We start from the raw sequence: 108,881 nt of genomic DNA, 5'->3' as shown, positions 1-108,881 counted from the left end.
GAGCGACGGACTGTTAATCCGCAGGTCCCTGGTTCGAGCCCAGGTTGGAGAGCCAAGATTCTTAAAAACCCACTCATCATGAGTGGGTTTTTATTTGTATGATGCCTTCACATGTTCGAATCGAGTCACTTATTTTTTATTGTTTTAGGTTGCTTAAGCACCTGCATTTTTCTTGTTGTTTGTTTACGCCCTTATTTATTTCCAAAACAAAAATTCTTTGCTCGTCCTGTCATTACCAACTTTGAAACTCAGATGTTTATTCGTTTAAAACAAAGTTTTCCAAGTCATCATGTTTTAGCACAAGTGGCTTTTAGTGCTTTGATTACCAGCAATGACTATAAAATTCGTAGTCAGTTCAACCGTAAAGTAACCGACTTTGTTGTGCTTAACGACAAGATGGAAGTCATCGCAATTATTGAGCTAGATGACCCTACCCATCTTGAAAAAGCAGAAGAAGACCGTATTCGTGATCAAATGCTCACAGAAGCAGGTTATATAGTAAGACGCTATACAAACATCCCAAGTGTACGTCAGCTACAAAAGGATATTCATTAAAAGCACTGTTATTATTTCTTTTCAGAACTTGCTGCTTCTTTTTCAGCTATTCTTTTTTCCATCTCTAAACGTTGCTGTTCATATTGTTTTTTAGTCTTAGCATCACTTTTTGCAGCCAAGAAAAGTATTCCAATAATTAAAAAAGGAATAAGCAAACCTAATCCCATTAATAACCAAGGAACAGATTTTTTTTCAACAGGTTGCTGGCTCATGACTACTTCAAACTCAAACGATATCAATTTCAGAATGCGTAACAATATAACAAAAAGGGTCCTCTTTAGGACCCTTTTAATTTGAATATTTTAAATACAAAAATTATTGAGCTATTCCTGTACATTCAACATTCTTACTAGCATCGATTACCGATGGATCAAGCACGATATTTGTTTTAGCTGGCATCTTAGATTGAACAAATTGATAAATTTCAGCATTTCTACATACAATCGCTTGAGTGTGAGCAGCCCCTAGAACAGGCACAAATGTCACATCAGTTCCCATTTTTTTAAGCCCCTCTTGTAAGGCAAGAGTAACAGGATATGGTACAGCCATATCAGCAGTACCTTGAACAATCATGACCGGTGAATTAATTTTTTTGGTTGCAGGTTGGTTATCCGCCAAGAATTTTTTCACAGTTGGGTTCTCTTGGAAGTTACCAGCTAAACCAGGATAATCTAAAACTGTTTTGCCAGTATTAGTCGCAAGAAAATCTCGAATGTCATCTGCAAATTTATTATGCAAATCAGTTAAACATACGCCATTTTCACCAGTAGTCCCTTCTGCGAACTCAGCTACACTCTGAGAACGTTGTTGGAAAATTTCACGATAATTAAATTTAGGCTCATAAGCAGTAATACCTACTGTGGTATATGCAGCATACGCGAGTAGCTCAGCATACACTTCTACAGCCGTACCAACAGGTGCTGTACCAGCCTGCTCTTTATCAAGAATGTCTTTAATTGCTTGCGGAGCAACTTTAGAAATAATATAACCAAGGCTGGAAGCTGGTGCCGTTGCAACCGCTCCTTTATAATTAGTATCGTTATTAGCAAATTCAGCTGTTCCTAATGAAGCATGGCCTCCTTGAGACTGCCCAATTGACATCCATGAACTATTTAACTGACTACCGTAATGATCCTTTGCAGCTTTAACTGCTGCAATTGCAGATTTAGCCTCACTTCCTAAATTAAGGTATGGATGCATGCCTCGCGTACCCAAACCTTCATAATCTGGAGCAATCACAACATAGCCAGCTGCCAATAATGTATCTGCTAGAATTTTAAAGCGTGGATTAATCGTATTATTGCTTGGGGCACAACTATCTCCTACACCTACAGTGCCGTGCTCCCATACCACTACGCGATAACCATCTTTAGGCTGAGTCGCTTTAGGGAACATTACCAAAGCAGTTGCTTCAGCTGTTTTTCCTTGTACATTGACCATGTTATAAGTCATGACTTTTATAGATGAAGCACCGCTTAAGCTATCTTTAGAATAGGCTTTTTCAGACACATAAGTTTTATCGGGGTTTACGCCAACATAGTCATCATCATTGTCATTACATGCTGCAAGAAATAATGTTGAAACCGATAATGTTATAGCTAAAGCAATTTTTGACCGTTTCATAGAATATCCTTTTTTATGTATTATTTATTCCGCATATTTTTTTATGCACGAATATTAAGACATAAAAAAAGTGCTCTGCATAGAACACTTTTCAACCTTGCGGTCATTTTTACTATATGAAATTTAAAAATATTCCTAGAAAAATGATTAATCCAACCCAGCGATTGTGACGGAATGCCCAAAAACATGCTTGGGGGTTGCGGTCTTTGGTTTTAATTGTTTGATATACAAAATCAAATGCAACAACAATTAAAGCAATGATCGCCCATGGGAATAAGATATTTTCTAAATACAGTGCAGCCCCAATCAAAACAAGGCTGGTTGCCTGTAAGAGTGCAATAATTTGGATGTCATATCGACCAAAAAGAATAGCAGTAGATTTGACGCCAATCTTTAAATCATATTCACGGTCTGTAATTGCATATTGAGTGTCATAAGCCACTGTCCAAGCCAAATTACCAAAATAAAGTAGCCAACATGTTATATCTAAAGGCTTACCCATTGCTGTAAATGACATTGGAATACCCCAAGAAAATGCCATACCTAAAACTACTTGCGGCAAATGGGTATAACGTTTCATGAAAGGATATACAAACGCTAAAACTAAACCTCCTAATGCACAGTAGAACGTCGCGATAGGTAAAAAGAACAACGTACAAGCACTGGCAAATACTAATGCTAAAAATACATACACCGCTTCTCTTGGACGAATTACCCCTGTTGCCAAAGGGCGTGTTTTTGTACGCTCTACATGACCATCCACTTTACGATCAGCAAAATCATTAATTGCACAGCCAGCGGCACGCATAAAAATTGTACCTAATACCATCGCCAAAAGAATATGTAGAGGTGGCATTCCCTCTGCTGCAATCCAAAGTGCCCACATGGTTGGCCAAAACACCAGTTCTGTTCCAACAGGCTTATCAAATCGACAGAGATAATAATAAGCCTCTAAACGCTGACGCCATGTTATACCTGTTGCAGTCGTCATAGTAATTCCTTGTCGTGCTGCTGATTTAAAAAAGCTTCAAAAGCCGGTAAGAATGTTTCTTGAACAATAAATTTACATCCATGCCAAGTATAGCAACTTTGTCGTGTCCAGCCCTCAGGCAAACGAATGACACGGCGGTCACAAAGTGGTGTTGTTCTTTGAAATAGAAAAAAGCCAATTGGCTTAGAACCAATGTGCTGAAATATACGGGCTTTTTTTTGTAAACTTTGAATTGGAAAAATACTTTTTGCTTTCACCCATGGCTCTGCTTCACAGCCATATAAATAGGTTTCCCTTACCCACGAAGTGTGAGCATGAGACATCTTCATCCACTGACTATCTGCAAAAGTTAAACGCTGAAAATGTTCTTGAAAGGGCTTTACACTAAACTGGCCACCACCAAGTTCAGTCAATTGTTGAGTCAGAGAACCGGACGCATACAACCATGTTTTCAACTCAGGATTTAAAGTCTTTTCCTGTTTAAGTACCGGTTGTCGTTTACGCATAATCTGCTCACATGAAAACTCGCACCTAGTTTACCCCAATTTTTTGATAAAAAACGTAGAGAATTCAATCAACATTCCAAGCAATAAAAAAGCCTGCATAAGCAGGCTTTTTTATGAAAATATGTATTACAAGCTGTAGTACATATCGAATTCAACTGGGTGAGTAGTCGTGTTAAGACGACGTACATCTTCAGTTTTAAGTTCGATGTATGCATCAAGCATTTCTTTAGTGAACACGCCACCTTTTAACAAGAATTCGTGATCTGCTTGAAGTGCTTCAAGAGCCATATCTAAGCTATGAGCAACTGTTGGGATTTTTGCTTCTTCTTCTGGAGGAAGATCGTACAAGTTCTTATCAGCAGCTTCGCCCGGATGGATCTTGTTTTGGATACCGTCGATACCAGCCATTAACAATGCAGCGAAACCTAAGTACGGGTTCATCATTGGGTCTGGGAAACGAGCTTCGATACGCTTACCTTTAGGGCTAGAAACGTATGGAATACGGATAGACGCAGAACGGTTACGTGCTGAGTAAGCAAGCATGATTGGCGCTTCGAAGTGAGGAACCAAACGCTTGTATGAGTTTGTAGATGGGTTTGTGATTGCGTTCAATGCACGAGCATGCTTGATAACACCACCGATGAAGTACAATGCCATTTCTGAAAGGCCTGCATATTCATCACCAGCAAACAAGTTCTTGCCATCTTTAGAGATAGACATATGAACGTGCATACCAGAACCGTTATCACCTACCATTGGTTTAGGCATAAACGTTGCAGTTTTTGCATATTGGTGAGCAACGTTCCAAACAGCATATTTGAACTGTTGAACTTCGTCAGCTTTACGTACAAGTGTATTGAAGCTCACACCAATTTCTAACTGGCAAGAAGCAACTTCGTGGTGATGTACTTCTACACGGCCTGGGCCCATGATGTCTTCGATTTTTGCACACATTTCTGCACGCATATCTTGTGAAGAATCAACTGGAGGAACTGGGAAGTAACCGCCTTTAACACGTGGACGGTGACCAGAGTTACCAGACTCGTAATCTTTACCAGTAGACCAAGCAGCTTCTTCAGCGATTAATGTATGACGAGCGCCAGACATATCGATGTCCCACTTCACTTCGTCAAATACAAAGAATTCTGGTTCTGGACCAAAGAATGCAGTATCACCGATACCTGTAGATTTTAAGTATTCTTCTGCACGGCGAGCAATCGAACGTGGGTCACGCTCATAACCTTGACCAGTTGAAGGTTCAATAACGTCACAAGTCACAACTACAGTTGGTTCAGCAAAGAACGGGTCGATGAAACCAGTTTCTGCATCTGGACGTAAAATCATGTCAGATGCTTCAATGCCTTTCCAACCAGCGATTGAAGAACCATCAAACATTTTACCGTCTTCAAAAGTATCTTCATCAATAGAATCAGCTGGGTAAGTTACGTGCTGTTCTTTACCCTTAGTATCAGTAAAGCGAAAATCGACCCATTTTGCGCCACTTTCTTGTATGAGTTGAAGGACCTTGTTCGCCATGCTCATTTTGCTCCAATGAAATTTTGTTGCACTTGTTAAGTGCGTGTTAATTGCTGGTATTTATATAGCAATTCTCATACCAACTTTATAAGACTTACCTAAAACATTGAATTGCTTATAACTATCTATGATTTAGGTCCCTTGTCTTGAACCCATTATACTGTTTGCATAGTTAAATGCACCATATTCAGACATTTTCAAATTATGGCATACAAGAATAGTTCGCAATCGCCCTAATTTAGTGCAAAATTGTTGCGCCAATATGAATCATCGCATCAATATCTAACAGTCATTCATGATCATAATACTTTCTAATATATAAAGCTGACTTTCTTATTACAATGAATGAAAATAATAAAAGATGACTTATAAAATTTTAACCTTTAGCTGCCCCTTCTATATCTATCCATGCCTTTGCCAAAAGTTCTAATGCAAATATCTCTTCAAAAAATAGTTCTTAAAAATTTAAAAACGTCAGCGATCGAATCATCCCTTACCTCAATAAATAATGGAGTTTTATAAAATTAGTTTTCTTTCGCTTATCAAGTTCTCTACCGTGAAACAGGTTTTGATCAGCTTTGGTGCAGTAAGAAACTAAAGGGATTTTTTACCATTTGTTATATACCTTTTTTATACATGACCAACTTGCTTTTCAATTTAAAAAAATCTAAAAAATAAAACATAACTTTTTTTTATAACTAAACAAACTAAAAGTTTGGCTTATTAAACTACAAATATGTTCAAAGGATTTGAAATGAAGCATGAACTCGAACAATGTGACACAGCTTTTTTCGGCCATCCAAAACCCTTAAAAACTTTATTTTTTACAGAGCTATGGGAACGCTTTTCTTACTATGGAATTCGCCCCTTACTCGTTCTTTATATGGTCGCGATGGTCAATGATGGGGGTTTAGGTCTTGATCGTCCTACTGCCGCCGCAATTGTTGGATTATTTGCAGGCTCTATGTATTTAATGACCGTTTTAGGTGGTTGGATTGCCGACAACTGGTTAGGTCAAGCACGATCCGTCTGGTATGGCTCCCTCATTATTGCTTTAGGTCATTTATCAATTGCGCTTACCCCCATCTTTGATCAATTCTTTTTTTATTTCGGCTTAGTCCTTATTGTTCTTGGCTCAGGTTTATTTAAAACCTGTATTTCAGTGATTGTCGGAACATTATATAAAGCTCAGGATAGTAGACGAGATGCCGGCTTCTCCATTTTTTATATGGGGATTAATATGGGGTCGTTTATTGCCCCGCTTATTACAGGCATATTGGCTCGCGATCATGGCTGGCATCTAGGTTTTGGGATTGGCGGCCTTGGAATGTTGATTGCATTACTCATCTTCCGTGCATTAGCCATTCCTCAACTACAATCATTCAATCAATTGCGTCAGCAAACTGACAATTGGAATAAACCTGTCGTAGAAAATAGAAATGCGCCAAAAATTGCTTTCTCATTTTTACTATCTGTTGCAGTCGTTATTGCTCTTACTTTCTTTGGCGTTATTCATATCAATCCAGTCGCGGTAGCAACTTATTTAACAGTCGGAATCGGCGTTGGAATTATCGCTTATTTTATCTATTTATTATTTTTCCTTGGTTTAGAAAAACATGAAAAATTTAAAATTATTATCTGCTTTGTCTTATTAGCAACATCAGCTCTTTTTTGGTCTGCCTTTGAGCAAAAACCAACATCTTTTAACCTATTTGCGCAAGATTACACAGACCGTATTGTTTTCGGATTTGAGATTCCAGCAGTATGGTTTCAATCAATTAACGCACTCTTTATTATTATTTTTGCCCCAATTGCAGCATGGCTTTGGGCTAAACTTGGTAAGTCAAATAAAGACCCAAGTTATATCAGCAAATTTATTATTGCACTTTTACTGGCAGCAGGTGGTTTCTTGTTGATGTCATTTGCAAGCCGTTTTGCTATTGCAGGTGGATTAGTTTCACCATTTTGGTTAGTCGGAACTTTATTTCTACTTACTATCGGAGAACTTTGTTTAAGCCCGATTGGCCTATCTACCATGACTAAACTTGCACCTGATGTTATACGTAGTCAAATTATGGGTCTATGGTTCACAGGTTCAGCTTTAGGTAATCTTATCGCTGGTTTAATTGGCGGGCACGTATCGGCGGATGGCATTAATCATTTACCTACCCTATTTATGCGATGTGTTTTAGCGTTAGTGATTGGCGCAATCGTGTTATTTTTATTAAAGAAACCTATCAATAGATTAATGAACAAAAGTACCAGTAAAGTTCAACCTGAGTTGGAAACTATATGAGCGTTTTAACTGTTCCAGAAAAACTTGAGAAACTTCGTGAACTCATGCGCAATCAGCATGTAGATGCTTTGATTGTGATGAGTGCCGATCCGCATATGTCAGAATATTTACCAGACTACTGGAAAGCAAGGCAGTGGTTAAGTGGTTTTAGTGGTTCGGTTGGTACGCTCGTCATAACCCAAAACTTTGCTGGCCTTTGGGCAGATGGTCGCTATTGGGTACAAGCAGAGCAACAGCTTGTTGGAACTGGCTTTGATCTTCAAAAATTAACAAGTGATGAATCTTCAACGCATCTCGCTTGGATTGAAAATAATCTACAACCAGAATCAGTTATTGTAGTAAATGGGCATACCTTATCAATTCAGCAATTTAAGGCACTCGAACAAACTGCACGAGTTAATAATTATAAACTCGAAACCCAGCAAGATTTAGTTGGAGAGATTTGGGTAAACCGCCCAGAACTTCCATCAAAGAAAATTCATCTCATGCCTGAAGAGTTAAATGCCCTATCTCGTAAAGAGAAAATTCAGGCTATTCGTGAAACTTTACATAGTAAGAATATTGCGGGCCATTTTATTTCATCTTTAGATGATATTGCATGGATCTTAAATGCACGTGGGCAAGATGTAGAATATAACCCTGTGTTCCTTTCACATTTATATATCAGTGCAAAACAAACTGTTCTTTTTATTGATGCTGAAAAAGTTGATGTAAGCATTCAGCAAGCTTTGGCAGCCGATGGTATTGAAATTCGTAACTACCAAGATACAGCTCAGTTTTTAGCAAATATTTCTGATGTTTCAGTACTTTTAGATCCAGCCAAAGTCTCGATTTTTCATGAACAAGCCATCGCAAAAGATATTCGGGTTGTATATGACATCAACCCGAGTACACTTTTAAAATCGCGTAAACATGAAAGCGAAATTGCTCATATCCGTCATGCAATGGTTAAAGATGGAGTCGCGCTTTGCCACTTTTTCCACTGGTTAGAGAAAGCACTTCATCATGGTGAAAGCATTTCAGAACTCACTATTGATGAAAAGATTACAGCTTTCCGTGCGCAGCAAGATGGATTTATAGGGCCGAGTTTTTCAACGATTGCTGGCTTTAATGCTAATGGTGCTCTACCTCATTATCGTGCAACTGAAGAGCACTATTCATTTATCGAAGGCGATGGTCTATTACTCATTGACTCAGGTGGTCAATATGTAGATGGAACAACGGATATTACTCGTGTTGTTCCTGTAGGCACGCCAACAGGGCAACAAAAACGTGACTACACCTTAGTTTTAAAATGTCACATTGCTTTGGCAAAAACGATTTATCCAGAAGGTTTAGCTGCTCCTCTACTCGATTCAATTTGTCGTAATACTTTATGGCAACATGGTTTAGATTATCGACATGGAACAGGCCACGGCGTAGGCTTTGCACTTAACGTTCATGAAGGTCCGCAAGTTCTTTCTTATTACGCGCCTATACATGCTTATAGTAAGTTACGTGAAGGAATGATTATTTCTAACGAGCCGGGCTTATACCATGAGGGACAATATGGTATTCGCATTGAAAATCTGGTTGCAAACAAACTTCACTCTGGATTTGAAAAAACTTACGGTGAATTTTTAGAGTTTGAAACGCTGACCCTTTGCCCGATTCATTTAGATTGTATCGTTGTTGATATGCTTAATAATGAAGAAAAAGACTGGTTAAATCGTTACCATCAAACTGTTCAGGAAAGACTAGCTGAACACTTGTCTGGCGATGTTTTAGACTGGCTGATTTATAACACTAGAGCGATTTAATCTTCTTTTTTTAACTCAGGCAGAATAATTTTCTATTTCTAATAAAAAGCTTATTTTGCCTGAGCCGTACTTATCTATCATCTCAAAAAGGCTCACTTCTCAAAATCGTTTTTTTCGCAAATTTCTAACGAATGAAATAGTTAAACTGGTTACTTCTTTTTTTGCTATATTAGCCGATTAGAAAGTGGCTTCTTATTTCAAATCTAAAAGCCTTTTCTGGAAACGGGTATCAATATGGGTAACTATTTTAGTCACTTATTAAATATATATTAACTATCATGAGGTTAAGTTCATCATGCTTCTAATGATCGACAATTACGACTCTTTTACCTACAACATCGTCCAGTATTTTGGCGAGTTGGATCAGGAAGTAAAAGTTGTTCGCAATGATCAAGTCACATTAGAGGATATTGAACGATGGCAACCAAAATATCTCGTGATTGGTCCTGGCCCTTGCTCTCCAAGTGAAGCTGGTATTTCAATTCCTGCAATTAACCATTTTGCCGGAAAAATTCCTTTGCTTGGCGTGTGTTTAGGCCATCAAAGTATTGGGCAAGCTTTTGGCGGAAAAATTGTAAGAGCCAAAACAGTAATGCACGGACGTTTATCTGATATGTACCACAGCAATAAGGGTATTTTCAGTAATCTTCCTAGCCCATTCTCGGCAACTCGTTATCACTCTTTGGTGATCGATCAGGAAACACTACCTGACTGCCTTGAAGTAACCTGCTGGACCAATGAAGCAGATGGCTCAATGGAAGAAATTATGGGTGTTAAACATAAGACACTTCCTGTTGAAGGCGTGCAGTTCCATCCTGAATCAATCTTGAGTCAACATGGCCATCAAATCTTTAAAAACTTTTTAGATATCTATGCATAAGGCAGCCGTAAATAGATTATTTTAAAAGTAATTTGATAAGAAACTGAATAAAAAAGCCAACTACGATCAGTTGGCTTTTTTCATGCTTGAATCAATTACAACTTTAACTGCTGCACAATTGATCCATCTTGTTTTGCCACCAAAGATTCGCAGAGTTGAATACGCTCTTTGGTCTGTTTCAATCCTCTTTCCACCCCGACCAATTCTTTAGTTCGTGGTGCAAAAAAGTCATTTAACTGTGCCGCTTGTTGTTGGGTACATGCTGCCCCACTGAACATTGCAGGAAAACGCCCAGCCGAAGATTTACCTAAACGATCAAACACGGCGTCATGATTTACCTTAAACCAAGACCATAAGCCACCTTGTTCATCTCCATAATTATTGATGGAGTTAACCACGGTACGAACTTCACCGACTTTAACACGCGGGTTTAAAATCAACTGTCGTGCTTGTTGGCGTGTTGCTTCTTGATTTGCTGAACCTAGTGCCGTAAGAATCGCAAGACGTTGTGTCGGTTGAGTCACGTGTTGTAGCTCTCCAGATAAACGATCAAAAGCAGGTTGGCCTTTTTCTTGTACACGTACAGCTAAAATAGTTGGTAATAATTCAGGGGTTACTTGCGCAAAGTTAAGCTGCTTTTGAGCAAATAGAGCATCTGACTGTTTTAACAGTTGTGTACGGACTTCTGGAACTTGAATATCTAAAGCAAGAAACTTCACTAACTCGCTACGCCATAAACTGTCTTCGGCTGATTCACCTGTTTTGCTGACATAACCCAACTGATTTAATTTAGGTAAATATAAATTGGCCAAGACTTTTCTAAAATGTTCACGTTCAGCGTCAGTTTTCAATACATGACGATGAATGGTACTTAACTGAGAAAACAGCGCTGTACTAATTTGTCGGCTATTTGAATTGGCAAATTTCTTCGCAGCATCTACGACAGCCAATAAATTAATATCGCCATGGTTAAATGCCGCTGAAATCGCATAGGCGTAGGCCAACTGTTCACTGTTAGAAAGCTTCTCTGTAGCAGCAGTCAGACGAATAAATTCTTTTTGAGGCAAACTAAATTGGTAATACCCTGCCGCATCTGCATTTGGAATATACCAACTGCCAAGGCTAGCACCTTTGAGTTCAATCTTAGCTTCTGCTTGGTCTACCAGCTCACACTGGACCTTACTGGCTGCATTTGGAACTTCATAACGTACACATAACGGTACGCCCCAGAGGCTTCTTGCATCACCTTTTGAGCCCACAGGTAAATAACGAGTTTGCTTCACATTTAAAAAGACTTTATTGCCTTCTTGCTGTAGTGAAGTATTGATTAAAGGTACACCCGGTTGATCAAGGAAACTTTTCATCGCTTTAGCAAAGCGCTCACTTTGTCCAGACTGCTCTGCTAAAGCGCTAATTAAATCATTGGCTGTTGCATTACCATATTGGTGCTTATTAATATAATTGCGTACGCCTTGTTTGAATTTTTCTTCGCCTAAATAGCTTTCAAACATATTTAAAACAGCCGCACCTTTTTGGTAAGTGATGCCATCAAAAGCCGTTTGAATATCGGCATTGCTTAAAATAGGCTGACGTATACGACGTACACTTACCAAGCTATCACTTTTCATCGCATCAGCAGTATCTGCAATACGTTCTAGATCAGCATTAAATTCAGGATGTAGTTTTTGAGTAATTTTACTTTGCATCCATGTGGCAAAAGATTCATTAAGCCACAGATCATCCCACCATGGCATCGTGACCACATCACCGAACCATTGATGCGCCAGCTCATGTGCATTGACGTTAAATGAATTCTGTACAAAAGAGACTGGCGAGTCCTTATCTAGCAACATTAGATAGTCTCTAAAAGTAATCAGCCCCGGGTTTTCCATTGCACCAGCTGCAAAGTCTGGTGCTGCAAGTAAATCTAACTTGTCAAATGGATAACCAAAGGCAAAATAATCTTCTAAAGTTTTTAAAATGGCTGGCGTTTCAGATAAGGCATGCTGCATTTTTTCAGCTTTAGCATCGGGCGCAATACCACGTAACTGAATCGGCTGCTTACGCCATGAAGTTGTCCCAATATCTGGCCCTTTTTGTAATTGCCACGGTCCGACAGCCAATGCAAGTAAATAAGTTGGCAATGGTTTAGTTTGTGCAAAACTGAGTGTTTTCCAACCCGACTTTTCTGCTTGCTCTGACGTTTGTTGGGTATTGGCAAAACCTGAATATTTGCTTGGAATCGTCAAACGAATATTAAACGGCGTTTTAAAACGTGGCTCATCAAATGATGGGAATGACTGGCGTGCACTAATTGCTTCCATTTGTGTCATGACATAAGGCTTGCCTTCAAACTCGATTTTATAAATACCGTCAAGTTGCTGGTCATACGCTGCATTAAAATCTAGAACGAGTTGATACTGACCTGCTGGCAAAGTCTTGGCAAATTTAATTTTACTTACCCCATCAACTTCAGAGGCTTGCTCATATTTTGCTTTGGTTTGGACGCCCTCTGCCGATGTGATATTCACATCTTTCACCGTCAAAGATTTACCATGAATCCAGATGTGATCTGTGGCTTGAGCCAGCTTTAAATGAATAGTAGTTGTACCGGTATAGCCTTTTTGTGCGGGATCAATCTTAAAATCTAAATCATAAGATTCGGGTACGACCCACTCGGGTAATTTACCAATCGGGATTTGTTCACTGTTATTCGATGCAAAAATCTGTGTTGCCGATAAAGATAATAATGTTGTAAGTAGTAATCTTTTTTTAAATGAAGGCTTGACCAACATAAGGGATCTATCCTCTGTAGTTTTAAATAAAAAGATGCAGCAAATGCTGTACCACTTCGCTGCATCCATACATCATTCTTAGAATTTATAGTTAAACTCCAACCAACCTTGACGGCCGAATGGCGAATATAATCCTACCGGATAATACGGCCAACCGCCTGTGTCATCTCGTTTCACTTTGTCAAACAAGTTATTAATAATGATTGAAGCAGAAGCTTTTGGAGAGATTTGATAAGTACCACTCCAGTTCACTAAATACGTTGGGCTTAAATAGGCAGTCTGGTCGCCGTTTGGAATTTTGCCATAACGATTAACTAATACTGTTGATGCCCAATCACCAAAGCTCCAGCTGAGACTGGTATTAAAACGGTCACGCCAATCCTGAATAGTTAAATCTTTTAAGTAGTCATCTTTCTCGTGATCTTTTGATTGTTGATATTCATGTTCTAGTACACGACTATAATTTACCGTCCAGAGAAAGTTACCAAAACTGTCTGTTTTCCAACGCCATCTGCTAGTGAAATCAATCCCACGAGTATGGTCTGATGCAGCATTAATCGGCACAATATTAATATTCTTAATCACATTTGGATCGACAACTGCATTTGCAGGGTTACGCTCTACACGTGCCAAAGCATCAATACAGGCCGCAGAGTTAATATCTTGGTTGCCTAAACGACAATCTGCTTCTAAACGTAGAATTTTGTCATCACTCAAATTTCTCACAAGATTATCAATTTTGATATCCCAGTAATCGACGCTAATGTCAAACTTATTGGTTGGCGACCAAACAAAACCTGCACCATAAGATTTACCCTCTTCAGGTTTAAGCTCTTTGTTTCCGGTTAAAGTGTAATTCGCCCCAGGCGCGTAATCTTTAAAGCTACATTTATCTAAAGGTTGTCCCGTTTGGCTACAACGTAAATAATCGGTGGTCTTTTCGAAATAACCTTTTTGTTTATTTAAAAACAGATAGTTCATATCTGGTGCACGAAAGCTGGTCGCGTAGTTACCGCGCACCAATAAAGTTGGATGTGGTCTAAACTCGAGACCTGAACCGAAAGTTAGCTTATCAATACTGTTATCTGACAAAGCATAACGATCATAACGTCCAGACAGCGTTAAATTTAACGGTTTTGCTAAAGGTAAGAATAATTCTGCGCCAAGAGCTTGGCGGGTACGTGTACCGCCATATTCGCCACTAGAGCTTAAATTATAATATTCACCATTTTCGATCGCCTCATCTGGCTTAATCGAGAAGCCTTGACGCCCAATTTCAGCCACAGCCGCAAGTTTGGCCATTCCTGCAGGTAACTTAAATACGTCACCATTCGCACTTAGGGTCAAACTTTGTGCCCACGACTTATCTTTTTCTTTTGTGGTTCCCGAAATGCTTTCAAATTCACTTGCTGTCAGTGGTCGACTTAAACGATCTAAGCGAGGCGAATAAATAGGAATACCATCTGCATCTGTACCAAGTTGCTTACCTAAGAAGTACTCATCAACATTCGAGCGTAATAAGCCTTGGCGGCGTAGCTGACTGGTATAGATGGAACCATTATAGGCTGCTTCATAACTCCAGCTCGTCTCTCCAATATCGCCTCGAATTCCAAAATTTAAGTTAGAAGAAAGTTCTTTCCATTTTTTATTTATTCGTTCTACCCCGCCTAATTCTTCAGGTGCAAAACGGCGATTCCAAATTTCATAATTTCCCGAATCTTGATTTAGGAAATAACCACTCGTTGCAGCTAAAGAAGTCCATGTCGGACTACGCGTATTATTTTCAATTTGGTTTGCCCCAATCAAAAAATCTGCAAATAATTGAGTTTTATCATTTAACTCATAATCTAAACCGAGATAACCATTTTGACTGCGATTTTGAGTTTGAACAGTCCAATAAGTCGGTCGTGCCAAACCACTCGCACAATTGTCCGCACCTGCTTGTCCAATATTATTGACTGATCCGTTAAATAAACCATTAAAGGCCTGACACCCGCCAATTGAAAGATATTTACCAGTATCAGCATTTTTACGACCCACAATCGTGTCTGGTTTTTCTCCTAAACGAGTTCGGCTCTTCATAAAATCTCGATCGGCTGCCCATATCGGCTCACGACCACTGAGTTCAACCCCATAAACAAGGCTGAGCTTGTCTAAAGTCTTACTGCCACTTAGTTGTAAACGTAAGTTTTCACCACCGTCTTTTGTTCCACCTGCCTTGATATTAAATTGTGTGCCGTCTGTTTTCTTTTTCAGAATGATATTCACCACGCCTGCAATTGCATCTGAACCATAAATTGCAGAGGCACCACCGTTTAATATTTCAATACGATCAATAATGGCAGTTGGAATATTGGCTAAATTTACGAAATTGACAGAGCCATCATAAGGTACAGGATAGTCTGCAACCCGATGTCCATTAATCAAAGTTAAAGTATGATTAGGTCCTAAGCCTCTTAAGCTAATAGCGTTAGCCGCAGGTGTAAAAGTATTTCCATAATCGGCACCTTGTACAAAACCCGTGTTCTGCGTCAAATTATTGAGTGCATCAAATGCATTACTAAAACCTTGTTTTTCAATATCGGCTGCGGTAATTACGGTGACACTGGTCGGGCCATCTTTTTGTGCTTTTGAAATCCGAGATCCTGTCACAGCAACACGGACTACTTTATCTGGTTTAGTTTGGTTTTGTGGTTGCTCTACAGTTTCTTGTGCATAACTTTCTAATGGATGAAACAGTGAAACAAATACAAAAATAAATGAGCGCTTATTTTTTAAAGCCCCTAGATATTTCAAGTTATTTAAATACATATTTATTAGTAGACAAAATAAAGATTGCCCTAATATATCCACTTTAATTTGATTGATTTATACACATTTTTCCTAGGTATATTGGCGTTTAAGATATACCAAATGGTTAATTATTTATCATAAAAACTCACAATAAACTAAAACCTTTTTCCATAAATAAATTCTGTTTATTAATCAAAGTAAAGTAAGAAACGAGCAAATTTTTTAAAACTATGATCGAACAACAAAAATCTTTGATTATTTTCTGCTAACATAGCTCTCCGTAGCTAGTGAATCATGGAACGCAACAAGCCGAACCTTCCACTCTTGATCAACTTCACCTAAAAATTTTAATCATTAATGCTGTAAATCATGACTATGAATATCCAACAGGCGCTCAACCACATTACCAAAAACATTCATTTGACTCAGCCTCAAATGGAAGACATCATGCGCAGCATCATGCAAGGTGAGGCAACTGAAGCACAAATTGGTGCTTTAATGATGGGCTTACGCATGAAGGGTGAAAGTATTGATGAAATGACTGCAGCTGCACGTGTCATGCGTGAATTTGCGATTAAAATTGATGTCAGTGATATCAAACATTTAGTTGATATTGTGGGTACTGGCGGCGATGGGCAAAACTTATTTAATGTCTCTACTGCTTCAAGCTTTGTGATTGCGGCAGCAGGTGCAACCATTGCCAAACATGGTAACCGTGGTGTTTCAAGTAAATCAGGCTCATCAGACCTACTTGAACAAGCAGGTATTCATCTTGATTTAGATATGCAACAAACCGAACGCTGTATCCGTGAAATGGGTATAGGTTTCTTGTTTGCACCAAACCATCATAAAGCAATGAAATACGCTGCTGGGCCACGTCGTGAGCTTGGTGTCCGCAGTATTTTCAATTTACTGGGGCCGCTTACGAATCCAGCGGGCGTAAAACGCTTTGTCATTGGTGTATTTTCAGATGAACTTTGCCGCCCAATTGCTGAAGTTATGAAGCAACTCGGTGCTGAACACGTGATGGTTGTTCATTCAAAAGATGGTCTTGATGAAATCAGTCTTGCTGCTCCTACTGCTGTTGCCGAACTGAAAGATGGTGAAGTTACTGAATGGACGCTTAATCCTGAAGATGTCGGAATTGAGTCACAAACCTTAAGTGGTTTGGTAGTCGCTGATGCAACGGCAAGTCTAAAATTGATTAAAGATGCTTTAAGCAAAAATAAATCCGATATTGGTGAAAAAGCTGCAAACATGATTGCGCTTAATGCGGGTGCTGGTATTTATGTGGCTGGTATTACCAAGACTTATGCTCAGGCTGTTACATTCGCGCAAGATATTATTTATGGCGGACAAGCCTTAGAAAAAATGAGTGTTTTGGCTGAATTTACCAAAACATTAAAACAATGTCAGGCAGATTAAGGACTTCTCATGATTAATATTCAAAATACCATTTTAGGTAAAATTGTTGACCGTAAACATGAGGAACTTGCTGCGCGTTTAAAACAACGTAATTTGCAAGATGTTGAAGAATTAGCAAAAGCTGCGACTCCAGTGCGTGGCTTTGCAAATGCTTTAAAACATAAACGCCCAGGTGTAATTGCTGAAATTAAAAAAGCCTCTCCATCAAAAGGGATTATTCGCGCAGATTTTAATCCTGCTGAAATTGCTCAGCAATATGAACAAGCTGGAGCAGCATGTTTATCGGTATTGACCGATGTGGATTTCTTTCAGGGTGCAGATGAGAATATTGTGATTGCCCGCAGTCATTGTGCCCTGCCTGCTTTACGTAAAGACTTTCTGATCGATCCATATAATGTAGTTGAAGCACGTGCTTTGCATGCTGACTGTATTTTATTAATTGTTGCTTGCTTATCTGACCAGCAACTCGAAGAAATGTCTAAAACTGCATTTGAACATCAACTCGATGTACTAGTTGAAGTTCATGACGAAGAAGAAATGGAACGCGCTTTAAAGCTTTCTGAGCAATGTTTATTAGGCGTGAATAACCGTAATTTAAAAACGTTTGATGTGGATTTAAATACATCCATTCGATTGAAAAAATTACTTCCGGCCTCACGTTTATTAATTACTGAAAGCGGTATAGCGACACCAGATGATGTGCGCATGATGCAAGAGCATGATATTCATAGCTTCTTGGTCGGCGAAAGTTTTATGAAACAACCACGTCCAGATCAAGCTTTTACTGCCCTTTTTGGACAACCTCAAACGGTTTAATGAAGATATATGAGTAATAAAGATTCATCGCTTTCTAAAGAGCAACAAAAGTTATTGAAGCAATTTAAAAAGCAAATCTCCAATCCTCATTCAAGCAAAATCGCAAGTCAGCCTGAGACCAAACAACCTCCGGCTGAGTCTGAAGAATTGGAAAATGCAAATCTGTTTCAAAGCGCTGTAGCAGGTGTTAAACCCATCAATAATAGTAATATTGCTGATGTAAGAGTTCCTCGCGCCAGAAAAGTTGATGCTCAAACATTAGCTAAACGTGCAGCTGCCGAAGGTGGCCGTGACACTGAGCATGCCGAACTATCTGATACACAAGCTGCTTTAAATCCTGTCGCAAGTCAAGCAACGTTAAGCTATCGCATTGCGACTCTTCAACATAAGGTTTTTGAAGATTTAAAAGCAGGCAAGATGCGTTGGTTTGAAGCTGTAGATTTACACGGCTGTACCATTGAACAAGCACGTGACGCAGTTTTACAAATTATTCAGATGGCAAAAGATGAAAATCAAAATGTCATCAAAATTGTGCATGGCAAAGGCCCTGAAGCGGTCTTAAAAACCTATGTCAACGGATGGTTACGTCAACACCGCGATGTTTTGGCATTTGTAAGTGCGCCTGAAAATCAAGGTGGTACAGGTGCCGTTCTCGTGCTGCTTAAACGCGCAGAAAAAAATCCAAAGTTCGAACAAAAAAAATGATCCTTTGGGATCATTTTTTTACATCAAACACCTGCAATAATTGAGCAACTACTGCAATGGCAATCATTGCAGGTTGTTTCGATGAAATTCCTTCTACCCCGATCGGGCAAACCAAACGTTGTAGTGTTTCCAGAGTATAACCGCGTACTTGCATACGCTTTTCAAAAATAGCCCTTTTACTTTTTGAGCCAATCATCCCAACATAAGCAAATGGTTTTGCCTCAGGTTTCAAGGCTGTAAAACACAGTTGCAAATCTAATTGATGATCATGAGTTAAAATTAAAACTGCACCTGAACGGTCAAAATGCTCAATTTCGGCTTCAAGCGTATCAGTCGTTAAACATTGCACCTGTTCCAGTAAGTCTGTTGGGAAAATATCATCACGCGGATCAATCCATTTCACCCGAACACCAATAGGCAATAAACAGCGAACAATTGCTTCCCCCACATGCCCTGCTCCACAAATCAGCACTTGCATGGTATAAGGTTGAATCTGCTGGCCAAATTGCCATTGCTCACTACTGTCAGAATCAAACTCGAAACTTGGTTGTTGTTCCCTATCCATAGTCTGCCAAGTGGATGCATATTGATGTGAGACGTTACGCCATATATGCCTTCCAGCTCGCCATGCTTGCAAACTCACGGATAAATCCGATGTGACCGTAGCGGGTGATATTTTTTCAAACAATAACCACATTACTCCGCCACAACACTGCCCTAACCGAGCACTGAGGTTAAAGCGTTCAATACGCCTCACACAAGTTTCCGTTTCTTTTAAAATTGCTTTAGCAATATCAATAGCCTGAAACTCTAAATGCCCACCGCCGATCGTATCTGACTGCTGCCATTGCTGTTGCAAATTAAACCGCAACAACATGGTTGCACCAACCTCTCGCGGTGTAGAACCATCAGCGCGGACTACTGTGACCAATACCATAGGTAGAGCATCGACTTGCCACTCCACAAAATCAGTCCACCATTGTAAATGTTGCATAATCTTCTACATTTTAGCTTGTGGGCGGTCAGCCAAAGCTTGTCCCCGTCCAATAGCAATTGCACGTAAAATTTCCTCGGCAGTTGCTGGAGCATTGAGTACGAGCGGTGCATTTTCTGGAATAGCCGCCTGTACCGCCTGACGAATTGCAGAGAAAACAGATAATGCCAACATAAATGGGGGTTCACCTACTGCTTTGGAGCGGTAAATGGTGTCTGCCTGATTTTGATTATTGAACAGTTTGACATTAAAAATATGAGGAATATCTATACTGGTCGGGATTTTATAAGTTGAAGGCGCATGGGTAAACAAACGGCCTACGTGTGGTCCATGCGGCTGCCAATACAGCTCTTCTGTCGTGAGCCATCCCATCCCTTGAACAAAACCACCTTCAATTTGTCCAATATCAATTGCAGGGTTAATTGAGCGCCCAACGTCATGCAAAATGTCAGCACGTAATACTTTCGTTTCCCCAGTTAAGGTATCTATTGCGACCTCACTAACCGCTGCACCATAGGCATAATAGAAAAATGGACGCCCTAAATGGTTGACCTGATCATAGTGAATTTCTGGAGTTTTATAAAAACCACTGTCCCATAGTTGTACACGTGCCATATATGCTCGTTGAACCAAGTCAGGAAATGTCCATGAATGACCATTCGCTGTTGAAACCATACTATCTTCAAACTGGACTTGTTCAGCTTCACTTTGACTTATTTCGGCTGCAAGTTTAGCCAGACGCTCACGAATTTTAATACAGGCATTTTGAACAGCTTTACCGTTTAGATCTGCGCCACTTGATGCTGCAGTTGCCGAAGTATTTGGTACACGAGAAGTATCGGTTGCAATTAAACGAACGCTATCGATTGGTAAACCCAACTCATGTGCAGCGACCTGCCGTACTTTGGTATATAGCCCTTGTCCCATTTCTGTACCACCGTGCGTAATCGCGACAGTGCCATCCATGTAGACATAGACCAGTGCACCTGCCTGATTGTAATGCACGGCGTTAAACGAAATACCAAACATTAATGGGGTTAACGCAATACCACGTTTAAGGATGTCATTGTTCTGATTAAAGGCCTGAATGTCTTGTTTGCGTTTCGCATAATCGCTAGTCTGCAATAATTCAGCTACCAATTTTGGCGCAACATTATCACGGACTTCTGCCCCATAGTGCATACGGTCACGTCCAGCACCGGGCTGTTCGGCAAAGAAATTACGTTGACGAATTTCAACCGGGTCACAACCTAAATAACGAGCAATGTCATCAATAATATTTTCGATGACAAACATGCCCTGCGGTCCACCGAAACCACGATATGCCGTGTTAGAAACAGTATTGGTTTTACAACGTAAGTTACGTAGCTCAACTGCATTTAGATAATAGGCATTGCCAATATGGCAAATCGCACGTTCATTCACTGGCCCAGAAAGATCAGCGGAAAAGCCGCAGTTTGAAGCCAGTTGCACCTTTAAGCCTTGCAGAACACCACTCTCATCAAAGGCTACAGACCACTCATAAGCAAAACCGTGACGTTTGCCTGTAGCACTCATGTCATCATCACGATCCAAGCGTAATTTACACGGACGGCCTGTTTTTTGTGCTGCCAAAGATGCAATGCATGCCCACTGCGCCGACTGCGACTCTTTTCCACCAAAACCACCACCCATACGGCGGCTTTCCACACTCACCTGATGCATATTCATGCCTAGTGCATGACAAATCAGCAGCTGCATTTCGGTTGGATGTTGTGTTGAGCAATAGACTTTTAAGCTCTGATTTTCTTGTGGAATCGCATAGGAAATCTGACCTTCTAAATAAAAATGCTCTTGCCCACCCAGCTCAATAGCACCTGAAAGTTGATGTGCTGCATTTTGAAATGACTGTTCAACTTCACCATGACTAAATTCAACAGGCGGTAACACCCACGATTCTTTTTCAATCGCATCTTGAATCGTTAAAATTGGGGTTTCAGGCACATACTCAATTTTTGCCAAGCGAACTGCCTGACGGGCTTGCTGATAACTCTCAGCAACAACCACAAACAAGGCTTGGCCATAAAACTCAACCTGCTCTTCGGCAAAAATTGGGTCATCTTTTACAATTGGTCCCCAATTATTTTCAACATCAATATCCTTTGCCGAAAAAACTGCATGGACACCATCAGCCAGACGTACTGCATCCAAATCAAATTTACTAATTTTACCTTTGGCACAATTTGAAAATCCGACCGCCAGATGCAGGGTATTCTCAAGCTCTGGTAAATCATCGATATAGGTCGCCTGCCCAGTCACATGTAAATGGGCGCTCTCGTGTGGAATCGAGTCGCCTGCTTTAGCGGATTTTTTAGAAACTCTTAAGTCAATGGTTTGGTTCATGTTAGATCTCCACCATAGCAATCAAGTCATTCACACGAGTAATCGTTTTAGACAGGACTTTTTCTACATAAAACCGCTGTAAACAGTTTTTCGCGACGTGTAACCGATATGCCGAGCTAGCACGTCCATCATCTAAAGGTTGATAGTCTTGCGATAATGCCTCTTGAGCCTGAACGATCAATTCTGCTGTAAGTTGCTGACCTTCCAATATGGCTTCTGCATATTTTGCACGTTTGGGAATAGCAGCCATGCCACCAAAAGCAATTCTGACATTGTGAGCGACATGATAAGTATCTAACTCACATGAAATGGCCGCACATACCGCAGAAATATCTTGCTCAAAACGTTTGGCAATTTTATAGCTAGCAAATTTAAAACTCATCTGCCCTTCACGAAGTGGAATAACAATCGCCTCTACAAACTCACCAAGCTGTAATGCTGTTTTTTGATAATCGAGGTAAAAGTCTTCCAAGGCAAGTTCACGGATCTGTTCACCTACACGCAAAATCAATTGTGTACCTAGGGTAATTAATGCCGGCATTGAGTCGCCAATAGGCGAACCATTGGCAATATTTCCACCTAGCGTTCCTGCATTTTTGATCGGCATGGAAGCAAAACGGCGCTGTAATTCTTGAAAGTCGGAATAAAACTCTGAAATTTTGATGAGTGCATCACTCAAACTGACATTTGCCCCAATCGTTAAAGCATAGTCTGTGACTACAATCTTTTTCAGCTCTTCCACCTGACCGATATAAAGCATATCGCCTAAATCACGCCCCTGCTTTGTTACCCACAAACCGACATCTGTACTACCTGCAACAATCCGTGCTCGCGGCAACTGCAAACGTAAAGCGGCAAAATCCTGCAAAGTCTTTGGTGCAAAGAATTGTTGACCATGATCATTTAAATGTAATGCAGGTAATGTTCTGATCTCTTTTAATACATCAATTATTTTTTGACGTTTTAATAAAACACGCGGATAGTCATATGCTTTTTGTGCTGCATCTAAAATAGGACGATAGCCTGTACAGCGACACAAGTTTCCAGAAAGATAATCGCTGATTTGATCTTTGCTTGGAGAATATTGCTCATTTTCATACATTGACCATAAGGACATGATAAAACCGGGCGTACAAAAACCACATTGTGAACCATGCATATCCACCATTGCCTGTTGTACTGGGTGAAGTGTTCCATCTTGTGTAGGCAATAAATTATGCAGATCTTCTACTGTAAATAGGGCTTTACCATCTAAAGTCGGTAAAAACTGAATACACGCATTCACACTGCGCAATTGCAGATTGTCATTGACCAACTCACCAATTACTACGGTACATGCACCACAATCGCCCTCAGCACAGCCCTCTTTTGTACCAGTCTGCCGAGTCTTACCCAATTGAGTATATTCTCGTAAAAATTGTAAGACTGTCATTGTGGGTAATACATTTTCTACTTGTTGCTGACTACCACGAAAAAAAAAGGTGATTGGACGTTCTGACATGTTTTATCCTTATGCTCTATAGTACGGCATATTTGCAAATATGATGCCATCAGGCGATCATTTATAACTTACCCATATTAGTTGCACATTTCATGCTCAAATAATTGACTATTAACGATAAAAAACATGAAATTTATTCACCATTTATCTAATGCGCGCCGAACAGGATAAATATAGTGCGACGAGTTATGAACATCAGGGCATGTTTCTGATACAATGCCGAGCTTGTCTAATAGAGTAAATTTATACGCCTTATGTCAATGCAGCAATCGTACGCAAACATTCTGACTGCCGTCGGTGAAGACCTTAATCGTCCCGGCCTTAAAGATACGCCTGTGCGTGCGGCTAAAGCTTTTTCATATTTAACTTCCGGCTATAGTAAAACTTTAGAAGAAGTCACCAATAATGCGGTTTTCCCATCAGATAACCATGAAATGGTATTGGTGAAGAATATTGAATTCTATTCGCTTTGCGAACATCATCTCCTCCCATTCTATGGCCGTGTTCATGTTGCCTATTTACCAGAAGGCAAAGTTCTTGGCTTATCTAAATTTGCGCGTATTACCGAGATGTTTGCTCGTCGTTTGCAAATTCAAGAAAATTTAACTCAGCAAATCGCTGAAGCTGTCGCTGAAGTGACTGGCGCACGTGGTGTGGCTGTCGTTATCGATTCAGCACATATGTGTATGATGATGCGTGGTGTAGGTAAACAGGAATCTACAACTCGTACAGTTTCTTTTGTCGGAGATTTTAAAACTGACAAAGAAGCACGCCGTGAATTTTTAAGTGCAGTACCAGAAAGCTACTAATCTGGTAACTACTGCAAAAAGCCCGACTCAGTTGGGCTTTTTTTATATTTAGATAAAGCACTTACTCTATAAAACATAACAATCAAATTATGTGATTTTTGTTATAAAAGTACACATCTTTAATTTTAAATAATTTATGAGTTAATCATGCGATTTAACAAAATTTCTTGCTTACTTTTATCCCCTCTTTTTATTTTTAATACCTCAATTTATGCAGGGAATACACCAAAAGAGCAAGAAATTAAGAAACTGGTTGATCAAAACTTTAAACCGTTATTAGAAAAATATGATGTGCCTGGGATGGCTGTTGGCATCATCCAAAATAATAAAAAGTATGAAACGTATTATGGTCTACAATCCGTTCAAGATAAAAAAGCCGTAAATAGCAGTACCATTTTTGAGCTCGGTTCAGTTAGTAAATTATTTACTGCTACAGCTGGTGGATATGCCAAAACAAAAGGAACAATTTCTTTTAAAGACACACCCGGAAAATATTGGAAAGAATTAAAAAACACACCAATTGACCAAGTTAACTTACTTCAACTTGCAACTTATACGAGTGGCAACCTTGCTTTGCAATTTCCAGATGAAGTCCAAACAAATCAGCAAGTTTTAACTTTTTTCAAAGACTGGAAACCAAAAAACTCAATCGGTGAATATCGACAATATTCAAACCCAAGCATTGGTTTATTTGGAAAAGTTGTTGCTTTGTCTATGAGTAAACCTTTCGACCAAGTCTTGGAAAAAACCATTTTTCCAGATCTTGGCTTAAAACATAGCTATGTAAATGTGCCTAAAACTCAAATGCAAAACTATGCATTTGGCTATAACCAAGAAAATCAGCCGATTCGAGTTAACCCTGGCCCGCTAGATGCACCTGCGTACGGCGTTAAATCGACACTACCAGACATGCTGAGTTTCGTTAATGCCAATCTAAATCCACAGAAATATCCGGCAGATATTCAACGCGCAATTAATGAAACACATCAAGGTTTCTACCAAGTAGGCACGATGTATCAAGCATTAGGTTGGGAAGAGTTCTCTTATCCAGCACCGTTACAGACTTTATTAGACAGTAATTCAGAACAAATCGTGATGAAGCCTAATAAAGTGACTGCTATTTCAAAAGAACCTTCAGTTAAGATGTTCCACAAAACTGGTTCAACCAATGGTTTTGGAACCTATGTTGTGTTTATTCCAAAAGAAAATATTGGTTTAGTCATGTTAACCAATAAACGTATTCCCAATGAAGAACGCATTAAAGCAGCGTATGCAGTATTGAATGCAATAAAGAAATAATCTTTTGCTAAAACAAAAAAGGGAGAAATGATTTCATTCATTTTTCCCTTTTTTTATTCGTAATGCTATTTAAAAGAACCAAACATATCCTAGACTTGATTTCATCCAGTCTCGATGATTTTGTTGTTCATAATCCAAATTTAATCGAACAGTATTATTACTATTAATCACATATTGCCACTGAGTATTTACTCTCAAATTCCATTGGTTTTGATCTTCCCAATAAGGTAATTCAATTTGCACTACAGAGTTGAAGTGTTCAAACCACTGATTCATACAACCCAAAGTCGGGCCCATTCCCACACGCCATCCTTTATCTAGATTTGAACCGGCTTGTAGGTATGTTTGTAGTTGCCCATAGCAAACATGTTTGCGCTCATAGTCAGCAAAACTATATCCAACCTGAGCATTAAAATTCGCTACACCATGCTGTTTTTCTTCACTAAAAGCACCATCATGAATCGCTTCCTGACGCCAACCTAAATTAAATCCCCAACTCAGCGGTGTTTTAAAAGGTTGAATCGGGTTATAAGAATTTACTTCTAGCAGATCAAGACGTTCTAGCTTTAAATGGTCATCTCGCCACTGTGCATTACCATTTAAAAAGAGTAATTGTGTTCCCGCACGATATCCTCCTTGAGGATCTATTAAGTCATGATAGGCTTGGCGATGACCAAGTTCGATAAACTTTTCTCCTTGAACCTCGCCTGCTTTGACTGAAATATTACGTGCATTGTGACCTTGAGTTGGCTCTTTTGTTGGTCTTTTAGGTTCTTGACGCTGTTTGTCTAAATCAATCTGGCTTCTAAGGGCTAAAAGCTGGCGTAACTGTGGCTGAGCAACGCTTTCTTCTATTTTACGGCTCGTAAATTGAAGATATAAATCATCATAAGCCATCTCTAAAATTTTAGCCTGATCTTGCTCACTAAATGATTTTAAAATCTGAGAAGACTGCTGAGTGGGCATCATCGCAATTTGATGGGCCACTTTTGCTAATGAGGCACCATGCTGATGAGCTTGTGCTAATAGCTGAGTTTCCAAAGCTGGTCGATATACAGGAGCTTTGGTGAGCCCTTGCTGCTGCATCGATTTAATAGTTTCCATCGGGATGGAAGCATGAGTGAATTTCTCTTGCAGGTGAGACTCAGGTTTTACTAAATCAACCAACCCTAACAATCGATAGGCACAGTTATCACTCACAAAGTAATAAGGAAAGCTCACATGTTGCATTTCCCAAATATGGCTTACTAAAAACCGTGTTTCTTCAGGTGTCAAATTTAGCTCATATTCCCATAAATCACGGCTTTCAAAATCGCCGTACTCTTTTACTTTACGGTAATAAGGCATCAGTGAATATTCACCCGGATATTGCCCTGTTAAACCTTTCCATGCATATGACCAGTTGTCGTTACCGGCCACAGTTGCTGCATAATTTACAGCGTAGGAAACTAAATTTAATTGTTGCTGATCTTTCGGGTCTAAACGCAATAAAGTATGCCCAAACATGGAGCTCGGATTGCCCATAAAATCTGTCGCATAAATTAATGTCGCTTTATGAGGCTTAATCTGTCCAATCCAGTTTTCAAGTTCTGAGCACTTCACTTGAGGCAATTCACTTTCTTGGATGCCTACTTTTTGTATGAGCCATTGACTGCGTGCCGGAAATTTACAGCGAATCGACTGATTATCTTGAGCAGGCATAAATAATGCCGAGATGTCAGCTTTCAGTTCTTCTTTTAAATTATTTTTCCCATTTTCTGCCATGAAATAGCCAGAATAAGTGACATCACTTTTATGGTCTTTATTGGCATACATGAGCCTTTGCCATGTAATGTCTTGATCTAAGTTTTTCTGTTCTGCAATTGACCAATATTTTTGAATAGATGGATTTATATCTGCTGAATATGTAATATTCACTGCCAAAGAGGCAAAAACTAAAACAACTGACTTCATTAAGCTCATCAATTTTTATCATTAAATATAAGAAAAACCCTGCCAGACGACAGGGTTTTCAGTTTCAAACTTATACGTAAGCTTTTAAAACGTCGTCTTTAGCCATTACAGTTTGCAGTGATGCTAAAACTTGAAGAGTATTTTGGTTATTGGCAGAATAGATTTCACCAAAGTTTGCTTTTGAAACTTTAAAGAAACGGTCTTTGTCTTGAGGTTTGATTTGCATTAACTCAGCAAGTACGTTTAGGCTTTCACCTTGGCCTACAGCCATATCACGTGCTAAAGCTTCTGCATTTTCATTTGTGAATGTTACAACTTGCGCTGTTACTGTTCCGCCTTGACGGCAGCCTAAAGTACCGAAAGTGATCCCTAATAATTGGTTAGTAAAAATACCGTTTGTTGTTGCAGCAAGAATTTTAGGCGCTACTCCTTTTTTACCAGCCCATATTTGTGTACCTGCACCACAACCCACATCGTTGTCAGCCATTGCAACACTTGAACCAGCTGCTAATAACGCAGCTAAAGCTAATTTTTTTAACATAGATGTAAATCTCCAAAAATCATTATTGATTGTTTCTTATGTGTTGTATTGTTATGTGTAATTCTTATTACACGATATTAAAGATAACGAGAAGGCTGTGATTTAGCAATTAAAAAATAAACAATATGATAAAAAGTGCAAAAGAAAAATTATCTTAAATTCCAGTTACCTTGATTATCCCTGTTGCCTAGTATTTTAAGCACCAATACTAAACTTAAAAGTAATAATAAATACCATGACCCCAGTTTGCCCCAACCGACCATATGCCAAGCATCGACCTGACTTGGATAAAGCCAGATTTTATAAAATGTACTTATATTTTCAGCAATCCAGATCAGAAACGCGAGTGTAAACAAAACAGGTAACATCGGGATTTTAAATTTATGTTCATTTAACTGGAAATAAAGTTTTGTTTTCCAAAAAATAAAAATACTAATCGCGAATAAAATATAGCGAATGTCTGGAACAAAAAATTTACTCATAAAATTTATATATGAGAAAAATGCCAGTAACAGCATCGTTCCAAAACTTGGAAGTTTTTCAAAAGATACTTGAAACAGTCGTATTGAACGTGCAAAAAAACTACCTACAGCCGAATACATAAAACCTGCAAATAAAGGCACAGTTAAAATTTTAAATACGGCGGGCTGTGGATATTGCCACGATGCAATCGCAGGATGCGTTAGAAATATTTCCATAACCATTGCCATAACGTGGAATAAAGCGATGACCTTGGCTTCTTCCCATGACTCCAGTTTTAAATAGAGTAAGCATATCTGGATTAAAAGTGCATAGGTCAGTAAATAATCATAACGATAGAACCCCATGTATTCATGGCTTCCCATCGGCGCTGTTAAAGCAAAAGCAATTAACAATAAAATACCAAACAAGGCTGCCGAAACAGCCTTGCCGATAAATTGAAACGGTAAAGTTAGATATTGCACAAAAACTATCCTAGATATTTAGCACTATACTCATGCACTGTATCTACAAAGATTTTTGGTTGTGCAGGATCCACCCATTGAGTAATCCCATGGCCCAAGTTAGCAATGTAACCGGTCTTTTCGCCATTTGCGTAAGCATCGTCTATCATCAATTTCACTGCTTTCTCAATTGAAGCAGCTGAACCGTATAAAACAGCCGGATCAAGATTCCCTTGCAGAGCGATACGTCCAGCCACTGTAGTGCGAGCTGTATTTAATGGTGTCGTCCAATCTAAACCTAAAGCATCAGCACCTGTTGTGATCATTGGTTCTAACCATTGACCACCACCTTTCGTGAACACAATGATAGGAATACGTCGGCCATCTTTCTCACGTTGTAAACCTGCAATGATTTTATTCATGTAGTTTAAAGAGAATTCGACATATTCACGGTGTGCTAATGCCCCGCCCCAGCTATCAAAGATCTGGATGGCCTGAGCACCAGCATCAATTTGAGCATTTAAATAGTCAATGACTGAGTCTGCTAAATGATCAAGCAAAGCATGTAAAACTTCTGGTTGAGCGTACATCATCTGCTTGGTAAAACGGAATTCTTTACTTGAACCACCTTCAACCATATAAGTTGCTAGCGTCCAAGGGCTACCAGAGAAACCAATCAGTGGAACTTGACCACCTAAAGCAGAACGAATTGTACTTACCGCATTCATCACATAATCAAGATCTGATTTTGCATTTAACTTTGGTAAATTTGCGACATCTTGTTCAGTACGTACAGTCTTTTGAAACTTAGGGCCTTCGCCAGTTTCAAAATAAAGTCCTAAACCGAGTGCATCTGGAATAGTTAAAATATCTGAAAATAAAATTGCTGCATCTAAGTCGTAACGACGCAAAGGTTGTAAAGTCACTTCACAGGCAAAATCTGTATTTTTACATAAAGATAGGAAATCACCTGCTTGTGAACGTGTTTCGCGATATTCAGGCAAATAACGCCCTGCTTGACGCATCATCCACACCGGTGTGGTATCTACAGGTTCGCGTAACAAAGCACGGAGGAAACGATCATTTTTCAAAGTCGTCATTACCAATCTCTATCTTCTTTATGTGGCAGCATCATATCAAAAACAGAGACATTTTTATAATTTCAATTTCACACAAAAAACTCGTCAATCTACTAAAAAATGCATATTTACACAAAAGTCTACTGCAAGCCTTGGGGTTTTCTGCAATACTTGCAACATGTTACATTGGGGTCGTTGGATATTCTTTTAATCACTAAATTACCAATCTTGGGCTCATAGAAATGAGTTATTGGTAATTTTATGCACTTTGAGATTAGATCAATCCCCTATTGCTTATATGAAAATTCTTAAGGTTGAATTACATGTTTGTTCGCTCATTACTCGCTATGAGTTTAAGTTGTATTATTGCTAATGTTGCTTTTGCTGCTTCAACAACTGAGCAACCCCTGAACCCTAAAAAGGTATCAGCTCCTGTAGAAGATCCGATTGATCCTTTAGCAGTAGATGCAGCTTCAACTGTAAAAGCTCAAGCTTCGACACAAATTACCGCTCAAGAACAAAACGACTTAAATCGAGCGTCAACAACATTACAAAATTTACAGAAAACTGAAGATCCAAATGCTGAATCAGGCATCGCGGCGTCTACTCCAGCTGTTGCTAAAAGCACTGCTGCGTCTACGGCTCCTGCGACAACCGCTGCATCATGGACTTTAGATAGCTTAAACTCGGCAGAATGGTCTGAAAATATTGGTAAAGGCCAACTTCCAGTTTATGCGCGTGCACATGTAATGCTCAATAATGCACATGCTTCGCCAGGTGCAATTGACGGCATGAGCGGTAAAAATACATTAAAAGCAATTTCTTCATTCCAACAAATGAATGGTTTATCACCTACTGGTGACCTGACCAAAGAAACTTGGGATGCATTGGTTGCTAAACAAACCAAGCCAGCATTTATTGAATACACGATTTCTGATGCTGACTTAAAAGGCCCATATGCTGAGTCGATTCCTTCTGACTACGCATTACAAGCTAAAATGAAAGGTTTGTACTACACACGTGTAACCGAAATGTTGGGTGAGAAGTTTCATATTGATGAAGCTTTCTTAAAGAAAATTAACCCAACTGCGACATTCAAAAAAGCGGGTGAAAAAATCATTGTTCCAAACGTACGCAATGATTTACCAGAAGATATTCATTTGATTATTGCCCATAAAGGTGCAAAACAATTGTATCTCTTCAATAGCCGGAACCAAATGATTGCCTCATTTCCTGCAACAATTGGCAGTACTGATACGCCTTCTCCGGCCGGTACTTACAAGGTAGTTGGTGTGGCTCGTAACCCTTGGTATAGCTATTCACCTTCGAACTTCGTACAAGGTAAAAACTTAAAACCACTTTCTTTACCACCTGGCCCGAATGCTCCAGTAGGTAATATCTGGATTGGTTTAAGTAAAAAATCTTTCGGTATTCACGGAACACCAAACCCATCTTTAATTTCTAAAACAGCATCACACGGTTGTATCCGTTTAACAAACTGGGATGCAAACGATTTAGGAAATAAAGTACGGTCTGGCGTAACTGTTAAATTCCTTGAGTAATCCATATATTCTTTAAAAAACCTGCCTTCATGGCAGGTTTTTTTATTCTTAAAAAAGTGATCAATAAAAAACTTTACAACCATATCAATTATGCAACGACATGTTGCAGTTAGCCTATTTTTCTAGTCTCCATAGAACATTAATATATTTCTCAAGAGATAAATAAAAAATTTGGGAGATTAAATCATGAATACTTATCTACATCGTGGTGAAGATCGAGGACATATAAAAGCGGGTTGGTTAGAGTCTTATCACAGCTTTTCATTTGGTAGCTGGTACGATCCTAAATATATGGGTGTTAGTGCATTACGTGTGATTAATGATGACCGAATTGATGCACATAATGGTTTCGGTACGCACTCGCATGACAACATGGAAATCTTAACCTGTGTGCTAGATGGTGCTATTTCACACCGCGACACCATGGGAAATGAAGGCCAGATTAAAGCAGGTGAATGGCAGCTCATGAGCGCTGGCACAGGTGTGGCGCATAGTGAAATCAACAACACTGATACGCCTGTACATTTATTACAGATCTGGATTATTCCAGACGTAAAAGAAGCTGAGCCAAATTACCAGCAAATTAGTCTTGACCCACGCAATGATCCAAACAAATGGCATTTAATCGCAGGACCTGATGCAAATGCACCGATGCATATTCGCCAAAATACAGAGATAAAGTCAGCTGTATTGGAAAAAGGATATGACTTAAATGTTGAGCCAGTTAAAAAAGTGAACTATGTTCACGTGATTTCAGGCGTAATCCGTATTGGTGATCAAGAAGTCAAAGCAGGCGATGCTTTCGTGTTTGAAGGTAAAGCAACAATTCAGGCAACTGAAGATAGTCAATTTATCTGGTTCGATTTACCTTAAATCATTAAAAGCCCTTTGCATAAAAGGGCTTTTTTTAATCTCCACCGCCGCCGCTATCACAGCTACCTGAATCTGAAGATGATGAACAATCATTTGAATAGCTTGAGCTATGATGACTAGAACTATTATCGTGAAAATGATGTGTTGAAGAAGATGAATGATCGTGTTCGCCAGATGACGAATTGTTTTTTAGATTTTTGAGTAGAGCAATTAAGCAGATCAGTCCAATACTAGAAAAAATTGCAATAAATATAATTATAAATAACTTCAAATAACGACCTCCTACTAAAGCAACATAGATGTGTGTTGTGTTCCTATTTCATTATTTAAATGAGTCATGCTGAAGAAACAAGTTGTTTTTTGATAAATAAGATACAACTTATAAAAACAGAAAAATTGGCAGAATAACCTTTTAAAAAGCACAAAGGTTACGCAATACCAATTTCAAAAACATTATGTTCAATCTTATAAACTATAGAAAATCTTTTAATTTTCCTTTACATACAAATAAGCACTTGCTCTTGATATACCTAAATGTTGCGCAACTGTCTCGACAGCCTTTTTAATATCTAACAAACCATTATTCTTTAACTCATGTATTAATTTTTTTCTCTCATTGAGTTTTAGCATACGCGGTGTAGTGGCATGTTTTGAGGCAAATTGATCGATATATTTCCGGATTGCTTCAGTGCCACTCGGCTCCAAATTTTCAACAATGTTATCAGTTTCAATTTTAGTGAAATGCTCTAAAGCACTTTGCATCCCTCTAAATAGGGTTAAATCAATATTCATGCATAAAGCAGCCACATACTGGCCCTCTTCATCTTTAATTCCAATAGACGTGCTTTTTGCGGGACGGCCATCTGCAAACTGATTTGCATAGTTTGAAATAAGGTTTGGAAATTCTGGAGACATGATTCTAGCCAATCCTAATTCAGTTGCTGGATCTCCAACTTTTCGACCAGATAAATTATTGTGTATTGAAAGTATGGCATGTTCAGGATTTGTTAAGTCATGGACCACAACTTCGCAAAAAGGAGATAGCGTTTCACTTAATCCCTTTGCAATTGTATCTAGCTGAGTGAGTAAATGTTTATCACGATTGCCCAATGTATTTCCTCCAAATGACTTACTTACTATTTCAAACCCTAGCGTAAAGCATGCAATAGTAATTTAGACTTTTTATCTAATTTTAAACTTAATGTAAATCAAAATCTTATATCTCATTGTTATCACATTAGAAAATAAAATTAGACATTTTATCTAAATATATATATTTTATCTAAACAAGGTCCATATATTGTGCGTTGCTTGAGCAATAGTAAATCTTGCATCCAAAAACATTGAATTAGGTTTAATTATGAAAAATTTAACCCTTCCCACTTATGAAGATGTCTCAGCCGCTGCTGAACGTATAAAAGGTTTTGCAAATAAGACTCCTGTTTTAACCTCACGTACTGTGAACAATGAGTTTGAAGCAGAAGTATTTTTTAAATGTGAGAATTTTCAGCGTGTTGGTGCTTTCAAATTTCGTGGTGCAATGAATGCGCTTTTGCAATTCAATGATGCTCAAAAAAAAGCGGGCGTGGTTGCTTTCTCTTCGGGAAACCATGCACAAGCGATTGCACTGTCAGCAAAAACTCTTGGTATTCCAGCCATAATCGTTATGCCCCAAGATGCTCCTGCTGCAAAAATGGCAGCAACACGAGAATACGGCGCCGATATTGTTGAATTTGATCGCTATACAGAAGATCGGGAAAAAATTGGAAAAGAGATCGCCGAAAAAAATGGCCTGACACTCATTCCATCTTATGACCATCCTCATGTAATTGCAGGTCAAGGAACGGCTGCAAAAGAGTTATTTGAAGAAGTGGGTGACTTAGATTATCTGTTTGTATGTTTAGGTGGTGGTGGTTTATTGGCAGGTTCTGCCCTGTCTGCTCGCCATTTCTCTCCCAACTGTAAAATATATGGTGTTGAACCTGCTCTAGGAAATGATGGACAAATGTCTTTAAGAAAAGGAGAAATTGTCCATATTGATACGCCACAAACCATTGCTGATGGTGCTCAAACTCAATATTTAGGCAAATTAACATTCCCTATTATTCAAAAGAATGTAGATGACATTTTGACAGTAGAAGATGAAGACCTGATTAGCTGTATGAAGTTCTTCGCTGAAAGAATGAAGATGGTGGTTGAACCGACCGGATGTCTCGGATTTGCTGCTGCGCGTAATTTAAAGCACGAGTTAAAAGGTAAACGTATAGGCATCATTATTAGTGGCGGAAACGTCGATATTTCTAAATATGTAGAGTTTTTATCTGCTTAATAAAAGCCAATGTCTATCTATGAGTTCAGTTAATACATCATAGATAGGCATTCCATACTACTCGCCTCTCGACCTGTTCGTGTCTTAATTTAAATAAACTTTTGGAGATGGTGATGAGATTTATTTCTGAGTCTGAATCTTCTGCTCTCATCAATCATGAACTGGCTTATGACGCGATTTACCAAGCTTTAATTGCTGTAACTCAACCAGAAACTAAAAGTTTTTCTGTGGTTCATGGTCAAGGGTCCGATAGCAAAAATACCTTTAGTATTAAGTCATCGGCGACTCAGCACTTGGCTGGTCTTAAAGTTGGTTCTTTTTGGGATGACAACCCTAAACATGGTTTGCCTCGACATAACGCACTCATTTTATTATTTAATCAAGCCAATGGAAAAATGGCAGCAGCCATTGAAGCAGGCAAAGTTAATGCATTTCGAACAGCTGCGTCTAATGCAGTTGCGACCAATATCTTGGCAAGAAAAGATTCAAAAGTATTGGCTATATTGGGTACAGGAAATCAGGCCAAATATGAATGTGAGGCGCTAGCGAGAATTAGAAATTTTGAACAGATTTTGATAGTAGGACGCGACTTAAATAAAGCTGAAAAAATGGCAGATGCCCTCAAGCCCTTAGGTATTCAGCTTAAAATTACGGGTGCAAAAGAAGCTTGTGAACAGGCTGATGTTATTGTGACTGCAACCTCTTCGCACACTCCTCTTTTTAAAGCAGAATGGGTCAAAGCTGGTACTCATATTTCATCGATGGGTTCCGATAAAAAAGGCAAACAAGAACTTCCGCCAGAGTTATTTGCACATAGTGGTTTATTTTGTGATCTTGATGTACAGTCTAAACTTATTGGTGAATTTCAACATGCTCCTGAGTCTACAACTTTAACAAATATAGGTGATGTGCTCTTAGCAAATGCCCAAGGTAGGCAGTCTCAGAAACAAATCACAATTTATGACAGTTCAGGGCTATCGATCCAAGATTTATATATCGCCCAGAAAATTTTAGAAATTTCTTAATCTTTACTTTTAACTGCATCATTCAGGCTGATGCAGTTAAATTAAAACATCTTTCTTTTGATAACGCTTTGCGAATTCTTTCTTAAAATCAGAATTAATCTTGAGTAAAAACTTTGGCAAAAGACGCTATATATTGCTCAGCCTTCGCCTCATAATTTTGAAAACCCGCATCAAAAACCCATCTTTCAATTTCAGATTTTTTGACTAAATTTTGCAAATAAAGCTGATGATATCGGTCTAATTCTTCTTTTAAACTTCTTAGCATGAGTTCATTTAAACTAGTGGGAGGATTCAGACCTGTATCTAAAAGACTCGGTGCAAATGCCACACTTTTGAGTTCCAATTGATGCGCTGTTCTTACAACAGTTTTTATCGCAGTCTCGATTCGCTCTATCGTGAAATCTTCTGGCGCTCCCATGCCTATAAGCAAAACTTTAGAAGCTTGTATGGTTGAGGGAGTTTGATTTATTAAAAGAGAGTCATTGAGTTTCGCACTAAACCAGTTATTTTTCCGTATTTCATATAGTCTTCCGTTTAGAGCTTCATCTAAATGTGCCAAACCACCAGAAAAAGAACGGTTATCCATTTCATGTTCAAAAATACAAGCACAGGAAAGCTCAACCTCAGCCGAGGTACAGTCCCAAGTCACGAGTTCAATGTTTAAATTTTGGTAACGCCCAATTTTAGTTTGCTTTATATCTGTGCTCATATTTTTACTCTTCTCGTTTTACCATGCATATTTAAGCTCAAGGCCTAAATAGTTTGCGTCTTTACCACCTGCTTTCTTAATGGTATCTCCGACTTCAAAGTGCACTCCTTCGGCAGCAACAGACAAATTAGCATTTATTTTTTGATCTGCTCTCAGTTGAATATATGCCCCTGTCCAGCTTGAACCTTGGCCTGCTGTGTTTACCATGCTGTTATTACCTTGGAAATAAACTGCATCATTGGTGGTTTCACGCCATTGAAAACCTAATGCACTTAACAGAGTAAGTTTATCGGAAGGCTTAAGTGTCAGAGATGGTTTTATGTGAATAATATTGCTGTAGCCACTGTAACCCGCCAAAGTAAAGTATGAGCCGTTTGCAAAGAGCTGGTTAAAAGTATTGAGTTCATTATCGTTGGCGTTTTTATCACCTGTAGCAATATCAAACTGGACGCCTAAACGCGGCGACCAAGCTTGGTCAGCAAACGTGTATCCTGTAATACTACTGAGTCCCCATGCTTGAATAGTTTGTCCACCAATCTTTCCATGTTGCAACATGCCTTCAACATCCCAATCGATATTATTCTTTTTACCCATATGGCGAAGGTCATATAAGTCGCGAATTTCATTGCCCTTAACACTCGTAAAAGATGCGTTATCCCGTTCATAACGTGAGTAATAACCAGATAACTCACCTCCCCACACATTTTGTTTATCTACGCGAAAGCCGCTAAAACTTAAATTACGCTTCGAGTGGTCGTTAAAAGTTGAATCTTTTTCAATTTGAACAGGTCTGGTGAGATAGCCTAAAACTCTCCAATCACCATATTCATAATTCGACCAAATTCCATCGAAGGCTTGCCTAACATTTGGCCCCTCACGATTTGAAATAAAGCGCTGTAAGTCAAAAGCCATCTCTTGACGGCCCACTCTAAATTTAAAAGTTCCATTGTTTAAAGGACTCACCCAAGCAATAAAAGCTTGCTCTACATCGAGTCTATTCTGATCGGTACTGCTAATATTCTTTTTATCAAACGCTCGTGCATCACTGAGCTGAGTAAATAATTGTAAATGATCGCCAATACGTGCATCTGCATGAACTTGTAATCTTTGAATTAAATAACGATCGGCTTGATTATTTCCGCTACCAAATCTCGTATTATTATTGACTTCAAAACGCTCGCGAATATTCGCACCCAATGACAAATAATTATTATCGCCAAAGGGTATATATTTGAAATTATCCCCTATTTTCTTTGGTACACATGAGTTTTTTAAAACATCCCAATTTTCTTGCCAACGATTGGTTGAGATTTTTGGGCGAGCTGGACATGCATTTGTATTTGAAACTTCATTTTCTGCATGCGCAAATTCATAAAGAAATAAACTCCCCGTAAGCAAGACGCTCATTTTTATAATTTTAAGGTATGTTTCTGAGCACTTAATTCGATATTTTCTATCATTAGAAATAGGCTGAGCCATATGGTTATCCACGGTAATAAACAGGTCATTGCAGAGACTTAGTCTTTTGCACTCACACCGCCCTTAGGCGATATGAGCGTTGATTTCTAACAATCATTAAGACAATAAATTACTTTGTAGCGGCATGAATTTCGGCAATATAACCACCTGGAAACTGCACCATTGCGGCTTCACGACCATCCGATTTATAGGTATTTACCAATACAGATACACCCGCTTTTGTGGCTTTATCTAAAGTCTCCGATAAATTTTTGACTTCATAACCTGTCATATCGTGCCCATATGGATATGGAAGATGACCATCGGTAACCAACACAGTCATTTTGCCGAAATCAGATTCAACGCGAATACGTCTATACGTTTCATTTGGACGTCCAATCTCTACACCAGCCGCTTTCGGATTGTCTGAAACCACTTTGCCGTGCGAGAAATTAACGAACTTTTTAACAAAAGAATCGGCACTTTGTTTTGAAACATAAATACGATTTTCTGGAACGGTTTCTAGTTTGTTATAGCTCGGTTTAGTCGTGTGCCAATAAAGCTGCATATTTACGCCACCTGGCCATTGGATGACTGCATCACGCCCGATTGGGTCAGGAAATGCATCAACAATCACATCTGCGCCATTTGCTTTGGCAGACTGGACGGCTGTATCCATATCTTTGACTAAATAGCCCGTTCTTTCTAAACCAAACGGATATGGAATTGGAGTTTTAAAACCAAATACAGACAGTGTTCCTACTGGAGTCAATACAAGCTGGGAAATGGTTTGGCTTGGTGTTGGCGTCACCTGAAAAACGCCCTGTTTAGATTTGGTCCCGCCAAAAGTCGCGACTAAGCTGTCGGTAAATTTATCGAAGTCTTCGGGGTTAACATACACATGCGTTGTATCGTATTGAGGAGCTACACCGGGCGCTTCACTTTTTACACTGGTTGTTGTTTTAGCAAAAACTTGAGGAACAATGGTAACATTTGTGCCCACTAGCATTGTGCTTAAAAGCAAGGCTGATAATGATTTACGCATAAAAGACTCCGTAAGAATTAAGTGCTACAACTTATTGTGACTTTGTTTGTTGATTAGAAAGAATGGTGACCATCACTAGAGCAGCAATGAGACCGAGATGTTCAAAGAAACTATTAAACGTGCTAAAAAATACTGGACCTGTGTGATTCCAAAAATCGTTTGCAACCAGCATTGCTATTGCGGTTAGACAACCTAAAGCCCCCGCTCCTAACCAGACAAAACGATTAAAAATCACCAAGAGCGAACCCACAATTTCAATAAAAATCGCTGTAGCTGCCCAGAGCCAAGCAGGTTGTAAACCAAAACTTGCCTGCTCCTCAATAGCCGCATGAAATCCGATTAATTTATTCATTCCACCGATTAAATAGGCTGAAACTAATGCAAGTCGAAGAAGTGGGAGCAATCCATGAATTGATAAGATCTTTTTTACCCACACAGGATTATTATTAATTAAGTCACTCATCTATTTACCTCATTGGTATTTCGATTTTTTAACAACCCTATAAAGTTATAAAAATATTAATATTTGCAAGAACCATGATTTTAATTTAGATATTTAAAATGATTATTTATATGATCCACCAAAAAATTAATTAGCAGAGTATATAAAATCAAAAATAAGCGTAAACTACTAGACACCTATTTAAATACAAACTGTATCCTTAAAAGATACAATGATTGATAAGTAAAAATTCATAATATAGTTTAGCTACACGCCAATTTAGCCTTTCAAAATTTAATGGATAAACTAGACTGTATTCATACTTTTATTAGTGTTGTAGAAAGTGGAAATTTTAGTAATGCCTCCAGAAACTTAGGTATTACTCGAGATCAAGTTTCTAAAAGAATTTTTTATTTAGAAAGTTTATTCAGTACATCCTTGTTTACACGTAATACCAGAAAGATGGACCTCACCCGCTCAGGGGAAAAGTTCTATCAACGTTGTAAAGTCATTATTAAAGAATTAGATTTAGCTGCCAATGACTTCATCTATGATCAAAAGTATCCTGAAGGTATATTAAAAATCAACGTTCCAGATGCTTTTATTCAGACATGCTTTTCAGAGATTATTTCCAATTTTCTAAACCAATATCCTAATATCGAAATTGATCTTTTATTTTCAGAAAACTCAGTTGACATCAATAAAAATAAATTTGATATTATTTTAAAAATTGATGATGAAATTAAAGAGCAAGATATCTTTTTACTAGACACTTATAAAAGAAACTTCTATGCAACAACGACATTTTTAAATAAATACGGAAAACCTAAAAGCATAGAAGAATTAAGAAAATGTAATATATCGCTATATTCAAAATCAGATTTAAAAAATAATTTTATTGATTCAAACCCTCAACTCATTTGCAATAATATAGAAATTCTTTTAGATTTTTGCCAAAAGAATCACAGTATTTTATTTATTCCCGATTTTTTAGCAAAAAGATATGAAGATGCAGGCGTTATTATTAATTGCTCAGAAGACATCTTTTCATCAACCGTTCATTTTTATGCAACTACACCCTATGGATCAAAAATTCCAAAAAAGGTTCAGCTCTTTTTAGACTCGCTAAAGCAACATTTTCAGCCTAACACTGAGGCTCTTTAATTTAGTTTTTTAATCACATACAGCTATGCATTTTTTATTAGCTACAAATTACCCCCCATCACATCCTCCTCAACCAGAAGGTGAACATGCATTGAATAGCTAGCGTTGAGATGATGGCTGTTATCATAAGAATGATGTAAATAAGACGAATTATCATGCTCGCTAGATGGCGAATAATTTTTTAAATTTCTAAGCAGAGCAATTAAACAGATCAGTCCAATACTGGAAAAATTACAATAAATAACTATCTCCTAATAAAGCTAATAATTGGCCTCCCTGCTACATTATCTAACCCGAATCCTGCTTAAGGAAATGCAACTCCTTATCTTGAAGCTTCCCTATATTTTTGAGTATAACAACTTAAATATTTCGATCTGATAAAACCAAAAATCGAACATAATATTGCACTTATCTTTTTTAAAGAAAAATCCTTATCCACAATTCAGGTTATTTAAGATATAAAAAGCATAATTGAATTACGCTTTTTATATATCTAACAATGAAATTTAGTTTTTGATTTGAATAGGGTAAGCAATATATCTCATATTCCCATACTTCAAATAAGAAGCTCCGGTTAAAGGATTAAGATGTGTACCACTAATAATCATTGCTGCACTAGGTCCTCCATCTAAACGAATTGCATAATTGATACCAAATGCTTTAAATACAGAACAGAGATCAGCAGCTGTTGTCGTTCCTGATGAAGTAGATGAAACCATAACAATTTCACCTGTAGATAAGTTAGCTCCTATTGCAGACCATCTATTATTTTCAGTACTTGTTGTACAAACACCATTTTTAACAACAGATGTTGAGCTACTAACTAAATTATAACCATAACTTTGGAAATTATAAGTTGGACTACTCGTTTCAAAGAAACCTAACCCTTTCGTGCTACTTACTCCAAAAGTTAATTTATTTCCACCATCGGTATTTTTAGCCCTTATTACATTATCAGTATTGAGAAAACCTTTAGCTGTGCCTTTGCCTCCGCTTAAAGCACCAGCATCCCCATCCCACATAAAACCATTGACTAATGCGATGCCTCCATAATTTGTCATACGCACTAGATTAAGTTGATGGGGAACAGATGCAGTACTTGAAACTGATACGGGCAAGGCATATTTGATCCGAGTATCTTTTGCATTAATGAATGCAATATGAATATTAGGTGCAATATTTTCACAAGCTGAAATTCGTGCTACTCCTGTAGATTGTAATGTAGTTCTATAGGAAGCTAAATTTGCAGTTATAGTAGATGAACAAGTTGTAGCAGCCGCAGCCAGAGAGACTTTTTGTGCGGCATTACTGGGATAGTCTGAGCCTTCAATGATACGAGTACTTGACTCGGAAATTTCTGAGTAAGCTATAGATGTTGTTGCATTACTACTTAAAGTTGCGGTAGTTGTTTTTTTATCTTTTTCAGCAATTTTAATATTTAAATTTCCATTTCCTTTGATATAAGGGTAAATATCAAGCATAGGAAACTTTTTGCCAACATTATGCTCAGTAATAATGTAAAGCTGAGGATGATTTAGAAAATTTGAAGGAAAAGTAATTGAGCTTTTACTATTTAAATTGATTGATTGATTAAACTTAGGATCAACTAAATAATATTTGGCTTCAGGATTATAAGGTAGTGCCGTCGCAGCCATAGGTTGATATCTCGCTACCCCATTACCTCTATCTATTTTATTTAAAACAATATAAAGATTAGTTCCTTGATATTCAGAATCAATTTTTACTGGCTGGGCAAGTTTGAGTTCACCTTCTATTGATTGCTTGCCAGTAGTCGGTTCGAAGAGAATTTGATTAATTTGTTCATTTTCAGGAATGAGTACATCTGCTATAAGCTGACCTCTAGTAGTACTGCTATTAGCTACAGGTATATACTTATTAACATCAGCTTTCCAGCATGAAGAGGTTGAGCAAAGAATTAAATCTGAAACATTAATTTCACCCGCATCTGTCTTACTAGACACGGTTAGGTTGACTCTCAACCGTGATAAATGATCAACTTTTTTACCTTCATATTTTAATAAATTTTGTGCTGTAAAAGGAGGTAAAACAGCATAAATAGAACTACTAGAAATGAGTAATGCACTCAAAATAAAAATATTTTTCATGAAATGAATAAAACCTTTTGGCTGAGCTATATTATTAGAAAAAGAACAATAACTTAAAAAACTAGTATAAAAAAGAATTTATATTATTTTTTTGTAATGTATAAAAAAGTAAAAATATTATAGTTCAATTCTATATTCACAACTATTAAGTAAAAAAATAAAATATATTCAATTATATGAGAATAAAATCAGTATTCGCAATCGGCACCATAAAATAAAAATAAATTATTTTTCAAAAACTTAAAAATTCTTTTGTAATAAAAACCTAATTTCCCCGAATAAATAATAAAATTTAAAATAATTAAGAAATCTTAATATTTAATACTAAATTTAAAAGCCAAGATTATTAACTCAAACCCTCAACTGATCTGCAATAATATAGAAATTCTTTTAGATTTTTGCCAAAAGAACCAGAGTATTTTGTTTATTCCCGATTTCTTAGCAAAAAAATATGAAGATGCGGGCCTTATTATTAATTGCTCACAGGACATCTTTTCATCAACGGTTCATTTTTATGCAACCACACCCTATGGATCAAAAATTCCCAAAAAGGTTCAGCTCTTTTTAGACTCGCTAAAGCAACATTTTCAGCCTATTACTGATATTTCTATATAAACCTTAGCAATATTAATACCTCCTCCATTGTGATTTTGGCCTCACTCACCTCTATGATGAGATCTTAATTATGAAGTTTAGATTTTTAATTAAGATCTCATCTAGGTTTATTTTCTTAATATTTTTACCGACCCTTTTTTGTAGATGCTTCTAAAGATTGGAGCAGCACTGACAAAGAAGCATTGATATTATCTATTTCATTACTAGACAGTACTGAAAGTATATGACGTTCATTCTCTACATGTGCTTCTACTGCCTTATTGATTAACTCCAATCCATGACTTGTAAGCTGTACAAGCATACTACGGGCATCTTCTTCGTTATCGATACGCTCAATAAGGTTCCTTTGTTCCAGTTTCTTTAAACGATGTGTCATTGTTCCAGAAGTAATCATTAATGCTGAAAACAATTCAGTTGGACTTAGCCTATATGGGGATCCGGAACGTCTAAGCGTAGCCAACATATCGAACTCCCAAAGACTTAAGTCAAAGGTTGAGAAGGTAGATTCCAAAAGCCGTTCTAACAGAGTAGCGCACCGTTTAATACGACCAATAGGCCCCATCGGACTGGCATCAAGATCCGGTCGTTCTTTCGCCCATTGTTCTAAAATTTTATCAACTTCATCTTTTTGCAGACTATCGTTCTGTTTTTTCATTTATCTTGACTTCAAGCTAATTGGTGTGACAACATAATAATATCTTGAATTGAAGATAAATGGCAAATATATGTCAAAGCCTATTCCAGCTTCACGTGGGTTAGATATTTTACTCACCGCATTAGCTCCTATTATTTGGGGTTCCACTTATATTGTGACATCAGAACTTTTACCATCAGACCGCCCTTTCACCTCAGCACTAATACGAGTATTACCAGCAGGTTTACTTTTATTGTTATTTACTCGCCGCATGCCTGCCAAAAATGATTGGTGGCGTTTACTCATATTGGGGACGCTCAATATCGGGCTTTTTCAAGCTTTTCTATTTGTCGCAGCCTATCGTTTACCAGGTGGATTAGCTGCTGTACTTGGTGCAATCCAGCCTTTACTGGTAATGGTATTAGCTTGGGTAATAGATGGTCGGTCACCACTCAGAGCTACACTCTGGTCAGCTGTGATCGGTATGTTTGGAATGGCAATCTTGCTGTTATCGCCGAATACCGTTTTTGAACCGATTGGAATCTTAGCTGCATTATTAGGTGCTATATGCATGGCGTGTGGTGTGTGGCTCACATCTCGCTGGAAGTTAGATATGCCATTACTCGCTCTTACAGGTTGGCAGCTTGTGATTGGGGGCTTAATTCTTCTCCCTATTGCTTGGATGGTAGATGCACCTCTCCCTACTTTAAAACCTGTCCAATATATTTCTTACGCTTATTTGAGCTTAGCGGGTGCTTTAGTTGCTTATGTACTTTGGTTTAGAGGCATAACTCGTCTACCAAGTGTGGCAGTTGCATCTCTTGGGTTACTTAGTCCTCTAACTGCGGTGGTACTGGGTTGGGCTTTATTATCACAGTCAATTTCAGGAACTGCCCTTTTAGGGTTAGTTATCGTGCTTATTAGTGTGTTCGTAGTGCAATGGACAAGTGCACGTCGTAATTAATCATTAACTTTAAAATTATTTTTCTTTTCTGAGGCTTATATGAATATCTCTATACAACACGCTATTGAAACTCGCACATCAATTAATAACTTTCAGCCAAATCGCTCTTTAGATGAAGCTACCATCAAGCTATTAGTCGAATTAGCAACAAAGGCTCCCTCGGCTTATAATTTACAAAATTGGCGTTTCATAGCGGTACGCTCTGAAGAGTCAAAACAATTATTGAAAGCGGCAGCTTTTGGGCAAGATAAAATTACTGATGCTTCTGTAAATTTCATAATCTGCGGGACATTTGATGCACATCATCAACTGCATAACGCACTTCAGCCATCCCTAGAAAATAATATTATGGGACATAAAGTTATTGATAGCTGGGTAAGACAAGCGACCAATGCTTATCAAGATAACGCTATATTACAACGCGATGAGGCTGTTCGCTCTGCATCTTTAGCAGCCATGACCTTAATACTCGCTGCACAAGAAATGGGTTTAGGAACTTGTGCAATGGGTGGATTTGACGCAAAACAAGTATCTCAAGATTTTGAACTTACTGCGAATGAATTACCTGTCATGATTGTTGCTGTGGGTTATCCAACCATTAATAATTGGGCGCAAAAAATACGTAAGCCTGTAGCTGACGTTCTTACGATTGTTTAATAAATCCATAGCAAAAAAGAATAGCCTGCATAGATTTCATTTCTTGTGTGTTGCCGTTTAAATCTGATAGTTATACTTTTTTATGTGACTATCAGATTTAACTGAACTAAATTCGTTTTATCACTGAACTTTTAAACATTAGCGGAACGATAAAATATTAAATTGTTTTATGAACGTTAAATCCCCCCTTTCAAGAAACAGTCCAGCACCCTTTCCCGTTCGATTGCCAGATCCGAGCTTAAAAGCTGAATAATTGCGCCCTCAATCATATATAAAAATAATTTGGCATCCTGAAAAGTCACATCGTTTTTGAGTGTTCTCAACTGGCTATAAATCTCATTAATTAGCCACGTTCTATATCTCACTGCGACTTGATAGGCTTTTGGATAGGTCAGTTTGATTTCAAAAATGGCTTTAAATAATAGATAGTACGGCCCTTCTAAATCGGTATGTAAGAAATAAAGTTTCTTTAATTGATCAGTTACGTTGATGCGGTTGACCTCGTTAGCAATTGAAATCACTTTTTCTTTTAATCGCTCTTTTTGCACAATCAAACAGATTTCAATAAACCGCTCTTTCGAGTGAAAGTAGTTATAAAAAGTCGCTTTTGGAATTTTTGACTCTTTCACAATTCGGTCGATTCCAACGATATGAAATCCGTGATGGTGAAACAAATGAATTGATGTATTAACAACTTCTATAGCGCGCGTTGGGAGAACTAAATTTGGCATCGTTTTACCGTTATAAATTCTTGTTGTTTCTTAATGAGATACTTTTTTGGGAGAAAAAAAGGCATAGCAAAGCCCGTAAAGACTGTGCTTGGCACATCTCAAGTTTTATTGTTGATTAAGTTTTTGAGCCGTAATGACTTAAAGCCTGAAAACCCTAAAGGTTATCAAGCTGCTTTAAATTTTTAAGTTGTGTCGTTATAGCTTTTGGCAAAGGCTGCCAAGAAATTAAGAATGTGCAAAGCCAACTCCTTTTTATTGGGAGTTCTGCCAGACATTTATAGAATTATGGTGGCAGAACGAAAGGGGGTTAGCAGACTGGCCGAAAAAACCCAGCACACCCGAAGGTGTCCCCCTCCCGTTCCACCGTAGAGGGGGCACGAGGGTCCGTCACTAAAAGAATTAACTTTTAATGCTTTTCGGAACGGTCTGCTAAAACCGACTGGCAATGTGGCCAGCAGGCAAAGGATAGTGCTCTGCCCTTTAGCAGTCAAGCACACACAATGACATTTGTTTTAAATTAGATCATTAAAAAGTAAGGATAAATAATGAATAAGTGATTGTTAAATGGGGGTTTATAAAGATAGGAATGATTACTAGTGAACTGCACCCCCGAAAGTTGGACACTCATAGTCTAATTTAAAGGGGGCTTTACTTTCTTACTGGTTAATTATCTACTTTTTTATATGCTTTAGATTATCTAAAGCGATATTGATATCTTTGTATTCATTACTTGATTTGAAAACATACAATAAGAATTTTTCAAGTACATCAACTTGTTGTACATCAAAGTATTCTAATAATGCTTTAATCAAATCAGGACTATTAGCTCTTTCTAATCGATAAAGCCACCATGTGAAGCTATTACTATACAAAGAATCTGGTTCATTTAAATAGTGCTTCATAATCGCAGGAGTGTAAAATAAATATGCCTGAGGGGTTAAGTAACTGAAACCTGTAAAGTGCATATTTAGATATAAAGAAGGTATTTCTAAAGGGTTGCTAAATCTATTAGCCATCTTCCTTTTTTCTTTAATTGCTTGAATAGCCTCTTCCTGATCTGCTGCAAGCCATCCACATGTTTCAAAAAAACCAAGCTCCTGGCTCGCCCATTCCTCTGCGGTTAAATGAGAGTCTGGATGTTGTTTATCAAAATACCAATAACTGGTATCCGCATAATCTTCTTCGGCAAGAGTATAGTTATCACCTAAAGTAACATCCTTATACTCTTGCTCTATTTGATTCTTTAAAGTATCGATATTCATTTTATTGTCCTAAACCCCCTAGATAACTTTTTTCCAAAATTTTCAACTTTGTCAAATATAGAATGCGACAAACAGGCATAAAAAAGGCTTACACGTTATAAAACGATCTTGTACATAAGTTTCCTTGCGGCAAAAAAAGCTAGCTGTTAGCAGCTTTTTTAACCACTAATCTTCTGATAAATAACCATTAATCTAATAATTTGATCCAATTCGTTGGTAAAAATTGTTCATCATTTTCTTCACTAAATCCGGCTCTTGTAATTTTTATGTTTCCTGCAGTTAAAACAAGTTCCATAGAAGGATTATTAAAGAAGAATGTAAACTTAAACCTATTATTATCTGAATCTTCAATATCATAATCAGTTATGTAGAATTGCCCAGAACTCAAATCATCAGTAATAGTAAATCTATTAATAACTGAATTTTCAAAGATAACTAATCCCTTTTCAAGGGAATATTTTCCTGATTCAAAATTTGAAAAAATATGTATATACAGAAGTACATTTAAGTTAAAGGTCTTTGGATTAGAATCTAATAAAAATCCATAAAATCTTGCGTCATGTAATACTCCTAAAACATCATCATACTTACTGATCATAGCCCAACTCCACATCCAGCAAGGTTATGAGCTTTGACAATACAACGACCATCAGGTAATTGATTATTTACATCACAATGCCAATGAATCGGTCTACCAGTTTTAGTCATACAACTCGGTTTTTTGTAATTGTGTCGTCTGAGTATCAGATTGAGAAGTATCATTCTGATTATTATCCTCACATCCCCAATAAAATTGCTACTAAAAATAGTTTTTTCATTTATTCCCCCTTATTTTATAATAGTATATGTTAATTTTTAATAAAAAAATAGAATGAAACAATAAAGCCCACTAAATGGCTTTAAATTATCGTTTTATTTTTGCGGTTGTATTCTCAGTCAAGGAATGACTAATAATAGATTTTAGATTAACAATTCTGCCAAATATAAATGAGAAAAATAAGCATAAAAAATAGCTTACATATTATTAAAATGATCTTATACACAACTTCCCTTCAGGCAATAAAAACTCACGCAATGAGCAGGCTCTCCTTAAGTTAAAAATAATTACCTAGCTTGTGTATTAAGCCCATCTGACATCACTATCATCATAATTTCAATATAAGAAAAAGCCCCGAAGGACTTTTCATTTGAGTTAAGTGTTCTCCGTTAAAAACTCTTTAATAAATTTTTTTTGATCATCACTAAAAACATGATTATCTTCTTCCCAACGTGTTTCTAATCTAAAAATAAAACTATCCATATAAGCTTTATTTTTATCTGTTGTTAGAAAGTAATAAATAGCAGCTGGTAAAAAAAACTTAAAACCTTCTGAGCTTAAATAGCTACAATTAACACCAAAATAATATAAATATTCATAGCTTACATCTGTCCAAATTTTAATGCCTTCTTGTGGTCTACCACGTGATCGAACAGCTTCTAGCCCAATTTGTAAGTAAAAATCAGGCCAATCAAAGCCATATGACAGAAGTAAATCTTCTGCCGATAGTTCTAATGCAGATAAATAATCGTTATCAATTTGTTCAAAATATCTATAATGAGTATCATAAAAATCACACTCAAGTAGTGAGCGATTCCCACCTAATTGGAATGGAGGAAATACTTTTTCAAAAAGTTCTTTAATATTGATATTCATAATTAATTTTCACCTAGACTCAAAGCATTTTGCGCGTCAACAACTCCGAACGATGTAAACACTTTATCGTTACACTCAGAATCCTAATAAACTTATATTATTTAAACACTCATCTACTCCTTCTTTCATCTCTAGAGATAGATTGGAAGTAAATAACAGAAAGTCTTTTAGCACTTCTATTTGTGCCTTGGTAAAACAATTTAATAATTTAGAAATTTCTTCAAAAGTATTTAAACTTCTTAAACGATAAAACCAAGAAAAAAAACTAGGTGAAGATAGAACTTCTGTATCTTTTAAAACAGAACTCATAATAGCTGGGGTATAAAATAGAAATCCCTGAGGTTCTAAAAAACCAAAACCCGTATGGTAGTTGTCTAAATATGAAACAGGTATTTCAAAAGGATTACTGTACCTATTATTCATTTTCCTCTTTTCTTTAATTGCATTTACAGCCTCTTTAAAGTCCTCTCTAAACCAATTACCAGTCTCAAGAAGGAAAAGTTCCTGCTTTACCCATTCTTCCTCAGTTAAGTTTAAATCGGTGCGCCTTTTATCAAAGTACCAGTAGCTTGTATCGGCATAATCTTCCTCAGGCAGAGTATAAGCATTCCCCAAAGTAACATTTTTAAATTCAAACTCTATTTGATTCTTTAAAGTATCGATATTCATTTTATTGTCCTAAAACCCCTAGATAAATTTTTTTCCAAAATTTTCAACTCTGCCAATTATTAAATGCGACAAACAGACATAAAAAAGCTCACATGTTATTAAAGCGATCTTGTACATAACTTTTCTTCAAACAATAACAACTCAGTCAATGAGCGGGTTCTGTTTAAGTTAATATAATTACTAAACTTGTGTATTAAGCCCATCTGACATCATCATAATTTCAATATAATAAGAAGCCCCGTAGGAATTTTCATTTAAGTTAAGTATTTTCTTCAATGATCTTCTTTAGATATTTATCTGGAACATCTTTAAATTCCACAGGTTTATAAGTTTTAAAAAAATCATGAAGTTCATTATCATCGACTATTTCTCCATCTGGTTTCACAAATCTGAAATCAAATTTCTCGCTTGTTTCAAATGTATAAACCAATTCATCAAGGTCGTTATACCATTTTTGATTAATATACTCCTCATCTTCATTGGCAACTTCATAAACTATAGTATTCAACTTTTTCAATTGCCCATCGATCATTTCAAAATCTTCAGTTCCGAATATCTTACTTGATGAATCTGTGAAATAATTTTTATAAGCTATTACCTCATAGTTTGAATTAAATAAAGTTTCACTTACAATTTTCTTTCCTTCTGAAAACTCTTTCAACTCATCTAGAACCAATTTTTCTTCAAGAAAACTAGAAACTCTAAAACACCAACCATATTGATCAGTGAAGTGAATTGTTTTAATTGGTTGCCCTTTTGAAGGCTTAGTAACATCTAATTTAATCATTTTGAATCATCTCATTAAACCGTTTAATACTTTGGCTACCTGTAAAGTATTTGGTGTTATTAATGCTGCAGAAACTCTAAAGTCTTTAACAGCATCAATTAATGTCGACGCTCCTATAACTTCCGAATTAGTAATTGACCAACGCATTAAAGGTGATATTGCTGGACTCAGCATTAGTGACGAAGCTGCTAACTTGTAATTAGATGTTATTGGTAATAAGAAATCTGTTGTTTGTAATTGTGTCATCTGTGGATCAGATTGAGACGTATCGCTCTGGTTATTATCCCACTTCCCGTCAACCCCAATAATATTGCTACTAAAAAATAGTTTTTTCATTTATTTCCCCTTATTTTCAAATATTTTATTTTACTTTTTAATTAAAAACTATATAAAAAATAAAGCTTTCTAAATGGCTTTAAATCATAGATCTCTTCTTGTGCTTGTATTCTCAGTCAAAGAACGACTAATAATCGAGTTTGGATCACCAGTTCTATAAATATAAAATGATAAAAACAGGCATAAAAAAAGGGCTTACACGTTATGAAACGATGTAAACCCTTTATAAATCTTGGTAGGTATATCCAGACTCGAACTGGAGACCTCTACGATGTCAACGTAGCGCTCTAACCAACTGAGCTATACACCTAGAATGGAAAGCATCATATTCATTTTTCAAAAGCAAAACAAGTGATTTTCAATTGAAAAAAATACAAATGAGCAGACTTTAAGCAGCCTTTTTTCATTTTCAAAAAAAGAAAAACGGTACATGGTTTAACCACATACCGTTTTATTTAGCTGAATATCAAGTTCAACTTAACAAGGACATTTCTTTAAAGTACCGCCTGCCGATGGATAACGCGCATCGACACAATGACGGTAGAAAGTCTTTGCATCCATTGGTGTTAAATCAGGATGATGAGCTTTCATGTGCTCCACATAAGTCTGATAATCTGGCACGCCAACCATCAGTCGAAAGCTTTGCTGCAAACGCTGCCACAAGGTTGCAATACGCGACCAGTTCTTTGGAGAAAGCAACAGCTCTTTCTGCGAGAGCACCGTCATTTTGATGATTTTCGCAATAATGACAGTTCCATTTTTTGCAAATTTAAAATTCATCATTACTCTCCTCGTGGGGTGACCACTTCCGGATCAGCATATACGGCAGGCGCTTCATTTACAGTTGGTTTAGGGCTTGCTAAAGCACGGCGCACAATACCAATTGAAGCAATAATCATGACAATCGAAACAATCATAAAGAAGCCACAAAGCGCAGCATTAATCTGATTCGACATCACAATGTTTTGCATTTCAGCAATACTTTTAGCTGGTTTTAATATTTCACCGCGAGCAATCGCGTCAGAGAACTTATGCGCTTGCGCCAAGAAACCAATCTTAGGATTTTCGTGGAAAATCTTTTGCCAGCCCGCAGTCATACAGGTTATGAATAAGAAAATTGTTGGGATGATCGTCACCCAAACATATTTTTCTTTTTTCATTTTAAACAGAATGACTGTACCCAAAATGAGTGCCATCGAAGCCAACATTTGGTTACCAACACCAAATAAAGGCCATAAGGAGTTAACACCACCGAGTGGATCAATCACACCTTGATAGACGAAGAAGCCCCATCCACCGACTGCAACTGCCGTACCAACCAAGTTACCAAAGAATGAACCTGATGCTTTAACCGCAGGAATAACAATACCAACTGTGTCTTGCACCATGAAACGACAAGCACGAGTACCCGCATCTACAGCAGTTAAAATGAATAACGCTTCAAATAAAATCGCAAAGTGGTACCAAAATGCCATCATTGAACGGCTATTGAAAATTTCCGAAATGATATGTGCCATACCAATCGCAAAGGTAGGCGCACCACCCGTACGCGATAAAATCGAAGATTCTCCGACTTCCTGTGCCAACACAGTTAACATTTCAGGAGTAACGACAAAGCCTAAATTACGCACAGCTTCTGCCGCAGTTTCTACTGTTGTACCCAGTACAGCCGCAGGAGCATTAATTGCAAAGTACACACCTGGGTCTAAGACAGTTGCACAGATCATCGCCATAATACCGACGAATGATTCCATGAGCATACCGCCATAACCAATCACACGAATATCCGCTTCGTTATCGACGAGTTTTGGTGTTGTACCACTTGATACAAGCGCATGGAAACCAGAAATCGCACCACAGGCAATGGTAATAAATAGGAATGGGAATAAGCTACCCGAGAAAACAGGGCCAGTACCGTCAATAAAATGAGTCACTGCTGGCATTTTCAGTTCAGGTAATGCAATGATAATACCGACTGCTAAACCGAGAATGACACCAATTTTAAGGAATGTTGATAGATAATCACGCGGTGCTAACAATAACCAGACAGGTAAGACTGAGGCGATAAAACCATAAATGATTAAGCACCATGTCAGCTGTGTTCCTGTTAAGGTGAAAAACTCACCCCAGTAAGGATCCGCTGCAACATGTCCACCGTAAACAATTGCAAGCATCATTAAGACGAAGCCAATAATCGAAACCTCAGCAATACGTCCCGGGCGAATAAAACGCATGTAAACGCCCATAAATAATGCAATTGGAATAGTCGCTGCAATCGTAAAAACACCCCATGGACTATGGGCAAGTGCTTTAACCACAACTAAAGCCAATACCGCAAGGATAATAATCATTACCCCAAGTGCACCAAGCATTACAACGATACCAGCAAAAGAACCCAGTTCCTGTTTTGCCATTTCACCAAGCGAACGACCGTCTCGACGCGTTGAAATAAATAAAACTAAGAAGTCTTGTACTGCACCCGCGACAACCACACCGACCAGTAGCCAGATTGTCCCTGGTAAAAAACCCATTTGTGCAGCCAAAATTGGCCCGACTAATGGCCCCGCTCCTGCAATTGCAGCGAAGTGGTGACCAAAAAGTACATATTTATTGGTGGGAACATAATCCAGACCATCGGCTAAACGGTGGGCTGGGGTTAAACGTCTTGGGTTTAATTCAAATACTTTAGTTGCAATAAATAGACTATAAAATCGATATGCGATGCTATATACACATGCTGCAGCCAGTACAAGCCAAACCGCATTAACATGTTCACCACGACTGAGTGCCAGCATCCCAAAAGAAATTGCACCTATAATTGCCACTAGGCTCCAGACCAGCTTGGAGGGAAGCGTAGATTTCGCTTGCATTGTGTCCATTCTTAACCTCTCAATAAATAACTACAGCATTTTTATATTGTTATGTACTGTTCTATCAAATCCTTGTGACTGTACTCCTCCTTTAATTTTTTTCCTCTTATACTTTCGCATAAAAAAAGGGATGATTTACATCATCCCTTCGATAATAGTGTATTTTTTAACTATTATGCACGCTCTAAATAATCGCCAGTACGAGTATCTACACGAACGCTTTCTTCTTGCTGAACAAATAACGGAACACGAACAACCGCACCTGTTTCAAGCTTAGCTGGTTTACCGCCACCGCCAGATGTATCACCGCGTACGCCTGGATCAGTTTCAACAATTTTTAATACAACGAAGTTCGGTGGGTTTACAGTTAAAGGTACGCCGTTGAACAACATAATCGTACATTTTTCATTTGAATCGTCTTTTAACCATTTTGCAGCATCGCCCATTGCAGTTTTGTCTGCAGCGATTTGCTCAAAAGATACAGGATCCATGAAATTCCACATTTCACCATCGTTGTATAGGTATTCCATTTCAACTTCAACAATATCAGCAGCTTCTAAAGAGTCACCTGATTTGAAAGTTTTTTCTAATACTTTACCAGTTTTAAGGTTACGTAATTTTACACGGTTGAACGCTTGACCTTTACCTGGTTTTACATATTCGTTTTCCATGATTGAACATGGGTTACCATCAAGCATAACCTTAAGGCCTGCTTTAAAATCATTTGTAGAATAATAGGCCATGAAAGGCACACTCCAAACTTAACAAGTCAACTATGCGATATAATGCGTTGTTGCATTATCTTAATCGTGTCAAATGATAAACTATTTATACCAAGAGCAAAACTGGCAATCACAACTGAGTGACCTTATTACTGATCCGTCGGAGTTGCTAAGCCTACTCGAGTTATCCTCTGATCAGCTATTATCAGGTGCGATTCTGGCTTCTGAACAGTTTAAATTGCGTGTTCCTCGCGCGTTCGTCGGAAAAATGAACGCTAAAAACCCTTTTGACCCGCTTTTGCTACAGGTTTTACCTCATCATTTAGAACTTGAAGAACATCCTGAATTTGTAACAGACCCTTTGGGTGAAGAAGCAGCAAATCAACTACCCGGTGTATTACATAAATATAAATCACGTTTTTTACTGACTTTGACGGGTGCTTGTGCCGTACATTGCCGTTATTGTTTCCGTCGTCATTTTCCCTATCAAGAAAATTTACCGAAAAATGATGATTGGCTAAATATTAAAAATTACATTGAAGCGAATCCGCACATTAATGAAATCATTTTAAGTGGTGGAGATCCCCTTACGCTTTCTAACCGTAAATTAGCACTTTGGCTAGAACGTTTATCATCTCTCAAACAAATTAAGATTCTGAGAATTCATTCACGAGTTCCAATTGTGATTCCAAACCGGATCGACGAAGAGCTGATTTCTTTATTAAAAAACAGTAGGCTGCGTATTATTCTGGTGGTACACTCAAACCACGCTTCTGAACTCGATGACTTTACCTGTTCAAAATTGTTGCAGTTATCTGCCGAGCACATTACTGTACTTAATCAGGCAGTATTGCTTAAAGGCGTTAATGATTCTGCACAGACATTAATTGATTTAAGTTATCGTTTATTTGAAGCTCGCGTTATGCCTTATTACTTACATGTTTTAGATAAAGTAAAAGGTGCACAACATTTTGATTTAATACCATCTGAGATAGATGATATATATCGTGATGTGTTAGCGAACCTACCGGGGTATTTGGTTCCTAAACTCGTCAGGGAAATTGCGGGCGAAAAGAATAAAACACCGCTTTTTGGGGCAACAACATTTTGAGTTATATAATAAGTGATGATGAATAATGCACTATCGGACATTTTTCACAATCAAACCGAACTCACTCGTGAGCGGTTAAGCTTTTGTGAAGCCAATATTAAAGATCTTAATGAATGGGTCACTACCCTTTCTATTATGCAACTCGGCGATACGTCAAAAGCATTATTCACCGCCATTTTAGAGCTCAATGAATTAAAATGTAGTGAAACCTTACGTTTTGATCTTATACAAACGCTTCATCCCACCATTAATAACGTTCTTGCTAGTCTAGAAAAAAACTTTTTTAACCAAGGTGTTATTAGTACAGACCGTAACGAACATATTATTGAGTTAGCGATGTTGCTGCGTTGCTATTTCGCCAGTATTTATTTAAATATTGCACAAAATAGCCATGGGCAATTACAGCATCAAAAGTTTTCTCTATTTGCCTATAAGCAAAAAAAGAATTTGCAAACGGCACGTACCTTATCGACATTTCATGCCCTACAACAATTAACGAGTCTCTTATATCAGCAGCATATGCTCTATAGTGAGCCTCTTAAAGGACAGTGGCTGGTTGCACATCAGCTCTATGAAACCGCTGTTCAACACAAATATCATCTCATCAATATTAATCATATTCAGGGTATCCACCACCCTCTAGCAAATATTACCCAAGCTTATGCTCAGCTAATTTTGCTCGATATTTTAAATACGAATCAGATTCGCCAATCAGAAATTCAAGCCTTATTTCAATGTAGTTTTGACTGGGCAAGAATGATTCAAATTTTGCCGAAAGATACAGCATTAACCAAATATGTAGTTGACCCAAGTAAAGACCATCCGCCAGTCTATAACACCAAACGCAGCTCTAACTTTAGCCCAAGCATTTTTATAGGCACTCAGGCTTTACTTGAGCATGTCACTGCAACCATGCATAAAAATGCGCAATATATTTCCAAAAATGAAAAGTTTTATTTAAGCCCAGCTTTAAAATTTCATGTTCAAACGATTTTAGGTACAACGGCTCAACGTCGTCACGAACGTTATGAATATAATGCAGAACTCCAAATTTGTTTCGGTTTAAGTACGGCTCATTTCTATCTAGCGAAAGCAAAAAACTTTGAAGAAACGCTACAACTTAACAATAATTACAACTTACAAAGTGAGTCTAAAGTTTTATCCAATTTAGAGAAAAAAGAACAACAAACGACATCTTATCAACGCTTAAGTCGTGAAAGCAAAACCATTTATCAAACCACTGTTCTCGATATTAGTGTCAATGGATATCGTATTAAATGGTCTGGGGAAGCACCGAAAAATCTAAGAACCGGTGAATATATTTTAGTTAAAGAAACTTTGCATGGACAATGGCGCGGCGGCGTAATCCGCTGGATTAAACAGTCGACAGAAAAATCTCTAGAGTTAGGTCTAGAGATTTTGTCACAGGCGATGTTCCCTTGTGCAGTGCATGTTCAGGCAGAGCGTCATACACGCAATTATCATCCTGCACTATTACTACAAACACAAAATCTAGAAGAAATACAAAATACGTTAATTTTACCGGGCTCACAAATTTTTAGAGAGCAACAAACAATTCATTTACGATTGGGGACAGAAGAAATCAAAGTGTATCTACTCAAAGCACAACTCATTACTCAAAGTTTTATTCAATTTCATTTCGAACTTCTGAATGAGCAGCAACAAAATCTGCTTGATCAGTTCATGATGAAAAAGAATAGCAACTCTAGCAGTCAAGATTTATGGGAAGCACTAAAGTGAGAAACTCTTTATTATCTAAAAAGTTAAAACGTACTGAAACACGTTTACTCATTATTGATGACAACCAGCTACGTTATAACCAGATTTTAAATTTATTATTGGGGAATAATTATCAAGTTCATGCTTTATTACTTGATGATCTAAAAAGTTTCGAAAAACAGTTAAATACGCCTTGGGATGCTATTATTTTTGGTCGTGCTTATGACCTAAAAATTGAACAAACACTCTCCCTTATTCAAGCATCTGAGCAGCCACATTTACCTGTTTTATTATTGCAACCTGAAGATTATCAACCTCAGCAATATCAAGCCTATATTCATAAAGGTATTTATGACGTAGTTCCATTAGAGCCATTAGATTATTTTTATATCACGCTTATTCGGACCTTGTCGTATAGCCACTTATTGCAAACTGAACAACGCCTGACCAATGAATTGGAAACTATTCATTCTCATACACAAACATTGGTTAATAACAGTCATAAAGCAGTTGCCCTCTTTCAAGAAGGCATGCACGTTAAGGCAAATACAGAATACCTCAACCTTTTTGGCTTTAAGCAAGAAGAAGAGATTATTGGCCTACCCATCTTAGATGTTTTACAACCCAATGATTTAAATATTTTTAAACAAAGATTTAAGAAGATTTCATTAGGTCAATTTGATCAGGCTCGTTTTGAAATCCAGAGTCAACATGCAGCAATTTCAGGTAATAATGCTTTAAAACTTGAATTTATTCCGAGTCAGGAAGAAGACGCCGTACAGTTAACCATTGACTATCAACTGGATTTACAAACACCTGCCAATACAGCATTTTCTGAAAAAAGTTACGGATCCACTGCGCCTTGGCAACAAATTAATCGACAACTATCGACACACCCTGCTCAAGCGAATGCATTGGTTTTATTCAGACTAAATCAGTGCCCAGAACGAGTGTTTCAACTAGACTGGCAAATACCCGGACAATATTTTAATCAGCTGCAAAGTTTCCTGAAAGAACAGGCTCAAATGCCGATTTTCAATCTTGAACTTGGGGCGTATCTTGGCGTTTTGCAAGCTGAAAACAGTACAGTCCTTAACTCCCAATTGGCTAGTCTGCAAAGTTTGCAAAAAGAGCATTTATTAACGGTTAATGAACTTAATTACTCAGTACAATTCAAACTGAGTTATGCGCAAATTACAGAACCATTAAATGAAGCTAGCCTTGCAAAGCTTCTTGATCAAACAAATCAGCAAGCGTTACCTAAAGCCAAGCCAGAAATTGAGCTAACGCCAACAATCGATCTTATCCCTTCTGAACCTATCAGCTCGTCTTTGTCACTTGATTTAAGCCTTCAAGATGTTGATGCTCCAATGCCTTCACCGTTATTGCAGCAGTTAAAGCAACAGCTGGCACGGGGTGAAATTCATTTAAAATATCAGCAGATTTATGATAAGCATGATCAAGAAACCCATAACTACGAAGTGACGAGTGGTTTTATTGCAGATGAACAGTGGCATGATTTAAATGATTTAGCCGCTTTGCGAGATGATAGTGAACTTTCGATTCAATTAGACCGTTGGATTTTGGTCGAGGCTTGCAAGCAGCTACATAATTTCATCACGCAGTACCCGAAAGCCAAGCTGATTATTAACTTAAATATTGATATCTTACTCAAAGATAAATCAGCCCCTGAACTCATTTCGAAATTACTCACCATTATTGGTAGTAAGCAAGAAAGCCCGTTGATTTTACAATTTTCAGAGCAAGCGATTCAGCCACATCTTGCAATTGCACAGCAACTTATAGCCCGCCTACGTCAACACGGCGCAGAAATTTCAATTCGGGATTTCACATCTTCTATGTATAGTGAATCGATATTGCAACAACTTGATGTTCAATATTTAAAATTGCAATCGAAGAAGACAGAGCTATTAAACTCAGATGCTGGTTTAGCGCAATTACAAGAAAAAATTCTAAATTATTTGACTGTAAAACCTGTTGGGATTTTACTTGCTGATCTTAATGATATGAACTTATTTGCTAATGCTTGGAATGTGGAAGCACGTTTCTTACAAGGTCGTTATTTCCAGAAACGACTTGATCGATTAACAGACGTACAAGACCAATAATGGTCTTGTCGTTCATAAACAAAAAACGGGCATAAAGCCCGTTTTTTGTTTCGTTTTTCAGTATTAACGCTTGATAGAGCGAGACATACCAGAGAAACGTTGTTTGAATTTGTCGATACGACCACCAGTGTCTACATTCTTTTGCTTACCAGTGTAGAAAGGGTGGCAAGCTGAACATACGTCAAGGTAGATAGTTTCTTTACCTAAAGCAGAACGAGTTTCGATTACGTTACCGCAAGAACAAGTTGCAACTAATTTTTCATATTTTGGGTGAATATCGGCGCGCATCGTCGATTACTCCTAATTGTAGAAAGGCTTAAGCTGTCATCGCAATTGATCACTCTCAATATAAATCGAGGAAAGCTCAAAATGAGCAGATCAACACCACAACAGACCATTCTTTTGGCCCACCGAAACCTCTAGGGTTAGAGCTAAGCACAACAAGTGGACAAGATTATACGCCAAATATTTTTTATTTGCGAATTAATCTTTAGATTTAGCCCAGTAATTTGCAATGACCCCGCAAACCATTAATTGAATTTGGTGAAAGATCATAATAGGCAACACAATCATGCCTAAAGGCTGACCAATAAATAAGATTTGCGCCATCGGCACACCACTTGCCAACGTCTTTTTTGAACTACAAAAGAAAACCGTGACTTGATCTGCTCGGTTAAATCCAAAAGCACGAGGTAGATACAGTGCTAATAACATAATGACCGTTAAAAGAACTGAACAAGCAACCACTAAAATAAGCAAGGTTTTCCAATTTACCTGATGCCAAAGACCTGCAACCACTGCCCCACTGAACGCGCCATACACTACCATCAAAATCGAGCCTTGATCGAATGCTTTAACGATACTTGGGACTTTTGCCATATACGGGAAAATATAAGGACGTAATATTTGCCCTAAAATAAACGGCACTAATAGCAACAATGTAATTTGTATAATTGAAGCAGTCGGGTCGAACCCATGTTGGCTTTGGCCTAAAATAAAAAAGCTCACCAACACGGGTGTAATAAACATACCAATCAAATTGGAAAAAGATGCGCTACAGACCGCTCCAGCCACATTCCCTTTTGCAACTGATGTAAATGCAATAGAAGATTGAACTGTAGAGGGTAAAAAGCACATAAACAGAAAACCCCAGTACAGCTGCTGGCCGAGTAGAGGTAACAGAATCGGTTTAGCTAACAAACCAAGCACGGGGAAAATAAAAAAAGTAAATGCGAAGACAAGTAAATGCATTTTCCAATGCAAAACGCCTTCAATTACAGCCTCGCGAGACAGCTTCGCACCATGCAAAAAGAATAAAATTGCAATCGCGACAGTAGTCAGTGTATTGAAATATTGTGCTGCTTGACCACTGACTGGAAAAAATGTTGCTAGCAGTACCATTCCAACTAACAAAATTGTAAATCGATCAAGTGCCAATAACTTCAACATAGCCACATCCTATGATTATTTTAGATAATAAAAAACCCAGTTGATAAATTGACCATCTGGTCAAGCGTTCATCATACTGGGCTAAAAAAATAAAGCTAGACTTTTAAGACCTAAATCTTAAAGTGTCATAGTCAATTTTTAGTTATTTGTCGCATTAGCATCTTGTTGAATCAACTCGATTTTATAACCATCTGGATCTTCAACAAATGCGATAACGGTAACACCGCCTTTCATTGGGCCCGCTTCACGCACAACTTTGCCACCACGTGCTTTAATTTCTTCACACGCTTTATAGGCATCGTCAACACCAATCGCAATATGACCATAGGCATTGCCTAACTCATAACTTGACGTATCCCAGTTATGGGTAAGCTCAAGCACAGTATTGGTTTCTTCATCACCGTAACCAACAAATGCCAGTGTAAAGCGCCCTTCTTCATAATCACGCTTACGAAGTAACTTCATTCCTAATACTTCGGTATAGAACTTTAAAGATTGTTCTAAATTGCCTACTCGCAACATTGTATGAAGCATTCGCATGTTTATTCACCTGCCTTTTCTGATTCATGAGTTTGATGATCTTTTAAAAGCTTTCCAACCCAAACCACTAAAATCAAGATTGGAATACCAATAAGAGTGGTCATCAAAAAGAACTTTGGATAGCCAATATTACTCACTATGGTACCTGAATATCCACCCAAAAGTTTTGGCGTGAGCGTCATGAGTGAACTAAAGATCGCATATTGAACAGCTGTAAATGACACACTCGTTAAACTTGAAAGGAATGCAATAAATGCTGCACCAGCCAAGCCAGAAGCCAAGTTGTCGACAATAATGGCAAAATAGAGCCATAAAGAACTATATGGTTTAATTACCTTACCGCTGACTTCAACTGTTTGGCCAGAAAGAGGATCAATGTATGGGAGCGGCTCAATATTCACATCTAATTCACTTGTCGCTTTTAGATTCGCACTCACTGCATATGGATGAGATGCAGAAAGTATTTTCTGTTCGCCCTCTACTACAGCGACCTTAAGCTCTTTACTCGTTGATGCTACTAATTTTTTCGCATCGATGGTCGTACTAAAAACACCTTTTTGATCAGTCATTTTTGCATCAAAATTTTGCCCATCAAGACTAATTATGATTTTTTGTGCAGGAGTTAAAGCTTGCCCAAAGTATTGGCCTCGAACAACAACACTTCCCTCTCCATCTTTTAATGAAACCTGATCATTTCCCATAACAGGTAAAATTTGTAGAGGTGATTTTGCCAATTCAGTGGTCAGTAACGGCTGAGTACGTACTACAGGCGGCACAGTATTTTGTGCAGCATAAGCAGCTTTCACTTCAATTTGTTTTGTTCCGCTAAAAGCAGAACTTGGAACTTCTAATTTCCATAAGCCTACTTCATCTGGTTTAACTTGATAGCTTTGACCACCAACTTTTACATCAACCATATCTAATGGCTGACCAGATTTTACGAGCCCAATAAAAATTAAATTTGTAGAACTTGCTAAAACTGCACCCACAAACATCAGCTTCATAATGTTTATGCGCTGTGCTAAAAGTCCCCCTAAGAATCCACCGACTAAACTGAATAACACACCATAGATTTTGACTGCTTCGGCAATTTCTTCTTTGCTAAAGTTCAGATCCTGATAAAACACATTGGAAATGACACCAGCAATAATGTCTGAAATACGGAAAAAACCAATGAGAAGTAATAAGACTAATGCAAGTTTGACACCATAACGTTTAAAGAAATCTAAAATGGGAGCAATCCACGTTTCTTTCGCCATTTGCTGATTAACTACACCAAATTTAACCAGTAAATAACCCACAAAAATGGCGCAAGCTGTAGCCGTTAAAAATCTTAAAGCTTCTAAACCAAATAATGCTGCGTTGTCTTTTATATTTCCAGCTTGTGAAATTGCATCTGTAATCTGCCCAGAATAAATATAGGTGACTACAAATGAAATAACAGCAATAAAAAATACAAAAACTAAGCGGTAATAATCACTAGTCTTATAGTTTTTATAGACACGATTTACCTGAGGTTCACGAACGAGTAATGTCGTTACAATACCAACTAGCATAACCGCTGCCATGGTTAAGTAAGTCATTTTCCAAGCTTCGTAAATGTAATTACCTTTAGCAGTCCCTAAGTGTGCAGCTAAAAATAATGCCCCCGCTCCAGCCACAATCATTCCGATTCGATAACCAGCATTGTAGGTAGATGCCAACACGGTTTGCATTTCTGTTTCTGCTAGTTCAATACGATAGGCATCAATTACGATATCTTGTGTTGCTGCTGAAAAACCAAGCAATACTGCACCCACTGCCATTTGAACCAGATAACTCTGACCTAAAGCCGGGTCAGAGAAAGCCATAATACAAATAGCAAGAACGATCAAACACTGTGCAATTAACAACCAAGCTCGTCTTCGTCCTAACATTTTAGTTAAGATCGGTACAGGTAATTCATCAATAAGAGGAGCCCAAACGAACTTAAAAGAGTAACCTAGAGCCGCCCAACTAAAAAAAGTGACTGCACTTTTATCAATGCCCGCCTCTCCAAGCCATAAAGAGAGACTAGAGAAAATTAATAAAATTGGAATTCCGGCAGAAAAACCCAGAAACAGCATAATTAATGCACGGCGATCTAAAAACGCTTTAAAAGCCGAGACCCAACCCGAAGCTTGTGTGGTCATTCGTTTTTTATTTTCCATAAATTATAAATGTGCCTATTCAAACCCTTCTTACAATTGCTTTCAAGATTCTTTATGCAAACATTTTTGTTTTGGCGATAAAAACCGCAAGTTTGCTTGATATTTTATGCTAAACCTGTATACCTTAAGGCTTCAACCTTCGTTTTCTTTTGCTGGATATCAACAGTGACACAAAAACTTGATCAAGTGACTATTTCAACTTTATCACTCGCTAAAACAACCACCACAAACGTCACAGTAAATGCATTTCCTTCAGCTTTTGAGCAACCTGATATAAAAATGACCTTAGATAAGACCGTTTTAAAACCTGAACAACTTACGCATATCCCCGATTTTGAAAAAATTCCAGCTTCAACTAAACGCATCAAACCTCTTAATAATTTTTTAGGTCAAGATCGTGCCAAAGCATCTGTAGAGGCGGGAATTTCTTTACCCTACTCAGGCTATAACATTTTTGCAGTAGGAACTGCTGGTTTAGGCAAACGTACTATGATTAAACGTTTGTTACAGCAGCACGCCAAAACAATGCCAACACCTGATGACTGGGTGTATGTCTATAATTTCAAGCAAGCACGTCAACCTATTGCCCTACGCTTTCCAGCAGGTCAAGGAACTAAGTTTCAACAGGCACATGATCAAACTTGGCAAATTATTTTAAAGCAACTTGAACGCCGTTTTAGTGCAGAGACTTATCACAATCGTATTGAACGTATTCGTCAGGAAACAGGTGATGTACAACAACAAGCGCTTGTTGAACTAACCAAAGAAGGTGAAGAACTCGATTTAAAACTCATTTCTCGTAATGAGAAACACGGTTTTGTTCCTGTACAAGTCAAAGATGATCAGGTTCAAGAACTTACCCAAACAGATATTGATGCATTAAATAGTAAGCAACGCGCTGAAATTGCTGCCAATATTCGCTATATGGATAAAAAACTGGATCGCCTTGGTCTACATTTAGGTGATTTAGAAGATGATGCACGCGACAAAGTGTCTGTGTTAAATCGGGATATTGCAACGCAAGTTGTTATGCCAAGAATGGAGCTTATTTTAAATAAATATGGCCAAGTGAAAGGACTCGAAGATTACTTAAAACAATATGCCCAAGATATTATTGATAATGTTGAACTGATCTTAGAACAAGATGAAGATGATTTTACTCCATCAATGTTCAATCGTGTTCCAGCACGTTATCAAGCCAATGTGATTGTTTCAAATAAACCAAATAGTGGCGCTCCTGTTATTTTTGAAGACTTCCCAACGCACTATAATTTACTCGGCCATGTTGAACAGCTCACCCATAACGGCACAATTACTACAGATTTCACGCTCATTCGTCCAGGTGCTCTACATCAAGCGAATGGTGGTTTTTTAATGCTTGAGGCCGAGCAACTACTTGAACAGCCTTATGCATGGCAAGGTTTAAAGCGTGCCTTAAAATCAGGCCAACTCAAGTTATCTTCTCTTGAACATATGCTGACGTTAACAGGCTCTATCTCGATAGAACCTGCCGCGGTTCCGCTTGATATTAAAGTGGTTCTTATGGCAGAACCTGAAATTTATTATGAAATTTTAGAAGTAGAACCAGAGCTTGGTAGTGTATTTAAAATTCGTGCAGATTTTACTGATACATTACAACGTAATGACGAAAATGAACAAGCCTACATGCAGCTTATTGCTGACTATGTACAAGCGGATAAATTGCTTCCGTTTGATCGTAGTGCTTTAGCAGCGTTACTTACTGACTCAAGTCGCCAGGCTGAAGACCAAAGTTCACTGTCGTTACATGCTTCAACCCTAGGTGACCTAATTCGCGAAGCACATCATCATGCATTTAAAGCGAATGAGAAGCTGGTAACCGACCAGCACATTAACCTCGCTCTACAACATCGCCAATATCGCTTAGGCTATTTAAGAGAGCTTTACTGGCAAGATCTTTCACGTGGTACACAATTAATCGAAACGTCGGGATACCGTTTAGGGCAGATCAATGCCCTCTCCGTCATTCATTATGCAGATGTTGAGTTTGGTTTACCTTCACGTTTAACGGCATCTGTTTATCAAGGTGGCGGTGATATTCTTGATATTGAACGTAGTGTAGAACTTGGTGGCTCACTTCATGCGAAAGGCGTGCTGCTGATGTCTAGCTTCTTAAAAGCTCACTTTGGCCGTGAACAGATTTTACACTTCTCCGCTGCGCTTGCATTCGAACAGAGCTATGGTCAAGTTGATGGCGATAGTGCAACTGTTGCTGAGCTTTCAGCGTTGATTTCTGCGATTAGCCAAATACCAATTGATCAATCATGGGCAATTACCGGCTCTATGAACCAATTAGGACAAGTTCAACCTATTGGCGGCGTAAATGCAAAAATTGAAGGATTTTATGATGCATGTAAACTACAAGGTCTGACAGGTAAGCAAGGTGTCATTATTCCTCGTCAAAACATGCAGCATTTGATGTTACGTCAAGATGTTATTGATGCTGTTCGCAGTGGTCAATTCCATATCCATGCAATTGATACGATTGATCAGGCACTTGAAATTTTGATGGCTCGTCCGGTCGGTACGCTCGATAAGAAGGGTAAATACAGCAAAAATTCAATTTATGCAGCAGTAATGGAACAACTTGAATATTGGCAAGCCATTGAAGATGGTGCTGAAATTGAAGAAGAGCCAAAAAAGAAAAAGAAAAATAAGAAAAAAATTAAGAAGCATGAAGAACTTACAGCTGACGATCTGCCACAAGAAAATGCAGAAGAGATTGCTACCTTAAAACAGAAGTAATAAAAAAGGGCCTGTAAAATACAGGCCCTTTTTTATTTTAGACTTGCAAAATTAACGAACGATTTGAATCGCTCGCCCTCCTGCTAACTGGCTAAAATATTGTTTAAGTGCTTCAACACAACGTTGAATTTTCATTGGTTGTTGATCATGCTTGGCAACCTCTGCATACAATGTAAACGTTGGTAATTTCCAATCTGGCATGAGTTCAATCAAAGAACCATTTTTTAGTTCTTTCTGAGCATCCAAATATAAAATTCGTGCAATACCATGCCCTTGCTGACATAACGCTTTTGCAACTTGTAAATTATTGCTCTGCAAACGGCTTTGCATTTCAATATTGAGCGTTTCACCTGTTTTTACATGTTGAAAATTGAAATGGCGTGAGTCATTCATGACATTAATCGACAACAATTCATGATCTCTTAAATCATTAGGATGCACAATTGGACTAGATTGATTGAGATAACTAGGAGAAGCAATCAAAATTTGATCTACAAAAGCCATCGGAATGATCGAGCTGCTCTCTTCTACAGGAGTAGAGCTCATGCGAACTGCAATATCAATTCGCTCTTCAATTAAATCGATATAACGATGCCCAACTTCGAAATGCACAGATAAACCGCGATGAGCCGACATCCAGTGAGATAATGCAGGAATGAGGTGTTGAACTGCCAAATCAGGAGTTGTCGCAATACGCAAATCCCCGATTAAGTCATCTCTCAATTCATTAATTCTGATTTTTCCCCTTTCAGCCGCCGCCAACATCTCTTGACAGCTTGAAAAAAAAGCCTGTCCGGCTTCTGTCAAACTAAGTTTACGAGTGGAGCGATGTAATAGAGTTACATCCATTTCATGCTCAAGCGAGCGTATCTGCTGACTCACCGCACTTGTTGTAATTCCTAATTCACGTGCCGCACCACTAAATGAACTTTTTTCAACCACACAAGCGAAAACACCCATCGCACGAAGCTGATCTAACATAGGTTTCCTCGAATCTAATTTTAAATTTATAAAAAATGCTTATTGTTGTAATGAAAGCAACCAATTACATTATACGAGGAAACCTAAGTTTTTTGCATTAGCTATTTTGGTAAAAGATTTATAGGATTAATCGGTTTTCCATCCAAACGAATCTGGAACTCGAGCATGACTTGAGATGCACCAGTAGATCCCATTTCGGCAATTTTTTGTCCAGCAGTTATATTATCACCGCTTTTCACAAACATCTTGCTATTGTGGGCATACGCACTGATATATCCGTCAATATGCTTAATTAAAACCAGATTTCCGTATTCTTTTAAGCCATCAGCTGCATAGACAACTTGACCATCAGCTGCGGCATAAATAGGGTCACCCTGATTTCCACCATAACGGATTCCCTTGACATTATTTGCCAAATTAAACCCTTGAATCACTGGTCCATTGGTCGGTTTTATCCAACGTAAGCTCGAATTTGGTGCAACTGATGCCACTGTCGTATTCGTTGACGGTACAGTAGACGGCTGTGTTGCTGGAGCAACAGGCTGTGTAGTTGGCAAAGCAATGGTTTGACGCTTGATTTGCTCAGGCTGTGCCATGACTTGTGTAGATACCGTTCTTGGTGAAGAACCTTTCTTCAAACGTAATGATTGATTGACATAAATACGATATGGCGCAGGAATATCATTCATTTCGGCAATACTGATGTAGTCCAGACCATAACGCATTGCGATACCACTTAAAGTATCACCTGAACGAACTGTGTAATAGTTAGGAGCCATTGCATAGCGAGAACTATTATTAATTTGTGGTTTAGAAGCACAACCTGCCATAGCTACGGTAAAACCTACAACCGCAGACAACAACATAATTTTCATTATTTTGTCTTTTTGGATATGCACTCTGTTTTGTTGCCCAATTAAATGCATTGATCTCCCTCACTAAATGCTACAAATCATTTCGGCTAAGAGTACCAAAAAAGTAAGAGGAAACACGTTCCTCTTTTTCTTTATTCACAAAGTTATAACATTCGAGCTCAATTATTGACTCAAACTGACCTGAAGGTCTTCTAAAACGGCGTAATTTGTAGCATCCATTTGAATAGGTGTAACACTGACATAACCGTTTGCTACCGCAAAGAAATCCGATTGAATCTGGCTTGAAACACGCTCCGGATCTGTAACCGCCTCGCCTGCTAATCCAATCCAGTAAACTTGGCGTCCTCTTGGGTCGACATGGCTGGTAATAGGTTTAGATTGAGCACGACGTCCCTGATACGTAATTTGTGCTCCTTTTAACTTCGGTACATCAGGAATATTGATATTAAAGATGTGTCGCGGAGGCAAAGCTGGCAATCCGCTTGCAATAAAATCATGAACCCATTGAGCAGCCTGAGCATAATCTTCTTTAACATTATAAGCGCGTACATCAGGACCAGCTAAAGAAACGGCAATTGCAGGTTGCTTCATTAAACGCCCTTCAAATGCAGCACCGACTGTTCCAGAATATAAAACATCATCACCTAAGTTCGCGCCACTATTGATTCCACTTACGACCAAGTCAAATTCGAAATCAAACAAACCATTCATAGACAAATAAACGCAATCTGCTGGCGTACCATTCACAGCCCATACATCTTCGGCAATTTGAATTGGGCGCAATGGTCTATCCAATGTTAATGCACTTGAAAAACCACTTCTTTCACTTTCTGGTGCAACCACAACCACACGTCCAAGCGGTTTTAATGCTTCAGCTAAAGCCTGTATACCTGGCGCAAAAACACCGTCATCATTCGCTATTAAAATATTCACTAAAATCTTTCTCTACAAATAAACCTAAAGGTTTTCACAATTGAATTATTTGTTGAATTATATATATTTATGCCTCCATAGCATTATAAAATTGTGAAAAAATGAAAACTTTTGCTCCTTTTTTTCAGGTATTGGGGATCAGTATCACATTGTGTACGCAAGCGGTTTTTGCAGATGAGGATATCTCAACACAAGAAGCTGATAGCTTAATTAAAGATGACATTGCGGCAACGCAAGTCTTACAGGAAATTTGTCCAGCATTCGTAGGGACAAATAAAAAACTTGAGTCAAATACTCAAAAAATTATCACAACGTATCTTCAAGGGTATTCGAATAAATCAATTACCCTCTCTGCTCTACAAAATGATGCAGAGTTTAAAACCCTGTTAAATGAAGCACGTCAAGCTTCAAAACAAATGGACCATCATGAGCAACACGAACTCTGTGAAGAGATCGTCAACTATAAAGAATAGGTTTTTGCTCGTTTAGGGTAGAAGTTTATTTACTGAGGTTTTCTGTTTGGTATTAAGCAGAAAACCAACATAACAATACATTTTTTCCATTTTTTTAACCTGTAAATTGGTTAAGCTATCGACATATTTAAAAATTTTATTTTGGGTTATCGATGTTTATGAAGAAAAGCTTAGTTCAATCGCTCTCTTTGGTTTTACTTATGAGCATGGCAACAGTTGGTTTTGCTGCTGATAAGAAGAAAACAGCTGAAAAGAAAACCGAAAATGAAAATGTTGTTGAAGTAACACCACAGCAAACTATTACTCCTGAAGAATTAGCTGCAATTCAAGTACTTTCTGAAATTTGCCCAAGCCTTATTGGCAAAAAAGATGCTGATTTTGCTCAAGGTTATGAACGTTTAGTAAAAGACTATTTACCAAATGAAGCCGACCCAGTTGCAGCTTTAGAGAAACGTGCTAAAGATAAAAGTTTCAAGAAAGTCTTAAAAGAAGCGCGTAATGATGCAAAAGCTGCTGGTAACGAGCAAAACACATTAGTTTGTCAAGACGTGAAAGCTTATCAATCGCAAAACTAAATTAGTAAAAAACTCTTGAGTTACAATACTGTTTGAAAAAGCCGACTTCCCCCATAGAAGTCGGCTTTGCTTTATCCTAAAATGCTAGGTTCTTCTGCTTCATACAAGATATTGGAATTACCTAGAATGACTCGAAAAAGCGCTATTGCTGCACTCCTCCTCTTACCAAGTTTTTCTTATGCAGCAACTGTCTTATCAGCTCCGCCAGAATTAAATAATAAGTCTTATGTATTAATGGATTATGAGACAGGACAAATTCTCGCTTCTAAAAATGAAAACGAAAAGCTTGCACCTGCTTCAATGACAAAAATGATGACAAGCTACATCATTGAACAAAAATTATTAAAAGGTGAACTGACTGAAAATGAGCAGGTTCGTATGAACGAGTCTGCATGGTGTAAAGGAAGCAGCTCTGAATCATGTATGTATGTTCCTTTAAATGGTACAGCGACTGTTCTAGAAATGCTTCGCGGTATCATTATCCAGTCAGGTAATGATGCATCAAAAGCAATGGCTGAACATATTGCCGGAAATGAAGGCACGTTTGCTCACATGATGAATCAGGAAGCAAAACGTATCGGTATGACAAATACCCAGTTCATTAACTCAACCGGTTTACCGGCAGAAGGTCATTATTCAACAGCTAAAGATATGGCTGTTTTAGCGCAACATATTATTAAAGACAGCTCAAGATATTACCCAATCTACTCTGAAAAAGAATTTACGTTTAACGGTATTAAACAAGGTAACCGTAATGCCTTGCTTTACACAGACCCAAGCGTAGATGGTTTAAAAACAGGTCATACAGATGAAGCGGGTTACTGCTTAACAACTTCAAGCAAACGTGGTCCGATGCGTCTCATTTCCGTTATTTTCGGAACGGATAGCGTTAATGAACGTGCTAACCAAACACGTACATTATTGTCTTGGGGCTTTGCAAACTTTGAAACTGCAAATATTCAACCAGCCAATCAAGTTCTTGCAAAAGCAAAAGTGTGGTTTGGTAAAGAAGATGAAGTTCAAATTGGTCTAGCTGAAAACTTTAGTGTGACTATGCCTAAAGGCAAAGCTAACGGTATTAAAACACAGTTAGTTGTTCAACCTAACTTAAATGCACCGCTTCAAAAAGGCCAAGTTGTGGGCAAACTTGTTGCTAGCCTTGACGGAAAAGTAATTGCTGAAAAACCATTAGTAGCATTAAAACCAGTTGAAGAAGCAGGATTCTTTGCACGCTTAATCGACCATGTTAAACAATTCTTCAGCAACTTATTCTAATTTTTGAATAGTTGAATTAAGCACTCATGCTATTTAGCCTGAGTGCTTTTTTATTTTATAATCCTACAAATTTTATTTTGATACTACTCATGGCAAAGAACATCCGTCCTTATCTTGAACACCGTCCTCAAGTTGATACAACATGTTATGTCGATGAAATGGCCGTTGTAGTCGGTGAAGTCAGCTTAGCCGAAAATGTTTCTGTCTGGCCTTTTGCCGTCATTCGTGGTGACGTAAATAGTATTCAAATTGGTAAAAACAGTAATGTACAAGACCATTGTATGTTGCACGTTAGCCATAAAAATGATGCAAAACCTAATGGCTCACCTCTTATTATTGGTGAAGATGTGACGGTTGGACATCATGTGACTTTGCATGGCTGCACCATCGGCAACCGAGTTTTAATCGGAATCAATACTGTTATTTTAGATGATGTGATTATTGAAGATGATGTAATGATTGGTGCTGGAAGTTTGGTTCCACCGCGTAAAGTCTTAAAAAGTGGTTATCTATATGTAGGAAGCCCTGTACAACAAGTGCGACCACTGACTGAAAAAGAATTAGCGTTTCTTCCTTATTCGGCAAGGCATTATGTAAAAGTACAAAATAATCATAAAGCGGCTCAAGCAGAGCAAGATTAATTAGCTCTATGAAATATCAGCAATAAAATTCTGATTTTTTAAACGATATGGTTTTGTAGTATTGCTCATATCGTTTAGCAGATCACCATAGCCAAAAACCCCTAAATTTCGTATCATACGTCTTTTAAATCATGGTGCTTTTTTATGGCCGCATGGACTCCTCATGTCACTGTTGCTACAGTCGTAGAAAAAGACGGACGCTATCTTTTTGTAGAAGAACATAGCGAAGGTTTTGTACACACAGTATTTAACCAACCTGCTGGTCATGTGGAATGCGGTGAGTCATTAACTCAAGCAGCCATTCGAGAAACACTTGAAGAAACAGGTCATCATGTTGAAATTGATGCCTTGCTTGGTATTTATACGTATACCCCGCCCATGTTTCCGGACCGTACCTATTACCGCTTCTGTTTTCTAGCACATGTGACTCAAGTTGAAAATAATCCTCAACTCGATACTGGTATTGTAGCTGCTGTGTGGATGACACCAGATGAGCTCAAAGAATCTGCTCGTGCCCGTAGTCCACTCGTACTCAAAGCAGTTGAAGATGCCATGAAAGGTCACCATTATCCTTTATCGCTTATTTATGAGCACCCTTTCTCTCCCTCATTAACTTCTCATTTGGATGCCTAGTCCTATGCAACAACGTGTCATCGTCGGTATGTCTGGTGGTGTAGACTCTTCTGTTTCTGCAGCACTTTTACTTCAACAAGGATATCAAGTTGAAGGTCTTTTCATGAAGAACTGGGAGGAAGACGACGGCACGGAATACTGTACGGCAATGGAAGATTTAGCCGATGCTCAAGCAGTAGCAGATAAAATCGGTATTAAACTCCATACAGCAAACTTTGCTATGGAATATTGGGACCGCGTGTTTGAACTTTTCTTAGCTGAATATGCAGCTGGACGCACCCCAAACCCCGACATTTTATGTAATAAAGAAATTAAGTTCCGTGCATTTTTAGATCATGCCATGACTTTAGGTGCAGACTTTATCGCGACTGGTCATTATGCTCGCCGTGGTGAAACTGCATACAACTCAAAAGGCGAAGCATACGCACCATTATTACGTGGTGTAGACAATAACAAAGACCAAACTTATTTCTTGCATGCTGTTCATGGTAAAGAAATTAACAAAACCCTATTTCCAGTAGGTGAGATTGAAAAGCCAGAAGTTCGCAGAATTGCTGAAGAACTTGATCTTGCTACAGCCAAGAAAAAAGACTCTACAGGAATCTGTTTTATTGGCGAACGTCGATTTAATGACTTCCTTAAACAATATTTGCCCGCTCAACCTGGAAAAATTGTACTTGATACAGGTAAAGAAGTTGGTGAACATCACGGTCTGATGTACTATACGCTCGGTCAACGTGGCGGAATTGGTCTAGGTGGTTTGAAAGGTGCAGCGGAAGGTGCATGGTTCGTACTACATAAAGATATTGCCAATAACCGCCTCGTTATTGGTCAGGGACATGAACACCCTCTCATGCAAAGCACACAGCTTTGGAGTGAGTCAATTGACTGGGTGGCTGGTGAACAGAATATTCCTGTTGAAGGTTTACGCTGTACAGCTAAAACACGCTATCGCCAACCTGATCAGACATGTACAGTTTTTATTGATGAAAATAGTGAACACGGTGTACGAGTTGAGTTTGATGAACCTCAACGCGCTGTTACACCGGGTCAAAGCGTTGTATTTTATTCAGATGAAGTTTGCTTAGGCGGGGGTGTCATTCACCATACAAATGCCCCTACACCAAATTTTATTTAAGGGAATGAATGACATGGTGGAGTTACCATTTCAACAATCACAAGCCTTGAATGTTCGCCAAAACCGTGCCCTTGCCTTGGCTGGGGTATTTCAGGCTACCCAGCTCACGCACATGACAGCTTTAACTGGTCAGCAGAGTATTGGTGAAAGTGGTAACTTCTATTTTGAGCTGTTAATTAAAGCGAGTTTAAATATTCGTCCTACAGTCAACAATGGTGTTCAAACTTTAGATTTTTTCAATCAGTTGGCAGATATTTCTTTGGGGCTTAAAACCCTCGAAAATTGTATTACTCAACCTTTTACAAATATGCCCAAATCTCGCCTTCCGAAAATGGGCACTGCCAAGCTTCCAATGTCATATGCGATGTCCCTTTTGCAATTAGAAAAGAAGGTCTATAGCAACCCTGAATACGTCGCAATCATTGAAAAAGCTCAGCAAAAGATTTTAAAACAGCTTTCTTTTTTTGATAATAACTACTTACACCCAAGCATTTTAGCCAATTTGGCCCAAACTTATGTTGATACTGCTGGGCAGATTAACCCTCGCATTCTCGTTCGTGGTAATGCAGAAGCATTTAAAGATACCAACCATACTAACCGCATCCGTGCTTGTCTGTTTACTGGCTTGCAAATGGCCCATTTATGGCGACAACTCGGTGGTAGTTCGTGGAACATGATTTTTAGCAAACGTAAATTGCTACAGGATATTCAGGCACTTGCTCGTTTACAGTACCAAGTCATCTAAGGCTGTAAAGAGATTATTTTTTGTTTTATGTTTATTCCAACATTAAGGAATCGTTATGAACGCTTTAACCGCACTATCACCATTAGATGGACGTTATGCCAGCAAATGTGATGCGCTACGCCCTTTTCTTTCTGAGTTTGGTTTAATTCATGCTCGTGTCACTGTAGAAGTGCGTTGGTTACAAGCGCTTTCTAACCGTCCAGAAATAGTTGAAGTTGCTCCTTTTTCAAATGAAACAAATGCAGCTTTAGATGCAATTGTTAGCAACTTTTCTGAAGAAGATGCTAACCGCATTAAAGAAATTGAGCGTACAACTAACCATGATGTAAAAGCTGTTGAATATTTCTTAAAAGAGAAAATCGCAGGTATTGCTGAATTACAAAATGCAGGTGAATTCATTCACTTTGCATGTACTTCAGAAGACATCAATAACTTGTCTCATGCACTTATGCTTAAAAACGGCCGCGAAGTTTTAGTATCAAGCATGAAGCAAATTTTAAATGCGATCTCTACTTTAGCAACCGCTCACGCTGAACAACCCATGTTGTCTCGTACACACGGTCAAACTGCAAGCCCAACAACTTTGGGTAAGGAAATGGCGAACGTTGCATACCGTTTAGCTCGCCAAATTAAACAATTTGAAAATGTTGAGCTACTAGGCAAAATCAATGGTGCTGTAGGTAACTACAATGCTCACCTTTCTGCTTACCCAGATGTTGACTGGGCTGCACATGCTCAAGCATTTGTTGAATCTTTAGGTTTAGCATTCAACCCGTACACGACACAAATCGAACCACATGACTACATGGCAGAGTTGTTTGATGCGTTACGTCGCTTTAATACGATTTTAATCGACTTTAACCGTGATGTATGGGGTTACATTTCTTTAGGTTACTTCAAACAAAGATTGAAAGATGGTGAAGTTGGTTCTTCAACTATGCCACACAAAGTTAACCCAATTGACTTTGAAAACTCTGAAGGTAACTTAGGTATTGCGAATGCTGTATTAGCGCACTTAGGCGAAAAATTACCAATTTCTCGCTGGCAGCGTGACTTAACTGACTCTACTGTACTTCGTAATATGGGTGTTGGTTTTGCGCAAAGTTTAATTGCTTTTGATGCGTGTTTAAAAGGTGTTGGTAAACTTGAGCTCAATGCAAACCGTTTACTTGAAGATCTTGATCAGGCTCAAGAAGTTTTAGCAGAGCCAATTCAAACTGTTATGCGTCGTTATAACGTTGAAAAACCATATGAAAAGTTAAAAGCATTAACTCGTGGTCAAGCAATGACTCGCGACATGATGGTTAACTTCGTAAATGGTGATGAACTTTCTCAAGTACCAAGCGAAGAACGTGCACGTTTAGCTGAACTTACTCCTGCAACTTACACAGGTAATGCAGCTGAACAAGCTAAACAAATTAACGATTTAATTAGCAAAATCTAATTAAAAAGTTCATAAAAAGCGAAGCTTCGGCTTCGCTTTTTTATTACACTGATATAAAGCACAATAAAGTACTATTTCTAAAATGATCGAAAAACAATTCAAACTTAAACACTATATTGCTCTTGGCCTTATTTTTATTGCCATCATATTGTCTGGCATTCAGCCCCTTGAATTTGAAGCTTATTTACTTCATCAGGTGGGTACAATTTTTATGTTAGTCCTCTTATTTATTATTTTTAAAAAGATTGGTCTCGATTATTTAAGTTTTACTTTCTATTTAGTTTTTTTGCTCATCCATATTATCGGTGCACACTACCTGTACTCATATGTTCCGTACAATGGCTGGATTCAACACATATTCCATTTTAATCTAGATCAATACATGGGATGGTCCCGTAACATGTATGATCGTTTAGTTCATCTTGCCTATGGTATTTTACTCTACCCTCTTATTTATAGAGTCTTTCAAGTTTGGTTACCGACAGCTCGACCTTTTACTCTGTTTTTACTTGTGATCCAATTCATCATGGCATCTAGTGTCTTTTATGAACTCATTGAATGGGTAATTGCGATTGGCTTATCGCCAGAGCAAGCCGAGAATTATAATGGCCAACAAGGCGACATGTGGGATGCCCATAAAGATATGTTGTTAGCAACGATTGGTGCCATTCTCTACGGATTCGTAGCTCTTATAAAAGCACCTAAAATAAATAATTCATAAATAAAAAAAAGCGCTCAATGAGCGCTTTTTTTAAGAGTTCTTTAGACGACTGAATGAGTTTGATCTAACAAATTTGATAAAGCTGAAGAAGTCGTATTTGGTAGAAGCTGTTCTAGATTCGTTGCGACATCACTCGCTGTATTATTTACTTCGCTCTGCTCATTCACTAGAGGTTTAGAATCTGTTGCAGATAAAATTTTTGCGATTGGGTCAGAAGCATCCGTTGAAGAACTTTTTAATAAATCATCTAATGACACAGATTTTTGCTGCTGACTAGTCGTTTCATTAGTTGTAGTTTGCGCTAACTTTAATGTATTTAACCCAACGCTATCCGCAACAGAAGGAACAACTTCATTTACATCACTACTGACAACTTCACTGGTACTCGCCACTTTTGGTGCAACGACATAAAAGGTAAATGGTGAACTCACTTCACTCGTCAGCCCAGCTACATCTGTTTGCACGAAAGTAATCGTATGTTTACCAAGGGCTAAATCTTTATCAAGCATAAATGACCAATATTTATTTGCATCTACTTGACCAACTTTAAGAATGGAAATTGCGACCCCATTATCATAAATAGTTAAGGTTGCGTTAGCTTCAACTTGAACAGTAAATTTTGGTTTAGCATCATCGGTTTCAGAACCTGCTGTAATTGCTCCTTTTAGAGGCCCTACATCATCATCTAAACCTCTTAACACAGGCTTAGCAGGTGGAATCGTATCTTTATCACTCCCAACAATTTCCAGCGCAGTAGATTTATTTCCAGAACTATCGGTTGCTATTACTGAACCTTTTAAGCTATCGGTTAAAGCAGGAGAAATCGCGATTGTAAATTTTCCATTCGCATCTGCTGTTCCAGTACCAATAACCTTATCTGCTGAGTTTTTGATTTCTATTTTTGCATTGGGTTCAGCTGTACCAGTAACTGAAGTTCCGTCTGCATTCACTTGAGCTGTAGGTTTATCTGGCGCTATGGTGTCATAGCCAGAGGTGACTTCTAAAGGCTTAGATTTATTCCCTGCTGCATCTTCAACAATGATTGTCGCCTTTTGTGATTCTTTTAAGGCAGAAGAAAGCGTAATTTGAAACTCACCTTGCGCATTTGCCGTACCAGTTCCAATGACTTTACCATCAGCATCTTTTATCTGAACTTTTGCATTAGCTTCTGTTTTTCCTTCAACCACTGTTCCTTCTTTATTTACTTCAATTAAAGGAGCTGCTGGCGGAATAGTATCTTTACCTGCAAAAATGGGTGTTGCTTCAGATTTATTTCCGGCAGCATCCTGAGCAATGACTTTACCACCAGCTTCACTCGTCAAAGGTGGAGTTAGCTTTAAAGAAAAGATTCCTTCTGAGTTTGCTTTTACAGTTCCTAATAATGTTCCGCTAGCATCATAGACATTTACAGTAGCATTCGCTTCAGTTTTACCATCTAAGATCGAACCATCTTCATTTAATTGAGCCTGAGGAGCATCTGGCGCAATTGTGTCTTTAGTACCAGTTACAAGACCTGGTTTAGAAATATTACCCGCAGCATCCTCAGCTAAAATATTTAATTTATTTCCATTTGCTAAAGGCTTATCGAGTTTAATTGTAAAATTACCACTTGCATCTGCAACACCCGTTGCGACCGTATTACCAGCAGCATCTTTAATATAAATTTTTGCATTTGCTTCTGCTTTACCAGTAACCGTAACGGTATCATCGGCAACAGTAGCAGTCGGTGCAGCAGGTGCCAAGATATCTACAGGTCCTGAAGAATCATCTTTGTCATCTTTATCAAAAGCCCACAAATATAAACCTTCAGCAGCTAAAACTGCTAAGCCAGCTTTTAACACATTGCCCATCGAAAACGTTGGGGAATCATCAACCGCCATTGTTGAAGCTGGTTGACTAGTGCTTGTATAGGCTAAATCTGTGACATGGTTTAAACCTGTATAGTCGATCACCTTACCTTGTGCATCGAATTGGGCTTCAACAAATTTTCCGTGTTCAGTCGGAAAAACAAGTGAATGGTCTGTTGTATTTGTTGCTTCATTAAAGAAATTTTCTAAAACAAGGGTTTCACCATTTTTTAAATGGATGATAAGACTACCACCTTGCTTTTCCATCGATGCTATATCTTTTTGACTTACACCAATTTGAATGATTGCTGGTTGGTTTAAAACCACTTTATTGAGCTGACCATCTTGTAGAACGTCCAAACCCTCTTTGGATGCCACAATTATTCTTGTCATTATTTCCTATCCTGAATTTCAGTTATATTTTTAAATGTCTAACTTTTTAAATGTTTCATCTAAAAGCTATTTTATTGCTGTTTAAAATATCAAAACCATGTGTTTATCACAATTCAAAAAGCATGTTTATCAATAATTATTTTTGACTTTTAATTAAAATATCCATTCCTCATAAAACTCATATCAACCTTAAATTGCACCCTGTTCGAGTATTTACTAAATCTCTCATATATTAAGGCCATCATTTACATTCGTAAGTAAAAGAAGCTGAAAGTACCTATCAGAATCAAAAGAAATAAAGCAGCAAATTTAGTTATTTTCGCATCTAACAAGGTCATTTTTAGCATACTCCAGCCCTGAAAACGTTTTGTAAAAATACTATTTAGAATAAGAGTTGAAATATGTAACAAAACCAAAGCTAAAAACAAATTTGCAAAAAATTCGTGTAGATCTTTCAAAGAAAAATTAACATGCTCAGTCGCATACCCTAGTCCCACCACAATTGGAATCACGAGAAAAATAAGTACAATTGAAGTTTGAAAAAGTGCAATACTGATTGAATGAATTGAATTTTTAGAAAAAATACTCTTAAAGTTTGAATGACTGAAGGATTTTTTAATTGCATTTATTGCTATGTTACTTCGCTTTTTAATACCAAACGGTGTTGTACTTGAAATACGTGGACTCAAAAAATGCCAGATCACTCTCGCGGTAATACTAATAAGAAGTACGTAACCAAACATCATATGGACTTGGTGTAGATCTTCATTATCTCCTGTGAAGTAAGCACCAATAAAACCAAGCATAATAATGATATGTAAAATACGTATGAGAATATCAATGTGTGGCCATGTTTTTGACATCACAAAAACTCAGAAGTAAAAAGTTAACTATAACTTTTACAATTGAAACTTAAACAAATATTAATCAAATTTCTTTCATCACTCACATAAAAAAAGAGCACCCTTACAGGCACTCTCTTTTTCAAAATTTAGCTTAATTAAAATCTAGTATCACGCATTTGTACTAAGGTTGAATTGGCTTTGGCCAACGTGTCTGCAACTTTATTCATTACAGCCGGAATCAAGCTATCTGCCATTTGAGCCGCTTGCAAACCTAACTTTTCACCCAAGGTCGCTTTCTTACGTGTATTAATCACATAAACATCATGTTGTGGTAATAACGCCAATAGATACTCATCAGATGTTTGTAATTTATCAACAAGGTTTAGCTCTAGCGCATCTTCACCATACCAATGCTCACCTGTAGCGACTTTATCAACATTAAGTTGTGGACGGTACTTTTCTACAAAGTGCTTAAATAACACATGAGTTTGTTGAAGCTCTTCTTCGAACTTCGCTTTACCTTCAGGAGTATTTTCACCAAACATCGTGACAGTACGCTTATATTGCCCTGCTGTGTAAAGCTCGAAATCCACATTATGTTGTTTTAAAAGACGGTTAAAGTTTGGAACTTGAGCAACCACACCAATTGAACCAACAATAGCAAACGGCGCTGCAATAATTTCATTTGCAATACATGCCATCATATAGCCGCCACTTGCTGCTACTTTGTCTACGCAAATCGTCAAATGGAAGCCTGCATCGCGTAAGCGTACTAATTGAGCTGCTGCTAGACCATAACCATGTACCATGCCTCCTGGGCTTTCAAGGCGAACCACAACACGGTCACGGCCTGCTTTAGCAGTTGCTAAAATGAGGGTAATTTCTTCTCGTAAGTTTTCAACTGCTGAGGCTTGGATATCACCCTTAAAATCTAAAACAAAGATTTTCTGATTGTTTTTACGGCGAATTTTAGCTTCTTTAGCAAGTTGTTGAGCCAATTGTAAAAGTTCTAAACGGCTTGCAGTTGTTTGTGCAATTTTTTTTCTCTGTTCATTTACACGTGCATTTAAATGACTAACACGTATTTCTGCAGGGAGTTTAGGCAAATGGAATAACATAAAATTCTAAGCTCATAAGTTATCTTTTATAGCCTTAAGATGTGGTCGTTTTGATTAAAATTCAATAGCGTTTTTGCAAAATAGAGTCATTTTCATTTATAAAATAAAAAAAGAGCACATGGCTCTTTTTTTATATGGATGACTAACTAACCGAATCGTCCAGTAATATAAGCTTCCGTCAACTGGTGGTCAGGTTGAGTAAAGACTTTTTCAGTTGAGTTAACTTCAATCAAATCACCTAAATGGAAATAAGCAGTACGATCAGACACGCGTGCAGCCTGTTGCATTGAGTGAGTCACAATAACAATTGTATATTGCGTTGATAATTCAGAAATTAATTCTTCGATTTTTGCTGTTGCGATTGGGTCAAGCGCAGAACATGGCTCATCCATCAAAATCACTTCAGGACTTACTGCAATCGTACGAGCAATACATAAACGTTGTTGCTGACCACCTGATAAACCAGTACCCGGTTGATTCAAACGATCTTTCACTTCGTCCCATAGACCCGCTTTACGTAAGCTATTTTCAACAATTTCTTCAAGATCATATTTATCGCGCGCTAGACCGTGAAGTTTAGGACCATAAGCCACGTTATCAAAAATAGTTTTAGGGAACGGGTTTGGCTTTTGGAATACCATACCAACCTGAGCACGTAATAATACGACATCAAGGTTTGGATCATAAATATTGTGGTTATCGAGTGTAATTTTACCTGTCACACGGCAACCATCAATGGTGTCATTCATACGATTTATCGTACGAAGAAAGGTAGATTTACCACAACCTGACGGTCCAATAAAAGCAATAACTTCGTTCTTGTAAATATCGAGGTCAATACCTTTAATCGCTTCAAAATCACCATAATAAACATGGGCATCTTGTGCACTAATTTTGATTTCGGTTGAGTTCTGCTTTTTTGAAGTTTGTGGTTCAAAATGCGAAACATACGAAGTGCCATGATTCTGCGATTTATCTGTAAATTGAGATTGTTCAGTGTTCACTAACTTATCCTTTTCTAAGGAATTCGTAATATCAATAGTATTCATTATTTATCCTCTATTACCAACGCACTTCGAACTTTTTACGTAACCAAATTGCAAGACTGTTTAGACCAATCATTAGTGCAAGTAGTACGATAATCGCAGCGGCAGTACGGCCTTCGAAGAAGTTACGCAACTCATTACCTTGCCATAAGTAAACTTGGACAGGTAATGCAGTTGATTGATCAAATGGTGTTGCTGGAATGCTAGCAACGAATGCACTCATTCCAATTAAAAGTAAAGGTGCAGTTTCACCAAGCGCATGAGCAACACCAATAATTGAGCCGGTCATAATGCCTGGTAAAGCTAATGGTAAAACGTGGTGGAAAATGGTCTGGAACTTAGAAGCTCCCAAACCAAGTGCGGCTTGTCGAATAGAAGGTGGCACTGCTTTTAATGAAGCACGCGTAGTAATAATGACTGTTGGTAATGTCATCAAACTTAAAACTAAACCACCGACTAGCGGAGCCGATAAAGGTAAATGCATCCAGCCAATAAAAATTGCCGCACCGAGTAAACCAAACACAATTGAAGGAACAGCAGCAAGGTTATTGATGTTAACTTCAATAATGTCTGTGACAATATTCTTTGGAGCAAATTCTTCAAGATAGATTGCGCTGGCAACACCAATTGGAATCGCAATAATGATCACAATCAGCATCATGAATAATGAACCCATAAATGCGCCAGCAAGACCACTAATTGCTGGTGAACTACGAGAGTCCGGATTCTTAAACAAGTTCAAATTGAACGTATTTTCAAGAACACCTTTTGCTTTTAGTTCATCCGCAAGTTTACGTACTTCTGGTTCAAGTTGTTGCTGATCGTCTGGCAATGAACGGTCAATATTACCTTTTAACCAGACATCAACATTGGCATCACCCAAGAAATTAATATTTTCTTTTTTACCAATGAGTGATGGGTCTGCAAAAACCATGTCACGTAAACGATAAGCCTCTGAACTTGCATAAAGACTACTTAAGTAATCACGCTCACTAGCAAGTGCAGGATCTTTGGCAATCATTCCATTTACAATAATGCCATCCCAATCCACCATACCCATTTTAGTCTGCCAATCGACATAACGCTCTTGGTAATGAGCAGGTGTTTCACCTTGAGTACGTACAGGTACTGGACCTGCATCAATTACTTTCGGATCGAAATAAATTGGAACATTCATGCTCGTTTGCCAAAAAGCAGGTAAACCTTTTGCCAAAATACTGCTAAACAATAGCGCTACGAATGCAAGACCAATAACAACTGCCGATAAACCAGCAAAACGGAAAGCTTTTTCTTTACGGTGACGTTTAGCCAATGACTTTTCAATCACTTTTTTACGGCGATCACGTGCTTGAGCAGCAGCTTGTGGATCAAATACGTTCTGATCCATAGGAGACGATGTATTTGATGTACTCATTCGTATTGCTCACGGTATTTACGCACAATGTACAGTGCAACAATGTTTAAACATAAGGTAATCACAAAGAGTGTCAGACCTAACGCGAATGCAACCAAAGCTTGTGGGCTGGCGAAGTCAGTATCACCAGTTAACTGTTTTACGATCGTAACGGTCACTGTCGAAACAGCTTCAAATGGATTTGCATGTAAAAGTGGACTGTTCCCTGCTGCCAAAACCACAATCATGGTTTCCCCTACGGCACGAGAGACAGCTAATAAAAAGGCACCAGTAATACCCGGTAACGCAGCAGGTAAAACGACTTGACGAATTGTTTCTGACTTAGTTGCTCCAAGTCCTAAAGAACCGTCACGTAAGGCACGAGGTACTTGGGTAATAATGTCGTCTGATAAAGAAGAAACAAACGGAATAATCATAATCCCCATCACGAAACCAGCAGTTAAAGCACTGGTCGCGTTAATTTCAAGACCAACGTAAGCACCAGCTGTCTTGAAAAATGGTCCAATAATCATCATGGCAAACACACCATAAACAATTGTTGGAATACCCGCTAAAACTTCAATTGTTGGTTTTGCCCACGAGCGTAACCACGGAGAAGCATATTCAGCTAAATAAATGGCAATCATTAATCCAATGGGTACAGCAACTAATAAAGCAATGCCGCTGACCATGAGTGTGCCCCAGAGTAATGGTAATAAACCATAACTACCTTCTGCATTACCCGAAGTACTAAAACCTGGGTTCCACTCTGTCCCGAAGAAGAAATCAAGCGGGCTTACAAAACGGAAGAAGTGCATTGCTTCACCAAACATCGACATCACAATACCGATGGTTGTTAAAATCGCAACACCAGAACATAAAATCAAAGCAACATTAATCGCACGTTCAACTTGGTTACGTGCACGATATTGTTGATTAATCTTTTTCTTTGCCCACACTAAACCTAATAAAGCTGCACAAACTACAACAGCAAATTTGGCAAAAGAGCCAATGGTTTGAAATTTTGCAAACTGTTGTGCAGCAGCTAATTCATAGGCTGCTGGCTTATCACTTACCCCAAAACCTGAAGCAATCGCTTGAACACGATCAATCAAGACACTTCTGCCAGCTTCATCAAGTGATGCACTTACAGATGCAGGAATATTATTAAAGATAATGTGATTTAAAATACTTGGTTCAACCAAGCTCCAAATGATCAAAATTAAAAAAGCAGGGATACCGCACCAAAGACCAACCAGTGCACCATAATAACCAGGACGAGAATGTAATGTCGCCGAGTTGCTTCCCTTACCTGCTAGGCTACGGCTCTTTCTCAGCCCAAGTTGATATGCGATTGCCACAAGGGCTAACAACACACCGATAAGTAGCAGATTCATGTACTCTCCACTGTTTTCTCAATTGTCATAATTTGGAAAAACAAGTTAGACAAAAAGGCTGATGAACTCTCAAGATCACCAGCCCCTATTCAAACTAACTTATTTAACAGTTTTACCTGCTTTAAAGTCAGCCAATACTTTTGCACGTTCAGCATCAGACATTGCGATTAAGCCATCACGTTCAGCTTTAGAGCCTTTACCTGTTGCTTTTTTGCTTACGAAATATTCTACATATTGCGGTAAGCCTTTAACTGATTTTAAATGTTCGCCTTTCACGTAGAAGAATAATGGACGAGACACAGGATATGTACCGTTCAATACAGTTTTCTCAGATGGAACAACGTTATTTACAGTTGCTACACGTAACTTGTCACGGTTCATATCATAGAAACTTAAACCAAACACGCCTACTGCACTTGGAGAAGTCTTTAAGCGAGCTAGAGTTTCTGTATAGTCACCAGCAATTTCAATTACACGGCCATCTTTACGGAAAGTAGAACATGCTTTCTTCTGAGCATCTTTATCTAAGTTCTTGAAGTATTCATATGCTTCACAACCAGCATCAACCATTTTCTCTTGGAAAACTTCACGAGTACCGTGGTTGGATGCAGGAATTACAAGAGTAATTGGTTCATTTGGAAGTGATTTATCAATCTGGTTCCAGTTTGTATATGGGTTTGGAACCAATTTACCATTTGAAGGTAATTGTGCAGCTAAGGCAGCAAACACATGGTAAGGTTTTAATTTATAAGCTGCTTTGTGTGAGTTAGACGCAAATACGATACCGTCGTAACCAATTTTGATTTCTTGAATTTGTTTTACGCCAGCTTTGTTACAAGCTTCAATTTCAGTGCTTTTAATTTTACGAGAAGCGTTAGCAACGTCGATTGTGTTATCGCCAACGCCTTGACAGAATTGTTTCAAACCAGCAGAAGAACCGCCAGAACCAACTACAGGAGTTTTAAATTGAGGAAATGTATTACCAAACTCTTCAGCTACAACGCTGGCAAATGGTAGTACAGTTGAAGAACCAGCAATTTGAATCGTATCACGAGCTGCATTTGCAGTCGTTGTTACAGCTGCCCCAGTTACTGCTAACGCAATTGCGATTTGACGTGGATTTAAGCGCATTCTGTTCTCTCTCATTAATGCAATAGGTTGTACGTCACTTTTTGTTGAGTGCTTGTACGCTCTTCGATAGCTGCATTGTGAATAGAAAATATGACAATTAAGTTACAGTATGATGACGCTTTAATGATTTCGATATTGTTAATTGTCACATTATTATTTTTTATCTGTTATCAAATATTTAATTCAACTTAAGCAGATATTTTACTCTGTATATTAGTCTCTATTATGACACTGATTAAAAATATAGATTTTAAGTCTTCATAAAATATAAAACTAAAAGATATTATAATTATTTTAAAAATCGATAATTTAACTGTATTTTTACTTTTACTACTAAAAATAATTTTATGACAAAAATTCTGATAAAAAATTACGATAGATAATAATTTCTTTGTAACATGAAAATAATATGACAAAAGATAAAGGGTTACCTACCGTATGTAAGGTAACCGCAATATCATTGTAAATTTAGTGGATTAATTCGATTGCACTTCTGGCATTGCGACCATTTTTCTGCGGTATTTGAAGAAATACATCAGCGCTAAAACAGCAAGCCAGATTGGACCCAAAATAACGGCCAATCTCATATCAGGCGTCATTGCCATAATAATAAGAATAAAGCATACAAAGCTAATGGTTAAGTAATTACTCCATGGACTCATAATACTTTGGAACTTAGTTTGACGCTTTTGCAATTTCATTGCTTTGGTAAATTTCAAATGCGTGACTGAAATCATAAGCCAGTTAATAACAAGTGCAGCCACAACAAGCATCATAAAGAGCTGAAAGGCTTGTCCAGGAATTAGGTAATTTACGACCACACATATTGCTGTGATTGATGCAGAAACAACCGCTGCTGGAACTGGAATACCACGGCTGTTTACTTTTTTCAAAATTGCAGGAGCATTGCCCTGCTCTGCTAAACCATGCAACATACGGCTATTACAATAGATACAGCTGTTATAAACCGAAATAGCAGCAATTAAAACTACAAAGTTAAGAACATTCGCAACGCCATTACTGTTTAATGACTGGAAAATCATAACAAATGGGCTACCGCCTTCTGCCACCATATTCCAAGGGTAAAGGCACAGTAAGATCCCAATAGCACCGATGTAAAAAATTAAAATACGATAAACAATTTGGTTCACTGCTTTTGGAATAGTGGTTTCAGGTTTTTTCGTTTCAGCAGCAGCAATACCAATAAGTTCTAGACCACCAAATGCAAACATAATAACGGCTAAAGCCATGACAAAACCGTGAATCCCATGCGGGAAGAAACCACCGTGTTGCCATAAATTTGCAATACCTGCTTGCGGACCAGCCGAACCTGTAAATAAGAGATAAGTACCAAAACCAATCATGCTTAAAATTGCAACAATCTTAATGCAGGAAAATAAGAATTCGGATTCCCCAAAAAAGCGGACATTCACCAAGTTAATGCCGTTAATTAAAATAAAGAAAAATAAAGCAGTCAGCCATGTCGGAATTTCAGGCCACCAAAACTGAATGAAGGTTCCAATTGCACTGAGTTCAGCCATACTTACCAGCACATACAACACCCAGTAATTCCAGCCAGACATAAAACCAGCCATTTTGCCCCAATACTTGTTCGCAAAATAACTAAAAGAACCACTTACTGGTTCCTCAACAACCATTTCACCTAAATGACGCATAATTAAGAAAGCGATAATTCCAGCAATTGCATATCCTAATAAAATTGAAGGACCTGCCAGTTTAATCGTTTGAGAAAGACCTAAGAATAACCCTGTTCCGATCGCGCCTCCTAGTGCGATGAGTTGAATATGCCGATTGGATAAGCCTTGTTTTAACTCGTGCTTATTGTTTGCATCCATAACATTATCTCCAATGTTGGTGTCACTTCCTGTACACCTTTATTCAGCACCATATCCGAAGGCCAGAAACCGACCTTCGGAAATACGTTTGCTTTAATATGAGTCCATTTAATTTTGAGAAGACTTGTCCTATCTTCTATTTAAAACGAGCTTGCATCCTTACATTTAATAGGCTGGGAACGCTCCTTTAAAATTTCATAACCACGATCGCCGTAATCAAAACGCGCGATGACTGAAGCAAATTTTTTCAAACTTACTGGCGCATCCATTGCCGGTAGTTTTAATTCAATAAAAGTTAACTGATCATTTAAATGAACATTCTCTAAAACACTTCTAAGCTGTCCAGCAGTTTCAACCACATAGGTGGTATGGCCTTTTTTACCGTTAAATACCGCAGGAATTTCGGTATATTTCCAGTTTTGCACGTCGTTATAGGCTGCGTTTTCACCCATAATTAAGCGCTCAATGGTGTAGCCGCCATTGTTCAGCAAGAAAATAATAGGTTTTAAACCGTGACGAATAATCGTAGAAAGCTCTTGTACCGTAAGCTGGAAAGAACCATCACCAATAAACAAAATTTGACGGCGTTCAGGAGCTGCCAACAAGCTACCAAGTAAAGCCGGCAAGGTATAACCAATTGAACCCCAAAGTGGCTGAGCAATATATTTAGCTGTAGCAGGAAGTTTTAAACCAGACAAAGCTGAGTTTGAAGTTCCTACTTCACCAATAATCACATCATCTTCTTTTAAGAAACCTGCAATATAGTTCCAAAGCACATCTTGGCTTAGCTTTTGTTGGGCTGGAGCTTCTATTACTTTCTGTGGCTGTTTTTCAAGAAAAGGCATTGACGATTTACGTGGCGCAACTTTTTTATTTAGCTCAACAAGTAACTGTCCAATTTCAATACCTGGAAAATCCTGACCAAAGATATTTAAGCCATAAGATTTAATTTCGATGTAATTCTTGGTCTCAATTTGATGAGTAAATACAGCTGAACCAACATCTGTAAAACGTGCACCAATACCAATTAGGCAGTCAGATTGCTCAATAATATTTTTTACATGTGGTTGGCTTGCCCCACCTACATACGTTCCGATATAACGAGGTGAGCCTTCATCCATAATATTTTTTGCAGTATTCATACCCGCAAATGGAATTGAGCATTTTTGAGATAAATCATTTAAAAGTGAAGTTACACCAAAAACTGAAGCTTCATTATCAATAAGAAGTGCTGGGCTTTTTGCATTGTTCAAAATGTCGCAAAGTTTGCTTACCACACTTTGCAATAAGTCTGGTTCAACAGATGGATAACTTAAATCAAGTGGGCGGTCAGTAACTTCAATTTTAACGTGAGTAATATCTCCCGCTAACTGGATGTGCACAGGGCGACGTTCAAGGAAACACTGACGTAATACACGATCAATTTCAAAAGCTGCATTGGCAGGAGTTAAACGTGTTTGAGCAACCGTAAACTCTTTCATACAGTTCATAATATTGTCGTAGTTACCATCGACAAGCGTATGGTGAATTAAAGTGCCCTTTTGAACTGCATGTAAAGGCGGAATACCTGAGATATGAATAAGAGGTACATTTTCTGCATATGCACCTGCAATGCCATTAATCGCGCTTAAATCACCTACACCATAAGTAGTTGCTAAGGCAGAAAAACCGTTAATTCGTGCATAACCATCAGCTGCATAGGCAGCATTTAATTCATTACAATTTCCGATAAATTCGAGTTCTGGATCTGCTTCAACTTGTTCGAGATATGAGAGGTTAAAATCACCAGGTACACCAAAGAGATGTTGGATACCCATTTGTTTTAAACGAAGATTTAAAAAGTCACCGATTTCTATGAACATTGCTCTATATCCTTTGAGACCAATTTTTATTCCATAGAAAAATAATATTTCATCTACCTTTTAGATTTCGTGCATAATGAAAACGCATTTTAATAAAAATACATGATTTGTGTATCATAAAAGGATTTTATGCAATGGATAAGTTCGACTGGCAAATCATTCAGGCACTACAAAAGAATGGACGGCTCACCAATCAGGAAGTTGGAGATTTAATCGGTTTATCTGCTTCGCAATGTTCTAGAAGAAGACAGCTACTTGAGCAAAAAGGCATAATTTTAGGTTATACGGCCCGCATCCAGCAACAAGCGCTAGGACTGGAAGTCACAGCGATGATTCACATTAATTTAAGAACACACGAGGCAAAATCTCAGCAGGCATTTCAAGAGTTAATTGAAGCGGAAGATAACATTCAAGATGCATTTTCAATTAGTGGCGATGCGGATTTTATTTTAAAAGTCGTTGCTGAAAACTTAGAACAGCTTTCTCAATTTGTAACCGAAAGATTGCTTTCCTATAATTTTATTGGCCACATAAAGTCTTACATTGTTCTGAAAAAAATTAAAGAACAGAATCATTTTTTAATCAAGCCTAAAGGTCACGGTTACCATCACACGACTTAAGCAACTTAGTATTTAATAAGATAATTTAAAATAAAAAGGCGGATCTATCATCCGCCTTAAAATTAATATTTAGACTTTACTGATATGAACCGTTTGCCCAATCGTATTTTCAAGCAAACCTTCTAAGCCAAACTCAGCACCTAAGCCTGACATTTTCCAGCCACCAAAAGGGGCATGAGGCAGCACTTCTGCATGGGTATTAATCCAAACAGTACCGCATTGAAGCTGTGTAGCATAAGTTTGAGCAGCTTTAATATCAGAAGACCAGATTGAACCACCTAAACCAAACTCGCTGTCATTGGCACGAGCAATGGCATCGTTGATATCAGTATATTTTAAAACAGGCAACACTGGACCAAATTGCTCTTCTTGTACCACGCGGCAAGAGTCAGACACTTCTGTCAAAATAGTAGGCGCAATAAAGTAGCCTTGCTCTGGTAACTGCTGCTGACCAGAAAGTGCTTTTGCACCCTGCTCTATGGCTTCAGCAATAAGCGCTTTCACTTTGTTATATTGCATTTGGTTTTGCACCGGACCAAACGTTGTAGAAGACTCCATTCCACCACCCACAATTTGAGCGTTGGCAATGTCAGCTAACTTTTGAGATAGAGCTTCATATTGGCTTTCATGTACATATAAACGTTTTAACGCCGCGCACGTTTGACCAGCGTTCAAGAATGCCATATTAAAAATCTTAGCTGCAATTTCATCGATATTTGCATCTGGCAATACAATACCAGCGTCATTACCGCCAAGCTCTAATGTTAAATGTTTTAACTGTTGAGCTGCACCAGCCATAATGTGTTGACCTGTTCGAGTTGAACCCGTAAACACGACTTTTTGCACATCTGGATGAGAAGATAATGCTTCGCCAATCTCACCAGCACCTACCACAATTGAAATAACACCTGCTGGAACTTCTTGCTGAATGATTTCACATAGACGCAAAGTTGATAGTGGTGTGTATTCAGAAGGTTTGCTAATGACAACGTTACCAGCACGTAAAGCAGGCATGATATGCCAAACAGCAATCATGAGAGGCCAATTCCACGGAGTAATTGAAGCCACTACACCTAATGGCTGACGATGGCGTTCAATACGCTTGGTTTCACTGTCTTCAATTATTTCAACAGGTAAATCCATAGCAGCGGCATAGCGAGTCCAACCAATTGCACCCTGCACTTCCATTTGCGCGAGTGCCAGTGGCTTACCTTGCTCAAGCACAACCAGCTCTGCAAGCATTTCAGCGTGCTTTTCAATACCATCTGCAATTTTGTTTAAAATCGATTTACGTTCATCATGTGAAACTTGTTGCCAAGCTTTAGATGCTTGTTTAGCTGCACTCACTGCTTGATTCACCTGCTCAACCGATGCTTTTGCACAGCGTGCGGCTGTTAGACCTGTAGCAGGGTTAATAACTTCTAGTTCACCCTGTTCACCTGAACAAGATTGACCGTTTATAATCAGTTTAAATTCATTAAGCACATTAACTTGTTGCATTTCTTCTTCCTTGTCTTAATTGTAATTACAGCCACTTACTTTTTTCAGTTAAAACGGGATTATTTAAAGTAAGTACGATATTGATATATCGATGTGACCAAAAATATTGGGGACATACCTATACAATAAGAAATTTGCTTAAGATAGATCATGCATAATTATTTTTGTTTTTGAAAAATATGCATGGTTTGTGCATATTTCTATTTACTCATACACATTTTGAATAAAAGAATCTGTAATAAAAAAGCCCAGCAAGAAGCCGGGCTTTTTTGTTATCAACTCAATTAGTCGATTGGTGGTACATAGTTACCAGAAGCAATCGCATCTTTAATGCGATCAGCTTCAGCCAATACTTGACCTAAAAGGTTTTTAACGTTTTCAAATGTCACAACAGGGCTTAATGTTGTCATCTTCAATGACTGTACATTACCAACTTTTGTTACACCGATATTTGCTTCACCACGTGCAAACAATTCATCCGCTACGTTTTGGTTCAAGCTATCGATAAACTCAACTGGGTAACCTTGTGGTACAACACGGAACAATACCGAAGCAAATTGTGGTTCAACTAAAAGCTCTAGACCATCAGTTGCCTTGATGTAATCTGCAACTTCACGAGTAAGTTTTACACCATGGTCAATCATTGAACCGTAAAGATCTTCACCAAGCGACTCAATTGTCATCCACAATTTCAATGCATCAAAACGACGAGTCGTTTGTAATGACTTAGAAACAAGGTTTGGTACACCATGTTCTTCGTCATAAGCAGAGTTCAAGTATTCAGCTTCGTAGTGCATGAAACGGTAGTTCGCTTCGTCTTTTAACAAGAACGCGCCACAGCTAATGCTTTGGAAATAATGCTTATGGAAGTCGAGGGTAATCGAGTCAGATAACTCAATACCATCAAGCATTGCACGGTAGTCATTTGACAGAATTAATGCACCGCCCCATGCCGCATCGATATGCATCCATGAACCATATTTCGTTGTGATTTCACGAATTTTCTTCAATGGATCAATTGCACCAGCATCAGTTGTACCTGCTGTCGCAACAACACAAGCAACCACTTTGCCTTCTGATTGCAAATGCGCCATCGTTTTTTCGAGAGCATCTACATCCATCTGTGCATTTTCATTCACAGGAACAGTCACAACTGACTGGAAGCCCATGCCCATCATTGCCATGTTCTTTTGCACAGAGAAATGTGCATTTTCAGAACAAATAACTTTGACGTTTTTCATTGCTTCAGCTGGAATACCATCACGCTGTACAGACCACGGATTACCGTTTTCGTCTTTCCAGTTTTTCGAAATGCACCAGTCACGAGCAAGTAACACACCCATTAAGTTAGATTGAGTACCGCCAGAAGTGAAAACACCTGCCTGACCAGAACCATAACCAACTTTTTGACGCAACCAATCAATGAGCTGAACTTCCATTAATGAACCGGCTGGGCTTTGATCCCATGAGTCCATAGACTGGTTAGTTGCATTGATTAACACTTCCGCAATCTGGCTCATCACCATGGTTGGGCAGTGTAAATGTGCTAATGAATGTGGATGATGTACTTTTAAGCTTTTATTTAAGAAAAGCTCAATCATACGTTGAAGTGATTCTTGTACACCCATACCTTCTTTTGAAGGTTGGAAAGAAATTGCTGAACGCAATTCTTTAATGCTACCGCCTGTGTACATCTTTTCATTTTGCAACCATGCTGAAACGGCTTTTACCGCTTCGCCCATTGCTGACTCATAGTCAGCAATGGATTGTGCATCATTGCAGAGTAACGCTTTACGATGTTCTGCAAAATCCACCATACTTATGCGCCTCGTACTGCAACCAATGCTTCTGCAATTGCTTTCTTAAAGCGAGCAACTACTTCAACACACTCTTCTTGAGTGATGATAAGCGGGCAAAGTAAACGAATTACTGTACCGTTACGGCCGCCTTTTTCAAGCAATAATTTATTGTTGAAACAAGCAGTTTGAATCGCAGCAGCTAATTGTGAATCAGCAGGATGTGAACCAATACGATCAGCTGGTTTACGCTCGTCAACGATCTCAACACCGATCATTAAACCGCGACCACGTACGTTACCGATACATGGGAATTCTTGAGCTAATTTTTTAAATTCAGCTTGTAGATAATCACCACGTTCTTGCGCATTTTGAGCAAGATTTTGTTCAGTAATCGTTTTTAATACGACAAGACCTGTACCCATAGCAAGTTGGTTACCACGGAAAGTACCAGTGTGACCAGCAGGCTGCCAAGCATCAAATTTACGTTTAATACCTAATACTGCAAGTGGTAAACCACCACCTACTGCTTTAGACATTACAACAACATCAGGTTCAATACCTGCATGTTCAAATGCAAACATTTTGCCTGAACGTGCAAAGCCAGCTTGAACTTCGTCTAAGATTAAAACGATGTTGTGCTTTTCAGTCACTTCACGGATTTTTTGCAACCATTTTACTGGAGCTGTAACTACGCCGCCTTCACCTTGAATCGCTTCAAGAATAACAGCAGCCGGTTTTGTTACACCGCTTTCAACATCTTCGATAAAGTTTTCAAAGAAGTAAGTTAAAGCGTCAACACCAGCTTCACCACCTAAACCAAGTGGGCAGCGGTATTCATGCGGATATGGCATGAATTGCACGCCTGGCATTAAACCGTTAACTGCATTTTTTGCACTTAAGTTACCAGTCATAGCAAGTGCACCATGGGTCATACCATGATAACCGCCAGAGAAACTGATCACTGAACTACGGCCAGTGTAAGTCTTAGCAAGTTTAATTGCTGCTTCAGTTGCGTCTGCACCAGCAGGACCACAGAACTGCAAGCAGTATTCTTCTTTACCACCAGGTAAATATGCTAACAATGCTTCAGTGAATGCATCTTTTAAAGGTGTGGTTAAGTCTAAAGTATGCAATGGCAAACCACTTGCCAATGTATCTTGAATACTTTGAATCACCGCAGGATGATTATGACCTAAAGCCAATGTACCTGCCCCAGCTAAACAATCAAGGTACTCTGTACCTTCAACATCAGTAACCCAGCATCCTTGTGCTTTCGCTATCGCTAACGGTAATTTACGTGGATAGCTACGAACATTTGATTCCATTTGACTTTGGCGAGTCAAATAATATTCGTTAGTAGCATTAGTGGCAGGGTTAACGGAAGTAACGCTCATATCGGATTACCATCTCTGATAGGGGTAGAAAGAAATAAGTCTGGTGACTTTTGGTCCTTTGACTCGGTGCTTTATAGAACTAGTAAAGACACTTATTTTATATCTTGTAACTAGGAGCGCGATGATACCTAATTTTACAAGAAAAAAAACGTCTTTTATGTACTTTACTCATCTAATCTTATTGAAAAAATGTATCATCCCAATAGTTAAGATGAATTATCATCATACTATGTGACAACCTAAAGAAAATATTCTTTTTTTATATTACTTTGATTTTTTAAGTTACATTGACACACTTTATTTTTAAGTATTTATTTTTAAAAGACTTTATATTTACCAAAATTTAAAAAAACTGATCTAAATATTACAAATACGCCACAAAATCTGCAAAAGTTATGCATAACTTATGTTTAACATTTCTTAATGAAAAAAATTAAATTTATATTAATTTTTAAAGGAAAAAATTATGCGTACTTTAGCTGTCTCAACCCTTCTTTTAGGTTCTCTCCTAAGCCCTTTAGTTTTTGCTCAGGATGATAATGCTTTGAACTATAATATAGTGAATGTACAAGCTGAAGCTTCTCGTCAAGTTTCTAATGATGAAATGCACGCAACTTTATATATTGAAAAAAGTAACAAGCAACCAGCCGAACTTTCAAATCAGATTAATCAATTAATGAATCAGGCACTTGCCGTTTCTCGTAAATATCCGCAAGTAAAAGTGGAAACTGGTGCTCAAAGCACTTATCCAATTTACGATAACGATAGTAATAAGCTAAAAGAATGGCGTGGCCGTGCTGAAATTCGTCTTGAAAGTAAAGACTTTAAAGCAGCAAGCCAGTTAGTCAATGAATTGCAACAAAGCTTCCAAACTCAATCGATTAATTTTACGGTTTCAGATGAGCAACGTAAAAAAGTTGAAAATGATTTGATGGTCGAAGCATCTAAAAACTTTCAACAACGTGCTCAAATGTTGACTCAAGCGTGGAATAAAAGCCAATACACGCTCGTTAACTTAAACTTAAATACCAACAACTATTTCCCTCAGCCTGTAATGAGAGCGAGTATGGCTAAGTTTGCTATGGCCGAAGCTGCACCAGCTCAAGACATGGCAGCTGGTGAATCTAAAATTACTGTGAATGCAAACGGTTCAATTCAATTTAAATAATTGCTTGAGCTAAAAAAGCCGCATGAAATATGCGGCTTTTTTTTGTGTGTGAATCAAAATATTTAACCCAAATTTTGCAAAGAATCCCAAGCAGCTTTCGCCAGAATATCTTTATAAACTTTTGGATCGGACTTTACACGTTTTGATAACCACGCACGGCAATAGTTTTCTGTAGACCCAATGACTAATGAAAGTAATAACTCATGCGGTATAGATTTTAAAAACTCAGCCTCACCATAATTTGAAATTTCGCTAAAGATCTTTTGATTTCTTAATTTATTTTTCTGAATAAGACGTTCCTGATCTTCCCCCTGCATCACACTAAAACGAGCAGATATCAAAAATTTAGCAAAGTCAGGCTGTCCACTAACCCAATCAACATAGCTATGAATAAAAGCATATAAAACCTCTTGAAGGGATTTTGTACCTTCCAAATATTCATCTCTTAATGCCGCTTGGTCATCTAAAGCTGCAAAGAATAAAGTCGCAACAATCCCTTCTTTATTTTTAAAGTGGTGATAAATAGCCCCTACACTGCTGTCAGATTTCGAACGAATCATTTCAATGCTAGTGGTTTCAATTCCATTCTCTAAGAAACAAGACAAGGCATCTAATAAAATCTGTCTTTTTAAAGCAGCCCTTCTGCCTGGATATAACCGTTCTAATAACTCTTGTGCAGATTGCATTGTTTGTTCCCTAACCAGTTATCGGAGATATTCTGAATGACTTGACTCACTTTTGTAAACAGAATTATATTCTGTTAAAGAATATAATTCTGTTTTTATTAATATGGAGCTTTAAATCATGGCAACCACTTTAGAACTTTGGAACAAAGTGTCTACTTTTCCGAAAGGAAAATGGACTTTCTCACGCATGCTATGTTTAAAAGCACCTTATTTCGGCAGTATTTCGCCGCTATTTATTGAGTTAAAACCTAATTATTGTGAAATAGCCATTAAGAAAAAACGATCTGTTCTCAATCATATTGGAACAGTTCATGCGATTGCGATGTGTAATATGGCCGAGCTTGCAGGTGGAACAATGACCGAAGTCACTGTACCTTCTACTCATCGCTGGATTCCTAAAGGTATGACTGTCGAATATTTGAAAAAAGCAGAAACAGACTTAATTGCAGTTGCAACGCCTGTAGAAAAAAATTATGACTGGGATAAAGCTGGCGAATATTTAGTAAATGTAGAAATCTATGATTCCCAGAAAGAAAAAGTCTTTCAAGCTATAATTACCATGTGGATTTCTAAAAAGAAATAATAAAAAAGCCCTGAACTGATCAGGGCTTTTCTTGATTATTTTTTAAAGGGTAAAGCATATTTAAAGATACGACCCACAACCTGTCCAAACTGTTTAGCCAGACTAGCATTGTTGTAATTTAGACCATATTTTTTACATACAGCTTCAACTTTTGGAGCCATTTGGCGATAACGGCGCGCAGGAACATCAGGATATAAATGATGCTCGATTTGATGGCTCAAATGTCCGCTTAAGATATGTAATGCTTCTGAACCTTTTAAGTTTGAAGAACCACGAATCTGGCGCATATACCAGTGACCACGGCTTTCTTCCTGTAAAACAGACTTTGGAAATACTTCTGCATCTTTTGTGAAGTGACCACAGAAAATAATCGTAAACGTCCAGATATTACGAAGACCATTCGCAACCAAGTTTCCTGTCAATACAGGTAATGCCGCTGGCCCTGCAATTAATGGGAAAAAAACGTAATCTTTGAAAAGCTGGGTACCAATCTTTTTATTTACTGGTTTCAATTCTTCCAAGAATTTAGCCATGCTCTTACGCTTGTAAAGAACGCGACCAATTTCAAGGTTCTGAATCGCTACGCCCCATTGGAACAATAAGCAAAATGGAATGCTATAAACGGGTTGAAGCAAGAAACCAGGTTTCCAACGTTGCTCTGGGAATAAACGAAGTAAACCATAACCAATATCATCATCGATACCTTTAATGTTGGTATATGTGTGATGTTTATAGTTATGCGTTTGGCGCCAGTTATCAGAAGTACCGACCGTATCCCATTCGTAGGTTTGACCATTAAATTTAGGATCGTTCATCCAGTCGTATTGGCCATGCATCACATTATGCCCAAGTTCCATGTTTTCCATAATTTTAGAAAAGCCTAATAGACCTGTTCCTAAAATCCATGCTGGTGGGAACCAACCTGCAAATAAACAAGCTCGGCCTAGAAAACTACTGTAACGAACTGCTGCATAGACACGGCGGATATATTTAGCGTCTTTTTCACCCAAATCATCCAATACTTCTTGTTTGATCTGATCAAGCTCTTTTGCAAATGCGTCAAGTTCTGCTGGCGTCAAATCTCGATTTTTAGGATTTTTAAAATATTCGACTTTCACTGGCATATTCATAAAAGTTCTCTCTTAAAGATCAATAACTAGATCAGATTGTGCTGAGTTCACACAAATTTTGAGTAATTGGCTTGGTTCGGTATTTTCACTACCATTGAGTAAGTTACGTGTAGAACCTTGAGCTTTACTACAAACGCACTTATTACAAATTCCCATACGGCAGCCATGTGTTGGCTTAAGGCCTTCATGTTCCAGACTCACCAAAATTGATTCGCCTTTTGGAATTGCAATAACCTTATTAGACTGGGTTAATGTGACATTTACATAACCAACTTCAGCCGTACTATCACGCGTTAAGCTAAAAGCTTCTGTTAATACAGTCGGTGCTTTTTCAAAAAGCTGTTCCACTGTTGAAACGAAACCAGAAGGTCCACATGCATATATGGTGCTATTTTCCAAATCGTCTACTAATGCTAAATGCTCTGCATTTAAACGTTCATCATTTGGTGTTTCTTGTGTATAAAAAACCTGATAACTAAAATTTGGGAATTGCTCTGCAACTTTTTCAAAGTATTCAACAAAAGCTGCATCAGAGCGTTGCTTTACCCAATATAAAAGCTGTACTTGAACTTTATCTAACTGCTGGCTTTGTTTAATTGCAGTGATTAAGCTCAACATTGGGGTAATACCACTACCCGCAGCTAGCATAATTAATTTCGGTGTCTTGATGTTTTGTTGCATGTCACCATAAGGCTGACCAAGCTCAAAAACATCACCAATTTGGCTTTCAGTCATAAACCAGTTACTGACAATACCATCAGCCACTTTTTTAATCGTTAAACGTAAATGTTGTTCATCAATTTGCGTCAAGCTATAAGTACGTTCATAACGACGACCAGCAATTTCAACAATGACAGGATGATGCTGACCAGCAACACCTACTTTCACTAAACGGTTACATTTTAATGTAAGACTCACCATGTCATGAGCGACAAATTCTTTTTTTACAATTTGAACAAGCCCATGTTTTACCGACCATAAAGGATTAACTTTTTGTAGCCAGAAGTTAGCCATTTCTTTATCAAAGATGGCTTGTGTCAATGAATTGAATAGAGAATTTCTCTTTTCGATTACTTGCATAGATGGACGCTCTGTCGCTCTTTTTTAATTATTATACACATGTATATATATTTGTATATACACCCGTACTTTTAATTACAATTTCACAAGTTCAGCTTCTAAGGCTATAATCCTGAGAGTTTACAAATATATTGAACAGCATGACCCAATCTTCACTTTCTCAGAACCTGAATGACACACCTCAACAACAAGATGTCATTGAAATTAAAACAGCTACGCGTTCTGTGGGAAGAAAAGCGACAATTACTAAAGAAGAACTTTTTCAGGCTGCTCTAAATCTGATTGGCCCACAAAAGAGTATTGCTTCATTAAGTTTACGTGAAGTAGCACGAGAAGCTGGCATTGCGCCAAATAGTTTCTATCGACACTTTAAAGATATTGATGAGTTAGCAATTTCTTTAATTGACCGTGCAGGTATCGTCTTACGTAAAATTATCCGACAGGCTCGCCTACGTGCTTCCTTACAAGAAAGTATTATTCGCAGTTCTGTCGATATTTTTCTTCAGCAGCTCGATGCCGATGAAGGTAATTTAAGCTTATTACTACGCGAAGGTTTTACAGGTTCTACTTCTTATAAAGCAGCGGTTGATCGTCAATTAAACTTCTTCCAGCAAGAACTACAAGAAGATTTAATTCGTCTAGAGCACTTAAATAATAACCACTTATACCACCCTGATCTTGTTGCAAAAGCAATTACGCAACTTGTGTTTCACATGGGCGCCAAAGTGATTGATCTTCCAATTCATCAACGTGCGGAAGTTGCTGAGCAAACGATGATTATGATTCGAATGATTTTAGAAGGTGCTCGGCATTTAGATGAAGCAGAAATTCGTTAAAATTGTCTGATGAATGGCTTGTTAATAAACAGGCCATTTTTACATCTAACTCCTCTATTTTCCAATAAAAATATAATTCACCGATTGAAGCGAATAGCTTGCGAGAGTATAAATAATTATTCCATTTGCTCTTTCTTCTATATTCCCAACGATCTCAGGGATCAACATGCAAAATTTGAATAATCGTCAAAGTCTGATTGCAAGCTACATTCTTATGGGCATCTTTTTGCTTTCGGTTATCCCATTACACCTATTAGCAAGTTTTTTTGCAGGCTTTCTTATTTATGAAATTATTATTAGCTTAAGCTCGGTTGTCGAACGTTATATTGATGGTCAAAGAGCCCGCATTTTTATTAGTATTTTATTAAGTATTATTACGATTTCACTAATCGCCTTTTTCTTTACAAGTTTAATTAGCTTTGTGGTTCATGATTTAAAAGGTGTAGGCATCCATAATATCAACAGCAAAGTCGATCAAACCCTGTTGCATTTACAAGCTGAAATTAGCAAATATCTTCCAGGTTATATTCCCGATAGCGTGACAGAATTAAAAGATGAAATTTTCGCGTTTATGAAAGATAACGTGACCATATTAAAAAATACCAGCTCCGATATTTTGCATAACTTCGTGACGATGGTTATGGGCCTCATTATCGGTATTTTGGTGGCTATACATGGTTTTCACCGCCGTACCCCCCAACCTGTTTTTAAATCTCTTCTGATCCAACGTATTCAGAAACTATCAATTTCATTTAAAAATGTTGTTTTTGCACAGATAAAAATTTCAGCAATTAATACGCTGCTCTTTATTTTATTTGCATTTGTTTTATTACCGCTTTGGGGAGTGCACCTTCCTTTTGCCAAAACACTTACTATTTTGACCTTCATGTTTGGACTGATTCCAATTTTAGGTAATCTTATTTCCAATACATTGACATTCATTGCCGCGCTTACTGTTTCACTCGGACTCGCAGGTGCAGCATTACTTTATCTCGTTCTTGTTCATAAACTTGAATATTTTATTAATGCTAAAATTATTGGGCATAAAATCAATGCAAATGCATGGGAGATTTTATTAGCAATGCTGGTATTTGAGTCAATTTTTGGCTTAGGTGGTTTAATCGCAGCTCCAATTTTCTATGCATATTTAAAATTAGAACTAAAAGATGCCGGTCTCATCTAATTCAAAATCGATGTATAAAAAAAAGCGCCCTCTAGGCGCTTTTTTTAGTTTGAGTTAATTACGGTTTAACCACAACTAACACCTGAATTGCTTCTGGTGTAACAGTTAAACCATCAAGCAAGCTCAAGCCTTCTTTTTGCAGCTTTTGCAAACGTTCAATTTCATCTTGACGAATACTTGGATTGAACTGTTTTAGATAAGTTAAACGGTCAATTTCATATTGCCATTTATTACCATAGTGTTCTTTTGCTTGCTGCTGAAGCTGTGGCAAATCAACTTTCGCGATATCCAACGCTTGTTTATAACGTTGCTCAATAATATCACGGCGAGCTTTAACCACCTGACGACAGCTATTGCCATCTAAGTGATGTAAATATGGTTTCAAAATTGCTGGATCAATTTTTTCAGACAAATCTTGACCAGTTTCGCTTAATAGCACACGAATTAACTGCTTAGGCAAGCTCGATGGTAAGTTTAACGCCTTAGGCGCAACTACATCGACTTTAAACCACACTTCAATTAATACTGAACCCTGCTTTAATGCATTAGATTTGAGTACAGCAACATTGGTACTACCAAATGATTGCGTACGGATCATTTCCATTACACTTTCAATGAATGGGTGCTCTAAAGTTAAATATTGAGCATCTTCACGAAGCTGAGCCTGGTCGCGATAGAAAGTAGCGGTCATGCCTTCTTCGTCTAACGCCAAACCTTGCACTTGCATTTGGTCTGTTGGACGAATAATTACCGTACCGTTACTTTGCTCATCAAAGTCAATATTGGTTGAAGACATGAAACGCTTCACAAACATTGGTAGCGTTGTATTGTCATCATAATCTTCAAGCGCCTGAACAATCTCTTGCGCCACGATAGGACGACATGAGTTATATTCAAGTAAACGATCTCGGCCCGCTTGAAGTTCAGCTTCTAAAGCTTGACGTTGAACATTCACTTCTTCAAGCAAATCTTCAAATGTTTGACCTTGGTCTGCCAGTAAACAGTCTTTTAATTCAACAATAAAATTCTCTTGCAGCGTTTGCGCTGTTGGAGAAATATTGCTGAAAATATTAAGCGCTTCATTGTACCAACGGAACATACGCTCTTGAGCTGTTCCAACAAGATATGGCACATGAATCTGAATACGGTTTTCTTGACCAATACGGTCTAGACGTCCGATACGTTGCTCTAAAACATCTGGATTAGCTGGCAGATCAAATAAAATTAGATCACTGGCAAATTGGAAATTACGGCCTTCCGAACCAATTTCTGAACACAGTAGAATTTGTGCACCATAGCTTTCTTCAGCAAAATAAGCAGCTGCTTGGTCACGTTCAAGTAAGCTCATGCCTTCATGGAACATTGCAGTACGAATGCCCGCATGCAAACGCAATACATTTTCTAGAGCTTCAACAACTGGTCCACTACGCGCAATTAAAAGCACTTTTTTATGCTTGAGATCTTTGCGCAGAATTTCCATTACCCATAGCACACGTGGGTCATTTTGCATCCATGAACCATCAAGTTGTGCTTCTTCTGGCCACATTTGCTCACGCAGTTTCCCATCTTTTGACCAATCTTCTGGTGCTGGTAATGGTGCTGGCTGACAATCACGCCCTGGGAAGCCTTGAATTGCTTCACGCGTATTACGGAATAAAATACGACCTGTACCGTGACGGTCTAATAATTCGTGAATTGCTCTAAAGCGTTGGTCAGGTTGGTCTTCAATACTGTGACCTAATAAGCCTTCTAAAGCAGATAAATGCTCTGGAGCTAAAGGCTGATCAGACATGAGTACTTCAGCAATTTTTGCAGTCTGCTGGTATTGAGTTTCTTCATCTAAGAAGCGCTCTAAACTACTAAAACGCTGCGGATCAAGTAAACGTAAACGTGCGAAATGACTTTCCACACCAAGCTGTTCAGGTGTTGCTGTAAGCAATAACACCCCAGCGGTATTTTCAGCAAGCTCTTCAATTAAATCGTAGCGATCATTACCGCCTTCTTCTTCGCTCCACATCAAATGATGTGCTTCATCGACCACGAGCAAATCGAAGCCAGCTTCTATGGCTTGCTCACGTAAATCATCATGGTCAACCATTAAGTCAACGCTGGCAATAATGCATTGCTCAGTCAAGAACGGGTTAAGTTCTGGATCATGTTCTTTAATAGATGCTGTACGTGTTAAATCAAACAGAGAGAATTGCAAGTTAAAACGACGGCGCATTTCAATCATCCACTGATACTGTAAAGAATCAGGGACTAAAATAAGAATTCGTTCTGAGCGACCGGTTTTAAGCTGTTGGTGGATAATTAACCCAGCTTCAATTGTTTTACCCAAGCCCACTTCATCGGCAAGTAAAACACGAGGTGCAAAACGTTTACCAACTTCGTGTGCGATATAAAGCTGATGTGGAATTAAACCAACACGCGCACCCACCATCCCACGTAGAGGGCTATTCTGCATTTGTGCTTGCATAAGCATCGCTTCAATACGCAGGTCATACCACTCTTTATAGTCGACCTGACTTGCAAGCAAACGATCTAAAGGCTTCGACAACTGAATTTGCGCACCAATACGTGTTTCATTCAGCGCTTTACGATCTTGTTCGCCATTTTCTAAGGTACGAACAACGTTGTAACGCAAAACACCATGTCGGTCTTCAACAGACTCAACAATCCACTTCTTGCCTTCTTGATCTTGAACTTCATCATTGGTGTTAAAGATGATACGAGATAGTGGAGCATTATTACGTGCATAGACACGTGTCTCATCACTTTTGGGGAATAAAATGCTGACAGATCTTTCATCTACATCAATAAGCACACCTAAACCGAGTTCAGTTTCTGTGTCTGATAGCCAACGTTGACCAATAGCATACTGCTGCAATTTTTCCACCTTTCTCTCAAGTTCGCACTACATATTGTACGATGCAAATTAGCTTATTTTTGCATCTTTTTATGTAGTCTTTAAAGCAAAATTTTGAAGCAAAAACCAATTAAATGACTTTGCTACAAAAAATCACGCATTAAAATTTTTACATTAAAACGGTACGGGACAGTCAAAAGTTAATGTTTCTGCTGTGACAGGATGATTAAAACTTAACTGTTTGGCATGCAAACATAAACGCGGAACAAGTTGTTGCTCCGGCGTTGCATACAGCGTGTCACCTACAATTGGATGCCCAAGATATTGCATATGTACACGGAGTTGATGGGATCGGCCCGTAATTGGTGTTAATTTCACACGAGTTACAGGCTGTCCCTGAATCTGAAAATGTTCTACTGCCTGCCAATGTGTTAAAGCAGGTTTGTTGTGAGAAGCGTCGACAATATGTAAAGGTGGTCGGCTTGGATCATAGATGACAGGAATATCTACAGTCCCCTCACCCTCTAAATGACCTGCGACAAGCGCTTCATATATTTTTGAAGTCTGACGATCTTGAAATTGACGCGCAATCGCACTTTGACCGCGCTTTGATAAACCAAATACTAAAATACCTGAAGTATCTCGGTCTAGACGATGAATGAGCAAAGTTTTAGGTTCAATCGCAACCAACCTTGTCAAAACGCTATCATGTAAATCACCTTTACCAGGAACACTCAAGATGTCCGAAGGTTTATGAATCACCATAAAATCATCATCACGATAGATCAGATGTTCACTTAGAAAATCACTCAAAGTTGTATTCCCAAGGCAAGATGAAAAACAAGCGGGCAATAATAAAAAGCTTACGTCCGAATTACAATGCCGTTCGGGTAAATTAACAGCATAATTTGCAAATATTATGGATCACTTGGAGTCTATAGTTAATCAAGGCTTCAATAACTGCATAATATGCTGCAATGTCGGTGCTTGCATTAACTCTTCAACGCTCAAGCTCGCACCATTCGCATGCCACACTTCGACCAGATAATTCACAGCAGACTGATCTAAACCGTAGTTTCGTAAATCAATTTCAGGATGAATCTCCATGGGGTGTCGCCCCACCTGCTCAGCAATTGCCAATAAGATTCCTTTATCCGACAGAATATATTCAGACGGGGCACTTAAAGACCATAAGCGTATTAAGCTCTGCGTATTTAAGTGTTTTATATGGTCAAAACTGATCTTTTCAACCCATTGAATGTGCTGCTCTAGATTAGCCGCCAAGATCGCATCATTTACAATAGCTACATAATCGGTAATAGATAAAACAAGCTGCATGACTTGTTTAAACAGAGGTGATAAATCACCAGCCATCACAACTTGGGCTTTAGCATTTGACGACAGTCGCTGCCCCAACTGCAACATGGTTTGTTGAAGCTGAGATGCATCAATAAAAATAACTGGAATTTCGAGTGCCTGTGCTCTTTTACTTAGCAATTCTAAATGATCGGCTAATGGCTGGTGCGCCCAGTCAGGTGATTTCTCAAGTTCATTTAGCCCAACCATGAGCAAAATACTTTGTGTAGATTCAATAGGCCAATTTGAAGTATTTGCTGCTAATTGGATTTTTCGAGGTAAGGGATAAAACATTGTTCTCAACAAGTAAAAAATAGCTCAAATTAAAAAGCCCGTTTAACACGGGCTTTTTTGCTTACTTCATTTCAGCGAAAGTTTCTTTGGCAGCCTGAATCGTATATTCGATATCTTCATCAGAGTGAGCAGATGAAATAAAGCCTGCTTCAAATGCTGAAGGTGCCAAGTTTACCCCACGCTTTAACATACCGTGGAAGAACTTTTTGAAAGCTTCAATATCACATGCCAACATTGAGTCAAAGCTTGTAATGTCTTCTTGGTCTGTAAAGTAAAGACCAAACATTGCACCAGCTTGCTGAGTTTTAAATGGAATACCTGCTTCATTAGCTGCGGCTTGTAAGCCCGCAAGTAACTTTTCAAGTTGAGCAGATAAATTACTGTAAAAGTCTGGTTGGCGAAGATGTTTAAACATCTCGATACCCGCACGCATAGCAAGAGGGTTTCCAGACAATGTACCTGCTTGGTATACGCCACCTAAAGGTGCGATACATTCCATGATTTCACGCTTACCACCAAATGCACCAACAGGTAAGCCCGCACCAATAATTTTGCCTAAAGTTGTTAAATCTGGCTTAACATTATAAACCGATTGAGCACCACCTAAAGCAACACGGAAACCTGTCATCACTTCATCAATAATGAATACAGATTTATATTCATCACACACATCACGAATAGCTTGTAAGAAACCGTCGATTGGTTTCACCATGTTCATGTTACCTGCAACAGGTTCAATAATAACGCCAGCAATTTCATGACCAAATTTGGCAAAACACTCTTTTAATGCGGCAATATCGTTGTATGGAAGCGTTAAAGTGTGTTTAGCAAAGTCAACTGGAACACCTTTTGAAGTTGGTTCACCTTCACCTAAAGTGAGTAAGCCCGAACCTGCTTTTACTAACAGTGAGTCAGAATGCCCATGGTAGCAACCTTCAAACTTCACAATTTTGTCACGGCCAGTATAACCACGCGCTAAACGAATAGCGGTCATGGTCGCTTCTGTACCAGAGTTAGTCATACGTACCAATTCAATTGATGGCATGATTTCACAGATAATATCTGCCAGTGTTGTTTCGTGTACGGTTGGAGCACCAAAACTTAAGCCATCTTCTGCTGCTGTTTGTACAGCCTTAATAATCTCTGGATGAGCATGACCCAAAATCATTGGTCCCCAAGAACCAACATAGTCAACATAACGCTTACCATCTACATCCCATAAATAAGCACCTTTTGCTTTCTCGATGAAAACAGGTGTTCCTCCAACGCCATTAAAGGCACGTACCGGAGAGTTCACACCACCTGGAATGTGTTTGCTGGCTTGTTTAAATAACTGTTCTTGCTTTGGAGATAAACTCATGGAAATGCTCGTCTTAAATATCTAAAAAATAATTTTGAAAGCTTAAGAAAATAGTTGTGCCCACGCCTGTACACGGGCAGGAATTTCAGCAGTTGATCGGCCTAATATATCACTAATGACTGCACACAGGTCAGCCCCAGCCTCAATCACAGGTTGTGAGTTTTCAACCGTTAAACCACCAATCGCACAAATTGGTAAATCATATTGGGCTGCTGCCTGCTTAATCACTTCAATACCCACATTACCTGCTTCTGGTTTTGTAGAAGTCGCATAGACCGCACCAAATGCAATATAAGTCGCGCCATCTGCAATTGCTTTTTGGGCGAGTTCTAATGAGTTTAGACAAGTACGACCAATAATGACACCTTCAAGTAACTGCGATTTTGCGTCGGTAATTTCGCCGTCACTTTGCCCTAAATGCACACCTAATCCAAATTGAGCGGCCAGTTTTAGGTCATCATTAATTACAAATGGAACTTGATATTTTTCACACAATAGTTTGATTTGTTCGACTTCTGCGGGTTGGTCGACTTTTTCTACTTTCTTACGGCGGTACTGTAAAATTGCGACCTGACGAGTTGCGAGTGCGGCGTCTAGTTTTTCTAATAATAATTGGATTGGGTCATCATTGGTAATGAGATATAAACCGCGCATACTCTACTCTCGCTTTAAAAAACTTCGCTAGTATAACGGATTTATAGGACATCATAAGTACCGATTGATATAGGCTTACCAGTACCAATCGGTATGTTAAGAATAGAAAGTAAAATTAACTTGGTATTTTGTCATGCTTGCGATCAGTCAAACTCAAACGACCACGTGCAACATCAGACAACATTCGCCAATCAGAAATAAAGCTATAGAAAGGTTGTTTAAAACTGGCAGGCT

Annotated in this window: 93 protein-coding genes, 1 tRNA gene and 1 pseudogene (1 of these 95 cut by a window edge); 34 read left to right on the top strand and 61 right to left on the bottom strand. The window is 38.2% G+C overall.

What is annotated here, in order from left to right; translation table 11 throughout:
- Positions 1-111: 111 nt before the first annotated feature.
- Positions 112-555: a DUF2726 domain-containing protein gene (locus QLG01_RS17440; RefSeq protein WP_013197195.1), complete on the top strand. Its 444-nt coding sequence runs from the start codon at positions 112-114 to the stop codon at positions 553-555.
- An 11-nt stretch (positions 556-566) separates the two neighbouring features.
- On the opposite strand, the gene QLG01_RS17435 is transcribed toward QLG01_RS17440, so the two are convergent.
- From QLG01_RS17435 to glnA, 5 genes are all read right to left on the bottom strand, one after another.
- A complete protein-coding gene (locus QLG01_RS17435; RefSeq protein ID WP_151766924.1) occupies positions 567-767 on the bottom strand; it encodes a hypothetical protein in 201 nt (66 codons plus the stop codon).
- Positions 768-870: 103 nt separating this feature from the next.
- Positions 871-2,178, bottom strand: coding sequence for a lipase family protein (locus QLG01_RS17430; protein ID WP_282497026.1), 1,308 nt, complete (start codon positions 2,176-2,178; stop codon positions 871-873).
- A gap of 112 nt (positions 2,179-2,290) precedes the next feature.
- On the bottom strand, positions 2,291-3,169 hold the full coding sequence (ubiA, locus tag QLG01_RS17425) for a 4-hydroxybenzoate octaprenyltransferase (protein WP_282497025.1): 879 nt from the start codon (positions 3,167-3,169) through the stop codon (positions 2,291-2,293).
- Positions 3,166-3,675, bottom strand: coding sequence for a chorismate lyase (locus tag QLG01_RS17420; RefSeq protein ID WP_004790961.1), 510 nt, complete (start codon positions 3,673-3,675; stop codon positions 3,166-3,168). The genes ubiA and QLG01_RS17420 overlap by 4 nt, the downstream gene beginning before the upstream one ends.
- A gap of 126 nt (positions 3,676-3,801) precedes the next feature.
- The gene (gene glnA, locus QLG01_RS17415; RefSeq protein WP_171056845.1) at positions 3,802-5,217 is read right to left on the bottom strand and encodes a type I glutamate--ammonia ligase; all 1,416 of its coding nucleotides are present in this window, start codon (positions 5,215-5,217) and stop codon (positions 3,802-3,804) included.
- 730 nt (positions 5,218-5,947) lie between these two features.
- Here glnA and QLG01_RS17410 point away from each other — a divergent pair.
- The 3 genes from QLG01_RS17410 (at position 5,948) to QLG01_RS17400 (ending at position 10,186) form a co-directional block, all read left to right on the top strand.
- Positions 5,948-7,507 (top strand): peptide MFS transporter, encoded by a 1,560-nt coding sequence (locus QLG01_RS17410; RefSeq protein ID WP_282497024.1) that lies wholly within the window; start codon positions 5,948-5,950, stop codon positions 7,505-7,507.
- Positions 7,504-9,306, top strand: a complete 1,803-nt coding sequence (locus QLG01_RS17405; RefSeq protein WP_282497023.1) for an aminopeptidase P family protein — start codon at positions 7,504-7,506, stop codon at positions 9,304-9,306. The genes QLG01_RS17410 and QLG01_RS17405 overlap by 4 nt, the downstream gene beginning before the upstream one ends.
- Before the next feature lie 295 nt (positions 9,307-9,601).
- Positions 9,602-10,186, top strand: a complete 585-nt coding sequence (locus QLG01_RS17400) for an aminodeoxychorismate/anthranilate synthase component II (protein WP_224970566.1) — start codon at positions 9,602-9,604, stop codon at positions 10,184-10,186.
- 95 nt (positions 10,187-10,281) lie between these two features.
- Here the strand turns inward: QLG01_RS17400 and QLG01_RS17395 are convergent.
- A pseudogene (locus QLG01_RS17395) lies at positions 10,282-13,046 on the bottom strand (M1 family metallopeptidase).
- 13 nt (positions 13,047-13,059) lie between these two features.
- Complete coding sequence (locus tag QLG01_RS17390) at positions 13,060-15,792, bottom strand: TonB-dependent receptor (protein WP_282497022.1); 2,733 nt, start codon at positions 15,790-15,792, stop codon at positions 13,060-13,062.
- Between the two features lie 357 nt (positions 15,793-16,149).
- Here QLG01_RS17390 and trpD point away from each other — a divergent pair, with 357 nt between their 5' ends.
- Genes trpD through QLG01_RS17375 form a run of 3 tightly spaced genes read left to right on the top strand, consistent with a single transcriptional unit; the run spans position 16,150 to position 18,720 of the window.
- Positions 16,150-17,199, top strand: coding sequence for an anthranilate phosphoribosyltransferase (gene trpD, locus QLG01_RS17385; protein WP_252061328.1), 1,050 nt, complete (start codon positions 16,150-16,152; stop codon positions 17,197-17,199).
- A gap of 9 nt (positions 17,200-17,208) precedes the next feature.
- Positions 17,209-18,015: an indole-3-glycerol phosphate synthase TrpC gene (gene trpC, locus QLG01_RS17380; protein WP_252059050.1), complete on the top strand. Its 807-nt coding sequence runs from the start codon at positions 17,209-17,211 to the stop codon at positions 18,013-18,015.
- A 9-nt stretch (positions 18,016-18,024) separates the two neighbouring features.
- Positions 18,025-18,720, top strand: coding sequence for a Smr/MutS family protein (locus QLG01_RS17375; RefSeq protein ID WP_252059048.1), 696 nt, complete (start codon positions 18,025-18,027; stop codon positions 18,718-18,720).
- A gap of 10 nt (positions 18,721-18,730) precedes the next feature.
- Here QLG01_RS17375 and xdhC read toward each other — a convergent pair whose 3' ends face one another.
- Genes xdhC through xdhA form a run of 3 tightly spaced genes read right to left on the bottom strand, consistent with a single transcriptional unit; the run spans position 18,731 to position 23,597 of the window.
- Positions 18,731-19,714, bottom strand: a complete 984-nt coding sequence (xdhC, locus tag QLG01_RS17370; protein ID WP_282497021.1) for a xanthine dehydrogenase accessory protein XdhC — start codon at positions 19,712-19,714, stop codon at positions 18,731-18,733.
- A gap of 6 nt (positions 19,715-19,720) precedes the next feature.
- Positions 19,721-22,096: a xanthine dehydrogenase molybdopterin binding subunit gene (gene xdhB / locus QLG01_RS17365; protein ID WP_282497020.1), complete on the bottom strand. Its 2,376-nt coding sequence runs from the start codon at positions 22,094-22,096 to the stop codon at positions 19,721-19,723.
- Position 22,097: 1 nt separating this feature from the next.
- On the bottom strand, positions 22,098-23,597 hold the full coding sequence (gene xdhA / locus QLG01_RS17360; protein ID WP_282497019.1) for a xanthine dehydrogenase small subunit: 1,500 nt from the start codon (positions 23,595-23,597) through the stop codon (positions 22,098-22,100).
- Positions 23,598-23,857: 260 nt separating this feature from the next.
- Here xdhA and folE point away from each other — a divergent pair, with 260 nt between their 5' ends.
- Positions 23,858-24,406, top strand: a complete 549-nt coding sequence (gene folE, locus QLG01_RS17355) for a GTP cyclohydrolase I FolE (protein WP_001187844.1) — start codon at positions 23,858-23,860, stop codon at positions 24,404-24,406.
- A 147-nt stretch (positions 24,407-24,553) separates the two neighbouring features.
- Positions 24,554-25,705, top strand: coding sequence for an ADC family extended-spectrum class C beta-lactamase (blaADC, locus tag QLG01_RS17350; protein ID WP_192835398.1), 1,152 nt, complete (start codon positions 24,554-24,556; stop codon positions 25,703-25,705).
- A gap of 69 nt (positions 25,706-25,774) precedes the next feature.
- Here blaADC and QLG01_RS17345 read toward each other — a convergent pair whose 3' ends face one another.
- The 4 genes from QLG01_RS17345 to hemE form a co-directional block, all read right to left on the bottom strand.
- Entirely contained in the window at positions 25,775-27,667 is a 1,893-nt protein-coding gene (locus QLG01_RS17345; RefSeq protein ID WP_282497018.1) for a DUF4105 domain-containing protein, read from the bottom strand.
- A 61-nt stretch (positions 27,668-27,728) separates the two neighbouring features.
- Positions 27,729-28,199 carry a DUF3015 family protein gene (locus QLG01_RS17340; protein ID WP_005307224.1) on the bottom strand — a complete coding sequence of 157 codons (471 nt, stop codon included), beginning with the start codon at positions 28,197-28,199 and terminating at the stop codon, positions 27,729-27,731.
- Between the two features lie 149 nt (positions 28,200-28,348).
- Positions 28,349-29,143, bottom strand: coding sequence for a DUF817 domain-containing protein (locus tag QLG01_RS17335; RefSeq protein WP_282497017.1), 795 nt, complete (start codon positions 29,141-29,143; stop codon positions 28,349-28,351).
- 5 nt (positions 29,144-29,148) lie between these two features.
- Positions 29,149-30,222: a uroporphyrinogen decarboxylase gene (hemE, locus tag QLG01_RS17330; RefSeq protein ID WP_282497016.1), complete on the bottom strand. Its 1,074-nt coding sequence runs from the start codon at positions 30,220-30,222 to the stop codon at positions 29,149-29,151.
- 302 nt (positions 30,223-30,524) lie between these two features.
- Between hemE and QLG01_RS17325 the strand changes: the two genes are divergently transcribed.
- Entirely contained in the window at positions 30,525-31,763 is a 1,239-nt protein-coding gene (locus QLG01_RS17325; RefSeq protein ID WP_151743314.1) for a L,D-transpeptidase, read from the top strand.
- A 186-nt stretch (positions 31,764-31,949) separates the two neighbouring features.
- On the top strand, positions 31,950-32,636 hold the full coding sequence (locus tag QLG01_RS17320; RefSeq protein WP_282497015.1) for a pirin-like bicupin family protein: 687 nt from the start codon (positions 31,950-31,952) through the stop codon (positions 32,634-32,636).
- Positions 32,637-32,670: 34 nt separating this feature from the next.
- Here QLG01_RS17320 and QLG01_RS17315 read toward each other — a convergent pair whose 3' ends face one another.
- Complete coding sequence (locus QLG01_RS17315) at positions 32,671-32,907, bottom strand: hypothetical protein (RefSeq protein WP_081402197.1); 237 nt, start codon at positions 32,905-32,907, stop codon at positions 32,671-32,673.
- A gap of 215 nt (positions 32,908-33,122) precedes the next feature.
- Positions 33,123-33,746 (bottom strand): PAS domain-containing protein, encoded by a 624-nt coding sequence (locus tag QLG01_RS17310; RefSeq protein ID WP_013197177.1) that lies wholly within the window; start codon positions 33,744-33,746, stop codon positions 33,123-33,125.
- Positions 33,747-33,996: 250 nt separating this feature from the next.
- Here QLG01_RS17310 and QLG01_RS17305 point away from each other — a divergent pair, with 250 nt between their 5' ends.
- Both QLG01_RS17305 and QLG01_RS17300 read left to right on the top strand, forming a co-directional pair.
- A complete protein-coding gene (locus tag QLG01_RS17305; protein WP_282497014.1) occupies positions 33,997-34,965 on the top strand; it encodes a threo-3-hydroxy-L-aspartate ammonia-lyase in 969 nt (322 codons plus the stop codon).
- A gap of 113 nt (positions 34,966-35,078) precedes the next feature.
- Positions 35,079-35,990 (top strand): ornithine cyclodeaminase family protein, encoded by a 912-nt coding sequence (locus tag QLG01_RS17300; RefSeq protein ID WP_282497013.1) that lies wholly within the window; start codon positions 35,079-35,081, stop codon positions 35,988-35,990.
- A 94-nt stretch (positions 35,991-36,084) separates the two neighbouring features.
- Here the strand turns inward: QLG01_RS17300 and QLG01_RS17295 are convergent, their stop codons facing one another.
- The 4 genes from QLG01_RS17295 to QLG01_RS17280 form a co-directional block, all read right to left on the bottom strand.
- Complete coding sequence (locus tag QLG01_RS17295; protein WP_282497012.1) at positions 36,085-36,699, bottom strand: M17 family peptidase N-terminal domain-containing protein; 615 nt, start codon at positions 36,697-36,699, stop codon at positions 36,085-36,087.
- Positions 36,700-36,717: 18 nt separating this feature from the next.
- Complete coding sequence (locus QLG01_RS17290) at positions 36,718-38,178, bottom strand: alginate export family protein (protein WP_348994508.1); 1,461 nt, start codon at positions 38,176-38,178, stop codon at positions 36,718-36,720.
- Between the two features lie 109 nt (positions 38,179-38,287).
- A complete protein-coding gene (locus QLG01_RS17285) occupies positions 38,288-39,202 on the bottom strand; it encodes a glyoxalase (RefSeq protein WP_282497010.1) in 915 nt (304 codons plus the stop codon).
- Positions 39,203-39,233: 31 nt separating this feature from the next.
- Complete coding sequence (locus tag QLG01_RS17280; protein WP_282497009.1) at positions 39,234-39,665, bottom strand: DoxX family protein; 432 nt, start codon at positions 39,663-39,665, stop codon at positions 39,234-39,236.
- Positions 39,666-39,941: 276 nt separating this feature from the next.
- On the opposite strand from QLG01_RS17280, the gene QLG01_RS17275 reads away from it, so the two are divergent.
- Positions 39,942-40,808 carry a LysR family transcriptional regulator gene (locus QLG01_RS17275; protein WP_282497008.1) on the top strand — a complete coding sequence of 289 codons (867 nt, stop codon included), beginning with the start codon at positions 39,942-39,944 and terminating at the stop codon, positions 40,806-40,808.
- A 506-nt stretch (positions 40,809-41,314) separates the two neighbouring features.
- Here the strand turns inward: QLG01_RS17275 and QLG01_RS17270 are convergent.
- Entirely contained in the window at positions 41,315-42,934 is a 1,620-nt protein-coding gene (locus QLG01_RS17270) for a phosphodiester glycosidase family protein (RefSeq protein ID WP_254617632.1), read from the bottom strand.
- A 739-nt stretch (positions 42,935-43,673) separates the two neighbouring features.
- Positions 43,674-44,204 carry a MarR family transcriptional regulator gene (locus QLG01_RS17265; protein ID WP_282497007.1) on the bottom strand — a complete coding sequence of 177 codons (531 nt, stop codon included), beginning with the start codon at positions 44,202-44,204 and terminating at the stop codon, positions 43,674-43,676.
- Positions 44,205-44,274: 70 nt separating this feature from the next.
- On the opposite strand from QLG01_RS17265, the gene QLG01_RS17260 reads away from it, so the two are divergent.
- On the top strand, positions 44,275-45,147 hold the full coding sequence (locus QLG01_RS17260; protein ID WP_282497006.1) for an EamA family transporter: 873 nt from the start codon (positions 44,275-44,277) through the stop codon (positions 45,145-45,147).
- Positions 45,148-45,186: 39 nt separating this feature from the next.
- The gene (locus tag QLG01_RS17255; protein WP_049837157.1) at positions 45,187-45,804 is read left to right on the top strand and encodes a nitroreductase family protein; all 618 of its coding nucleotides are present in this window, start codon (positions 45,187-45,189) and stop codon (positions 45,802-45,804) included.
- Between the two features lie 176 nt (positions 45,805-45,980).
- On the opposite strand, the gene QLG01_RS17250 is transcribed toward QLG01_RS17255, so the two are convergent.
- The 11 genes from QLG01_RS17250 to efp all read right to left on the bottom strand — a co-directional run bounded on the left by QLG01_RS17250 (position 45,981) and on the right by efp (position 54,895).
- Positions 45,981-46,535: a TetR/AcrR family transcriptional regulator gene (locus QLG01_RS17250; RefSeq protein WP_282497005.1), complete on the bottom strand. Its 555-nt coding sequence runs from the start codon at positions 46,533-46,535 to the stop codon at positions 45,981-45,983.
- A 671-nt stretch (positions 46,536-47,206) separates the two neighbouring features.
- Positions 47,207-47,797 (bottom strand): hypothetical protein, encoded by a 591-nt coding sequence (locus QLG01_RS17240; protein WP_282497004.1) that lies wholly within the window; start codon positions 47,795-47,797, stop codon positions 47,207-47,209.
- A gap of 187 nt (positions 47,798-47,984) precedes the next feature.
- Positions 47,985-48,395 carry a hypothetical protein gene (locus QLG01_RS17235; RefSeq protein ID WP_282497003.1) on the bottom strand — a complete coding sequence of 137 codons (411 nt, stop codon included), beginning with the start codon at positions 48,393-48,395 and terminating at the stop codon, positions 47,985-47,987.
- Positions 48,396-48,989: 594 nt separating this feature from the next.
- Complete coding sequence (locus tag QLG01_RS17230; protein WP_282497002.1) at positions 48,990-49,490, bottom strand: hypothetical protein; 501 nt, start codon at positions 49,488-49,490, stop codon at positions 48,990-48,992.
- Positions 49,491-49,565: 75 nt separating this feature from the next.
- Complete coding sequence (locus QLG01_RS17225) at positions 49,566-50,159, bottom strand: DUF6714 family protein (RefSeq protein ID WP_282497001.1); 594 nt, start codon at positions 50,157-50,159, stop codon at positions 49,566-49,568.
- Between the two features lie 259 nt (positions 50,160-50,418).
- Positions 50,419-50,946, bottom strand: a complete 528-nt coding sequence (locus QLG01_RS17220) for a hypothetical protein (RefSeq protein ID WP_282497000.1) — start codon at positions 50,944-50,946, stop codon at positions 50,419-50,421.
- Positions 50,947-50,952: 6 nt separating this feature from the next.
- Entirely contained in the window at positions 50,953-51,282 is a 330-nt protein-coding gene (locus tag QLG01_RS17215; RefSeq protein WP_282496999.1) for a hypothetical protein, read from the bottom strand.
- A 233-nt stretch (positions 51,283-51,515) separates the two neighbouring features.
- Positions 51,516-51,592: transfer RNA gene (locus QLG01_RS17210), tRNA-Val, on the bottom strand.
- Between the two features lie 167 nt (positions 51,593-51,759).
- On the bottom strand, positions 51,760-52,065 hold the full coding sequence (locus QLG01_RS17205) for a YbdD/YjiX family protein (RefSeq protein WP_004790909.1): 306 nt from the start codon (positions 52,063-52,065) through the stop codon (positions 51,760-51,762).
- Positions 52,065-54,161, bottom strand: coding sequence for a carbon starvation CstA family protein (locus QLG01_RS17200; RefSeq protein ID WP_174766315.1), 2,097 nt, complete (start codon positions 54,159-54,161; stop codon positions 52,065-52,067). The genes QLG01_RS17205 and QLG01_RS17200 overlap by 1 nt, the downstream gene beginning before the upstream one ends.
- A 164-nt stretch (positions 54,162-54,325) precedes the next feature.
- On the bottom strand, positions 54,326-54,895 hold the full coding sequence (gene efp / locus QLG01_RS17195; protein WP_004790907.1) for an elongation factor P: 570 nt from the start codon (positions 54,893-54,895) through the stop codon (positions 54,326-54,328).
- A gap of 73 nt (positions 54,896-54,968) precedes the next feature.
- On the opposite strand from efp, the gene epmB reads away from it, so the two are divergent.
- From epmB to QLG01_RS17180, 3 genes are read left to right on the top strand one after another with little or no spacing between them, the layout of a single operon-like run.
- The gene (gene epmB, locus QLG01_RS17190) at positions 54,969-55,985 is read left to right on the top strand and encodes an EF-P beta-lysylation protein EpmB (RefSeq protein WP_049837195.1); all 1,017 of its coding nucleotides are present in this window, start codon (positions 54,969-54,971) and stop codon (positions 55,983-55,985) included.
- 15 nt (positions 55,986-56,000) lie between these two features.
- Positions 56,001-57,746: a GTPase gene (locus QLG01_RS17185; RefSeq protein WP_199986668.1), complete on the top strand. Its 1,746-nt coding sequence runs from the start codon at positions 56,001-56,003 to the stop codon at positions 57,744-57,746.
- The gene (locus QLG01_RS17180) at positions 57,743-59,854 is read left to right on the top strand and encodes an EAL domain-containing protein (RefSeq protein ID WP_282496998.1); all 2,112 of its coding nucleotides are present in this window, start codon (positions 57,743-57,745) and stop codon (positions 59,852-59,854) included. The genes QLG01_RS17185 and QLG01_RS17180 overlap by 4 nt, the downstream gene beginning before the upstream one ends.
- Positions 59,855-59,917: 63 nt before the next feature.
- Here QLG01_RS17180 and rpmE read toward each other — a convergent pair whose 3' ends face one another.
- The 4 genes from rpmE to QLG01_RS17160 form a co-directional block, all read right to left on the bottom strand.
- Positions 59,918-60,142, bottom strand: coding sequence for a 50S ribosomal protein L31 (gene rpmE / locus QLG01_RS17175; RefSeq protein WP_004652835.1), 225 nt, complete (start codon positions 60,140-60,142; stop codon positions 59,918-59,920).
- A gap of 195 nt (positions 60,143-60,337) precedes the next feature.
- The gene (locus QLG01_RS17170; RefSeq protein ID WP_171056844.1) at positions 60,338-61,309 is read right to left on the bottom strand and encodes a bile acid:sodium symporter family protein; all 972 of its coding nucleotides are present in this window, start codon (positions 61,307-61,309) and stop codon (positions 60,338-60,340) included.
- Positions 61,310-61,441: 132 nt separating this feature from the next.
- Positions 61,442-61,843, bottom strand: a complete 402-nt coding sequence (gene gloA / locus QLG01_RS17165) for a lactoylglutathione lyase (protein ID WP_005307276.1) — start codon at positions 61,841-61,843, stop codon at positions 61,442-61,444.
- 2 nt (positions 61,844-61,845) lie between these two features.
- Entirely contained in the window at positions 61,846-64,032 is a 2,187-nt protein-coding gene (locus tag QLG01_RS17160) for an MFS transporter (RefSeq protein ID WP_267530844.1), read from the bottom strand.
- 165 nt (positions 64,033-64,197) lie between these two features.
- Between QLG01_RS17160 and QLG01_RS17155 the strand changes: the two genes are divergently transcribed.
- Positions 64,198-66,816, top strand: a complete 2,619-nt coding sequence (locus QLG01_RS17155; RefSeq protein WP_282496997.1) for an ATP-binding protein — start codon at positions 64,198-64,200, stop codon at positions 66,814-66,816.
- Between the two features lie 51 nt (positions 66,817-66,867).
- On the opposite strand, the gene QLG01_RS17150 is transcribed toward QLG01_RS17155, so the two are convergent.
- The 3 genes from QLG01_RS17150 to surE all read right to left on the bottom strand — a co-directional run bounded on the left by QLG01_RS17150 (position 66,868) and on the right by surE (position 69,605).
- Entirely contained in the window at positions 66,868-67,797 is a 930-nt protein-coding gene (locus QLG01_RS17150) for a LysR family transcriptional regulator (protein WP_005307284.1), read from the bottom strand.
- 101 nt (positions 67,798-67,898) lie between these two features.
- Entirely contained in the window at positions 67,899-68,723 is an 825-nt protein-coding gene (locus QLG01_RS17145) for a peptidoglycan DD-metalloendopeptidase family protein (protein WP_282496996.1), read from the bottom strand.
- 111 nt (positions 68,724-68,834) lie between these two features.
- Positions 68,835-69,605, bottom strand: a complete 771-nt coding sequence (gene surE, locus QLG01_RS17140) for a 5'/3'-nucleotidase SurE (RefSeq protein ID WP_005307288.1) — start codon at positions 69,603-69,605, stop codon at positions 68,835-68,837.
- A 101-nt stretch (positions 69,606-69,706) separates the two neighbouring features.
- On the opposite strand from surE, the gene QLG01_RS17135 reads away from it, so the two are divergent.
- From QLG01_RS17135 to QLG01_RS17095, 9 genes are all read left to right on the top strand, one after another.
- Positions 69,707-70,078 carry a hypothetical protein gene (locus QLG01_RS17135; protein WP_005307290.1) on the top strand — a complete coding sequence of 124 codons (372 nt, stop codon included), beginning with the start codon at positions 69,707-69,709 and terminating at the stop codon, positions 70,076-70,078.
- Between the two features lie 152 nt (positions 70,079-70,230).
- Positions 70,231-70,653 carry a hypothetical protein gene (locus tag QLG01_RS17130; RefSeq protein WP_004790891.1) on the top strand — a complete coding sequence of 141 codons (423 nt, stop codon included), beginning with the start codon at positions 70,231-70,233 and terminating at the stop codon, positions 70,651-70,653.
- Between the two features lie 126 nt (positions 70,654-70,779).
- Entirely contained in the window at positions 70,780-71,928 is a 1,149-nt protein-coding gene (gene dacC, locus QLG01_RS17125; RefSeq protein ID WP_005307294.1) for a D-alanyl-D-alanine carboxypeptidase PBP5/6, read from the top strand.
- Between the two features lie 89 nt (positions 71,929-72,017).
- Complete coding sequence (locus QLG01_RS17120) at positions 72,018-72,569, top strand: gamma carbonic anhydrase family protein (protein ID WP_282496995.1); 552 nt, start codon at positions 72,018-72,020, stop codon at positions 72,567-72,569.
- Between the two features lie 144 nt (positions 72,570-72,713).
- Positions 72,714-73,202, top strand: coding sequence for an NUDIX hydrolase (locus QLG01_RS17115; RefSeq protein ID WP_005307298.1), 489 nt, complete (start codon positions 72,714-72,716; stop codon positions 73,200-73,202).
- Between the two features lie 4 nt (positions 73,203-73,206).
- Positions 73,207-74,340, top strand: coding sequence for a tRNA 2-thiouridine(34) synthase MnmA (gene mnmA / locus QLG01_RS17110; RefSeq protein ID WP_004790881.1), 1,134 nt, complete (start codon positions 73,207-73,209; stop codon positions 74,338-74,340).
- Between the two features lie 13 nt (positions 74,341-74,353).
- Positions 74,354-75,085, top strand: coding sequence for a high frequency lysogenization protein HflD (gene hflD, locus QLG01_RS17105; RefSeq protein ID WP_004643577.1), 732 nt, complete (start codon positions 74,354-74,356; stop codon positions 75,083-75,085).
- Between the two features lie 55 nt (positions 75,086-75,140).
- Entirely contained in the window at positions 75,141-76,529 is a 1,389-nt protein-coding gene (gene purB, locus QLG01_RS17100) for an adenylosuccinate lyase (RefSeq protein WP_005307301.1), read from the top strand.
- Positions 76,530-76,611: 82 nt separating this feature from the next.
- Positions 76,612-77,250 (top strand): DUF2238 domain-containing protein, encoded by a 639-nt coding sequence (locus QLG01_RS17095; protein WP_282496994.1) that lies wholly within the window; start codon positions 76,612-76,614, stop codon positions 77,248-77,250.
- 41 nt (positions 77,251-77,291) lie between these two features.
- Here the strand turns inward: QLG01_RS17095 and blp2 are convergent, their stop codons facing one another.
- The 9 genes from blp2 to QLG01_RS17050 form a co-directional block, all read right to left on the bottom strand.
- Positions 77,292-79,490: an Ig-like repeat protein Blp2 gene (gene blp2 / locus QLG01_RS17090; protein WP_282496993.1), complete on the bottom strand. Its 2,199-nt coding sequence runs from the start codon at positions 79,488-79,490 to the stop codon at positions 77,292-77,294.
- A gap of 245 nt (positions 79,491-79,735) precedes the next feature.
- Positions 79,736-80,353, bottom strand: a complete 618-nt coding sequence (locus QLG01_RS17085) for a cytochrome b/b6 domain-containing protein (RefSeq protein WP_282496992.1) — start codon at positions 80,351-80,353, stop codon at positions 79,736-79,738.
- Positions 80,354-80,490: 137 nt separating this feature from the next.
- On the bottom strand, positions 80,491-81,453 hold the full coding sequence (gene sohB, locus QLG01_RS17080; RefSeq protein ID WP_049837203.1) for a protease SohB: 963 nt from the start codon (positions 81,451-81,453) through the stop codon (positions 80,491-80,493).
- A 146-nt stretch (positions 81,454-81,599) separates the two neighbouring features.
- Positions 81,600-82,502 carry a phosphate ABC transporter ATP-binding protein PstB gene (pstB, locus tag QLG01_RS17075; protein WP_005307307.1) on the bottom strand — a complete coding sequence of 301 codons (903 nt, stop codon included), beginning with the start codon at positions 82,500-82,502 and terminating at the stop codon, positions 81,600-81,602.
- Between the two features lie 13 nt (positions 82,503-82,515).
- On the bottom strand, positions 82,516-83,913 hold the full coding sequence (pstA, locus tag QLG01_RS17070) for a phosphate ABC transporter permease PstA (protein WP_004790867.1): 1,398 nt from the start codon (positions 83,911-83,913) through the stop codon (positions 82,516-82,518).
- The gene (gene pstC / locus QLG01_RS17065) at positions 83,910-85,289 is read right to left on the bottom strand and encodes a phosphate ABC transporter permease subunit PstC (RefSeq protein WP_005307309.1); all 1,380 of its coding nucleotides are present in this window, start codon (positions 85,287-85,289) and stop codon (positions 83,910-83,912) included. Before pstC ends, pstA begins: the two co-directional genes overlap by 4 nt.
- A gap of 99 nt (positions 85,290-85,388) precedes the next feature.
- The gene (locus tag QLG01_RS17060) at positions 85,389-86,420 is read right to left on the bottom strand and encodes a substrate-binding domain-containing protein (RefSeq protein ID WP_013197143.1); all 1,032 of its coding nucleotides are present in this window, start codon (positions 86,418-86,420) and stop codon (positions 85,389-85,391) included.
- Between the two features lie 476 nt (positions 86,421-86,896).
- The gene (locus QLG01_RS17055) at positions 86,897-88,276 is read right to left on the bottom strand and encodes an amino acid permease (RefSeq protein WP_005307314.1); all 1,380 of its coding nucleotides are present in this window, start codon (positions 88,274-88,276) and stop codon (positions 86,897-86,899) included.
- Positions 88,277-88,416: 140 nt separating this feature from the next.
- On the bottom strand, positions 88,417-90,138 hold the full coding sequence (locus QLG01_RS17050) for a thiamine pyrophosphate-binding protein (RefSeq protein WP_013197141.1): 1,722 nt from the start codon (positions 90,136-90,138) through the stop codon (positions 88,417-88,419).
- Between the two features lie 134 nt (positions 90,139-90,272).
- On the opposite strand from QLG01_RS17050, the gene QLG01_RS17045 reads away from it, so the two are divergent.
- Positions 90,273-90,758: an Lrp/AsnC family transcriptional regulator gene (locus QLG01_RS17045; RefSeq protein ID WP_004643588.1), complete on the top strand. Its 486-nt coding sequence runs from the start codon at positions 90,273-90,275 to the stop codon at positions 90,756-90,758.
- Positions 90,759-90,827: 69 nt separating this feature from the next.
- Here the strand turns inward: QLG01_RS17045 and QLG01_RS17040 are convergent, their stop codons facing one another.
- The 3 genes from QLG01_RS17040 to QLG01_RS17030 all read right to left on the bottom strand — a co-directional run bounded on the left by QLG01_RS17040 (position 90,828) and on the right by QLG01_RS17030 (position 95,451).
- On the bottom strand, positions 90,828-92,258 hold the full coding sequence (locus QLG01_RS17040; RefSeq protein WP_282496991.1) for an aldehyde dehydrogenase family protein: 1,431 nt from the start codon (positions 92,256-92,258) through the stop codon (positions 90,828-90,830).
- Between the two features lie 284 nt (positions 92,259-92,542).
- Positions 92,543-94,075: an aspartate aminotransferase family protein gene (locus QLG01_RS17035; protein ID WP_013197139.1), complete on the bottom strand. Its 1,533-nt coding sequence runs from the start codon at positions 94,073-94,075 to the stop codon at positions 92,543-92,545.
- Positions 94,076-94,077: 2 nt separating this feature from the next.
- Positions 94,078-95,451, bottom strand: a complete 1,374-nt coding sequence (locus QLG01_RS17030; protein WP_004790853.1) for a diaminobutyrate--2-oxoglutarate transaminase — start codon at positions 95,449-95,451, stop codon at positions 94,078-94,080.
- Between the two features lie 466 nt (positions 95,452-95,917).
- Here QLG01_RS17030 and QLG01_RS17025 point away from each other — a divergent pair, with 466 nt between their 5' ends.
- Positions 95,918-96,619: an SIMPL domain-containing protein gene (locus QLG01_RS17025; protein WP_151766895.1), complete on the top strand. Its 702-nt coding sequence runs from the start codon at positions 95,918-95,920 to the stop codon at positions 96,617-96,619.
- Between the two features lie 62 nt (positions 96,620-96,681).
- Here QLG01_RS17025 and QLG01_RS17020 read toward each other — a convergent pair whose 3' ends face one another.
- Positions 96,682-97,305 (bottom strand): TetR/AcrR family transcriptional regulator, encoded by a 624-nt coding sequence (locus QLG01_RS17020; protein WP_282496990.1) that lies wholly within the window; start codon positions 97,303-97,305, stop codon positions 96,682-96,684.
- 118 nt (positions 97,306-97,423) lie between these two features.
- Between QLG01_RS17020 and QLG01_RS17015 the strand changes: the two genes are divergently transcribed.
- Complete coding sequence (locus tag QLG01_RS17015) at positions 97,424-97,888, top strand: hotdog fold domain-containing protein (protein WP_250375316.1); 465 nt, start codon at positions 97,424-97,426, stop codon at positions 97,886-97,888.
- A 35-nt stretch (positions 97,889-97,923) separates the two neighbouring features.
- Here QLG01_RS17015 and QLG01_RS17010 read toward each other — a convergent pair whose 3' ends face one another.
- Both QLG01_RS17010 and QLG01_RS17005 read right to left on the bottom strand, forming a co-directional pair.
- Positions 97,924-99,018: an acyl-CoA desaturase gene (locus QLG01_RS17010; protein WP_004790847.1), complete on the bottom strand. Its 1,095-nt coding sequence runs from the start codon at positions 99,016-99,018 to the stop codon at positions 97,924-97,926.
- A gap of 12 nt (positions 99,019-99,030) precedes the next feature.
- Positions 99,031-100,098 carry a ferredoxin reductase gene (locus tag QLG01_RS17005; protein ID WP_151822887.1) on the bottom strand — a complete coding sequence of 356 codons (1,068 nt, stop codon included), beginning with the start codon at positions 100,096-100,098 and terminating at the stop codon, positions 99,031-99,033.
- Positions 100,099-100,238: 140 nt separating this feature from the next.
- Here QLG01_RS17005 and fabR point away from each other — a divergent pair, with 140 nt between their 5' ends.
- Together fabR and QLG01_RS16995 are read left to right on the top strand one after the other, a co-directional pair.
- The gene (gene fabR / locus QLG01_RS17000) at positions 100,239-100,934 is read left to right on the top strand and encodes an HTH-type transcriptional repressor FabR (protein ID WP_107882831.1); all 696 of its coding nucleotides are present in this window, start codon (positions 100,239-100,241) and stop codon (positions 100,932-100,934) included.
- A 166-nt stretch (positions 100,935-101,100) separates the two neighbouring features.
- Complete coding sequence (locus QLG01_RS16995) at positions 101,101-102,117, top strand: AI-2E family transporter (protein WP_004790840.1); 1,017 nt, start codon at positions 101,101-101,103, stop codon at positions 102,115-102,117.
- A gap of 58 nt (positions 102,118-102,175) precedes the next feature.
- On the opposite strand, the gene rapA is transcribed toward QLG01_RS16995, so the two are convergent.
- The 6 genes from rapA to QLG01_RS16965 all read right to left on the bottom strand — a co-directional run.
- Positions 102,176-105,013, bottom strand: coding sequence for an RNA polymerase-associated protein RapA (gene rapA / locus QLG01_RS16990; RefSeq protein WP_013197132.1), 2,838 nt, complete (start codon positions 105,011-105,013; stop codon positions 102,176-102,178).
- Between the two features lie 144 nt (positions 105,014-105,157).
- On the bottom strand, positions 105,158-105,796 hold the full coding sequence (locus QLG01_RS16985) for an RluA family pseudouridine synthase (RefSeq protein WP_111854438.1): 639 nt from the start codon (positions 105,794-105,796) through the stop codon (positions 105,158-105,160).
- Between the two features lie 132 nt (positions 105,797-105,928).
- The gene (locus tag QLG01_RS16980) at positions 105,929-106,633 is read right to left on the bottom strand and encodes an acyl carrier protein (protein WP_282496989.1); all 705 of its coding nucleotides are present in this window, start codon (positions 106,631-106,633) and stop codon (positions 105,929-105,931) included.
- Between the two features lie 61 nt (positions 106,634-106,694).
- Positions 106,695-107,993 carry a glutamate-1-semialdehyde 2,1-aminomutase gene (hemL, locus tag QLG01_RS16975; RefSeq protein ID WP_013197129.1) on the bottom strand — a complete coding sequence of 433 codons (1,299 nt, stop codon included), beginning with the start codon at positions 107,991-107,993 and terminating at the stop codon, positions 106,695-106,697.
- Between the two features lie 42 nt (positions 107,994-108,035).
- Positions 108,036-108,647 (bottom strand): thiamine phosphate synthase, encoded by a 612-nt coding sequence (gene thiE / locus QLG01_RS16970; protein ID WP_282496988.1) that lies wholly within the window; start codon positions 108,645-108,647, stop codon positions 108,036-108,038.
- Positions 108,648-108,762: 115 nt separating this feature from the next.
- Positions 108,763-108,881, bottom strand: partial view of a DUF962 domain-containing protein gene (locus tag QLG01_RS16965; RefSeq protein WP_282496987.1) — the 3' portion only. The gene runs 265 nt beyond the window's last position; only the last 119 of its 384 coding nucleotides appear in the window; the start codon falls outside the window, past its right edge — the gene reads right to left on this strand; it ends in the stop codon at positions 108,763-108,765.

Origin of the sequence: Acinetobacter sp. V89_4, from assembly GCF_029967875.1 — a bacterium.
Lineage (GTDB): Bacteria > Pseudomonadota > Gammaproteobacteria > Pseudomonadales > Moraxellaceae > Acinetobacter > Acinetobacter oleivorans.
Note: the sequence above shows the minus strand (reverse complement) of the source record. Positions and strands in the feature narration are given on the sequence as shown.

What these genes read in the sequence shown, in the direction of transcription:
- QLG01_RS17440 (WP_013197195.1), top strand. Translation starts at nt 112, where the DNA reads ATGTTCGAATCGAGTCACTTATTTTTTATTGTTTTAGGTTGCTTAAGC.
- QLG01_RS17435 (WP_151766924.1), bottom strand. Translation starts at nt 767, where the DNA reads ATGAGCCAGCAACCTGTTGAAAAAAAATCTGTTCCTTGGTTATTAATG.
- QLG01_RS17430 (WP_282497026.1), bottom strand. Translation starts at nt 2,178, where the DNA reads ATGAAACGGTCAAAAATTGCTTTAGCTATAACATTATCGGTTTCAACA.
- ubiA (WP_282497025.1), bottom strand. Translation starts at nt 3,169, where the DNA reads ATGACGACTGCAACAGGTATAACATGGCGTCAGCGTTTAGAGGCTTAT.
- QLG01_RS17420 (WP_004790961.1), bottom strand. Translation starts at nt 3,675, where the DNA reads ATGCGTAAACGACAACCGGTACTTAAACAGGAAAAGACTTTAAATCCT.
- glnA (WP_171056845.1), bottom strand. Translation starts at nt 5,217, where the DNA reads ATGAGCATGGCGAACAAGGTCCTTCAACTCATACAAGAAAGTGGCGCA.
- QLG01_RS17410 (WP_282497024.1), top strand. Translation starts at nt 5,948, where the DNA reads ATGTTCAAAGGATTTGAAATGAAGCATGAACTCGAACAATGTGACACA.
- QLG01_RS17405 (WP_282497023.1), top strand. Translation starts at nt 7,504, where the DNA reads ATGAGCGTTTTAACTGTTCCAGAAAAACTTGAGAAACTTCGTGAACTC.
- QLG01_RS17400 (WP_224970566.1), top strand. Translation starts at nt 9,602, where the DNA reads ATGCTTCTAATGATCGACAATTACGACTCTTTTACCTACAACATCGTC.
- QLG01_RS17390 (WP_282497022.1), bottom strand. Translation starts at nt 15,792, where the DNA reads ATGTATTTAAATAACTTGAAATATCTAGGGGCTTTAAAAAATAAGCGC.
- trpD (WP_252061328.1), top strand. Translation starts at nt 16,150, where the DNA reads ATGAATATCCAACAGGCGCTCAACCACATTACCAAAAACATTCATTTG.
- trpC (WP_252059050.1), top strand. Translation starts at nt 17,209, where the DNA reads ATGATTAATATTCAAAATACCATTTTAGGTAAAATTGTTGACCGTAAA.
- QLG01_RS17375 (WP_252059048.1), top strand. Translation starts at nt 18,025, where the DNA reads ATGAGTAATAAAGATTCATCGCTTTCTAAAGAGCAACAAAAGTTATTG.
- xdhC (WP_282497021.1), bottom strand. Translation starts at nt 19,714, where the DNA reads ATGCAACATTTACAATGGTGGACTGATTTTGTGGAGTGGCAAGTCGAT.
- xdhB (WP_282497020.1), bottom strand. Translation starts at nt 22,096, where the DNA reads ATGAACCAAACCATTGACTTAAGAGTTTCTAAAAAATCCGCTAAAGCA.
- xdhA (WP_282497019.1), bottom strand. Translation starts at nt 23,597, where the DNA reads ATGTCAGAACGTCCAATCACCTTTTTTTTTCGTGGTAGTCAGCAACAA.
- folE (WP_001187844.1), top strand. Translation starts at nt 23,858, where the DNA reads ATGCAGCAATCGTACGCAAACATTCTGACTGCCGTCGGTGAAGACCTT.
- blaADC (WP_192835398.1), top strand. Translation starts at nt 24,554, where the DNA reads ATGCGATTTAACAAAATTTCTTGCTTACTTTTATCCCCTCTTTTTATT.
- QLG01_RS17345 (WP_282497018.1), bottom strand. Translation starts at nt 27,667, where the DNA reads ATGAGCTTAATGAAGTCAGTTGTTTTAGTTTTTGCCTCTTTGGCAGTG.
- QLG01_RS17340 (WP_005307224.1), bottom strand. Translation starts at nt 28,199, where the DNA reads ATGTTAAAAAAATTAGCTTTAGCTGCGTTATTAGCAGCTGGTTCAAGT.
- hemE (WP_282497016.1), bottom strand. Translation starts at nt 30,222, where the DNA reads ATGACGACTTTGAAAAATGATCGTTTCCTCCGTGCTTTGTTACGCGAA.
- QLG01_RS17325 (WP_151743314.1), top strand. Translation starts at nt 30,525, where the DNA reads ATGTTTGTTCGCTCATTACTCGCTATGAGTTTAAGTTGTATTATTGCT.
- QLG01_RS17320 (WP_282497015.1), top strand. Translation starts at nt 31,950, where the DNA reads ATGAATACTTATCTACATCGTGGTGAAGATCGAGGACATATAAAAGCG.
- QLG01_RS17305 (WP_282497014.1), top strand. Translation starts at nt 33,997, where the DNA reads ATGAAAAATTTAACCCTTCCCACTTATGAAGATGTCTCAGCCGCTGCT.
- QLG01_RS17300 (WP_282497013.1), top strand. Translation starts at nt 35,079, where the DNA reads ATGAGATTTATTTCTGAGTCTGAATCTTCTGCTCTCATCAATCATGAA.
- QLG01_RS17295 (WP_282497012.1), bottom strand. Translation starts at nt 36,699, where the DNA reads ATGAGCACAGATATAAAGCAAACTAAAATTGGGCGTTACCAAAATTTA.
- QLG01_RS17290 (WP_348994508.1), bottom strand. Translation starts at nt 38,178, where the DNA reads ATGGCTCAGCCTATTTCTAATGATAGAAAATATCGAATTAAGTGCTCA.
- QLG01_RS17285 (WP_282497010.1), bottom strand. Translation starts at nt 39,202, where the DNA reads ATGCGTAAATCATTATCAGCCTTGCTTTTAAGCACAATGCTAGTGGGC.
- QLG01_RS17280 (WP_282497009.1), bottom strand. Translation starts at nt 39,665, where the DNA reads ATGAGTGACTTAATTAATAATAATCCTGTGTGGGTAAAAAAGATCTTA.
- QLG01_RS17275 (WP_282497008.1), top strand. Translation starts at nt 39,942, where the DNA reads ATGGATAAACTAGACTGTATTCATACTTTTATTAGTGTTGTAGAAAGT.
- QLG01_RS17270 (WP_254617632.1), bottom strand. Translation starts at nt 42,934, where the DNA reads ATGAAAAATATTTTTATTTTGAGTGCATTACTCATTTCTAGTAGTTCT.
- QLG01_RS17265 (WP_282497007.1), bottom strand. Translation starts at nt 44,204, where the DNA reads ATGAAAAAACAGAACGATAGTCTGCAAAAAGATGAAGTTGATAAAATT.
- QLG01_RS17260 (WP_282497006.1), top strand. Translation starts at nt 44,275, where the DNA reads ATGTCAAAGCCTATTCCAGCTTCACGTGGGTTAGATATTTTACTCACC.
- QLG01_RS17255 (WP_049837157.1), top strand. Translation starts at nt 45,187, where the DNA reads ATGAATATCTCTATACAACACGCTATTGAAACTCGCACATCAATTAAT.
- QLG01_RS17250 (WP_282497005.1), bottom strand. Translation starts at nt 46,535, where the DNA reads ATGCCAAATTTAGTTCTCCCAACGCGCGCTATAGAAGTTGTTAATACA.
- QLG01_RS17240 (WP_282497004.1), bottom strand. Translation starts at nt 47,797, where the DNA reads ATGAATATCGATACTTTAAAGAATCAAATAGAGCAAGAGTATAAGGAT.
- QLG01_RS17235 (WP_282497003.1), bottom strand. Translation starts at nt 48,395, where the DNA reads ATGATCAGTAAGTATGATGATGTTTTAGGAGTATTACATGACGCAAGA.
- QLG01_RS17230 (WP_282497002.1), bottom strand. Translation starts at nt 49,490, where the DNA reads ATGAATATCAATATTAAAGAACTTTTTGAAAAAGTATTTCCTCCATTC.
- QLG01_RS17225 (WP_282497001.1), bottom strand. Translation starts at nt 50,159, where the DNA reads ATGAATATCGATACTTTAAAGAATCAAATAGAGTTTGAATTTAAAAAT.
- QLG01_RS17220 (WP_282497000.1), bottom strand. Translation starts at nt 50,946, where the DNA reads ATGATTAAATTAGATGTTACTAAGCCTTCAAAAGGGCAACCAATTAAA.
- QLG01_RS17215 (WP_282496999.1), bottom strand. Translation starts at nt 51,282, where the DNA reads ATGAAAAAACTATTTTTTAGTAGCAATATTATTGGGGTTGACGGGAAG.
- QLG01_RS17205 (WP_004790909.1), bottom strand. Translation starts at nt 52,065, where the DNA reads ATGATGAATTTTAAATTTGCAAAAAATGGAACTGTCATTATTGCGAAA.
- QLG01_RS17200 (WP_174766315.1), bottom strand. Translation starts at nt 54,161, where the DNA reads ATGGACACAATGCAAGCGAAATCTACGCTTCCCTCCAAGCTGGTCTGG.
- efp (WP_004790907.1), bottom strand. Translation starts at nt 54,895, where the DNA reads ATGGCCTATTATTCTACAAATGATTTTAAAGCAGGCCTTAAGGTTATG.
- epmB (WP_049837195.1), top strand. Translation starts at nt 54,969, where the DNA reads ATGATAAACTATTTATACCAAGAGCAAAACTGGCAATCACAACTGAGT.
- QLG01_RS17185 (WP_199986668.1), top strand. Translation starts at nt 56,001, where the DNA reads ATGATGAATAATGCACTATCGGACATTTTTCACAATCAAACCGAACTC.
- rpmE (WP_004652835.1), bottom strand. Translation starts at nt 60,142, where the DNA reads ATGCGCGCCGATATTCACCCAAAATATGAAAAATTAGTTGCAACTTGT.
- gloA (WP_005307276.1), bottom strand. Translation starts at nt 61,843, where the DNA reads ATGCGAATGCTTCATACAATGTTGCGAGTAGGCAATTTAGAACAATCT.
- QLG01_RS17160 (WP_267530844.1), bottom strand. Translation starts at nt 64,032, where the DNA reads ATGGAAAATAAAAAACGAATGACCACACAAGCTTCGGGTTGGGTCTCG.
- QLG01_RS17150 (WP_005307284.1), bottom strand. Translation starts at nt 67,797, where the DNA reads ATGTTAGATCAGCTTCGTGCGATGGGTGTTTTCGCTTGTGTGGTTGAA.
- QLG01_RS17145 (WP_282496996.1), bottom strand. Translation starts at nt 68,723, where the DNA reads ATGCATTTAATTGGGCAACAAAACAGAGTGCATATCCAAAAAGACAAA.
- QLG01_RS17135 (WP_005307290.1), top strand. Translation starts at nt 69,707, where the DNA reads ATGAAAACTTTTGCTCCTTTTTTTCAGGTATTGGGGATCAGTATCACA.
- QLG01_RS17130 (WP_004790891.1), top strand. Translation starts at nt 70,231, where the DNA reads ATGTTTATGAAGAAAAGCTTAGTTCAATCGCTCTCTTTGGTTTTACTT.
- dacC (WP_005307294.1), top strand. Translation starts at nt 70,780, where the DNA reads ATGACTCGAAAAAGCGCTATTGCTGCACTCCTCCTCTTACCAAGTTTT.
- QLG01_RS17120 (WP_282496995.1), top strand. Translation starts at nt 72,018, where the DNA reads ATGGCAAAGAACATCCGTCCTTATCTTGAACACCGTCCTCAAGTTGAT.
- QLG01_RS17115 (WP_005307298.1), top strand. Translation starts at nt 72,714, where the DNA reads ATGGCCGCATGGACTCCTCATGTCACTGTTGCTACAGTCGTAGAAAAA.
- mnmA (WP_004790881.1), top strand. Translation starts at nt 73,207, where the DNA reads ATGCAACAACGTGTCATCGTCGGTATGTCTGGTGGTGTAGACTCTTCT.
- hflD (WP_004643577.1), top strand. Translation starts at nt 74,354, where the DNA reads ATGGTGGAGTTACCATTTCAACAATCACAAGCCTTGAATGTTCGCCAA.
- purB (WP_005307301.1), top strand. Translation starts at nt 75,141, where the DNA reads ATGAACGCTTTAACCGCACTATCACCATTAGATGGACGTTATGCCAGC.
- QLG01_RS17095 (WP_282496994.1), top strand. Translation starts at nt 76,612, where the DNA reads ATGATCGAAAAACAATTCAAACTTAAACACTATATTGCTCTTGGCCTT.
- blp2 (WP_282496993.1), bottom strand. Translation starts at nt 79,490, where the DNA reads ATGACAAGAATAATTGTGGCATCCAAAGAGGGTTTGGACGTTCTACAA.
- QLG01_RS17085 (WP_282496992.1), bottom strand. Translation starts at nt 80,353, where the DNA reads ATGTCAAAAACATGGCCACACATTGATATTCTCATACGTATTTTACAT.
- sohB (WP_049837203.1), bottom strand. Translation starts at nt 81,453, where the DNA reads ATGTTATTCCATTTGCCTAAACTCCCTGCAGAAATACGTGTTAGTCAT.
- pstB (WP_005307307.1), bottom strand. Translation starts at nt 82,502, where the DNA reads ATGAATACTATTGATATTACGAATTCCTTAGAAAAGGATAAGTTAGTG.
- pstA (WP_004790867.1), bottom strand. Translation starts at nt 83,913, where the DNA reads ATGAGTACATCAAATACATCGTCTCCTATGGATCAGAACGTATTTGAT.
- pstC (WP_005307309.1), bottom strand. Translation starts at nt 85,289, where the DNA reads ATGAATCTGCTACTTATCGGTGTGTTGTTAGCCCTTGTGGCAATCGCA.
- QLG01_RS17060 (WP_013197143.1), bottom strand. Translation starts at nt 86,420, where the DNA reads ATGCGCTTAAATCCACGTCAAATCGCAATTGCGTTAGCAGTAACTGGG.
- QLG01_RS17055 (WP_005307314.1), bottom strand. Translation starts at nt 88,276, where the DNA reads ATGGATGCAAACAATAAGCACGAGTTAAAACAAGGCTTATCCAATCGG.
- QLG01_RS17050 (WP_013197141.1), bottom strand. Translation starts at nt 90,138, where the DNA reads ATGTTCATAGAAATCGGTGACTTTTTAAATCTTCGTTTAAAACAAATG.
- QLG01_RS17045 (WP_004643588.1), top strand. Translation starts at nt 90,273, where the DNA reads ATGGATAAGTTCGACTGGCAAATCATTCAGGCACTACAAAAGAATGGA.
- QLG01_RS17040 (WP_282496991.1), bottom strand. Translation starts at nt 92,258, where the DNA reads ATGCAACAAGTTAATGTGCTTAATGAATTTAAACTGATTATAAACGGT.
- QLG01_RS17035 (WP_013197139.1), bottom strand. Translation starts at nt 94,075, where the DNA reads ATGGTGGATTTTGCAGAACATCGTAAAGCGTTACTCTGCAATGATGCA.
- QLG01_RS17030 (WP_004790853.1), bottom strand. Translation starts at nt 95,451, where the DNA reads ATGAGCGTTACTTCCGTTAACCCTGCCACTAATGCTACTAACGAATAT.
- QLG01_RS17025 (WP_151766895.1), top strand. Translation starts at nt 95,918, where the DNA reads ATGCGTACTTTAGCTGTCTCAACCCTTCTTTTAGGTTCTCTCCTAAGC.
- QLG01_RS17020 (WP_282496990.1), bottom strand. Translation starts at nt 97,305, where the DNA reads ATGCAATCTGCACAAGAGTTATTAGAACGGTTATATCCAGGCAGAAGG.
- QLG01_RS17015 (WP_250375316.1), top strand. Translation starts at nt 97,424, where the DNA reads ATGGCAACCACTTTAGAACTTTGGAACAAAGTGTCTACTTTTCCGAAA.
- QLG01_RS17010 (WP_004790847.1), bottom strand. Translation starts at nt 99,018, where the DNA reads ATGAATATGCCAGTGAAAGTCGAATATTTTAAAAATCCTAAAAATCGA.
- QLG01_RS17005 (WP_151822887.1), bottom strand. Translation starts at nt 100,098, where the DNA reads ATGCAAGTAATCGAAAAGAGAAATTCTCTATTCAATTCATTGACACAA.
- fabR (WP_107882831.1), top strand. Translation starts at nt 100,239, where the DNA reads ATGACCCAATCTTCACTTTCTCAGAACCTGAATGACACACCTCAACAA.
- QLG01_RS16995 (WP_004790840.1), top strand. Translation starts at nt 101,101, where the DNA reads ATGCAAAATTTGAATAATCGTCAAAGTCTGATTGCAAGCTACATTCTT.
- QLG01_RS16980 (WP_282496989.1), bottom strand. Translation starts at nt 106,633, where the DNA reads ATGTTTTATCCCTTACCTCGAAAAATCCAATTAGCAGCAAATACTTCA.
- hemL (WP_013197129.1), bottom strand. Translation starts at nt 107,993, where the DNA reads ATGAGTTTATCTCCAAAGCAAGAACAGTTATTTAAACAAGCCAGCAAA.
- thiE (WP_282496988.1), bottom strand. Translation starts at nt 108,647, where the DNA reads ATGCGCGGTTTATATCTCATTACCAATGATGACCCAATCCAATTATTA.